Genomic DNA, 115,343 nt, shown 5'->3' with positions numbered 1-115,343 from the left:
CAAAAGGGGGTTTTCCGATATAAAATAAGATAGTAATTAATTACAATTGAATATGCAACAACCATTCCCAAGGTGTTAGCATTGAGGAAATCACTATGTATCCTTACAGTCTCTGATAAAAGTAACATTAGCTGAGACCAGCCATAAAAGTAAATTTCATAGGCAACAATGAGATAACCGCTCCACATCATAATGGTAAACAATGTATTAACTATATCCTTATGACGTTCACTATAAATCATATAGAAGATGGACATCGAAATAGCAATGTCTAAAATCCGCTCACCTTTCAATGTTGATAAACTACTATCTTGGGCCCACAAACTACTCAATGTACAGAAGGCAGCAAAAACCAACATATAAATGTGGTAAATGGTTAATGTGACTGAAATTTTGAACCAATTTTCAAAAAGAAAGACAACTGCTGATAGTACAACGAAAGTTAGTAAAACAAACCCTGAGGTACGACCAAATCCGCCGAATAGCTGCCCCGCAATAACATTCAAAACAAGAAAAACAGTTGTAATGACATATTTAAGATATGAAAAAAGGTTATCCTTTTTATTGTTCACTATATGTCCTCCCTTACTTCATCAATTCTATCCACTGATTTGCAATTTTATGTATTGGATAGGCTTCACGTACTCTAGTCGCCTGTTTTGAGAGCTTACTAGCAAGTATAGGGTTATCTAAAATAGACTTCATGGCAACATATAAAGCTTCTACGTCCCCAACTGGTACAAGCCAGCCATTCTCTTTATGAGTAATGACTTGTCTAGCTCCCCCAATCGGACAATCTGTTGTGATTGTTGGTATACCTAATCCTAGAGCTTCTAACATCGAATTAGAAATCCCTTCATAGTCAGAAGAACAAACATACAAACTTGCATCTCGAATACATTGATGAACATTTGTAGCAAATCCTTTTAAAATCACTACCTCTGATAGACCAAGCTCAGAAATTAAGTTTTCCAAATTTTCTTGCTCATCTCCAATCCCATAAATCTCCAGATAATATCCGGGATAATCTCTATGAAGCTTAGCAAAAGCTTTTATTAACATCGGAAGATTTTTTTGAGGACGTAAACGAGAAGCTGTCACAATTTTTTTAGTTCGATTACCTTCAAATGGTAAAGGAAGATTTGGGTTTATAGGATTGACAATAACTAGTCCTTTTTGCTGTATCTTTTTAGGGAACATGGCCTTGGCATCTTCAGTTTGAAACACTGAAACATCCGCTACATAAAAAGACATCGTTCTAAGAAAACGCGTGAATGGGGTATATGGGCAGCGTTTTGGATCATTTCTCTCAGAAAAAATGATTCTATTAGAAATAAATGGACGCAGTAATGCTAATAAAAATTGTGTCGTAAATGAAAAAGAAAGGACTGCCGCAGTAGAATGCTTATTTAAAATTTTCTTTAACTGCAAAAGATAAGAAAAATATTTTCCAATTTTCGAATTTGCGCTATTCTTCAGTGTTAGTATATTTACTTTTTTATCCACTTGATAGGAATCACTTCCAAATGCTTTTTCCATCAACTGAACAATAGTCACCTCGTGACCATTTCTAGCCCATTCACTTGAAAGCTCACTTAGTACACGTTCTGAACCATTGTTACTCAAAGAGAACGTTACAATCACAATTTCTTTTTTCATAATACTCCTATTTTTCAAATGAAGATTTCTTAGGCACAATTTGTTCAAAAGAATTTTTTATCAGTAGAACACATCTTTCAAACTCTTCTTGTGACATTTCTGTATCATTTAGACACATCATTTTTCCCTTTTGTTTTGAGATATATTCAGCAGCTTCTTCTATATGGTAAGCAGGGATTGACTTTCCTATATTTAGTTTTCTTGGATAGAACTTCCCACTTGCTAATTGCCATTCTTTAAATACCCACTGATTAACATCAGTCATTTCTCTAAATCGATTTTGACAAGTGCTATCTAAAATGGCATAGTGTTCTTCCCAAACTTCATTAAAAACTTCTTTTTTAAAAGCAGTTGGCAAATGTTGTTGCAACATTCCAGGAAATCTAGGACAGGCTAACAATATTAAATTCCGTAAATTGTTAAATCCATATTTAATATTAAACCATCCAAATGGATTTTCCTTAATCACTCTTCTCATATTAAAAGAATGGTTAATGACACCAATATCTCTAAACGGAGCCATGATATACATGTCTTCCATATTATAGCAATGAACATTCATAATTGCAGAATCACAGGGTAAATTATTACGAAAGAAGAATGTCGGTTCAACATTATCAATCATAAATGTATCATCATTAAAATAAACAAAATTATCTGCCAAACCTTTGATACGATGAAGATTTAACTCAATTGTATGACTACTAAATGTTGGTAGGTATTCTTCTGGTATAAAGTCACTATGTTTGACAATATTTAACTTTGGATTAGAGGTATCTAGCCACTCCGGCAAATGTCCCCAAGTCACAAAATGAATTTTATTGACCCATGGACAAAATGTTTCAACTCCTCGAAACCAATACTGCAAATTATTCCAATCTCTATATCGATGAACGCTATTGTCTGTTGTCGTTTTTTTTCGTTTATCATATTTGGAACGTTCTGCCAACCATTCTGGATCATTTCCATCTACCCAAATTAGAACAAAATCAATCTTTGACTGAGTCACTAGTTTTTCTCCAAATCATTTTATTCACAATCGCCACATAGCTCTGTATAATTTTTACAACCTTTGTACTAACGTTATTATCTACATAGGACGGAACTAAGCTCGCTAAATCTCCTGATTCATTTAAACCTGCTGCTAAATCAACGGCTTGTAAAACTTGCTCAGTTGTAATTGATCCTATAGTGAAGACACCTTTCTCCATTGCCTCAGGACGCTCCGTAGAGGTACGGATAGAAACTGCTGGAAATTTGAAATAAGCACTTTCTTCCGGCAATGTACCACTATCTGACACCACACAAAAAGCCTCTTGCTGCAATTTATTATAATCAAAAAAACCAAGTGGCTCATGTTGTACAACACGAGAATTGAATACAAAGTCACGTGATTCAATAAATTTTTTAGCCCTAGGATGGCAAGAATAAAGTATTGGCATATCATACATTTCTGCCATTGAATTTACTGCAGTCATTAAAGAGAAAAAATTCTCTTCAATATCAATATTTTCCTCACGATGCGCTGACAACAAAATATACTTCTTAGGCTCTAAACCTAATTCTGATAAAATAGGACTATTGTCAATATGTTCTCTATTTTTATCTAAAACTTCTGCCATTGGTGAACCTACAACATAGGTATATTCTGGTCTAACACCACTATCCAGAATATAACGTCTGGCATTTTCTGAGTAACACAAATTAACATCACTAGTCACATCAACAATGCGTCGAATAACTTCCTCAGGAAGATTTTCATCTTTACAGCGATTTCCAGCCTCCATGTGAAAAATCGGAATTTTTAGTCGTTTCGCTGCAATTACAGATAAACATGAATTGGTATCTCCTAAAACAATAATTGCATCAGGTTTTTCTTGAACTAAAATGTCATATGATTTAGCAATAACATTTCCCATGGTCTCCCCAACATGTTGTCCAACTACTCCTAGATAGTGGTCAGGCTCTCGAATACCTAATTCTTTGAAAAACACTTCATTCAGAGTATAGTCATAATTTTGTCCGGTATGCACAATAACGTGATCAAAATAACGATCACATTTTTTTACAATTTCTGACATCTTAATAATTTCAGGTCTTGTTCCTAAAATCGTCATTAATTTTAATTTCTTCATGGTAACATTCCTTTTAAATTTCATAATGTGGGTATAATTCTTTATGACTACGCATCCAGTCACCTAATTCTGCAACCATTACTTCATAATCTGGTATAGCATAATCAAATTCTCCAAAACGAGTACGTATCAAAGACTTATCAGCCACAAAGGTTTGCTGGGGAATAATTTCAATCGGATATTTTCTAATGTATTTATTAAACAAAAGCAGTAATTCATATTTATTGATTGCCTGATTAGGCACTGCATTGTAAAGTCCAGAAATGTGATGTACAGCCACATATTCCATTGTTTTAGCCAATTGAAGGGTAGTTTGACCAGTCCAAATAGCTTTTTGAAAACCAGTTACCGTATCGTCCTGTTGCATAAACCAATTCAATAAACCAATTCCTTGACGATTAATATCCGGTCCAATAATAGAATTACGTAGTGTCACATTCTTATTATCAACTAACTCCCCAATTGCTTTTGATCTGTCATAGAAAAGCTCACCATCAGGAAAATCTTGCTCTGTGTAACCTCCTCGCTTACCTGAAAACACACAATCTGTACTCATATGAATAATTTGTGTCGGCAGTTCTTCTGTAACCTCAGCTAAAAAATGAGGAAGATAGCCATTTAACAAAACAGCCTGCGCATGATTTTCTTCTGCAAATTGATTTAACAAACCAATGCAATTGATAACTGTATCGAAGTGCTGTGTTACTATTATATCTTTTAATAATACAAAATTCGTTGCATCTCCAACAATTGTAGGAATATAGGGAGACTTTTCACGAGCAAATCCAGTAACATCATGCCCTTTTTCCTTTAAATAAATAGAGATAATATGACCTGCCATGCCATTACAGCCTAAAACTAAAAATTTCATCACATCACCTCCATGTTGATAGCATATCTTGGATATAACCCAACGATAACAATTTCTCCTTTACTTCTTCAACAGTCATTAAACGTGTATTATTGCTATTAAACTCTGTCAAAACATTCCGTTTAATATCTCCATCGTTAAAATATTTATCATAATTTAATTCACGCTTATCTGATGGCACACGGTAAAACTCTCCCATATCAATAGCATTAGCACACTCTTCATTTGTCAATAAGGTTTCATACATTTTCTCGCCGTGACGAATCCCAATTGTTCGAATTTCATGTCCAGGTGAAAATATTTCAGTCGTTGCTTTAGCTAATGTTTCAATAGTACAAGCAGGTGCTTTTTGAACTAAAATATCCCCTGTTTGACCATTTTCAAAAGCGAACATCACTAAATCTACAGCCTCTGGCAATGACATTACAAAGCGTGTCATATCAGGTGAAGTAATTGTGATAGGCTTCCCTTCTCGAATTTGTTCAATCCATAGCGGAACTACAGATCCACGTGAACACAAAACATTCCCATATCTTGTACAGTTAATCTTTGTTTTTTCTTCACTCACTGTTCGACTTTTAGCGACAATGACTTTCTCCATCATGGCTTTTGAGGTTCCCATTGCATTAACTGGATAAGCCGCCTTATCAGTTGATAAGCAAATGACTGACTGCACTCCAGCTTCAATGGCCGCATTAAGAACATTTTCAGTTCCTAAAATATTAGTTTTGACAGCCTCAATGGGGAAAAATTCACAAGATGGTACCTGTTTTAAAGCTGCTGCATGAAATACATAGTTGACATCGTGCATGGTATTTCTCAGTGATTGAATATCTCGAACATCGCCTATATAGAACCGAAGCTTATCAGAAAATTTCGGAAATTTTGCTTGATACTCATGTCTCATTTCATCTTGTTTTTTTTCGTCTCGAGAAAATACTCTTATTTCTTTAATATCCGTCTCTAAGAAACTATTTAACACTGTATTTCCAAATGAACCTGTTCCACCTGTAATCAATAACACTTTATCTTTGAATAATGACATTACCTACTCCTTTTATAAAAATCACTTATACCATCTCGGTATTAATCGCTTGTCTAACAATTGAACTGAACCATAGCTCAAAACAGAAGTCACTAGTACGATTAGAAGAAATATAAGAACCGCCTCTACACCTGTATCAATTGTCGGATGAAATCTATCTTTTACAAAATTGATAACAACCATATGATAAAGATAAAACGCGTATGAATAATCCGTTTTTAATCTATGCTTACCAAAACCATAGCCAACAACAATTAAAGTTATCAATAAAAGAAGGGTTGATACAACATTATATCTAACACCTGAAAAAACAAACCTAATTGAAGTTGGAAGTAAACTCCAAATAATATAGAGACTAACAATCCACCACTTGTATCTTAGAATGAGCGGAATGAGCCTATCTTTAAAATAATATAGCATCATCCCAAATAAAAAAATATAAAAAAACGGAATCAATGACACACTTAGTAATTTAAAAATAATAGTCGAAAATAAAAATTCATACTTGTCAATAAGTAAGGATAATGTTGCAAAAGAAGAAACTACACTTAGCCATACTTTTAGGCTCTTTTGTTTTAAATATTTAACAACAAAAATAACGATTAGATAATATTGAATATCTACAGCAATTGTCCACAGAGCACCATTCGGAACACCTACACCATAGTTGCTCAACCAATTACCTCCATAAAATTGTAAAAAGGTAAACTGAGTAGCACTATAAATCATTAAATCTTTCACTGTCGGTTTAACCACATAGAATATTAAAATGATAAAAAGATTAATGAGCATGCATAGCCAAAGCGGTGGGTATAACCTGAACAACCTATTTTTAAAAAAGTTTCGCAACGTATATCTTTCCATTGAACGGGCAGTGAAAAAACCACTTAGAAAAAAGAAAATAGGAACCCCCCGCACAAAATATGCAACAAAATAAGAAATATCTGATGAAATTTTAAAATGTGTTAAATAATGTCCAAAAAGGATTAGTATTGCACAAGCTATTCTAATATAATCAAAACTATTATCATTTACATCTACTTCTTGTCTACAATCCAAATTCATGTATTCTTTCCCTACCTAGTGTATTCATCAAATAAACTATCTAGACGCTTTAACAATCTTTCTCTCTTAAAATGTTCCTCTGAATAACGCAACGCATTTTCACCTAATTTGACACGTTCCTGTTCAGTATAACTTAAAAATTGTTTGATATTTTCAACAAACGCCTCTACATTTTCTGCCCCTGAAGTTAAACCTGCCTCTGCCTCTGATATAATAGACTGGACTTCTCCATCAGCAGATACTAAAATCGGTTTACCACTTGCCATACACGATTGTGTTTTCGCTGGAATAGTCATCGCAAACACTTCACTTTTAGCCAATAGAATCAACAGTACATCAGCTTGTGCTAAATAGATAGGAATTTCTGAAGAAGATTTCCTATCTATGAACTGAAAATAGTGATGAAGTTCATACCGTTCCACTTGGTCTAATAAGTCTTTTTTATAGCGTCCATCACCTATTAGCGTAAAACGAACCAAAATGTCCTCTGACCTTAATTGTTGAGCAGCTTGAACTAGTATCCCTAAATTCTGTGCCTGTCCCAAATTACCTGCAAATACAAAATTCAAAACATCTGATTTCATTTCCGGAATAAGGGGAGGATTTGAAATTGGACCATATATTTGCTCGACATATTGAGGCCAATATTCCACTTTATAATCTGGTACATTCCTCCCTAGTACACTTGGTACAAAACTCTTTGAAGCCGTCAAAATATAATCACTATTTTTATAAATGTAATCTACCATCAACTGTATTGGGTATAGTAAAATCTTGCTCTTAATTCCAGTAATAATCGAAACATTTTCAGGCCATAGATCGGTAATGTAAAGAAAATGAGGGACTTTGAACTTTTTAGCATACTTCACACCAACTAGAGCTTGTGTCATAGGTGAAACTTCAAAGGTATATACCAAATCAGCCCGTATTTTAGTCTTTTTCACCCATTTCAACCCCTCTCTTACAAAGGAGAAATAATTCTTAATTAAAGATAGCGAACCTGTTCTCCGTGGTAAAATCGGTAAACGAATGATGTCAATACCATTCCAATTTTCCGTTCTTTTTTGTTCATAGGAATAGCCATCAAAAAATTCTCCAATAGGATAATTCGGAATTCCTGTCACCACTGTTACTTTATAGCCACGTTTAACCCATTCACAGCAAATATCATTTATCCTAAATTCCTCAGGATAAAAATACTGAGAAATGACTAGAATATGCTTTGTTTTTATATTAGTTTCCATAATTTTTATTTTTCTGCAATGATTCTTCTAAACTAACTTTTTGATACTCAATCCCTTCATATTGAGAGGAGGTTAATTCATAAGTCATGTTACCAAATGCTTTATTGACCATCTTACCTATTTTCCCAGGAAATATAGCTATAAGTTTTACCATAGGATTTAAACATGGCAGTAACTTTATCTTTCTTCCATAGGATAATGCTAGAATCTTTACTATATCACTTGTATTTGCGTACTCTGCATTTTGTGGAAAAAATATTCCACTTTTTTCTTTCAAAATGATTTGGCAAAGAAATTCGCATAGATTTTCAATAAACAACATAGACCTTTGATTGTTTATTTTCGGAAACACTCTTAATGACTTAGACAGCTTTATCAATAATGGAAAATTACCTTTGCTTCCTTCGCCATAAATCATCGGAGGACGCAGTATTGCAACTTGAAACTGATCATCTGCTAAACTACGGATTCCAATATCTGCTTGAAGTTTTGAATCTCCATAAAAATTAGCTGGCTGTGGCTTTGTTTTTTCATCAATAATCTTTTTTTGACCAATGGGAGCGGATTCTCCATATATGATCATGGACGACATAAAAATAAAGTGCTTCACTTTAGCTCGTTTTGCTATTTCTGCAACTTCAATAGCAAGTTTGGTATTTACATCATAATACTTCTGCTTAATACTTTCTGTAACTTGACCAATATCAGCATGTGCCAAACCAGCAACATGAAAAACAACATCAAAGTTAGAAAAATCTGTTTTCCGCCACTGACTATCCAATAAATCCAGAGTGAAAATCTCAAATTCGGATGCGAAATTAGTATTAGCATAATTTTCAAAAGATGTCCCTACGTAAGAATTAGCACCTGTAATTAATATTCTTTTCATTCTTCTCTCTTACTTCCTGTTCCACCTTCAACTACACCATCACTTTTAGCAACACTAAGAAAAGTTCCAAAAAAACATTTAGCGTCAAGGACAAGTCCCATATGTTTTACATAATAGCCATCTAACGTTGCTTTTACATCAATTTCAAGTTCATCTCGACCATTGATTTGCGCCCATCCTGTCAACCCTGGTCTAATGTCATTTGCACCATATTTATCACGTTCTTCGATTAAATCGTACTGATTCCATAAAGCTGGTCTTGGACCAACAATAGACATTTCACCTTTAAAAATATTGAATAGTTGAGGCAACTCATCTAGACTAGTCTTTCTCAAAAAGCCACCAACCTTTGTAATCATTGCCGCTGGATTTTTGAGCATGTGAGTTGGCATATCACTAGGAGCATCAATATACATGCTTCTAAACTTGTAAATCATAAAATACTTTTTACCTTTTCCAACTCGTTTTTGTTTAAAAAGAACAGGACCTTTTGAGTCTAATTTTATCGCAATTACAATAATCAATAATATCGGGCTTAACACTAGAATAGCCAAACCTGAAATAATGACATCTAACATCCTTTTCAGCTTTAAGTACATGTTTATCTCCTCAATTTTTACCTTTTTAGAAGTCAAACTCCCTTGACCTCTAAGAAAGTAAAAATAATTTACTTTCTACTCCTGTTTTGCAAACTCAATTAATTTTTCTTTCAGTGTAACGACATTCAAATCTAATAATTTATTGATGAAATCTTCCACTTCTGCCATTGGTTTTGGTGTGACTTTTCCGATAAAGATTTTTTCATGGATTTGGTCACTCACACGTTCTTCTGATGACAACAATTCCTCATAAAGTTTCTCACCAGGGCGAATTCCTGATTCGACAATTCCAATCTCTTTTTCAGTGTGTCCACTAAGTTTGATGACTTTTTTAGCCAAGTCAAGGATCTTAACTGGCTCTCCCATGTCAAGAACAAATACTTCGCCACCTTTAGCAAGGTAACCTGCTTGAATGACCAGTCGACTTGCCTCTGGTATCGTCATAAAGTACCGTGTCATTCGGAAGTCTGTCACAGTTAGAGGACCACCTTGGGCAATCTGGTCTTTAAAGACTGGAACGACGCTACCACGACTTCCTAGAACATTTCCAAAGCGAACAGCAACAAACTGAGTTTGACCTGCTTCATTTAGTCCTGTGACAATCATCTCTGCGACACGCTTGGTAGCCCCCATAACATTTGGTGGGTTAACAGCTTTATCGGTAGACACCATGACAAACTTAGCAATACCAGCCGCCTTAGCTGCTTCAGCAACATTTTTTGTTCCAAAAATATTATTTTTAACTGCCTCACGAGGATTATATTCCATCAAAGGAACATGCTTATGAGCGGCAGCATGATAGATTACATCTGGTTTATAGTCTTTTATTAAGGAAAAAATCAAATCACGATCCTGAATATCTGCAATAATTGGGATGATTTCAAACTTTTCCTTGTACTTATTGGTTAATTCACGATGAATGAGGTAAATTGAGTTTTCTCCATGCCCTAGCAATAATAATCGCTTAGGAGTAAACTGCGATATTTGACGACAAATTTCAGAACCAATTGATCCTCCAGCACCCGTCACAAGAACTGTCTTATCTGAGAAAAAATCACTTAATTGGCTTTGATCAAGCACTACTTCTTTTCGTCCCAAAAGATCTGCAATATCAATTTCTTTCAATTGATCCGTATTCACCTGTCCTAAGACTAGCTCCTCTACTGGAGGCATCACATTGACCGGAAGGTTGATTTCCTGGCAGATATCCAGAATCGTTTCTTGCTCACTCGCAGTTATTGAAGGGATTGCAATTGTTAACTGGTCTACACTTAACTCTTGAACCAGTCTAGGAATATCAAAATGATTGCCTAACACTTTAACACCGTGCAGGTAGCTTCCTTTTTTATCTAAATCTTTATCTAATATACCAACAATGTCAATATCCGTATCGCTATTTTGAACTGTTCGAATAAAAACACTTCCACCAGAACCTGCTCCTAGAACTAATGTTTTTTTCTTGTTAGTTTTTTTATGTGATTTATCTTTATAATGCCACTCGTAGACCAATCGCCATAAAATCCTTGGTGTAATCAGCATAGCATAAGATAACAAGGCACCTAAACAAATAAAACGCAAGCTAAAAACATTAAAAACAAAAAAAGAAAATCCTGTAAAAAAGACATAACTAGAAACTACCGAGATTCCGACACTGCCTAAACTTCTGTAGTCCGTGAAACGGTTAATAACCGAGAAAACTTTTAACATATAGGCAATGATAAGATAAAATAACGGAACTAAAATAATGGCAATTCTAAAATAATCACGAGTAATATGCGTAATAACATCTAAAAAGATTTGGCTAAGATACAGCGAGCTAATGATCAGCAAAGTATCTAATGCCATTAAAATGATTTTCTTATGATTACGTGTTAAAGTCATCCTAAATTATTCTCCAAACTCTCCTTTAACGCACTGTAAGGCTGCTGCTATGACTTGATGCATGTCATAGTAACAGTATTGACCGAGACGTCCACCAAAAATAACATTTTTTTGCTTCGCAGCTAATTTTTGATATTCCTTATAGAGATGATTATTGCGCTCGTTATTGACTGGATAGTACGGCTCATCCCCTCTAGTCCAAGTTTTTGAATACTCCTTGGTAATAATGGTTTTATCTTGCATACCGAACTCAAAGTGCTTGTGTTCAATGATACGTGTGTAAGGTGTCTCTGCATCGGTATAGTTAACCACAGCATTTCCTTGATAATTTTCCACGTTCAAAATTTCTGTGTCAAAGTGAAGGCTTCTGTACTCCAATTCACCAAATTCGTAGTCAAAAAACTGATCAATCATTCCTGTGAACACAATTTTGGGAAAACTTTTTAAATACTCTCCTTTCTTATCAAAGAAGTCAATACCAGTCTCAACATCAATGTTCTCATGCGCTAGCATTTTTTCCACAATCTGAGTATAACCACCGATTGGTATGCCTTGGTAAGTATCATTAAAATAATTATTATCATAAGTTAAACGAACTGGTAAACGGCGAATAATAAAGGCTGGTAATTCAGTCGTTGGTTTGCCCCATTGTTTTTCGGTGTAGTCTTTGATGAGTTTTTCATAGATATCTGTACCAACAAGTGAAATGGCTTGTTCTTCGAGGTTTTCTGGTATTTTGCTATTTAGCACTGCACGTTGCTCATCAATCTTAGCTTGTGCTTCTGCTGGGGTTACAACACCCCAAAGTTTATTAAAGGTATTCATGTTAAATGGAAGGTTATAGATTTCACCCTTGTAGTTAGCCACTGGACTATTGGTGTAGCGATTAAATTCCGCAAATTGAGTCACATAGTCCCAAATTTCCTTATCAGATGTGTGGAAAATATGAGCACCGTACTCGTGCACTTGAATTCCTTCTACTTCTTTGGTGTAGATATTTCCTGCAATATGGTCACGTTTTTCAATAACCATAACTTTTTTTCCTTTTAAAGCAGCTTCATGAGCAAATACTGACCCAAAAAGACCCGCACCAACAACCAAATAATCATACATACCAAAAAAAGTATGTCCTGTGGCCACCTCTTCTTTTTCCATTAACAGCTAAATACCTTTCTATTTTTAGTGCTAACCATTCTTTGGCACACACTCCTCCATAATAAGCATATTAATTATAGCACAAATAATGGGAGTTTGACAGTTTTAAATTATAAAAAGTTCTATAACAGTTGATGCGATTCTACTAATAAAAATGTTGGACAAAAAGTCTAAAAAATAATAAATACCTTAGTTTAACTAACTCTGACAACTTCAAAAAGCGGATTTATTTCGCTTTAAACTTCAAAAGAGAAGACCAATCTAGTCCTCTCCTGTTGTTCATTATAAGTCACCCGCTACAGTTAACAAAGCTCCGATTAACATCGCCAAGAAACGTTGATTTTAAGCTATTTTATATTATTCGATTTTAAGAGAACGGTTAAAAATTGAGTTTTTACCAACCTCTTTCGTTTCTATTATTCTGTACCTAGAACGCTATTTTGATGGTGACGTTTTTTAATAACATGATCCTTGATGATTTGATAGAGACTGGCTGCTAAAGGTACTGCTATTAGCATTCCTAAAATACCAGCTAGAGCCCCGCCTATTGTGATAGCTACTAAAACCCACATGCCTGGTAAACCAATTGAGCCCCCAACTACTCGAGGGTAAATAAGATTACCTTCAAATTGTTGCAGAACTACTAGAAAAACAACAAACCAAAGTGCTTGAGTGATTGATTGAGTCGCTAGTAAAATAAACCCGATAACCAAGCCAATATAAGCTCCTACAACAGGAATAATGGCAGTAAATGCAACTAATACTCCTACTGTTGCAGCATATGGAAAGCCAAAGAGAGTCATTCCGAGAGCTGTAAGTGTTCCCAAAATCATTGCTTCCAGAGTCTGGCTGACAACAAATCCATGGAATCGTTTATCTAAAATGCCCACCACATAACGCACTGGTCCTGCGTATTTTCCAAGATAAGTATCCATCAAAAGCCCAACTTGTCTGACTAAAGTTTCTTTATTTCCCAAAACATAGAGGGAAAAAATAAGGCTGACAAACACATTGAGTAAGGTTGAAGCAATAGAAGAGACTGAGGTTAAAACACCTGTCAAAACGCCTAAGACCTGTTGTAAAATTTGTTGACTATAGCGACTAATCGTTTGAGCTAAGTCTTTATCTTGTCCAATATAATCAAGTATTCTAGAGACGTAGGTATTATCATTCATTTCATTAATCCATTGATTAATAACAGAAGTATCTATCGCTAAAAGAGACTTAATACTTTCAATCAAATCTGGGAGGACAATAGAAAAAATCCAGACAATGACCACCACAAAAGTCAAATAAGCCAACGTCATTGATAAGCCACGCTTGACATTTTCTGCTCGTGTACCTGATAAAACGATACCAAATACACGTTCATAAACAGACATAACGATATTCACAATATAAGCGATAGCTGCACCAATTAAAAACGGTTGACTAGCCGACCAAACGGTACCTAAAAAATTAGCACCAGCCTTCCAATAGGCTTGAATCATGTAACAAAGTACAAATGCCGTGACAATCGAGTAAACGTGTTTTTTTTCAAAATTCATATGTTGATTATACCACACTTTCATTCAAATAAGATCCCAACACCTCCGCTAGACTCTCATAGGCTAACTGACTGAGGTGTAATCCATCTGTTGTGTACTTACTGGCTAACTGACCATCACCATCCAAAAGCAAGGGATAAAGGTCAATAAAATCCACTCCCGGCAAAGTTTTCAGATTGGCATTAAGTAACTGAATATCTGCATTTTTCCTTATTTTTACCATTTTGGAAAAAGCTTGCGCTTCATTTACAGGAAGAACCGAGAGCAGGTAGATTTCTGATTGAGGACTTAACATGCGAAGCTGGCTAACCAGCTCTGCTATTTTGCCAACCGTATCCGTCACCGAATAACCCAAACCAAGGTCATTGACCCCAATCATGAGAAAAAGCTTGCTAGCTTCAAGCGCTGCTACTTGCTCATCCAAATGTTCTAATAACCAGTTCGTATCTGTCCCTGCAATACCACGATTAACAAGTGGCAAATGTCTTCCCAGATATTTTTTGATTGGAAAAAATTCTGTAATCGAATCCCCTACAAAAACGATGCTTTCCGGCTCTACTTTTTCATTTTCCAAACGAAACTGTGCCAAGCGTTTTTGGTGATAGGCTGATAACTCTGGACTAATGGTATCAGTATTAGGCATCTAAATCTCCTTAAATAAAAAATCTCCTTTTACCTATTATAGCAAAAATGGTGCCTTAAACAAAAAAACTACCTCAACATATGAAGTAGTTCTTAATAGATTATTTCACTTTTTCTTCTTTGTAGTCGCATTCTTCATGGCTACATGTGACTTGTTTGCCACCGCCACGAACTTTCTTTTCAACAAGGTAATGACCTGATTTTGGACAAGCGCGACCAACAGGCATATCCCAAGAAGTAAATTCGCAGTCTGGATAACGGTCACAACCATAGAAAATGCGATTGCGTTTTGTCTTACGTTCAATGATTTGACCTTGTCCACAGGTTGGACAGGTCACGCCAATTTCTTTTGTAATGGCTTTTGTATTATGACAGTCTGGGAAATTGCTACAAGCGTAAAACTTACCAAAACGTCCCAACTTGATAACCATTGGATGACCACAGAGGTCACAATCAAAACCAGCTGGTTCATCCTTGATTTGGATTTTTTCGATTTCAGTCTCTGCTTTTTCCAACTCTTTAGAGAATGGCTGATAGAAAGCATCTATGACTTTTTGCCACTCTTCTTTACCAATTTCAACTTCGTCAAGTTTGCCTTCCATTTCTGCCGTAAACTTAACATCTACAATATCTGGAAAAAATTTGATAATGAGAGAGTTAACGATTTCACCAAGTTCTGTTGGTTCAAAGCGTTTTGCTGCTAATTTGACATAGTAGCGACGCTGAATCACATCAAGTGTCGGAGCATAAGTTGACGGGCGTCCCACACCATTTTCTTCAAGCGTCTTGATAAGAGTTGCTTCCGAATAGCGTGCTGGTGGTTGGGTGAAATGCTGCTCTGGGCTTGTTAACACTTTTTTAACCGTGTCGCCTGCCGCCATTTCTGGAAGCATTTTATTTCTATCAGAGTCATTATATACAGCCATGTAGCCATCAAATTTGACCTGACTACCATTAGCAACAAACATAACACCATTTTGTGACAGTTCCACCTTCATGGTATCAAAGACTGCAGCCGTCATCTGACTAGCGACAAAACGATTCCAGATGAGAGTATAGAGTTTAAGCTGATCTTTGTCTAAATATTTCGCAATACTCTCTGGTGTTTGATAGACATTTGATGGGCGAATCGCTTCGTGAGCATCTTGGGCGCCGGTGCTATTTTTGACACGATTCCCGTGCTTGGAATATTTGTCACCGAAACGTTCACTAATGTACGCTGCCGCTTGACCTTGGGCAATTGGACTAATACGAGTTGAGTCCGTACGCATATAGGTAATCAGACCCTGCTGGCCAGACCCGAGATTAATCCCTTCGTATAATTGCTGCGCAACCATCATGGTTTTACGGGTACGGAAATTGATTTTATTAGCTGCGTCTTGTTGCATTGATGATGTAGTGTAAGGAAGCGGAGCATTTCTACGACGTTCTTTCTTCTCCACATTATCAACAAGGAATTCATCTCCCTGTAAACGTGCCAGAACCGCCTTGACATCGTCATGATTAGTTAATTTGAGCTTTTTACCATCCACTCCATAAAAAGATGCTTCAAATTTTTTGGTTCCCTTTTTAAAGGCACCGTTGATGGTCCAGTATTCTTCTGGTTTAAAAGCCTTGATTTCATTTTCACGGTCAATAATAAGCTTTAGGGCAACAGATTGCACACGCCCCGCTGACAAGCCTTTTTTAACTTTCTTCCACAAAAGGGGTGAAATCGAATAACCAACGATACGGTCGAGGACGCGGCGTGCTTGTTGAGAATTCACTAAATTCATGTCAATTTGACGAGGTTCAACAAAGGCATTTTTTACCGTATCCTTTGTGATTTCGTTGAAAACAACACGATTCTTATCTGTCAAATCCAAGTCTAAAATGTGCGCCAAGTGCCAAGAAATCGCTTCTCCCTCACGATCCGGGTCACTTGCGAGGTAAACTTGCTTGGCACCCTTAGCTTCCTTTTTCAATGTCTTAATCAGGTCACCTTTACCACGAATATTGATGTATTCTGGCTCATAGTTATTCTCAAAATCAATAGACATAGAGGATTTTTTCAAATCACGGATATGTCCAACAGAAGCCACAACTTTATAATTGCGTCCTAAATATTTTTCAATGGTTTTAGCTTTGGCTGGTGACTCTACAATAACCAAATTCTTTGTCACCTTACTAGCTTTTTTCTTCGATGTTTTTTTCGTTTTACTAACTGTTGCAGTCGCCATAGATTTTCCTTTATTTTTTCAATTAAATCTATAGCATGATAACCCAGTTTTTTAATCCTGTCAATAGAAAACTTCTCCTATAGGAAAAAGTCAATTTTCTAAAAATACTCAGAAATGATGTCAAAGCCTGTAGTGACGCACTTTGCACCTTCTTGGATTAGATGATGACAGCCATCTGATTTTCCATCCAAAATGTTACCTGGAACGGCAAAAATATCTCGTCCTTCTTCCATAGCTCGTTCACAAGTAATCAAACTTCCCGAGCGCATTTTTGCTTCCACCACGATAATGCCACGAGACAGTCCAGCTATGATCCGATTGCGCTCTGGAAAATGGAATTTCTTTGGTGCCTGACCAATCTCATATTCGGTCAAGAGAAGTTGATTTCTAGAGATATAGTCTTGTAATTTTGCATTTTCTTTAGGATAGTAAACATCTAAGCCACAACCGATAACCGCAATCGTTGCTCCACCATTTTTCAAAGCAGCCACATGGGCACTGGTATCAATCCCACGCGCCAGACCAGAGACAATCACAAAGCGATTCCCCATCTCCTTAATCAGCTTGGCTACAGATTGGGTACCAACTTCTGAGCACTTCCTGGAACCAACGACACCCAATTTTTCCTTATTCAAAAGGTCTAAGTTTCCTTGGTAAAATAGCAGAGCAGGTGGATTATAGATATTTTTGAGTTCAAGTGGGTATTCCTTATCCAAAATTGACAAACTAGGAAAACGGTTGAACTCCTCACGCAGTTCCTTACTATTAAGATTTTTAAAGGTTTCGATAAATAGAACAGGATTTTTACATTGAGAAACCACTGCCATATCGCGTAAAGATAGAGATTTTTCAACACGCTTTTGATAGTCTAGGATATTTAAAATATTAAGATTGGTTAACCCAGCTTTTCGTAATTTGTATAAGTCAAAATTGTTCATGCCTTACCTCCACTTGATTATTCGTAGAAAAGCAAAAAAAAGTTGAGCACCAACTCAACTTTCTAAGTATTTAATAATTTTAGCGGGATTACCAGCAATGACCACATTATCACCAAAAGACTTGGTCACAACGGATCCTGCACCAACAACGACATTATCACCAAGAGTTACCCCCGGTAAGATGGTCACGCCACCACCTAACCAAGCATTATTGCCAATAGTGATTGGTGCGCCATATTCTAGACCTGAGATACGTTCCTTGGCATCCAAGGGGTGGAGGGGCGTCAAGAGCTGACAATTGGGACCAAACATGGCATTGTCACCAATTCTAATCTCACAGACGTCCAAAAAGGTCTGATTAAAGTTGGCATAAAAATTGTCACCAACATAGATGTTACTGCCATAATCACAGACAAAGCGTGGTTCGATCAGCAAGTTTTCACCTGTCCCTCCAAACCATGATTTGACCAGCGCTTTGCGCTTCTCCCTGTCGTCTTCATCATTAAATAAACGCATGTTCTCTCTGGCTTTTAAGCGCATGGCAACCAGTTCCGCATCCCCTGCATCATAGAGTTGCCCAGCTAGCATCTTGTCACGTTCCGTCATCCTAGTCTCCAATCATACTCTTAATCGGCTCAAAGGTCTTACGGTGAATCGGAGTAATCCCTAATGTTTTCAGACCTTTTAAGTGGTCTGCTGTGCCATAACCAGCATTTTTGGCAAAGGCATAGCCAGGAAAAGTTTCATCATAATCTGCCATCATATCATCACGCGTCACCTTTGCAACAATAGAAGCTGCGGCGATTGACAACGAATTGGCATCCCCTTTGATAATAGACTGCTGCGGCAAATGAACATCCAAAGTCATGGCATCAATCAACAGTCCATGTGGTTTGATTGATAGGTTTTCAAGCGCCTCTATCATGGCTAACTTGGTCGCCTCATAGATATTGACCTCATCAATGACCTGACTATCCTTTATTCCAATACCGACTGCTAAAGCCTCTGCCATAACAGCATCGTAAATGGCACGGTGCTTGCTTTTGGGAATTTTTTTACTGTCATTCAAACCTTGAATTTTACAGTCTTTCGGCAAAATGACTGCTGCTGCGACAACTGGACCAGCTAAGGGACCTCTGCCCACTTCATCAATCCCTGCGATCAGCTCAATCCCTTCGGCATACCAGGCCTTTTCGTAGCACAGCATTTTTTCCAAACGTAGCTCCTCGTCCATGAGGGCTTGAATGGCTTTGCGACGTTGTTTAATCGCTGTCTGCACTCCTGCACGGGCATCCTTGGCAAAGTCTTCCCATCGACTGTCCTCAAGAGTTGTAATACCTTGGAGGACTTCCTTAATTTCCTTAATCGTTGCCATCTAAATCACTGACCTTATCTAGCGTGTAAAGACCGAGCTTGCCATCACGAACTTCTTTGACAAATAATTGGTAAAAGCGGTCATAATCGTCTCTAAAACCCAATTTTCGAGTCATAGACATAATAATTTCAGGAGCCTCATCGTCAAGGTTAATCCCCTTAAATCGTTCCTGTAAACGCTCTGGGTAATTTTCTTTGAAATAGGTCAAACCAAAAATAGTCACCTCATCCATGGGCAACAATTGATCCTTGATTGCCCCTGTCAAAGCTAATTTTAGCCCAACTAACTCATCTTCAAATTTGGGCCAAAGAATTCCTGGCGTGTCCAAGATTTCCAAATTTTTATTGGATTTCAACCATTGCTGCCCCTTAGTAACCCCTGGTTTATTGCCGACAACTGCAATTTTCTTCCCTGCTAAGCGGTTCATTAGCGTTGATTTACCAGCATTTGGAATACCGATAATCATGGTGCGTAGGGTTTCTTTTTGAATACCACGTTCACGCAACTTAGCAATCTTATCTGCCATCAAGTCTTGTGCTGCCTTGGTTACTTTTTTAACTGTAGATTGCTCTTTGGAGTTGATTAACAAGGTTTTAATGCCTTGTTTTTCATAGTAGCTCTGCCATTCTTTAATCAAAGCCATGTCAGCTAAATCAGCCTTGTTCAAAATGAGCAGACGAGGTTTATCTCCTACAATCTTTGTCAGCATGGGATTTTGACTGGATAAGGGAAGCCTTGCATCCACCAAAATTGTCACGAAATCCACGTGCTTTAAATTTTCTTGTACCTGTCTCCGAGCTTTAGACATGTGCCCAGGAAACCATTGAATAGTAGCCATGAGTTTATAGTTCCTTTCATATCAAGGGTTTGAATAGCCAAATCTCAATTATTTAATTCAGATAGAATCCTCAATCTTCTTTCCATTAATATCTTCATTCTTATCTATTATAGCATGATTTTGAAGATTTGACCGTCATATGTTTTCATCTAACAAACAGTCATTTTCTCTCTAGATAATGCTTACCAAAACTCAAAATGTTTTTTTGGGTTGCTTTCTTATAAAATACAGATGCTAAAAAATCTGAGGAATCCTGTTTAGAAAAAATCTTCTTTTGAAAAGAGTAAAAGCTGTTCCTTGAACTGAAACTGCTTCTACTCTTTTATTTTCCATTTTTTTAAAAAGTCATCCAAATGCCAGCTAGGCTTAAAGTCGGGCTTACTATTTTGAGCAAAAGCCGTCACTAGATTCCAAAGCGACTTTTGAATCAAGGCTTGTTGCTTTTTGTCCAACTGATTCATAGTCCCAAATGCAGATAAGAGTTTGAGAATAGCTTCCTTAGTTGTTAAATCATTAAGACTGTTAATACCTGCATCCATCAAGGTATCAAAAAGTAAATCAACGATTACTTTCAATTCTGACTTGCTAAGTTCTGATACCCATTGGTCAAATGTTTTATCCAATTGCTTGCTGAGATTGGTTGGTTCATTGCTAATAAAATGGCCTTTTTCAGAAATTTTCCAAGTCGTTACTGCATGCTGCGACACTCCAAATTGGTTTGCATCTATGATAAATGGTGTTACATCCAATTGTAACATAACACCTACAATTGATTCTTTAGGTCTCATGACAATTAGTTTATCTCGAATCCCCTGGTAACCTTCTTTCTTGAAAAAAATTGGATTAAAACCTGGAGCATCAAGCATAAAGACTGCTTTAATTTTCTTTTGAAGCACCGCTTTTTGATGACTGGCTGCATAAACTGCTAAATTACCACCTTTGGAATGTCCTGTCACATAGACTGGTTGCTCTGCTTTTTCCAAAAACTGTTGAAGATAGGTAACCGCAGAACGCTGGGCTGGAATCTCGCTCATATAGGTCAATTTAAAATCTTCTTTCCAACCAATGAGGGTATCATCTGTTCCCCGAAAAACCAGCTGCCAATGATTAATAGAAGGAATATGGAAAACCATTGCCGCAAACTGTTTTTCAAACTCTTTACTAATATCATTCACATAATGAGATAGTATCAAATCTTTGAAACGCTTGCTATTGAGCATAGCATCAAATAGCTTCACTCTATCTTTGGTTAGCATAAAATCATACTGAATAGCAGATTTTTCTTTCTTTAATCTCTGGCGCATATCTTTAAAAGAAAGGGCAGTATCCTGCGTTACATAACCATCAAAAGGGAGGTAGGCCAACTCATTAAGGCAAACAATATCCAAATCATTCAAAGCCAATTCTTCAAAATCTTTGTTTGAAGCACTGTTAACATAATCACAAATCGTTGGCATAACGTCGCCCTCCTTCAATCCTTTTGATTGTACAAATATTTCAGTCGCCAGTCAAGAAAAAAAGTGGTATAATGTAAAACAGTTTGATTTCCAAATAAAAGAAAGGGAATGTTAATGAGTAAAATTAACCCAATTATCAAAATAGCCAAAGTACAATTTTATAGATTTATCGTTGCTTTATGTGGAGTGATCGGTGTTGGTATGCAAATCTATCAAGATGGCTTTGGTATGCTACTTTATTATACCGTTATTTCAAACATCCTTGTTTTTAGTTTTCTCTTCTATCTTATTAGCTGGGAAGGTAAGAATGGTTCTATAAATCATTCTTCAAAATTATTACGTTCAAAGGGGACTGTAACAATGGCTATCATGATCACAGCCGTTGTCTATCATTTTATGCTAGCTCCTTTAGCAGAACCTCACGCTTATTGGAATATTCGTAATTTCCTTGTTCATTACATAGCACCAATCGGATTTATTCTTGATACGCTTATAATTGATAAGAAAAATAGCTATCGTTGGTTTGACCCACTAACTTGGACTTCATTCCCTTTAGGGTATTTTGCTTTTGCTATTTTTAATGGTATGGTATTACAACTACCGATTCCTGGCGCTAAAGACAGCCCTTATGCTTACTTCTTTATTAATGTCAATAAATTTGGACTTCAAAAGGTACTCATTAATTCACTTATCATTGCTTCAGCTTATGTTGTCGGAGGTTACCTTCTTCTTTTAGTGAAAAAACTCGTTGGAGCTAACTGCAAAGAAACTGTCAGATGAGGAGCTTGATAAACCTTTCAGAATACAGTAAAAGGCATGGAATGATGTTCTTAAAAAACGTCAATTCTATGCCTTTTTAATTGTTCGATAGTCATTTTATGGTAGATTGAGAAACTATAGTTAATTGAACATAGATTAGGACAAAATATAGAATAACTAATTAGGATTATCTTTGATCAAAATGATTCATCGACGTCATGTTCTTAATTCAAATTACTATAATAGGGCAAGGCTAGGAGCTTCTGATAGAACTAGACTTCATCAAAGCTATTTAATGATGTGCTGACCTTTATTCAATCCACTATAAAAAAAGTATGAAACTTGACTTTTTGACTCTATCCTTTTTTAACGACTCTATAATTTGATACCACAAAAAAACGACCTTAGCAGAGGTCGCTTAAACGGTAACTCATTATTTACCTAATTTTGCTTTAGCTGCATCTGCAAGAGCTGTGAAAGCTGCTGCATCGTTAACAGCAAGGTCAGCAAGCATTTTACGGTTTACTTCGATTTCAGCAAGTTTCAAACCATGCATCAATTGTGAGTATGACAAACCATTCATACGAGCAGCCGCGTTGATACGAGTGATCCATAATTTACGGAAATCACGTTTTTTCTGACGACGGTCACGGTATGCATAGTAGTAAGAGTTCATTACTTGCTCTTTTGCAGTACGGAACAAGATGTGTTTTGCTCCATAGTAACCTTTAGCTAATTTAAGAATACGTTTACGACGTTTGCGTGAGACAACGCCACCTTTAACACGTGCCATTTATATTTTCCTCCAAATAATTCAGTAAGTAGTTGAATGCTTCTAGCGATTAACGCATTTGAGTAAGCATTGCTTTGATACGTTTAAAGTCACCAGCATGTACCATGCCTGCTTTACGCAAGTGACGACGTTGCTTTTTAGTTTTCCCGTGGAAACGGTGAGATGTGAAAGCACGGAAACGTTTAAGACCACCAGAACCTGTACGTTTGAAACGTTTAGCTGATGCGCGGTGTGTTTTTTGTTTTGGCATTTTAGAATTCTCCTCTATAAATATATTATCTGACTATTTCTTGTCAGGGATTGGTGCAAGTTGCATGAACATTTGGCGCCCATCCATTTTAGCGCGTTGCTCAATAATTGCAATATCTTGTGTTGCTTCAGCAAATTCTGCTAACACCTTTGCACCAATTTCTTTATGGGTAATCATACGTCCTTTAAATCGAATAGAAACTTTGACTTTATTTCCCTTTTCAAGAAACTTACGGCCATTACGAAGTTTTGTCTCAAAGTCACCTTTATCAATTACTGGGCTAAGACGAACTTCTTTAACCGTTACAACGCTTTGTTTTTTACGTTGTTCTTTTTGTTTCTTTTGGTATTCGAATTTGAACTTACCATAGTCCATAATTTTCGCAACTGGCGGTGTCGCTTGTGGTTGAATTAAAACCAAATCAACATTTGCTTGGTCAGCAATGGCTTGCGCTTCTGACAATGGCTTGATTCCTAATTGTTCACCTTCAAGACCAACCAAACGAACTTCGCGAACACGAATTTCGTCGTTGATGAATAGATCTTTTTTAGCTATGATCTTCACCTCTTCATTTTTTTAGAGAAAACCAAAAGCGGACTTGACAAACCAAGCCCGCACACATTTTATTTCATTACTGAAATTTGACATGTAGGGCCAGACAACCTAGGTCGCAAGGCGAGAAGTTCTCACTTCTGCTTTTCTCATTGCTACCATTGTAACAGATAGACTAGCCCTTGTCAATAATTTTTTTCGCTTTTTCTTGAATAAAGTTGACAACTCCTTCAATGTTAACCCCTGTTGTATCAAAAGTAATAGCGTCATCAGCCGCCTTAAGCGGTGATATTTTACGGTGACTATCTTTATAATCGCGCGCCGCAATCTCTTCTTTTAACGTTTCAAGATCCGTTGGAATTCCTTTTTCAAGGTTTTCTTTATAACGTCTTTCTGCACGCTCATCAACAGAAGCAATTAAGAAAATTTTTAATTCTGCATCAGGTAAAACAACTGTCCCTATGTCACGGCCATCCATAATAATGGCTCCTTTTTCAGCGATTCGGCGCTGTTGCGCAACTAATTCTTCACGAATTTCTGGTAAAGCTGAAATCCAAGAAACATTATTTGTGATATCATTTTGACGGATGGCCAGGGTGACATCTACATCACCTAGAAAAACTAATTGATTTCCTTCAATGTCTCTGCCAAAAGAAATAGGGTGTTCATCTAATTGCTGTAAAATCATCGCTACATTTTCATCTGTCAAATCATTTTTCAAAGCAAGATAAGTTGCACAACGGTACATCGCACCTGTATCTAAATAAGTGTACCCAAGATTTTTAGCAATAATTTTCGCTACCGTTGATTTCCCACTTGAGGCAGGTCCATCAACAGCAATTCTAATATTTTTCATGTCTTACTTTCTAATCAATGTAAACCACATCGCCAGGATTTGCCCACCACGTTCCACCAGGACCAGTCATTTTTTCAGGATTTAAGGCGTAAAGCTTGTCTAAAGATATTCCAACACGTGCCGCAATAGCCCCCGCCCCCTCACCTGCTTCTACAACCGTCGTTCCACCATTTCGGATAACCGCTTCAGTCTGACTAACACTGGTCGTTTCAGTGGGTTCTTCTAATTGTGATACTGACTGCGTTTCGCTAGAATCAGACTCTGATTTTTTATTTTTAGTATCAACTTGAGTAGAAGCACCGTAAAAACCAGTTGTAGCCTCTTCACGACTCGTATTGCCATTTGAGGTATAGAAAGCGAACAATAAAACTCCAACAAAAATAACGAAAAAGATACTCAGCAAAATTGTCAAAATCGGTGTTTGAACGCCAGCATTTTTTCGCTCTTTCCTAGACTCTCCCTGTTCATCTTTGGGAAACACCTGCTCTTCCCATGGTTCTTTACTCATGATTTCTCCCTTGTTAAATCTAAAAATTCATATTACAATGATACCATGAAAGTATCTATAATTCCAGAAAAATGTATTGCTTGTGGCCTTTGCCAAACCTACTCAACAGCCTTTGATTATCATGATGACGGCATTGTTAAATTCACTAATAGCAATCTACTCACTCAACAGTTTGATGACACAGATCATGACACACTTCTCGCCGTCAAATCCTGCCCAACCAAGGCCCTTATTAATGAGTAGAAACCTTTTTGTCGTCCTGGTAGTGTTCAAAATAGTCCAACTTGATAAAATTATCCAAAAGCTCAACTTCTCCCACAAAATCTGGGTGAATGGCAAGAGCATCCAGAAAATATTTCTTAGGCCACTTTCTCATGTAGTATAACTGGCTTTGACCGTTTGTCAAAACTAAACTTAAAGTGGTCTTGGTTACTTCTACTTTCTCAATATCAGAAATGAGCACATAGGTTTGCTTCCAAAACTGACTATCGACAATCTCTAAGCGACCATCGTCTCCAATGATAAAGTAACGATGGAAGCCAAGACTAAACAGGGTCCCAAATACTCCTATCATAACAAAAAATGCCATTGGAACGTCTGTTTTTTCATAGAGCATGGACAAACCAATAAAAATAGGTAAAAAGGTCAGTGACCAATAAATCAATAACCATGATAACTCTGGTTGCCAATGATATCTGATTTTCCCAAAAAGTTTAATCATGTCACTTCCCCTTTCCATATAATGACATCAAAAGGAGGTTGGGACAAAAATATCCCCGCCTCTTAAATTTTAGTTTATAGATAACTTGATGCAGTGGTTGATTGGAGGTCTGCTTTTTATTTTCAAGTGTCTGCCTAAAATAATCCACTGGACAGATTTAGCCTGAGCTTAGAAATGAGATAACAAGAGGAAGCCAAAACTACGAAATCATGACTCCTGTCCTATTCTCATTGTAACATATTTTATAGCTTGTTTCTAATTTTTATCCCTATATGTTGAAATCCCGATGATAACATCAACTGCTTTTTCCATGGTTTGTAGGCTGACATATTCAAAGCGACCATGCATGTTTTCACCGCCTGCAAAGATGTTTGGTGTTGGAATTCCCATAAAGGAGATTTTAGAGCCATCTGTACCGCCACGAATTGGTTCGATGATTGGTTTAATCTCAAGATTTTCCATAACAGACTTGGCAATATTAACTGGTGTCATGTCTTTTTCAATGACTTTTTTCATGTTATAGTATTGGTCGTGAAGGGTCAAAATGACGCGTTCTTCTCCGAGTTCTGCATTCATCTTAGCTGCGATTTTCTCCATTTCAGCTTTGCGATTTTCAAAAGCCTTATCCTCAAAGTCACGGATAATATAAGAGCTTGTCGCCTCATCAACAGTTCCACTCAAACCATGAAGATGATAGAACCCTTCATAACCTTCTGTATGCTCAGGGCGTTCTCCAGAAGGTAGTTGATTATGGAAATCTGTTGCTAATTGCAGGGCGTTAATCATGCTATTTTTAGCTGTTCCTGGATGAACATTTCGCCCGATAAAGCGAAGTTCCGCTGCGGCTGCGCTAAAAGTTTCATATTGAAGTTCACCGAGTGGTCCACCATCAATGGTATAGGCAAAGTCAACGTTAAAGTCCTCAACATCAAATTTATTAGCACCAACACCAATTTCTTCATCTGGACCAAACCCAACACGGATTTCTCCATGCTCAATTTCAGGGTGGCTTGCAAGGTATTCAACAGCAGTCATAATTTCAGCAATACCTGATTTATCATCAGCACCAAGAAGTGTTGTCCCATCTGTTGTAATTAAGGTTTGTCCTTTGTAATTATCAAGATTTGGAAAATCCTTTGGAGATAGGCTATAGCCTGATGAACCAAGTGCAATATCACCACCGTCATAGTTTTCAATGACTTGTGGCGCAATATTTTCAGCATTAAAATCAGCGGTATCAATATGAGAAATATAACCAATGGTGTGCTTGAACCCCTCGCCATTAGCTGGTAAAGTACCAACAATATAGCCATTGTGCTCTAAATAATGCACATCAACAAGCCCAATGCGCTCCATTTCTGGCTTCAAGATATTGAGTGCAAAATCCGTTTGACTTGGTGTAGATGGTGTTGTCGTGCTGTTTTCATCTGAACGTGTGTTAATTTTAACGTAGGTTAAAAAGCGGTCTAGTAAATTTTCGTACATGTTAGTTTCCTTCTAAATCTTATGATAAGCATTGTAAACCTCTTGACGATTGAGGTTGTAAGTTTTAGCGACTTCCTTGATGGCTTGATTGGGCTTTTTCCCTTGAGAAATGAGCTGTGCAACTAAATCCTCTAGGTCTAATTCGTCCACGATGTCATCAGAAATAACATCCTCAGAAGCTCCTGAAACTAAAATCAAGCATTCTCCTTTCAGAGGATTTTCTAATAGATAAGTTAAAACTTCTGAAATCTTTCCACGTTGGTATTCTTCGTAAAGTTTAGTCAATTCTCTAACCACGACAACATCACGGTCACCATAGATTTCCAACATATTTTCCAGCGTATCAGATACACGATAAGGGCTTTCGTAAAAAATTTGGGTCTCTGGGTAAGCTTTTTTTTCTTGGAAAAATGCCTTTTGCTGCCCTGCTTTTCTCGGTAAAAAACCATGAAAAATATGTGGTTGAGGAGCTAATCCTGATGCAATTAAAGCTGTGATGCCAGCAGAAGCCCCTGGCAAAGAAACGACAGAAATCTCTTCTGAAATGGCCGATTTAACCAAATCATGTCCTGGGTCAGAGATGGAGGGCATTCCCGCATCAGATACCTGAGCCAGACTTTTGCCTTCTTTTAATAGAGCAATCAAGTCTGGTATTTTTTCAAAAGCATTGTGTTCGTGAAAGGAGATTTGTCTCGTTTCAATATCAAAATGCTTTAATAACAAACCAGTGTTTCTCGTGTCCTCTGCGCAGATAACATCAACATTTTTTAACGTTTCAACTGCACGAAAAGTCATGTCTTGTAGATTTCCAATAGGGGTTGGAACCAAATAAAGGGTTCCATAACTTGTTTTCCCCTTAAAGGATTTTTGAACTTGCATGGCGTTCTCCTTTTAGTACGATACGTGAGTCTGTGACAGACACCCGTCAGTTCTCAAATCATCAAAATTAGAAAAATCAAAATGATAATCTTGTTATTATTGATTTTCTCTATTAATTATTTTCGACTGTATAGAAGTTCCATACAAAAGGCACAATCTTCTTTATTTTCCCGATGTTGACCATAAAAATCATTGCAAACATGAAATCCTTCTTCATAAATGGATTCCATATGCTCTTTTCCTCGAGTCGAGTGTCTGAGAGGCTGTTCATCAATAATTAATTGACTAAGATGCTCCCGTAAGGCTGTATTTTCCATACGAAGACGCGCATTTTCTTCAAAAACTTCTTGGACTTTCTTTCTCATGGCATCAAATTCTGCTAGACTTACCATAAATTGTTGAGAGAAAGCTTCCATTTGTTCCAGTAATGCTTTTTTATTCATTCATCCTCCTTCTTCTCTAAGCAATCACAAAATAATCTAAGGCATTTTGAAAACTAACATTAGCTTGCCACATGCGTCTTGCTTGATAACAGTCTGTTAACAACTTTGGAATATTTTTTTCTGATAGGATAACCGTTAGTAATCTAAACGTCAAATCTTGAAAATCTTTTTCTGATGCAAGGGCTGATAGTCTTGACACTTCTAAATAAGCTTTGTCACGCTCTTGATTTAAAAGTTTGACAAATTTTTCCAACATTTGTTCCAAATCTAACACCTTACTATTTTGGGACAAGGCTAGCGCCTCTGATTCATTTGTTGCAACTTGCGCTAGAAGACGTGCTTGACTTTTCAAAAGTCCTTGTTGTAACAATAGGTCTTCTAAATATTGCTGATTTTTGACAAAGCGAAATAATTGACAACGGCTTTTAATTGTTGGCAGTACCTTACTTTCATCACTGGTGAGCAAGATCACGTAAGACTGACTTTGAGGCTCTTCAATAAATTTTAAAAGACTATTTGCCGCATTACTATGCATTTTATCTGCATCTTTAATGATAAAAACTTGTGATTTTCCTTCAAACCCTGAACGAGAAAAATCACGCGTCAACTCTCGAATAGTATCTGTTTTTATCAGTTGTCCTTGAGGTTCCACAATTTTCACATCTGAAAATTCTCGTTGTTCAATTAAACGACAGGATCTACAAACTTCACAAGGCAAACCATCGGAGAGTTGTTCGCAAAATCGACTTTTGGCTAACCAAAGCGCTAATTCAAACGAACCAAAGTCTCCAGAAAAAAGATAGGCATGGCTCATGTGACCATTCTTTAGAATATAAGAAAACCGTTCAAAATGTTTGGATTGGTGTTGGGCTAATTTCATTTCTCTACCTTTTCTAAGGCTGATAAAACAACTTGATAAGCATCATTGATAACTTTTTCAAGAGACTGACTCGCATCAATCGTTACCACGCGATTACTTTCTTGATTAGCTAATTTCAAATAACCAGAACGTACTTTCTGATGCATGCTGAGAGCTTCTAAATCGAGCCGATTAACTTCTCGCTCTGCATTTTTTGAAATACGATCTAGTCCAATCTCTGACGGCACATCAAAATACAGGGTTAGGTCTGGTTTATGCCCATCTGTTGCATAGTCATTAAGCCAATCAATGGCAGAAATATCAAGACCTCGTCCATATCCTTGATAAGCCACTGAACTATCAATAAAACGATCGACCAGAACCAATTTACCTGCTTTTAAAGCAGGTAAAACCTTTTCAACTAAGTGTTGGCGGCGAGCGGCGATATAGAGCAAAAGCTCTGTTTTTTCATCCATATTGGTATGTTCGACATCAAGAATAACATCTCGAATTTTTTCTGATATTGCGATGCCACCTGGCTCTCTAGTTGTGATGATTGCATCGTCAACTTTCTCCTGTAATCGTGGCACCAAAGCCTCTAATACACTTGTTTTACCAGCACCATCTGGACCTTCAAAAGATACCAAAAAACCTTTTTTCATATGACTTCTTTCTGTTTATCATTTCTTCTATTTTACCAAAAAATCATGTAAAAGAGAGTGGGACAAAATCGTTAAATCGTCAACAAATGACGATTTCGCTTTTCCTCGCTTTCTGGTTTATAAGCTCAAGCTGAAACTGTCCACTGGACAGTTTCACTCCCACATCCGCATAGCTCCAAAGGTTTTGGAAACCTTTGGAGGTGAGGAATAAGTCGAACGAAGTTCGTCTCAATCGTTAAGGTCTGAGAGACCTTTGAAAGGTTGGAAATAAGATGAACGGCGTTCATCACATTCGTATAGGATGGCCGCTAACGATTGAGTGGTACTAAAATAGTCCAGTGGACTATTTTAGGTTCGAGCTTGAAAACGAATGAGCGAGAATAATCCAGTGGATTATTTTAGGTGGACACTTGAAAATAAAGAAGTGTCCAGTTGCAGACTTCCAATCAACCACTGCGTCGATCTGTTATTACTATCAAAAAGAGAAGGTTGAGATATTTTGTCCCAACCTCTAACAAACTAAAATCCCGCCTTAGCCTGTGTTTTGACAAGACTATCAATCCTTATTCCTTGATTCTCTAATTTTTCTCTAAGGATTTCTGCATCAAAATTTCCATCAATTTGAACTTCTACGACGACCTTCCCATGACGTTCATCAGCAATTACCGTACGTCTAATGTTAAGATTTTCATCTGAAATGGTTTTGACAATTTTTTCAAGAACTCCGACACTATCTTCAGTCAAAACACGCACACGAATCCCTTCCTCACCATAGCCTGAAACCCTGAGAAATGTTCGGAAAATATCTTTATCCGTAATAATACCAGAAACATAGCCATCTTCCGCTACTGGGAGGACACCAATGTTGTGAGTCATCATTAGGAAAATAGCATCTTCAAGACTAGCGTATGGATCAACTGTGATAACATTTTTTATCATAACATCACGTATTTTTGTCTTATTGAGTAAATAATTCATTTCGTAGATAGATAAACTTGTGGCCTTGGAAGGCTGAGCCTCCGCCATTGTGCCTTCTGTAACAAGACCAACTAAGCGATCCTTTTCAATAACTGGAAGTCTACGCAATCCTTGTTCTCTCATTAAGTCAGCTGCATGAGCTACTGTTGTTTCTGGCGAAACATAGACAACTTTTCGAGTCATAAAATCTTTCACTGCCATAGAAATTCCTCCGACTATTTTCTTAATATCATTATAACATGTTTTTGGAAAGGTTTACATTAAAAGAATGATATTTACTGAAAAATCACTTTTTTGGTTCTAATGCTGGTCTCGTCTTTCACGTCTCTCTTGAATAATTTGCAACACATCACCACGTCTTGTTTCAATATCTCCTTCTCGCCTACGCTGAAAAGAGGAGTTTAACACCGCACCGATAATCAAGATCTTAGCAAAAAAGATAAACCAGAACATGACTACCAAAATCGCTACTGAACCAAAAAATCGTAAATCTTCTAACCTTGCGATAGCCAAATTAAAGTAAGCTCCAAAAAGACTAGTTGTTAGCAAGAGAACAATACTGGTAAAAAGTGTTCCTGGTAAAACGTTTCTTATTCGTTTTATTTTGACATTTGGCAAAATAAAATATAGCAAGCTTACAGCAATTAAAAAAACCAGAAACGTCAAGGGCTGAGTTAGATGCGATAGACTGTTGTAGAGTCCGCTATCAATATGCCAGTGTTGGTAAATAATATTAAGCACCGCTTTGCCAAAGGTAGATATAAAGATGGCTAAGATCAAAAACAAGACTAAAATCACACCTGATAGCACACCGATTGCATGAGATAGTACAAAATCGCGATGCTCTTGCACATCGTAGGCTTTATTAATTGCTTTTTGTAAAAAGGTCATACTTTTAGCAGTCGTCCATAGTCCCGTTAAAACGGATACCCACACAAGACCACTTGATGAGGTGTTAAAAATATTGCTTATAATACCGGACGTGCTTACATACAATTGATGCGGTAAGTTATCCCTTAAAAAAAGCAAAAGTTCACTGGTATCAATATTGAGATAAGGAAAAATATTAGCTAATAAAATCAGAAAAGGAAAGATGGTTAATAGTAAGTAGTACGCTACTGCAATGCTTGATAAATCCATTTCCGAAGCCTTATAATGCTCCAGAAAAAAAGTCAAGAATTGGCTGTTCTGAAGACGATTCACTAATTTTTTCATCTTGACCTTACTCCTTAGTAGCTTTTAATTTATCAGATTGGCTTATTTTTTTACAATTAAGCCACTTTTACACATCCTTGAAAGTTCTATCTATCTCTGTTTTTCCAAAGAAATACATCACTTAATACGTTCGTTCTTCTCCTTGACTGGTCAAAATAACTGGACCGTCTTTTGTGATGACAAATTGATGTTCATATTGACAAGAAAGTCCTCCATCAAGTGTTTTATGAGCCCACCCAGTCTTTACATCGGTATCAATTTCCCAGGTACCCGTATTAATCATTGGTTCAACAGTCAAGACCATGCCTTCTTTCAAGCGCAGACCACGACCAGCTATTCCATAGTTAGGCACCATTGGTTCCTCATGCATTGTAGGACCTACACCATGTCCCACTAGGTCACGTACTACACCGTAGCCATGACTTTCTGCGTATTTCTGAATCGCAGCACCAATATCTCCGATACGATTTCCAACAACTGCTTGTTCAATACCACGATACATTGCTTCTTTAGTCACAGCCATGAGATTTTTGACTTTGTCAGACACGTTTCCAATAGCATATGCCCAACACGAATCTGCTAAGCCACCTTTGTAATTTTCAGTGTGCCTTTTCATCTCAGCAACATTATCAAAATTTAATTTTGAAACATCTAGCACCGCTTTATCCAAAGGCTCAGATAAAACCATGTCAACCTTTAAAAGGTCACCATCTTTGAGGATATAATGACGCGGAAAAGCGTGTGCAACTTCATCGTTGAGTCCACAGCAAGTCGCATAAGGATAATCCATGAGATGACCGTCTACACCGATTTGAAGAGGCAAAACATTTTCTTCTTTACAGCGGCGACGAACATATTCCTCAACTTCCCACATGTCAACACCTGGTTTTAACAATTCACGAAGGCCTATATGAATTGAGGCAAGAAAATCCCCTGCTTTATCCATAGCTTCAATTTCACGTTGTGATTTTAAAGTGATCAAATTTTTCTCCTTTTTATATCTTAATCTTTATTTTCAAGAGACTAGAAAAATACCTTTGTCTCTTCATTTAGACCCTTTCAGTACCTTGAGATGGTCTTTTATATGTTCTGCTAGATTGTTGTTTCATTTTCAAACTACTAACTGTTTATGATTACGTGGTTTTTGTGGTTACCATCGCTTTAGCAACCATTTGATTTTCCAAATAAATCTCAATATCCAAAATACTGCTACGGCGATTTTCCATAACAATTTTAGACGCAATGGTTAAACGGTCATCAATTTGAACAGCCTCTAAAAAGTATATCATCATTTGGTCGATTATAACATTCTTTTTACTTTTTTTAGTTAAAAGACGATGCGCTACTTCTTTGAAATATTCTGCTAAGACACCTTGCGCTAATTGACCTAAATGATCTAACATGACAGGCTCTACGACAAAGGAAAAACCATCTTTTTCATGATGTAGGTGCGCCAACATTTGTTCGCTATAGGTATGAAGATTAGGGTGACGAAGATTTTGCATTCCCTCTAAGATTTGACGACGAGTAATCACTCCTAGAAGCGTTAAATCATCAGCCACAACTGGTACCATATTATAATCTTCAAAAATCATTTTTTGACTAATATTAGCCAAACTAACACTCGGTTTGGTTGTAAAAGGAATGTTTGTCATGACCGAACTAATGGTTTCTTCAAGCTCTCTCTGAGCAATGTCTCGCATACTCACCACACCAATAACTTTTTCATTTTCATTGACGACAGGAAAACGGACGTGATTAGTTTTCTTAGTCAGGCCGTGGAAATCTTTAACTTTATCTGTTCCAAATAGATAACCATATTCTGATTTAAACTGATAAATCTCATCAACTGTTTTAACATCAGTTTTTATACGTGCGTTGGAGAGGGCTTGGTTAATCATAGTCGCCACACTGAAGGTATCATAGCTCGTCACCATAACAGGAATTCCGGTGTGCTCTGCCATTTCCTTAACCTTGTCAGATACCGAAAAGCCTCCTGTCACTAGAACGGCATTTTGATGTTCTAAAGCTAGAAGTTGGATATCCTCACGGTCCCCTACAATGAGAAGTCCAGAATTAACTAGATAACGCAAAATATTTTCACGAGTCATCGCTCCGATTGAAAATTTACTAAATTCACGACCCAAGCCACTTACTCCAGCTACAATGTCCGAGTCAGAAATTCTAGCAATTTCTGCATAAGTCAGTTTATCCAATCGGACACGCATTTTTTTATCAACACGTACTGTCCCTGAACGGGGACGAGTTTCTACAATTCCACGATTTTCAGCCTCTTTAATGGCACGATAGGCAGTCCCATCACTAACCTTGAGGTGATTAGAAATTGAGCGAACACTGACACGTTTCCCTACTGCTAGATTTTCTAAATAATCTAAAATTTCCTGGTGCTTACTCATAAAGAAGTTCCTAAGTTTGTCCTAAGAGTACGCCTAATATTGCCTCAGCATACTTAAAACAGTTTTGTTTCCTTTCCCAACAATTTCTTTTACATGATAATCATCCAGTCTTTAAAATAGTCTACTCTTTTTTATCAGTCTCTTTCACCACTACGGAAAGTTATAGAAGTGACAATTTCATTGCCATAAATACCAAAGCGACCATGCGCCTAGGAATAATTGTAGCTGTGTCAAGAGCATTCAAAGATGATTAACTACTTAGAAACTAAATTATATATCATACTTGTTATGCTAGTTAAATTTATTTCAACAGATTTACAGTACAAATAATAGAGGTATCTGAAGCTGCCGAAGACTATTATTTAAGTTTCTTTTTTACATAGATATCACTTAAACCGTACAGCTATATGCAGAAGTAGTTATCAAGGTCGACGAAGTCGCCACATCCAGCGCTTTCCGCGATGGGGTTGGCAAGACAAAAAGGAATGGAACCTGTAGGAGGTTTTGATGCCGACTTCGCGAACTTCATTTCCCACTTTCAAAGGTCTCCTAGACCTTTGAAGCGCCCCGCACCACATAAAGATAAGTGCTAAAAAAGAAAATAACTAGCACAACAGGTTATATCATATGATGTTAATTGTCATTTTCTTTGTACAACTCAAATGCTAAATACTTACGCACTTTATGGGTGTAACGGTCACTGCCTTTGTAACGACGTTTCACTTTAAAGCCAGATTTTTCTGCAACCCGCTGACTTGCCTTATTTTCCTCATGAGTAACAAGGCAGAGCTTTTTTAAACCAAATTCTTGAAAACTCAAAAAAGCAATCGTTTTTAGCATCTCCGTAGCAAAGCCTTGTCCTTGAAACTCTTTTTTAACAAAGTAACCTAGCTCCGCCCATCTTTCAACTGGATCTAACTTATCAAACTTAATAGCTCCAATAAGTTTACCAACTGATTTCTCTTCAACTGCCCAAACCCCCAATGGATTTTTTAGAAAACCGTGCACTAGAAGATAATCACTCTCACTTCTTGTTGTCCTCATCGGAAAGATAAAATCCAAATTATCAGGGTTACTTGCAATCTCATAAAAACTTTCCGCATCTGCAAATGAGAACGGTCTTAGGTACAGATGTTCTGTCTCTATAACAGAATAAGTTGCTAAAATAGTTAACAAGTCCAAAATAAAGCCTTTCTCAAGGTTAATCATTTATATTATATCATAAAAAAGACTTTCTTTTATATAACAGATCAAAAAGACAAAGAAAAAAACATAGAATTCAATCATAAAAATGTAATGATTCTATGTTTTTGACTAATGATATCAGTTAAAATATTTGATTTAGATGATATTGCCACAGTAGGAATCACAAAAATCAAATGAATAAGCCAAATCTATCACGATTTTAACAATTTAATACCCTCTGTTAATCCAAATGGCTCAATTGTAAGATACTGATTTAAACCACCACGAAAGACTGTGCCGAGTGTATTGGTAACCTCAATACGAAGGTCATTTTCTCCGTCCTTGAATAATCCTGTTGTATCAAAACGATATGGAGGTGAGATTTTCACACCAGCAGATTGTCCATTGATAAATACTTCAGCAGCTTCGTAAGCCTCGCCTAAATCTAATCCAACTATATTTTCTGCATCATCAACTGTTACAATTGCTTGATAAGAAACCGTACCACTTGATTTGTCGTATCCGTCTAGAATATTTAATGGTTGTAATTCCGTCATTTTAGTAATTGGAGTAAAATTTGGATAGGAACGTGCATCTGCTAATGAAACCTTCCACTCTGTGCACACAATTTCTTCATTTGTAGTAACAGGAAGCGAAAAGACTTCCTTGTTCTCTCCAAATATCCAAACGACTGTTTGGTAAGGTTCTAAAATGAGACGACCACCATCAACAGCATGATAGGTATTGGCATAAGCATCGAATGCAATAGCTGAGCGTTTTTCACATTTGAACTGAACAGTGACATCAACTGTCTCAGAAACACTCTCGTTAAAGAACATCCAATAATCCTTACCATCTTTTTGGTAATGGTAATAAACCAATTCAGCAAACGGCCTTTTCAAACAAATCTCTGCCACTTCATCAAGTAAAATAGCTAGTTCTGATACCGATGAAACGTTTGGTTGCACCACAAATTTATCATGGTTTTTTGGTAACTGTTCCAATAATATAACTCTAACCCCTGAAGCAATTACCTGATTTAAAACAGCCATTACATCAATTGGAATATACTCAGCATAAGGAACCACAAGGACCTCAAAATCATGCTGATTGATGGTTAATTTTCCATTTGATAAATCCGCCTCTCTTAACAAATCACAACTGACAATATCAAAATCAATTTGTGACTGTGTCAAGGCACGCGCAGGTATTTCAACAGGCATATAATCGCCAACCCATTCAAATTCTGCTGGATAAAAGAGAGCTACAGGTGCTTTGTGTGTTCCATCACTGAAAATAGTCATCAAACGGTTCATGTAATCTGATAGTTTTGACATGTAACGATATTGCGGATTGTTTCCACGCGCATAAAAATGTGGTGGACAATCCCAATCAGGATATTCTTTGGGACTAAAAACATGAGGAACAACATAGTTAATACCACGTACAATCAAATGATCAGCAATCCACTTCATGGTCTTTAGCCCTTCGTTCCAGCCATACGCCCCAAAAGCCTCACACATAGCTCTTCCTTTTTTATGAGGATACAAATCTGCTGCTGAAGCCCCTAATTTTGCAAGCGCATAATGGAAAAATTGTCCATCACTTCCACCTGTTTGGAAAGAATCGTGATGGTAATTCATACCAGGAACTATCTGTCCCCCAATAACATCAATACCTGAGAAATGCTGTGCTTCTTGCCCACGAAAGAAATGACCTGCGCCATAGCCCAATCGTGCATGAGCACCATTATCCTCAATATTATGACCAAGATAATTCACACCATGCTTCTGACACCAATCCGCTAAGACTTTAACAAAGTTTCGATTATATTCTCTAGTTACTAAATCCATATAAGTATAACGAATCTCACGTTCTGCTTCATCTAACGCAGGAACCCAAAGCAAGGGGAGGAATTTTTTATCAAAGTGACAATCATTTTCAAGACCTAAACGCCATGGAAGCACCATATCTACTTTCCCAATTACAGCCTCCGTTCCTTTGATATTTCCAAAGCGCGGCTCATCTGAGAAGAAAGCCGTAATGGTATTCCCAAAATACTGACCAACTCTATCCAAATGTTTTTCATAAACTTCATCTACTAAAATTTGAGTTGCCTCAGTCACCAATGGATTCAAATAATCCTTCGTTACTTCTTCTCCACCTTCGTGAGTAGCGAAGACAACAAATACACTCCAGTGACCGACAGGGATATCTAAGTATATCGTATCCTCTTTAAATGCCTCTGTGATATCAATTAAAGTATCCGCAGCAATTGGATCCCCTGCTTTATTGTAACCAGAATGGCGTTCTGCCATATAGACTCCGATGATATCAATTATCTCTGTTTGTACTAATTCCCAAGGTCTACCTTTTAGCTGAGCAGCATCAATACGGGCACCTTTCATCGGACCGACTATATCAAATCGACGCATTGCGAGATATTGTTTGAGGTATTCAGGATGCTCATCCTTAATCTTACCATTTGCAAAACCGGTCGGAAAATGAGAATCATCTAGAATCCAAACTTTCATATTCCGTTTTTCGCACTCACGGATAATAATCCCCAAATCCATCCACCATTTATCTCCGACAAAATCTGGATGAGGTCTAGACTCTACACAAACAGCTTGCATGCCCGTTTGATAAATTTTTTCGACATATTCTACTAAAACTTCCTCTTCTTCACCATGTTGCCAAAAAAAAGGAAAAAGCTTATTTTCTACCGTTTTCATACTATTTACTACCTCATAAGCTATAAAATCCTACCCCAAATAATTAATGAAGTAGTATTATGTCACAGATTATTTTTTATTCTCACCTGTACCAAATACAAAATTCAATACAATCGGTCCAAAGAAAGCAACTGCTGCTGCCACAATAAAAGCATACATGCTAGATAGGTTACCATCTGGGGCAATAAAGAGTGGAATCGCCATAATACCACCATTACCAAAGTTATAAATCAAGGCGCTATTAAAAGCCATAATGGCACCTGCAATACCACCACTGATCCATGCATAAACAAATTGGCGACGAATTGGCAGGGCGACAGAATAGATAATTGGTTCAGTAATTCCCAGCAATCCTGTCAAACCAACCGATAAACCAAGTGAGCGCTGTTTACTGTCTCGAGTTTTGAGAGCATATCCAATAGCCGCGCCTGCAAGAGCAAAAACTGTCACTTGGAACACCGCATTAATTGGGTCTTGACCGAGATTAGTAATGTTATTGATAAGTACTGGAATAAAGGCATAGTGTAAACCAAAGACCACTACCACTTGCCAGAATGCACCACCGATGATACCAAAAAGAAGAGGGCTAAAGTCATAAATAGCCATAACAATAGCTGCCAAAGTATTTGACACCCAAGTCATGACTGGACCGATGGCCAAAAAGGTCAGAGGTGCTAAAATCAAAATGGTAAAGAAAGGGGCAAACATCATCTTCAAAACTTCAGGCAGAGATTTTCTAAAGAAAATTTCCAATTTAGCTGCAACAAAGGCTGCAAGCAAGGCAGGGAAAAGGGATTGCGTGTAGTTCATCATAACTACTGGGATTCCAAAGAAAGTCATAGCAATACCATCAGTATATGCCTGCACTATACTTGGATAGACCATACCAGCACCAAGCATAGCCCCAAGGAAAGGACTACCGCCAAAGTTCTTGCTAGCATTGTAGCCAATCCAGATAGGGAGGAAATAGAAATAAGCTTGTGCAACAGCATACCATATTTGATACGCTCCATCAGTTTCTTTTAACCAACCGAAGGCTAATGCAAGCGCTAAGAGCCCTTTCATAATACCCGCAGCACCCATAACTCCAAACATCGGAGTCATAACTCCAACTAGAGCCTTGAAAAACCGATTAAAGAGATTGGTATCTTTTTCTTCAACAACCTCTTCATGGATTTCTGGGGCTCCCATTGCTGTGATAAATTCCTTATGAACATCGACAACATTCGTACCTATAATGACCTGATATTGACCGCCAGAAAATACAGAACCAGCTACCTTATCTAGTCCATCAATCTTAATCTTATCAACTACCTTTTCATTTTTCAAAACTAGGCGTAAACGTGTCGCACAGTGAGTCGCTCGTGTAATATTATCCTTCCCACCAACTGCATCCAGAATATCTGTAACTAATTGTTCGTATACCATTACAAACTCCTTTATTATTTTTCTTTATTAATGATAAGTAAAGCATCTTTTGTAAAACGATGCATGTTAACCATAGTCTGACCTGTTTCTGAGGAATATACTGCTGTAACAGCCTCTTCTAGTTTATCTTCTAAGTCAAGATATTTTATCTCAGAACAACTCCAATCTCCAGAAAGCCTCAAACGAATATTCGATGGTACATAGATTAACAGATAAGAATCATTTTCAGCTACTCGTATTTCTGGGCTATGATTAACGAGTATGTCCTGTTTTGGTACCAAATCAAATAATTGATGGCTTTCTATAAAAGTTTTCAAAAACGCATAGTCCCAAGCACCTTTGAAATGAAGAGCATCTCGCCAATCATACGGTGTTTCAAAAGCCTCACCAATATTAGAGTTAAATTCCAAACAACTTTCGTGCCAAGACCATATTCCATGAGCACCATAAGTAACACCGCTACTAGCTCCTGATAACACACTTTGCCAAGCTGCTTTACGAACATCTTCTCTCGAAAATCGTCCATAAACACGACGACTATACCCCATCATTTCATAACATGGTTCTGAATTCAAAAGCGGACGCCTTGGTTCCATTTCATAAAAAGTCTCTGCCAATTGGTAAGTCATCTCTTGAAATTCACTATTATGTCCTGATTGGAACATGTAAAAATCCAAATGAGAACTTTCTTTAAGTACCTTTGGTAAGTCTGACTCTCTTCCTCTTATATGAAAAGTTGTTAGCGCATTAGGGTTATTTTCTTTTACGCGGTTAAGAGCTTGTAGATAATAGTCGGTCACAACTGTTTCGTTTGGAAAGTCAGTATCTCCGCTGATAACGTAAATTGGTTGAAATTCATCATAATGCCTCATCACCTTATCAACGTAAGGAAGAACCAAATCTTTAGGGAATGTTCCTAATTGTTTAATTGGCATTTGGCTCGCCCATGTATCAGGAATATAGTTTGCCCAAAGTAAAACCAAAGCTACTGTTAACCCTTTATTGTAGGCTTGTTTTATCATACGATAAGCACGATTGAAATAGTCTTCATTATATTGATAAAAATCAAACGTTCCATCATCTTTTATGGCAAAAGGTTTTATGCCTAATTCCGTCTGACTAGCATCCCATTGTTGTAACATATTTATCTGTAAAACATTAAAACCTTGCGATTTTCGGTAATCAAGATAATAATTCCAATCATTTTCAGTAATATTAGTAAATGCTGACCAACAAGTATCGGCTAAATAAAATATTGGTTGATTATTTTTGGTAAACAATCGTTTATCACTTTCTATTTGAAGCATTAGACTCCTTTCGCTATAACATTTTTTTATATATCATAAATGATTAAGATATCTCTTAACACTTTAAATTATAGCGCTTTCATGATATCATTTAAATAACATATTTTTGTAAAAAACATATCATTTCTTTAGGTACATTTATGGATTTTAATCAGTTAGAAAAAGTATTACTTGAAATTACTCAAAGCGAGCACCGTTATCTTAATCATGAAACACCAGACTATCTCAAAAAGCAAACATTAATACCACACTCAAACAATGTTTTTCAATTTCAATATTCCAAAAATTTCAACAAACAACCTGGAAATCCTGTAGATTTTTTCATCCGTAAACAAAGTCGCTTTACGCCTGTTCCAAATCATGTTACTGATGCTATCGAACTCAATTATGTCTATAGAGGTCAGAGTCTCCACTATATCAACGATAAAGAAATTTTATTAAATGAAGGTGATTTGATTCTTATTGATACTAATGCAACTCATGCTGTTAATAGCGCTGATTTTAATGATATTATCATCAGTATTAATATCAATCCTGATTATTTTAGGAAACATTTTCTAAATCGCCAGCAAAACCGCTCTGCTCTATCCCAATTTCTTTTTCAAGCTATCTCTGATAGTCAAAACCATAACCAATATCTTCTCTTCCGCAAGCAACATTCTTCTCATCTTCGGCTTCTTTTTCAACAGTTACTCTGCGAAGTTTATGATCCACAAGTGCTAAATCGTATGGTGTTAAATCATTATTTTCAGTTGATTTTACTAGAGTTGATTCGTTCTTTTTCTGTTGAAGCTAATGGTACCAGTGATGATAGCCATAAACAGCAGCTAACTTTAGACATTCTCTCTTACCTTAGCACTCACTATGCCAATACTTCCTTAGAAAGCTGTGCAGAATACTTTGGTTACAATAGTAGCTATTTTAGTAGCTTGGTAAAATCTTATACTGGACAGACGTTCAAAACATTATTACAAAATAGTCGACTTGAAGCTAGTATCCCTTTCCTTCTTAACAGTAAGCAACCTATTCGTGATATTGCCTTAGAAGTTGGCTTCAGTAATCTCAATCAATTTTACAAACTATTTAAAGATAAATATCACCAAACTCCAGCGGATTTTAGGCGACAAAATAAGCACTCAGGGTAGTTATCTGAGTGCTTATTTTTTATTTTACATTTAATACGATAAAGCAAAACTAGCGTTTGAGTTTAAACAATATCATAAGGACTGTTGCCCTATCCACTCCCAAAGGGTAACTGGTAATCCTTGATCAATGACTTTTCTACCATCAAAATCAACATTAGGATCATCTTGATAAACATAGATCCAAACACCGTGACTGAAGTAACGTCTAGGACGACCATCTGCTTCCTTGTAGCGACCTGTTTTATCCATAACATTTTCATAAAGTGTGTAGTGAAGATTAGCTGCTCCTAAACCTTTCAAATGGTGATAAAGAGGAATCGTTGTCTCTTTAGGGGGAACTAATTCATCTCCTTTAGCATGGACAAACCATAAAGGGGTGGTTATTAAACGTTCTAATGGCTCTGCACCTGCATTTTCCAAGTAGAACGGTGCACAACAAGCGATTCCTCCAGCGAAAAAGTCTGGATAATCTAACAACATTCTTAATGTCATAAAGCCACCGTTAGACAATCCACCGATATAGATACGTTTTTTATCAATATTATCTACATGTCTACTAATAAAATCATCAATAACCTTTTTTAAAGGGATACTATAAATACTTTGATTGGAACGTCCAAGTTGATCTTTACCATCGTCCATCCAAACCGTAGGGCACTGCGGAACCAACACCCATGCCCGTCCTAGTTTCTCTTGAATAGAACGACTTGACAAAGCAGTGACTCGATTACCTGTATAGGCAATATGTGGATCTTGCCCTCCTTCACCGGCACCATGCAGCCAGATTACCAAGGGTAGAACACTATCCTCTACATCTTTTGTTGGCTGATAGTAAGCATAGTTAAGCTCTAACTGTGTTTCCTTCATATAAGCAACACGCCATCCTTCAGTATTAGGGCTTCTTTCTTCTCTACAAGAATCATACACTAACCCACTACATTGCTCAGTGATTTCTCTGGTTTGAGTGATCCGATATTGATTTGTAATATAACGACTTTCTAAAATGGTACCTACTGTTCGTTTATTAAGACGTTCTTCTGCCAATTCTAGCGTAATGTATGAAGAAGACGTTCGCTCATTCCCATAGGCATCACTTGGATAACAGTCTAAAACTCTTGGATAACCTTTTAAAATCTGTTTTTCCCCTGAAACTCTGTCCGTTATGGATAGGATTTGTTCATTTTCTTTATCACAACATTCAACGTAAACATTAAACGTTTCTCTCGAAACCAAACGATGATCAATCTCCTCCGGCAAAGGCAAAATCAATTTTGTGATAAATGGTCCATTTTCAGTCATCTGTGTAACAGTTATATATTCCATCGTTTACATCCTTGAATAAAATATTTGCTAATCGTTATTTTCTTGATTATCAACAAAATATTAAGATAAATTGATACGATAATAAGAGATGAAAATAATCCACATTATCTTATCATCTTCTTACTAAATAACTTCTTTAATCTGGATTTGAACTCTCATAGTTTCAAAATTAATATATCATCAAACTTCAAGCATCATCTTGATCATTTTTTCCCACTTCGCCAGTTTTTGTAGGCGAACGCTCTGGAAGGATGGTTCTGGTGATACTTGATGTGTGGTCAGGTGATTTAGAATGGTTGTTGGATAAACATTGTTAGCTATACCTGCCATATAAGCAACACCAGTGCAGGACGCTTCTTCAACCGTTGCAATGTTAATATCGGCATTAGTCAAATTGCTTTGGAATTGCATAAGGTAATGATTTTTAGTTGGACCACCATCCACACTGATTTGCTTAATCGGTAAATTGGAAACATCCTTCATTGCACTAATCACAGCGTTAATCTGATAGGCGATGCTTTCCAAAGTTGCTTTAGCCAGTTCCGCTCGACCAGTTATTCGGGTCATACCTACAAAAGAAGCCGTGACATCATCCCTAAAATAAGGAGCACCTAGTCCTGAAAAAGCTGGAATAAGGTAGGTTTGGTCTTCTGGATTGGCTTTAGCAACCAAGTCTTCCAATTCATCCGGTGATGTAATCAACCCCACTTGGTCTTTTAACCAAGTAATGACAGCTCCTGAGTAATTAACATTTCCTTCAAGAACATAATGACAGATTTCTTGAGACTGCCAACCAACTGAGACTGCTAGATGGTTCGGAATCATACTGATCTCAGTTCCAATATTCATCATGATAGAGGAACCTGTTCCATACGTTGCCTTGATAGCTCCCGGTTGCTCACCTTTGTGAGCAAAAAGTGCAGCGTGAGAATCCCCCATCACGGCATGAATGGGAATCACAGCAGGGAGAATACCATCAAAGTCTGTCCAACCAAAATGACTATCAGATGGCTTAATTTCAGGGAGGTGAGACCTTGAGATATCAAATAATTGACAAAGTTCTTCGTCCCATGATAAGGTCGTTAAATTCATTAACTGCGTCCGACTAGCATTAGAGACATCTGTCACAAAAGACTCCCCTTTAGTTAATTGATAAACTAACCATGAATCTATTGTTCCACAAGCTAACTCTTCCGGCAACTCGTCCATCTGTCTTAGAATCCAAGCGTATTTAGCTGCTGAAAAATAAGGTGACAAGGGCAAACCTGTTTTTCGTTTGACCATAGAAGCCTCGGAAATATTGAAACTATCTGTTATCTCCTTAGCCCTGGCACACTGCCAAACAATCGCATTCTCGACTGGCAAGCCTGTCTTTCTATTCCAGACTAAAGCAGTCTCCCTTTGATTCGTGATTCCAACTGTTTTGATCTCAGTTTGATCAATACCAACAACGATTTCTCGAACAAGAGATAACACATTGTTATAAATCTCTAATGGATCATGAGAAACCCAACCTTTTTCATTGACTAATTGCTGATGTGATTTGCTGACTTTCTTTACAATGTTTCCCTCATCATTATATAAAAGTACCTTAGTACCTTGCGTACTTTGGTCTATGCCGAGTACATAAGCCATAACATTATCCTCTATTTGGACGGAAATAAGTTGGTTCATCACCAGATAGGTAAGCTTTAACTTCTTCCTCGATTGGATCATACAAATCTGGTTTGATGCCTAGATATTTACAAGCCTCATAAAGCACAGGGACAACATCTGAAGGAATAGCTGCAACGTGGTGAATATATGGTCCATAGACCAGATGAGATTCTAAACGATTGAGATTATCAAATTCCACATAGCAATATGTTCCTTGATTATAAGGACCTTCAATGCCTTTAGCATTACCAATCAAGAGCGAATAGTCACCATTATCTCCATCAAAGCGGCAAAGGGTGTAATCACTTGTTTTGGCTCTAAAACCAACTGATCCTGGGTAGTCAAAAACGAAGTGGCGAGGTGGTAAAGTTGGTTTTGTTTCTGCGGTCTGATAAGCAAAGACGCCTAAGTGTTGTAACAATTCACCATTTGGGTTTTCAGGGTGACGGCAGTTGACATCGGCAAAGATAGCACGGTATTCGCCAAGCGATGCCGCTTCAACAAGTAGTTCTGAGATTGCTCCATGAACGTCTGTTTCACAAACAAATGGAATACCTTCCTCTTGCAACAAAGATAGAGAAGCATATGGTAAAATACCAATTTCTTCTTGCAAAGCTGTCCAACATTGGATCACTCCTGCATTACAGCCATAGAAATGACAAAGGTTTTCAAGTGCAACCTTCAAAGCTGCAACCATATTGAGCTCATCTGCCGTGATTTGAACATCAGTATTAGTGTAAAACCACTCTTCAACAGTAGCAACCTTGTCACCTTCTTCTGCCTTAACACGGTTAATTTCATCGACTAGTTCACGAATTGGTACTGGTGATAATGAAATATTAAATCGCTCAAGAAGTTCTCCTTCATTGCAAATAACTGTCCAAAAGTCAAATGGACGTGGACCAACTTGCAAGATGCGAGTATTTTTAAAGGTTTTTACGACATTGCAGACCTTAACAAAGTCTTTCACGCCACGCTCAAAAGCTGGGTCATCAACATCTGAATTTTTGATGTAGGTAAATGGTACTTTAAAACGACGTAAGACCTTACCTATTGCAAAAAGTCCACATTGGCTATCACGAAGTCGTGAGCCATCTGGAGCAGGTGTTTCATCTTTTGGTCCCCAGAGCAAAACGGGTACATCTAATTTTTTCGCTAAGCGAGCAACTGCATACTCTGTTCCAAAATTTTCATTCGCAATAAAAAGTCCATCAATACCAGCCGCCTTATATTTAGCTGCTGCAGCTTCAACACTAGCATCATCATAAATCAGACCGTCTTCATTGATGTCTTTTATATCAACGTAATCAATACCCCAAGCATCTAATTTTTCACGGGTGTAATTGGCATATTTGATTGCAGCATCTGCACTAAACAAATTGCGACGTGTTGGTGCAAAACCAAGAGTTATTTTATCCATATTATTTTCCTACTTTCTTTAATAGTGTTTTGACAGTTTGACTAATGCCTTCCGAAGAAAGACCGTAATGATTAAAGACTTCCTGACTAGTACCTGTGATAATATGATCATCTGGTAACGCCATGATGTTTACAATTCCCTTGCCTTCTTGGGCGACAACTGATGAAATGGCTTCTCCTAAACCACCATTCACGCTATGTTCTTCAACAGTAACGATCACTCCTGTCTCTGCAATAGCCTTTTTTATCGCCTCTTTATCTAGCGGCTTTAAGCTAGCAAAGTTAAGAACTCGTGCAGAGATACCTTCTTTCGCCAAGCTAACCGCAGCGTCCATTGCTGGTCGAACGGTCTCTCCTATGGCTGCAATAGTGATGTCATTTCCGGCTACCATTTCATGAGCTTTACCGATTTCAAATGCGACATTGGTCTCTGTGAAACAATCTTCGACAGGATTTCGCCCTAAACGGATATAAGCTGGTTTATCCGATTTGACTAAATAGTCAAATACAGCTTTCGTTTCATGGCGATCTGCAGGTACAATGACTTCTAAATTAGGAATTGCGCGTGTCACTGCAAAGTCTTGTAACGAATGATGACTCATCCCTAGAGCACCGTAGCTAACACCGCCACTGATACCAACTAATTTGACATTTTTGTCTGAATAAGCAACATCAACCTTAACTTGTTCGATACTTCTCATGCTAAGAAAGCAAGCTGGAGAGGCTACAAAAGGTCGTTTCCCATTAAGTGCTAAACCAGCGGCAATACTCACTAAATTTTGTTCAGCAATCCCAATTTCAATGTGTTGCTCAGGTAATTCTTGCCCAAATTTGACTAAGGAAGCTGAGCCACGCGAATCACTGGTTAAAACCACTAGGTCTCGATTTTCTTTACCTGCTTCAATCAGGACATCACACATAACCGCGCGGTTTGCTATTTTATTTCCCATTTTCCAAGGCCTCCATTGCTACATCTAATTCTTTCATTGCTTTTTGATATTCCTCAACATTAAGAACATGATGGTGCCAGCTTGCCACACCTTCCGCATCTGACACTCCTTTACCTTTTACCGTATTAGCAATAATAACCGTTGGTTTTCCAGGTTCCTTATCTTGATAGGCTTTCAGTAATTGCTCAACATCATTTCCATCCGCAACATCAACAACATGCCAGCCAAAAGCTGTCCATTTATCATGTAAGTTATCTAGTGCCATGACATTTTCTGTTGACCCTGTAATTTGTAAACGATTACGGTCAATAATAGCCGTTAGATTATCTAATTTATAGTTAGCTCCAGCCATTGCTGCTTCCCACACAGAACCCTCAGCTAATTCACCATCTCCCATTAGTGTGTAGGTGTGGTAAAATTCTCCATCTAGTTTAGCTGCTAAGGCACTTCCTACAGCCAAGGCCAGTCCGTGACCAAGTGATCCTGTATTCATTTCAATACCTGGCACCTTATTGTTCGGATGTCCAAGCAATCTAGAGTCAAACTGTGAAAAGGTTTTGAGCTCCGCTTTTTCAAAAAATCCTTTATCAGCTAGAATTGCCCACAAAATTTCAACTGCATGCCCCTTACTTTGAATATAACGATCTCGTTTGGGATCCTTAGGGAAATCAGGGTTTACATTGAGTTGATGATAGTATAGACTAACCAAGATATCTGTACACGATAAATCTGATCCGATATGACCTGTGCCAGCTTCATAAATCATCGTGATAAAGTCTTTTTTCAATTCTAAGGCCTTTCGTTGTAACGATAATGTATCCATCTTCTCACTCCTTATTTTTTAAAAACTTGCAATTTACAAAAAGTAAGCGCTTAACTTCTTGTTATTTTAGCATGCGACCTCTAGAGATTCAATTCATTTTATAAAATAAAGAAAATATTTTAGCTTAGTTTACTAAACTAAATTGACAAACCAAATCTTAAACGATATGATAAAGCTATCAACTATCAAAAATGAGGAGAAATATGATTAAGTTAGAAGATTTAGCTCGCTTAGCAGGCGTCTCAAAAGCCACTGTATCCTTAGTTTTAAATAATAAGTCTGGCGTCAGTCCTAGTAAGCGTGAAGAAATTCTGAGTCTTGCTAAAGAGCATCATTATCAGCCATTGCGAAAATCACGAAAAAAAGAGGCCTACCAACCTCAACATACTGTCCGTTTACTTGCCTGCAACTCTCTTCATCGCTTTACCTATAATTTTCAGCAATTACCCTACTTCAATGAACTCATCAATGATTTTATTGTTTATGCTCCGAAATATGCTATTGACTTACTGATAAACTCTATTTCAATTGATAATGTGGAGGATGAGCTCAATGCACTCGAAAAAAACCAACCTTCTGAGGCTATTATTTTACTCGGAACAGACCTACCTGAAACAACTGTTGAAACAATTCTAGACTTGCATAGTAATATCATCGTTATTGATGCTTGCTTTGACCACATCAATAATAATTTTATCGCTAAAAATAATTTCCAAGGAGCTTATTTGGCGACATCTTATTTGATTGAATATGGTCATACTGCCATAGGATACGCCATGTCAAAACAACGCATTCGCAATTTCCAAGAGAGGCAAGCAGGGTTTAAAGCAGCGTTAAAAAAATCTCATTTGGATACTGAACATTTCCCTAAACTCATCTTTCCAGCACACGAAATTGCAGCTCATCCTGAATTATTGCGAAAAAATAACTTAGCAACTGCCTATTTTTGTGATAATGATTCCATAGCAATCAGCCTCATTAAATCCTTACAAGCCATAGGACTGAAGGTGCCCGATGAGGTCTCCGTCATTGGTTTTGATAATATTTCTGAATCAAAAGTCATTACACCAGAATTAACAACCATCGATATTGATAGACAATTTATGGTGAACAAAGCTCTCGAAAAAGTAGCAACGGTCATCAGTCAACAACCAGGTGAAGAAAACTATACTCAATACCGAATCAATGCGAAATTAGTAGAACGTGATTCGGTGAAAAAATTGTGATATCACGCCATATAATACTCATTTACAATCAAAATCTGATAACTTGTGAATACTGGTTCTGAAAAGGATTCTAGTCTCAATATAAATGATAAATCTGGTTGAATTTTTACAACAAGAAAGACACCTAATCCACTCCACTTGTCATAATATAAGTTCCACAATCTCATATTTTGAAATGAATTAAGTATAAAAACTTTTAAAAATAACAAATGGCTTAGATTAACGTCATCAAGAAACGCTGTTTCTAAGCCATTTTATATTGTCCCAATTTTTAAAAGAAAGGCTAAAAATTTAGTTTTCCCCCAATCTTTATTTGCACTCACTCAACAACCGTATTTAATGCAATCAGTGTCTCCTCAAGGGAATCATCTGTTAATACGCCAAAGCTTAAGAGTGCTCGTAAGGGCATTGAGGACATCATTTGGGTTGCCATTTCGTCTGAAACAGCACTTGATTCAGACTCTTCGTTATGGTCTCCAAAGCTTGCTGCTATGCGTTTCATGAGATCTTTAGTGATACTTTGGCAGTTAGGTTGTTCTAATAATTCACCAATTGTTGTATTACGATGTACTTTAAACGGTAAGGCTTGTGAGCTATTTATTCGAACCTCAGTCTCGCAAATAACCTCTCGGGAACTACGACACACTTGAACGTTATAAATACCACTAGCAATGTGCCAGTCATTAAGTTCTTCACTGAAATAAGCAAAACTACGTGGACTTAGGTTTAACGTCACTTTTTGACTCTCACCTGGAGCCAAGTCAATTTTATCAAAAGCTTTTAATTCACGTATCGGTCTCTTATGATTTGCATTCTGATTGGAAACATAAAGTTGAACAACCTCTTTACCGCGACAAGTGCCACTATTTGTGACCATAACTGAAACTTCCAAATTGTCTGATTCAGTGAGGGTGTCCTTAGATACTTTTAAATCACTGTAGGTAAAAGTTGTATAGCTCAACCCATGTCCAAATGGATAGGCTACGGGTAGATTTTTCGTATCATAATAACGATACCCCACAAAAATCCCTTCTTGATAATCGACGTCACGGCCATTTCCAGGGAAATTAAGATAGCTTGGATTATGTTCCAATTTCAATGGGAAGGTTTCCGCTAAGCGACCGCTTGGGTTCACATGACCAAATAAAAGATTCACCGTTGCTTCACCTACAGCTTGACCAGCTAAATACATTTCTAAAATAGCTGCCACTTTATCAGCCCACGGAAGCTCCACCGCAGAACCATTATAAAGAACGACAATGGTATGAGGCTGTACTGCGGTAACAGCTTCTACTAAGTCCGTTTGATTTTGTGGTAAGCTCATGTGAGTACGGTCATAACCTTCTGACTCGTAACTGTCTGGTAGTCCAATAAAAAGTACAGCAACATCAACGTTCTGAGCCACTTCAACAGCCTCGGTTCTTAATTTGACATCATCTGTTTGCTCCGTCACATCGTAACCTTGAGCATAGATAATTTTAGTTTCCTTGTTTGCTTCATCTAAGGCATTTGTCACTTTGAAACTGTTAATATGAGAACTACCACCACCCTGGAAACGTGGTTTTTTAGCAAACTCACCAATAAAAGCAATTTTTTGACTAGCTGAAAGTGGTAAAATGCCACTATTTTTAAGTAGCACTGCTGATTCCTCTGCAATCTGTCTAGCAACTGCATGATCCGCTTCTTTATCCCAAGTGACTGCTCTGCGATGATCAATATAATCAAAAGTCACAGTTAATAGACGTTCTACCGCTAAATCTAAGACACTCTCCTCTAAAAGACCTGCTCGCACAGCTTCTACTAACTTTGTATCATTGATGCCATTTGAGCTAGGCATTTCTAACTCCAAACCAGCTTCAAGACTTTTTACGCGATCGTCAACAGCACCCCAGTCAGAAACAACATAGCCTTCAAATCCCCATTCCTTTCGCAAGATATCTGTTAACAACCACTCATTTTGAGAGGTATAGACACCATTTAAGCGATTATATGAAGACATGATAGTCTTAGGTTGAGCCTCTTTTACGATTGTCTCAAAAGCAGAAAGGTAGATTTCACGTAAAGCTTGTTGCCCTACTTGGGAAGAAATGCTCATGCGACGATACTCTTGATTGTTAGCAGCAAAATGTTTAGGGCTTGTTCCAATTCCTTGAGATTGCACACCTTTAACAAAAGCCGTTGCTAATTCTCCTGTTAGGTAAGGATCTTCTGAAAAATATTCAAAATTACGACCACACAATGGCGAACGCTTAATATTAACACCTGGTCCCAAAATAACCGAAACATCTTCTGCCTGGCATTCATTGCCTAAAGTTTCTCCCATTTGTTGCAATAGATTTCGATCAAACGACCCTGACGTAGCACAAGCCGCTGGGAAACAAACAGCCTTGATACTATCGTTGATTCCTAAGTGATCTGCTGATTGATCTTGTTTACGTAAGCCATGAGGACCATCACTCAGCATTAAACTAGGAATTCCTAAACGCTCAATTGCTTTAGTATGCCAAAAATCCTGTCCTGAACAAAGACCTGCCTTTTCCTCCAATGTTAATTGGGAGACGATTTCTTTAATATTTCTCATGATACCTTCCTTAAACTTCTTTCTAATCATGATTATTAAAATGGATATAGATGGTTATTAGCAAACATTAGACTAATGTAACTATTCCCCATCTATTCCAACGCTATACTGATTCAACTTTCATCAACCATCCATTATTTTGCAAATAGGGCTATTTTACAGAAGAGATCTTCAAGCGTCAATCGAGTATCCATATCTTTATAGATTCTTATAAGGCGATTATCAGGATTCGGTTCATAGTTCATCGTCTCTAAATTAATTTTGGGAGCAGGTACCTTGGTATAAAGATCTGTACGTTGATTTTCCTGCATAAGGGCAGCTACGACACCTTCATCTCCTAGCCCCCAAATCTCACCATGTGGCCAATCAAAATCTGGCATTTGTTTTCCTAAAGCCATATTGAGTTCTGTTAATTCTTCAAAAAGATAATTCCCTAATTTACCATAAGGTTTTACCTTGTATTCCAGCTCTGCCATTGACACTGCAAAACGCTTATAAACATTAGCTGGAACCTGCCATAAGGGCATATCAGATTGGAAAACAACATTGGCCGCATGGACATCCTGCATCAGGTTAAATTCAGAGCCACCGTCTGGGTAACTCCCTCCACCAATCCAAATCGCTGTCATTTTTTGGCAAATTTCAGGTTTTAATAAAATAGCTGACGCTAAATCTGTCAAAGATCCCTGCATCCCGATATAAAGAGGACGGTCATCATCCTTCATCGCTTCATCAATAATGAACTGTGCCCCTTCAGATAAAATTGGCGTCTGTTCATCTACCATTGCCTGCTCTGCCCCTAGTAAAACGGGATAATGACTAATTAGTTCCATTACCTCTAACACTTTAACTAGCTCATCATAACTAGCTTTAGCAGACGTGCCTGCTGGATAACGTCCATAATTTTTATCAAAATGAGCAGCAATAAGTCCTTTTACCTCAAATCTTGGTGTCAATAGGCAATGCGCTACTGTAAACTGATCATCTGCCTCATTTTTACAATCTGAATGGATAATATAACGCACTTTACGACTTTCAGGGACTTGATAACTTAATTTTTCAAACATGACAACACATCCTTTCTATTTCACCGTCACAATCACACGCTCATAGGTTTTCAAGGGTAAATCTGCTACATTTGATACCTCCAAAATCATGTGCAATGTTTGACCAGGTTTCGCATCTTCTGGTACCGTAAATTGCACAACTGGCGTATCTTCTCCAGTCAAAGGCAATGCCCAATCTATTTCCATTTCTTTAGAATGCCACGAGGACACATGATCCATATCTCCTAAGCGAAAAACATCTGATTCTAACTCAAGGTTACTAAAATCCCAGTAGGAAGAGGCTTCATGGTAACACCACCAATGATAATTAAGACTATACCCATTGAGATCACTTGCTTTTGCTTGCAAGGTTATGATTTGGCCAGGTTCAGCTTGGATATCTTTTTTTGCTACTTTTACCTGCGGATAATGGGTCACTGACTTAAAATCATCCGTAATACACCACTGCGCTCTTGCGGCTAAGTCTGCTTGGATATCGGGAATCCAGCGGTAAAGACTGTACTCTTGCTCAAAACGTTTGGTATAAGGATTGTAGTCAATCGTCTGATTCGTCGTAAATGTATTTGGACTAATCTCCCTAAAACGACCTCCCCAGCCACCAAAACCTGGGTTTTCAAATCCCCTCAAACTAGTCTGCAAAAGGTAAAAATATGACGGCGAATCGCCTTCAGAAATAAAGTCATAGGCCTCATAATCTGGATGTTGATTTAACCAGGCCTGTTGCCCAAACTGCTCAGACTCAACTTCTCCTTCCAGGTAATAGCCATCACCGATAAGAGCATACTGGTCTAGCAGCGGTCCCTTATTTTTCAAATGAGTCAGATGCCAGTCAGCATTAAGACTTGCCCGAAAAGCCTCTGGCAATCCTTTCCAACCATAAGCAAAATACCCAAAATTCAAACTATCATTAAGTGTCTTAATATTCCAATTCTTTGAAATATAGTCGCCATAGGTCCCATCTTGATCAAGAATAATGTAGAGAACGACTTTATCCTCAACCTTTTTCTTTATCGTGTCCCAATCTGCGGTTCCTTCATAACGTTCTTGAATAGATTTCAGGGCTCTGGCAGTTGTATTTGTCCCACCCCATGTTTGAATGTATAAGGGCCTATCATCATCGTCCAGTATAAGATCTGCTAAAAAGTTAGAACCTTCTGTCTCCTCAGTCATATCACTCACATCATCAACATTCCCAATGCGATAAACCGATAATAGGGACTCCGGAGTTGGAAAAGTTGGATCGTGTTTCATAAGGTTTGGATAAACGTGATCGTATTTAGCAATCAACTCTGGAATCCAAGTCTCCCCAGTCCAACGATAAGCGGGTTTCTCTGCTGTTCCTCGGTAATGAAACATCGACGACGTTAAAATGATACCAGCAACATCAACATCATTGCTGTAAAGCAGGAATCGAATAAACGAATCCATATCGTCGATTTCACCGTCTGTTGTCACTACCGTACGTAATTTTAGTTTTTTCATGTCATTCATCACCATTCTCCAAACCAGTACCAAATACTTTTAACACGTCATCTTTGACCAAGATAATGCTTCCCTTACCGTAACGAATACGGCAAAAGGTCGCTGAACGAGGATCCATTTCAATAAAACGGTGGTTCAGCCTATCTTCAATCGTAACCGTTCCTGCAAAAATACCGTCCACTAAATCAAGGTAATCTTGTAAATAACTTTTCGCAATCGGCCCTCCATTGTGATTTGGAAGGAGGTAATCATACTGGTCTTGGTAGGATAGTAGTAGTTCCGTATTAGCCTTAAAATTCAACAGACGCTCTTTAATGTCATAAGAATCAGCCATTTTAGGATTACGCGAATTTTCCAGTAACAATACCTGAGCTGATTCCATCTCATCTCCACAAAACATCATCCGCTCTCCCTCATCAAAGAAAAAGAGCGATGAATTACAATGCGCAGGTTTAACTTCCAGCAACTTCAACTGACGATTTCCTAAATCAATAACATCACCTGCCTCAATCAACTTTTTGCGATAGTGAGGAAAGGGTAACCTTGTAATATCAAACGGACCTGTATTATTCATTACAGAAGGTTCATCATCAACATAGCCAGAGTTTACCAAAACTTCCTCAAATTCCCCGTTTCCAGACGAATGATCAGGATGAAAATGCGTATTAGCACAAATCAAAGGCTTAGTGGTTAAAGTTTGAGCAAAAGCTCGTAAAGTCCCTGAACCATAACCAGTATCTAGAAGTAGAGCTTGTTCATCCCCTTCTAGAAGGTAAATGTGTTGACTCCCTCCCATGAATTGAATCACCCAAGTTCGTTCTTTCAATTGGTATGCTGTATAGGATGCAAATACTTCTAACGGATTCATATTAACTCCTTTCAATTCAATAAAAAATCACAGTTTCGTTACTATTTATATTGTTTAATTTAATACTGACCTTTTTAAATGTCTCTAAATATTAACATCAAGGTTAAGGTTCTCACCCGAAACTGTCATTTTGGCTAAATCTTCTGTTTTTTGAAGAATCGCTAGAGCTTGACCATAATAAGTTGTTGTATTTGACTCTAGGTAGTGTTCTTCTGGTTTAGGGTTTCCTGTACCAAATCCAAGTAATTTAGCGCCTTCAAGTTCAATATGCAGGTCTTGTTCAACTGACGGGATAACCATACCACTGGCATCAACTACAGAAAAACGCACATAAGTTAAATCAGCATTTTCCTCAACTTCTGCCACTAAATGAGCACTGCTCTCATCTGCTGTGCCTAAAACATGCTCTGCAATGATTTCACCATTGAGGTAGTTGACGGCTTTCAATTCTCCGGCCTGATAAATCGTTTCAAACGTGGTCAAACATCCAAGATCTTGACCAACAGATTGTTTAGCAAGTAATTCATCATTTAGGTATAGAGCTACTTCATCACCAGCCGCATAAACTTCGACGACAATAGGTTGTCCTTCGTGACCAGACCAAGTCCATGAATGAACCGCATCTGATAAAACCCATGGTGTCTTGATAAGCTTTTTACCATAGTGCTCGGGTTTTTGCACCGCAATATAAGGTTCTTTTCGCAAACCAAACACAATCTCACGATAGTAAGAGAGCGGACGGCGTTCACCTGTGATATCAATGTCTCCACAGTAGGCTAATTGACAAGGGAACTGAGCTCCAAAACCTCCTTCTCCCCAATTATAAGCAGGAACTCCGACACCAGCTTCTCCGATATAATCCCAGCCTGTCCATGTAAAGTCACCGATAACACTTGGTAGTTGCTGAATAACCTCCCAGTTTCGAGCAATCTCTGGCGGATAAGTTTCACTACCAACCATCACGCGATTAGGGTAGTTAACCGCATCCAAGGCATAACGGGCAGTCATGTAGTTATAACCTGCAATGTCGGTTGCTGCTGTAGCCCTCTCCAGATTTTCAGAAACAATAGGATGGACAACGATTTGATCCATACTGGTATCCATCATGGACATGAAGTCGTTGACATTTCCGACCACTTCCTCACCTTTAGCTTCTTTTTCAGCAACCACATCTCTCAAGATTTGAGGAATGCCATCACTAGAAGCAAAGACTCCGTTAATCCCTGCAAGAGTTGGTCGTGTAGAATCAAGAGACTTGATATGGTCATGAATATCCTTAGCTAGATGAGCTCCGTGTTTGGTAGCGATTTCAGGAATTTCATTACCAATTGAGTAAAGAATCACGCTTGGGTGATTAAAATCCGTTAAAACCATAGCTGATACATCTTTACGCCAATTTTCTTCAAAAACAAGACTATAATCAAAATCTCCCTTAAATCGCGTCCACATGTCAAATGTTTCATCCATCACATAAAGTCCCAACTCGTCACAAGCTTCTAGTAAAGCTGGGGCTGCTGGATGGTGAGCCATACGAATCGCATTGAATCCTGCTTCTTTGAGGAGACGAACACGACGTTTCTCAGCAGTTAAGTAAGTTGCTGCTCCTAAAAGGCCACTGTCATGGTGAATGCAAGCACCACGCAACTTAACAGTCTTTCCATTGATACGCAAACCACGCTTACTATCAACAGTAATTGTCCTAATACCAAAGGTTTGTTTATCACAGTCAATCAATTGATCATTTTCTGTCACATCAACTTCTAGCTGATAACGATAAGGAGAGTCAGCTGACCATAGCTGAGCTTTTTCAATAACAAGTGAGGTAACCAAATCAGAAGATTCACCAGCTTTGATAAAGTATGGACGAGAATCTTGCTGAACCAATTGCCCTTGATCATCTTTAATACGTAAAACAAGATTGAAAGTTCTTGCTCGACTGCTCTCATTCACCAGAGGAACCGTCATTTTAACCGTTGCTAAATCATCACTCACATCCATCGTTTCAACACGGCTACCGCTGGCAGCCACATGAAGTTCCTGACTGCGCAAGAGGTAAACATCACGGTAAATCCCACTTCCAGAATACCAACGGCTATTGCTCATAGCACCATTACGGACTTGAACACGGATTTCATTGTCCCCAACTTGTAAAAAATCATGGATAGGAACATAGAAAGTTGTATAACCATTGTGATGTTTACCAGCCAATTGCCCATTGACATAGACAAAGGTATTCATATAAGAACCTTCAAATTTTAACACAAGGCGTTGCTCCAAATCAGCTTCAGTAGCTTTAAAGGTTTTGACATAGACATAATTGCCACCATCTCGAAAACCAGTATTCCCACCATTGTTACTCTCTGCGTAAGGTTTCTCTTCTAGCATCGCATCATGTGGAAGTGTCACTGACTTAGCTTTTTCAGGAACATTCCAAACTAAAGCAAAAGAATCTCCGTCATTCCAAAATAACCAATTGTCGTTATAAAGTTCTTGTTTCATGTTATGTTATTACCTGATGTCAACATCACTTGGACACCCAAATGTTCACATCGTTTCCTTTCTGTTCTATTATATCTTTTTAACAAACAAACGACACCGCTGATACAAACCAACCGTGTCGTTGCCGCTATATTCAGTTGGTGTTACGCTTCGTGATTATCATCTGAATGGTCACGAATCATTGATTTCATTGTTTGAATATCATCATAATGTTTTTCAACTGGGTTAAATCGCAAACAGAACAACATGATTAGTCCTGTAATAATTGGTGCTCCAAATCTCATAAAGTTCAGAACAAATAGTGTTGCTTCATTTTGTTGCCCAACAGCACCGGCTACATAACCAACAAGACCAAGAAGGAAAAGTGGCAATGAGTTTGATACAGTGTTACCCATTTTTTGAGCAAAACCTTTAATAGAAGAAATCACGCCGTTTGCTGAAATACCTTCTGTAAATTGAACATAGTCAATCGCATCATTAACAAGAACGTTAACCAGAGCATTTTGCATAGAAGCAAGTGCTGTAGCGATAAAGGTAACAACACATAGGAAAATAAAGTTACTATTTCCAAAGAAGAATAGTAAAGCATAGCAAATTGATGAGCTAATCACTGACACTGTCAAAGCACGTTGACCAGTTTTAAAGACACGCAAGAAAATTGGAAGTAGAACAACCATTGACACCAAAGCACCCATAGATACTACAAGCATGTAAGTTTCAATAAGATCAGGACGGGCAAGATAGTACATCACATAAAAAACTGAAGTCGCAAACATTAAGCCATATCCCATAGAAGCCATAATCCACACAATGATGAATGGAGATAACTCTTTGTGCTTCAAAATGCGTTTCAAGTCCTGAGACATTGGACGGTCTGGCAGTGGTTCAATAAATTTTTCTTTAGCTGTTGCAAATAGTCCCCAGAAGGATACGCATGATAGAGCACCGAGGATAAGCATAAGCGGTACCCAACCATTTGATACTCCAAAAAGATTTCCTAAAAATCCTTTAATAGAATTTGCATAGGAAGAACCTACTGTAAACATAATGGCTGTTGCACTTGCACCATAGCCGATAACCTTATTACGAAGAGCGTCACTTTTAACATGTGCTGGTAATACTGACATTTGAGGCATGGTGTACATGGTTACTGTCATTTGATAGCCGATGTAAGCAATCAAGAAGTACCACCAGTTACCATTTTGACCAAGGCCAGGATTTTGCCAAAGCATAACAGCAAAAATAGTCAAGAAAATTGGCGCTGGAACGAAGTACGGGCGATAACGACCCCATTTGGTCTTAGTACGGTCAGCAATCAATCCCATCATTGGATCATTAACGGCATCCCAAAATGTTGAAATTGTCATCAGCAAAGCTACCGATGTCGCAGTTAAGCCAACTGTGTCAGTTAAATGAATACTAAAGTAACTTCCCAAAATAGCTGCAATCATCATGGCAGTACCACTAACCGATGTGGCATGGAAGAAGGCAAATTTACCATCTAATTTTTCTTTTGGCTGTTTATTTTCCATAAGAATATCTCCTTAATTTATTTTCTTTTGGTTTTTACAAGAATAAGTATATCAATTAGAAAACGCTTCCTCCATGTCCTAATAACACATCTTGTGTGTTCATTTCGTAGATATAAACCAAAATTGATTACCCCTTTAAAAAGCCACCTACTCGACTCAAATCAATTTCCACATCAATTTCTTTCGGAACTGTCACTACCCACTCTCTTTTCCTTTTTGAAATACAAATTTGGCCCGAAACTGATTGATAAGTCATCTCAAAATCCTCAACAATTTCCAACGATGGCTTGATTTGGATAGCTTTGTAGCCTGGTTCTAGGATTTTGAGTCCAACCGTTTCACGAATAATCCAATCCAGAACACAACCGAAAGCATAATGCTTAAAAGAGAAGGTGCCTACTGTCCCATCAGGTTGAATGCCTGCCCAAGACTCCCAGATCGTTGTAGCACCTTGGTTAATTTCATAGAACCAGGATGGACAAGCATCTTGGAAGAAGACTGTTTTTGCTAATTCTTCTTGACCATACTCACACAAGACATCCAATAGGTAGGGAACCGATAAAAATCCTGTGTCCAAGCGATTATCATTATCTTTAATCTTTTGTACAAGCTGGGCTAGTAGCTGATTTTCCAGAACTTTAGGAACCATCGTGAAAGCTAGCGCTAGGACGTAGCAACCTTGATAATCTGCAATCAATTTTCCTTCTCTGGTCACAAAATATTGGGTGAAGGCTGACTTGACTTTTTTCGCATAATCACGACAATCTGCTCCGCTTTTTCCCAAAACCTCAGAAATATCTGCCAAAAGCTCTGCCGAATGGGCAAGAAAAGCTGTCGCCACCAAATCCTTTGTAACCTCCGCTGTTCGCATGGGGGCAGGATCGGTCATCATGAAACTCGGAAACATCCAGTCACCATAGTGGAACTTGGTATCCCAAATGTAGCGAGCATCGCCTTTTTTATCACCAGCCGCACTTTTCTGCGCATAGGTAAACCATTTGAGCATAGCTTCATAATTGTCTTCAAGGACCTTTTTATCTCCGAAGCGCTCGTAAAGTGTCCAAGGCACCATGATAATAGCATCCCCCCAACCTGCGGATGAATAAGAGCCCGTGAAGGACGAATCTTTGGCATCTTTTGGTGTCGGTGAATAGTCCACAACTTCACCATTCTCATGTTGACCAATCCGAACATTTTTCAACCAGCGTTGGATAAAGGCATTAGTGTTTAAATAAAAAGTTGAAGCTGGCGCAAAAACCTGCATGTCACCAGTCCATCCGACCCGCTCCCGCTGAGGACAATCTGTCGGAATGGACAACATATTGCCCTTTTGACTCCACAGGATATTAGAAAGAAGTTGGTTAACCCTATCATCACTGGTCATTAGCTTTCCTGTTACTGGCATATCTGAGTAAATAGCAACTGCGACTATATCAGCTAAGTCCAGCTCATTTATCCCTGAAATTTTCACATAACGAAAACCGTGGAAAGTGAAATCAGGCTCTAAACACTCTACCTGCCCACGCCCTATAAAAATGTCTGTGGCATCCTTATTTCTGCCCACAATATTTTTAAAGAATAGTCCGCTTTCATTCAAAGCTTCTGCGTGCTCAAGGCTAATTTCTTGACCTTCTGCCAAGTAAGTTTTCAATCGGACACGACCAGCAATGACTTGACCAAAATCAACGATTAAATGATTTCCTTCTCTCCAGATTTTTTGCGCTGAAAGACTTTCTTTACGAAAGACTACAGGACCTTCTTGTTCAGTTAATCGAGCATAGTCAGCTCTAATTTCAAAAACCGTTTCATCTAAATCTTGAAAATTCGTCTTCCAATTATTGTCCAAACGCAAATCCTGTTTCTCTCCGATTTGAATATCAGCATAAACATGTTTACCAGTTCCTGAGCTAAAGGATTCATCCGTGCCTATAGTCAACCTCTCTCCATCCTGATAGGTCACCTCTAAGTCAGCTAATAGCGCTAATTGATTGCCAAATTGAGCACTTCCTCCCTGAACACTGATGCGCCAGCATACCAACCATCAGCCACTTCAATAGCTAATATATTTTCCCCTACTTGTAATAAGTCTCTTACTTCATAAGTTTGGTACATCAGAAAATCCTGATACTCCGTATAATCTGGTGTAAAAATAGCCTCTGTTACCTTATGACCATTAAGATAGGCTTGATAGATTCCTTGACTTGTTATCACTAACTTTGCATTTTTTATTTTTTTATTAAGTTGAAATCTCTTTTTAAAATAAACTGTCGGATGTAACCTTTTTTCAACAGGCTCCTGTGGACGTAACTTCCCAGAAAACATCTCCTCTAATGTAAATTCTGGTTCTTCTGATACACGCGCATGTTCTGCTGAAATCCAATGACCTGTCCATTTTGACTCTTGATTTTTCATTTTTCCACCTTATTTATTATTCTGTAAAAGAGCACCGCTCTCAGCTTTTTTTCCAAACTTTATCGTAAATAATACAATTCCTACAATTAACGTGAGCATTGAACCAAATAATAAACTTGGTAAACCCGTAAGTACCCCTAAACCACTAATAATTTTAGGAGCTAAAACACCTGCTAGCCCATTAATAAAAGCAAAAATTGTCATAACAATAGGAATATCTTGAGGCTTAGACAACATTGATAAAAGAAATGGTGAGCTTTCCATAACCGCTACCATACCAATGCCTGAAAGAATAGCTACTAAAATTAAGAGAAACATATTATTTGAAACATAAGTTAACCCCAAAGCTAAAGATTCACATATAAAGCCAAAAGCAAGGGTATTTGGTTTTGTCCATTTACGAATAAAAGAAAATCCAAATCCAGCTATGATTCCTCCCACACTTCCAATGGCGTTCACTAGACCTGTCACAGCTGTATCTCCGATACCTTGACTATAAATTACTAAGGATAAATTTATCATGTAGGCATTAATAGCTAAAACCATTGCAAAAATTGCTAAATAAACAATTACAGTATAAGGATTTATTTCTCTGATCATTATCACAAAAGAGCTCTGTTTCTTTGCAAACTGTTTTTGATTTTCTTCTACCTTATCCATTGGTAGGCAAATAAGGATGATGAAAAAAACTATTATACCCATACCATAAACCCAATAAAGTTTTCGCCAGTCGGACATGCCAAGTAGTCCTCCCAACGCCATTAAAACCATCCCTCCTAAAGAAGTGACGCCAGTACTCATTCCTAATACACTTGAACGTTCCTCACCGTCAAAGTATTCTGAAACCAACATGGGATTAATTGTTGTGACAAAACCAAGCCCTGCCCCTAATATTATAGATCAAAGCATCATAACAGTAATAGAACTATTAGAAAAAGAAGACAATAAACCGCCAAGGGTAATCAAAGCTATCCCTAGTAAGGACAAAGTCTTTTTAGAAATTTTCAGCGCCAATTGACCTGCAATAAGCGTAATAAGAAGAGACCCAAGTCCAGGTAAAGTCGTCAGTAATTGTACCGTAGAAATGGGAAGATCTGGAAAAGACTGTCCAATGGCAGCAATTGCAGAGCCAACAACGACCCCAGATAGGTTCATTGATACCATGCTGACAACACCAATTTTTGTTTTGAGATTCATCTTTTATTCTCCTATTAAAAATTAATCATTATAGATAAAGGCCTTATTCCATACTGTTATTCTATCCAAAATCCCTGCCCTATCCAATGCTTGTATTTGACTAAAAACTGTGATAATATGACCTAAAGGAGAAAATATGCTCTCAAAAAATCTTCTCAATAAGCTGCCATCTTTTGGAAATACCTTAGAAGCTATTACAAAATCTGAACTCTATACCTATCATGAAGATGATTTTATGCCCTTTAGCAAGATAAATGAACGGGCAAATAAAATCACCATGGCAGAAATCCTAGACGGTATCAACCTTGATGCTAATCAGCACATCGGTATGGTCTACAACAAACTGGATTTTCCTACTCGCCTACACTACCATGATTATGTTGAACTGAGCTTCTTGGTCTCAGGACGTCTGGTTCACATTATCAACAAACAACCTTTTGTCCTAACTCCAGGTCAGATGGCAATCATTCCTGAAGAGACAAGGCACCTACTTGCCCCTATTGAAGAGGAAAAACCTGAAATTATAGACATCCTCATTCATTCCAATCTCGCTAAACTGATACTGGATTACAATCCAAATCAGCATCTCCTAACGGAAATCCGAATTCTCAACCTAACTTCTTCTCAGCTAAAACAACTAGAGACCTTTTTATCAGCTTTTATCAGCCATCTTCACAAGACTGATTTAGCTATTATCGGCCAATTTTTACAAGTCATTCACTCTTTTTCTCTTCAGAAATCCTTTGTTTTAAAGAAAAAGCTGAGCTCTTTAACTGAAAAATGTCTGAAACTTATCCAAGAAAACCCTCAACTAATCAGTCAAAAAAACTTGGCTAAGCAACTCAATTACAGCGCCAGCTATTTATCCAGAACCATCAAAAATGAAACCGGAAAAACCATCGCCGAGCATATCGTTGACAGCAAGCTTGCCCTATCCCAAGACTACCTTGCCAATACAACGATACCTATCAATGATATCGCCACCCTTATTGGATATGAAAGTTCCAGTCATTTCTATCAACGATTCAAGGAAAAGTATCTCATCACCCCAAAACATTACCGAAATTTGATGCAACAAGATGTCTAAAAAGCATCAAGCGAGTCATATATGCTTGATGCTTTTTCATATTCTCTACTCAAACTCATCCAACGTCCATTCATCGCGCCAATCAATATAGACACATTCTCCTTCAAAACGAATTGGTAGCCAGACGTAATCTGCAATCGCTGTATTTTCAACGGAACACTACTTCTATAACTTTTTCAAAAAAGAAACAGGTTTCTCCCCAAAACAGTATCGATTAAAGCATCAAGAAAGCAAAAATAATTTTTGAGCCTTAACAAGGAATCTAGGAGACTAGGCAAAAAAACTTAAAACAGTAAATGGCTTAGATTAACGTCGTTAAGAAACGTTGATTCTAAGCCATTTTATATTTGTTCTATTTTTTAAGAATAGTTGAAATCTAAGTCTCTTACTACCCTATTTTTGAGGATTCCTATGCCCATCTACTTTTTTCTTCTAACGGTAAAGCAAAACGTTTTTGGAGCCAGATATCGGCTGAAGTAATCCATTCTGCTGCTATCGAATTGAGCTCTGTCTTTGCTTTAGCAGTTGCCTGAGTTGCTAAGGCTAAGCCATGGTTCCCTTCCTCATAAATATGAACCTCAAACGGGACACCGGCATCAGCTAAGGCAGTTGCCATACGAGTCGTATGTCCTACTGGCACCAAACGATCTCCTGCCGTTGCCCAAAGAAAGGTCGGTGGGGTTGTTTGAGTAACGAGACGATTTGGGCTCAGATTAGCCAACTCCTCTTCTGTCGGCTCTTCCTTTCCAAAAAGGGACAAATTCCCAATCCTAAATAGATTTTTAGCCATATCATCTTGTGTCTTTAAGAATTCTTTCATATAAACGTAGTCTGACAGCGGATAACCTGCAATGACTGCTGCTGGCTTAACTTTTTCTGAGTCAAATACATCTGTAATGACTGCTTTATCATAATGCACAGCATAATTTAGGACATTGTGCCCACCTGCAGAAAAACCACAGATAGCAATTTTATCAGTATCAACCAGCCATTCATCGGCATGGTCATGAATCGTTACAAAAGCTTTGGCGATATCTCTAATCGCCGCGGGATAAATAGAATAATCACGTTTTTCTAAGTGTTTCCCTTCAAATACCACGCTAAAATCATCTGATTCTGTCATGAAAACATTGTAACGAAGAACAAAAGCATGGTACCCCATTGCAGCAAAACGAAGAGCTACTGGCTCCCCTTCACGATCAGAACAATTGAGGTAAGCACCTCCTGGACAAATGATAATCGCTGGACGTTTCTTCCCATTCAACAATTCCACAGAATCATCCAAGATATAGGTGGTTAGTGTAACATTAGGGTTATTGTCATCTAATTGAATTTTTTTAACAAGCATTGTGACACCTCCTTTCTCTAAATTATAAAACTTTGTAAGCCTTTTCTCTATGGCTATTTTACAGAAATATACTGTCTTTTTCACAGAAAAATTTTAAGAGAAGTTTATAAAAGTCTAATATTAGCTGCTTAGTGATATTTTAATTTTAATCGCTAACTTGACCTAATATTTAACAGTCAAACCGTAAAAAAATGAAGCCGAAATATTTACTTTCTAGCTTCATCATTGTTATAATTTCCCGTTAACCTTTGATAATGAAATAAAGCTCCAATTAAATTAGCATCGTTATGAAATTGACAATTAACAATTTCAGGTTTAGCAACAGAAAACGGGTAGTTTTTTATCAATTTACTAACTTCTTCATTGATAAAATCAAGTAAAAGTGGCTGTTCACTGACACCCCCTCCAATGGCAATGCGTTCTGGATTAATAACAAAATGTAAATTGACGATTTGGGTAGCCAATAAATGGGCATAATCTCGTAAACAGTCTAAGATATTCTCGTCACCTTTATTAGCCCACTTAAAAATAAGTTCTCCGGTTACCTGCTCAGGGACTAAATTTTTTCGTTTTGCACAAGCCTCAATTAGTGCAGGTAAACCACCATTTATAGCAAAGTTTTTTTCCAAATTTAAACTGTCAGAACTGTCTGTTAAAATATAAGAAAATTCTCCTGCAAGCAAGTTCTTTCCTTTGACTATTTTTCTATCTATAATGATTGCCCCACCAACTGCCGTTCCAATAATCATAGCAATAGCATTTTGACAATCGCTAAAACTTCCTTTCCATAATTCAGCTAAAGCAGCACATTTAGCATCATTTTCTATCGTTACGGGTACTTGACAGCACTCACTTAAAAGAGCTACTATTGGTAGATTTTTGATAAAGTCCAGAGAGCCACCATTGTACATAACCCCGCGATCACTATCAATAACACCTGCACTAGCAATAGCAATCCCATCTATATTAGGATAGTTGAGATATAAGTTATATAGACTGCTAACAAACGCTGAGCTACCTTCCTTGACAGTTGTAATCTTACCTTTGTCAATAAAGTTCCCTGCCGCATCCATTATGGCATATTTAGTAAAAGTGCCACCAACATCAATAACAAGATAGGTCATTTAAAATCCTCCTTAGCAAAGATTTTATCTTTACGATAAATTAGATTCCCATCTTTTCCATCCGTGCGGTGAAAGGTTTTGTCACATTCTTTTGCAATAACAGCATCCATCCCCATGAAGTGAAAGGGGAGATCATCAGCAGTATCATCCATGATATCTTGGCAAACATCGATCATATTGGACATAATATTGATGTCCACCTGCATTTCATGATGACTGATAAATATTTTTTTGAAGCGTCCTTTGAATAATAGCTGCGCTTTACAAACAGCCTTTTGGTAAGTTTCAACAGGCACAGTATCGTCATCAAAAAGAAAAGTAGAATTGTTACAGGCATCGCCTAAAATGAGTATCTCTTCTTCCTCAATTAAGAAAGCCATCATTCCTGGCGTATGACCTGGAAAAGCATAAGCAGAAACCCTAATTCCTCCTAAATCAAAAGTTTGACCATCTTCCAAGTCCTTAAACAAATAATCTGGAGCAGCATCCACTAGTGTATGCTCAAACATTTGTGCTAACTCGTCACCTAATCCTGCTATTAAATAACCCATGCGTTCCTCTTTTGAACATTGGCGCTGATAAATCGGAATGTCCGTTGGATTCAGATAGACATTTTCAAACTCGGGCGCCCCCATAGCATGATCAATATGCCCATGAGTTAAAGCAACAGTAATAGGTAAATCAGTGAGATTTTCGACAAACTTCCGCAGGTTTCCAACACCAACACAAGTATCTATTAAGAGAGCGCAACTATCTCCCAATATAAGATAAACAAACTCTCCATTAAGACTTTTGATGGCTAAAAGTCGCTCACTAACTGGCTCAACATGGTAGAATGCTTCCATAATAGTCTCCTATTCTACTTCAATCGCTAAAATAGCATCACTTAAATGTTTAACTTCTTCAAAGGTAAAGCCCATGTAGTCTTTACTTGGAAGGGTCTCCAAGGTTTCATATAAAAAGTCCGTATTCCCTGTACGTAAATAATAATCAAGTAGTGGTGAGACCGTTTCAACAGCCGTCTTACCTTGAGGATTTTTTAACCAATCCTTAACAATACTTGATGTTGTAAAGACTCTGCGGAGATTTTGTTTAGGTTCATAAATCCATTCGTAATGACCGGTTTCAAGAATCCCTATCTCTTTACCTTGGTAAAATGGCAGTGTGACCTTTGCTTGAGCATTAAATGGTATATCAAGGGTCACTTGAAGCCTACCATCTGCTAAAATTTCCCAGCTCGAATGATATGGCCCATATGGTGAGTCAAAATCAGCTATAATATATCCTAGTTTAGAACTTACCTGAGGAGCAAAATCAATTACTTTAAAACCCGGTTTTACAGATTTAAAACCTGCTACATTTCGATATAAAAATTCCACAACAGCTCCGTAAGCATAATGATTCAACGAATTCATCATTTTACCACTCAACCTACCATTATCAAGAACCGAGTTCCATCGCTCCCAAATTGTCGTTGCACCAAGGTCAATGCAATGCATCCATCCTGGAAATTCCGACTGGGTAAGGAAGTAAAACGCTTCATCTTCCATACCATTCTCGGCAAAGACCTTACACATCAACGGGGCACCTACAAAGCCACCAGTCAATTTGTAACAGTCTTTGTAAAGTCGAGTTTTCAAGTCTTCAACCAAGCGATTTTTATTTTTATAAATTCCTGTATGAAGAGCCACAATATAGGCTGTTTGAGTATCAAAAACCAAACGTCCACTAGATGAAAAGTATTCGGATAATATCGCTTGAAAAATCTTATCGTACAAATCTTCATAAATTTTAGCATCATCTTTGTATCCCAAAAACTCAGCAGCTTTTGCGGTCATTTTAACAGAGTTAGCATAATAACAAGATCCAATAAAATAAGCGTCTGTCCCACCTTCCATACTCTGCGGAGTACGACCATCTAGAGCCAGCCAATCTCCCAATTGATTTCCAAAATCATAAAGATAACGCTGACCACGTTTGATGTCTTCACGTGTTATTTTATCAACCCAATCTTTCATCATAGGATAGTTAGCCTTCAACGCTTCAATATCGCCAAAATATTCCATCATGACAGTTGGTACAATCGTTGCAAAATCTCCCCAAACACTTGAGAAAATCTCCCTTCCTGGTTCAAAAACAGGAATCACACCAGGAAGAATCCCATCATATTTGACTTGTTCTGTCCGCAAATCGTGAATAAATTTTTGATAAAAAGCCGCAGTATCCATATTATAACTAGCCGTAGCAGCAAAGACTTGTGCGTCTCCAGTCCAGCCTAAGCGTTCATCTCGCTGCGGACAATCTGTTGGAAAATCAATAAAATTAGATTTTTGTCCCCAAAGGGTATTCGAAAAAAGCTGATTAACACCTGTATGGCCAGTTCTGATAGATCCTGTTTGCTTCATTTCAGAATAAAGAGCAACTCCTGTAAAATCACTGGGGTTCACTTTGCCACTCCACCCCGTAAGACGAACATATCTAAAACCAAAATAAGTAAATCGCGGTTTGATGATGCGCTCTTTACCATCTGAAATAAAACTAAATTCAGAACGTGCTGATCGGTAGTTATCTCTATTGAATTGACCATCTTGTAGAATCTCACAAAATTCCAAAAGAATACGATTATTTAAAGGCTGTGCAGACTTTACTTCAACATATCCCGCAAAATTTTGACCAAAATCAAGCACCGTTTCACCAGTTGATGTCATAATGACTTCTTTGACAGTTAAACGCTCCATCTCTTTCACTGGTAAACTATAACGCGGCAATAACTTTCCTTCTTGCCTTGTGAGCTTCACGGGTTTTAAATGATAATCATCATTTGTGAAATCAATTTCTTCCCCATCGTAAATATCACTTAGTTTAGTCTCACTAATACGATAATTCCAGCTCTCATCTGTAACCAAAACTTGCTTAGATCCATCTGCTAGTTCTATATGGAGCTCTGCTATTGCCTTAAACTCCGAACCAAAGTTTTCTTTTTGGCCATTAAGCCCAAAGCGTCCTTTGTACCAACCATTCCCTAGGGCAATTTCCAAAAGATTTGACTGTTCAATAGCTTTGGTAACATCGAAAGTAAGAAACTGTACCTCATCAGGATAGCGACTATAGTAAGGTGTTAGGACTTCATCCCCAATCTTTTGGCCGTTAAGACTGGCTTCAAAAAGCCCAAGTCCAGATATATAGAGACGTGCCGATTTGACTTCACCATTTAAATCAAACGACTTTTGCAGGGAAATGTGAGTCTCCTTGTCCTCCCGACCCGTAATCCATTGCCCTTGCCATTTATTGTTTTTAGGAGTTTCAAAAAATGCTGGTGCTGACATGGTTGTATTTCCACAGTTATCTGTTACCGTGACACGGACAAAATAGCGTGTTTCTGGCTGTGCACTAAAAGCTAATGTTGTCCCCGTTTGCAATAGCTCAGTTCCGCTTTTTTTATAGAGAATTTCTGAAAAATCTTTTGACAGGGCAATCTCAATCTTTACATGTGCCTGTTTTGTGCCGACACTCTCTATGACTTTCCAAGCAACACGAATTGTCGAAAAATCAAATCCAATCGGATTATACATCCCGTTAACCTTGACTTCTACTACTTCCATTGTAAACTCTTTTCTCCTATTTCTAAACCAATGAAGTGACAGATTGAACATCTGTCACTTCCCATCTTAATTGACTAGACCTTTTTCTTCTTTAAGAGCTCTCAAGTCTTTTTCAAGATTGAAGAAAACCGCCATCATAACAAATACTACTGCTGTCATTGCCATTGGAATATAGTTATACATCATACGAATGGCTGTGATGACTGTTTCAGGCTGAGCAATACCTTGAGTATCTAGTGCTGGATTAAATCCTGCACCGGACATAACCCATCCAAAAATAGCTTGTCCAAGACCTAGGCCAATTTTCTGCGCAGCAGATACTCCTGCATTTCCAAGTCCGACAGTGTTAATTCCAGACTTCAATTGACCATAAAGAATAGTATCTGCAACAAGTCCCATAGCCATTCCGCCAGACATTCCTAAGCCCATACCTTTAAGGGCATTGAAGAAAATCATGAGAGACTTATTTGATTCAACAAGGCTAAACCCAAAGAAGCCAAGTGTCAATAGGAGCATACCAATAGCAAAAATTGGTCGTTTCCCAAACTTCTTCATAAAGAATGGTGTTGCAAACATAATCGCAAATTGAGCAATAGAAATAGCATTATTCATCCAACTAATTTGTCCCATATCACCAAAGACATAGATAGCATAGTAGACACCGCCAATTGAATAAAAGATAATGACAAAGAAAACTACTAGCATGGTAAAGAACATCATTACCCAATATTTATTCCTCAAAAGTGCTCGTATAGCATCTTTAATAGGAACCTTATCCTCTTCCTTATCAGCAACTTCTGATGGGTTATCTGTAATACGTTCTTTTGTTGCCACTACCGTAATAAAGTTCGCAATGACCATCAAAACCATAATACTAGCTATTGCTAAAGTAAATGATTGTTGTGTCATGTACGTCTCAGCGCTACTAGAAAATCGTGTTAATAAAATTGTAAATATAGAATTGATAAAGACATTTCCTAAAGTTTGAAAAATCTGCTGAATATTTCCTAAAAATCCACGTTCATAGGCATTTCTAGTCAAGAGTGAAATTAATGAGTAATACGGCACCTGAATCGCTGTTAAAAATACCGTATTTACCAAATTATACATCACAAAGACATAGACATATTTCATTACTGTGGGGAAGCCAGAGGGAACAAAAAACAGCAAAATTGTCGAAATAGCAAATGGAATTGTCATCCGAAGTAACCAAGGACGAGCTTTCCCTAATTTAGACTTAGTATTGTCCACCATCCGTCCAACAATCAAATCTGACACACCATCAAATAACTTTGAGACTGCAATTAACGTTGAAATAACTGCAGCATCTAATAGGGCTACATTGGTAAAATATACGGTCAAAAACGTTCCAATGATACCATTAACCATATTCCAGCCAAAAGCACCAGAGGCGTAACCAATTCGTTCTCCCCATCCAAGAACCTTATCAGGGTCATTATGCTTTGTTGCAAAAGAAAACATATTTCTTCCTCACATCCATTTAGTTTAGTTATGGTTATATAATAGCGTTTACAACTTTATTTTTGTATCCTTTTTACGTTTTTTTTATCCTTATTCAGTCGTTAATCCACTACCTGATATAAATGTCGATATTCTTTTGGTGTCATATGGTAATACGATTTGAAATACCTTCCAAAATAGCTCTGCGATGGAAAATTAACATATTCAGAAATAGCAGACAAACTTTCCGTTGAATAGCGAAGTAAATTTGCTGCATACTCCAATCGAACTTGTGTCACATAATTCTGGAAAGATAGACCAACTTCTTTTTTAAAGAGTTTTGAAAAATAAGAGGGACTAAGTCCTACATAATCTGCTACATCCTCCAAATATATTTTCTCTCGATAATGTTTATCAATGTAAGCTGTACTTGCCCTAACATAACTCGATTGTGTTTGAATTCTTTGGTTTTCATGAACATTTTCAACCAAATCAGTAACCGCACGATTTCGAATAGCAATCAACTGAGCAGTTGTTTGTTTATTATCACATTGTTGAATATAAGTATCACTTATTTTGTAAGCTACTGCTGGAGATAAACCACCATCAATAGCAGCACGGGTAGATAAAGTGATGGCGACAATTGTTAAATTTCGCCAATGCGTAACTTCTCGATGAGATAGTCGACCAATTGATTTATCCATAGCTTCTTGATAGGCAAGAGCCTCTCCAACAGCTCCCCTTTTAACATACTCTAACAAACGTCGCTCCTCCTGATAGGTATGATGAGCTTGAATGAGCTCCTCTTCACGGATATTATCAATCGGAATTTCCAAAGACTTACCAAGCATACCTGAAAGATGTGGATTCTTTTGTAACAAGTAATGTTTTTCAAAAAATTTTCCTGTAATCATTTTAACAATCAATCCTGTAATATTTAAGACATCTTCTAAGTTAAAATATCTCGTGTAAAATTCTGTAACTGGTAAGCCATAAAAAGAGAAATAAGCTTTTAAGGTATCTTCTGAAAAATTAGTAAGACTGATGGGCCCCAGCAAATAACAAACATTCTTATCAAAAAACATTACATAATAAACTCCAAATTCATCTTGATAAATAATAGGTGATTGACAAGAAGATTTACTTACAATCTCTTTTAACGCTCCTTGGACCTGACTACTCATCAATAACTCAGTCCCTGGGAATCGATTATAGGACCATGTTTTATATTCCTCTACTACCAATAAATCAATTTGCAAAACCTGCAATAAACTTTTTATTTCTTGATGCTCCATGACTTCTCCCATAATGTTAATCTAATCTTTACACCATCTTTTGATTTGATCACCGTCATTTCCCTTTACCGCTATTACGATACTCAGCTGGCGACATGCCTAAGATTTTCTTAAATATTTTGTAAAAATAAGATGGGTTTTCATAGCCAACTTTAGCTGCAATTTTTTCAATTGGTGCATTGGTATATAAGAGATAATCCGCAGCAGCATTGACACGCTGTAAGTGAAGTAATTTAATAAAAGACTTACCTGTATGTTTTTTCAAGTAGGAGGACAAATAATTCGGGTTAAAACCAAAATATTCTCCCATCTCATCTAAGGTAGTAGAAGCATAGTGTTTTTCAATATAGAGAAGCAATGACATTAAGGTTGATTCATTTTTACGACTGCTGACCATTGCTGTTTCTTCTTTTATAGATAAGCGTAATAATTTTGCAAATAAGACAAGGAGTTCGTATCGAATAATAGAACTTGATTGACCATCTGTAATTCGATAATATTCATAAACAATATTATTAATCGTATGTAAAACACCGTCCTCGGGTTTGGTATGAAAAACAGTATAGATTCCCTCATCATCACTCGTTTCTTGCGGTGTAAAAAAAAGAAGATCTGCTAAGTAGCTACTGGCGCCACTTCTTCTCAAAAAATCTAAATCTGTATGTGAAAATGCAGTAGGTTTCAGTGCAATATTTAATGCTAAATCATCTGCTCCAGTTTTTAAATTTTGGTGAATAGTATTAGGACCAACAATAAAAATATCTCCTTTGGTTAGGTGGATGTGCTCTTTTTCCGTTATAATCTCTAAGTTTCCTCTAATAGGAATAATCATCTCTACATGATTATGATAATGAAACGGAACAAAGGAGTCTACAGGATTTACTGATAAAGCAATTGGTTGCGGATTAACATCTAAGGAATCATCTAAGTTATGAAAAAACTCATAAACAGGTTGTCCTTCAAAGGTTTTTGCTGGAATAGGATGCATTGTTGAAACAATAGTTTCCCAATCTCTTTTTTCCCGATATTTAACTAAAAGATCAAATATATCAAACATTATTAACTTCCTTATTCTTATCCTTCATTTATAATAAAAATTTTCCTGTCTAGATTAAACATTATTTTTCCGATAAGCACTTGGGGTGCAACCGTATCGTTTTTTAAACTGCCGAAAAAAATAACTAGTCGTGTTAAATCCTGATTCAAGTGCAATATTATCAATAGAAAGTTCCGTATTCGATAGTAAATCACATGCGATTAACAGCCGTTTTTCTAACAAGATTTCTTGAAAATTCTTACCCGTATGCTTTTTTAACATATTGCTCATATAGTTACTATTATAGCCAAAATACTGAGCTAAATCCGAAATTTTTAACCCTTGATAGTGAGAATCAATATAATCTAAAACTTTAGCATAATCAAATCGCTGTGACGTATGGTGAGCAAACGTTTCATCACGGTAGATACGAAATAACTCCATAAAAATTAATTGCAAATAATGAGATAAGAAGGTTTCTCGTTGACTTTGATATGACCAATATTCAGATAAAAGCATCTGCATTTGCAAGTGAATGCGACTATTGCTACTTGTATCAAAAATCATGTATCTATCATGTCTAGCCTGCTTATCAAAAGCTGTCATCAAAAAAGAGGTAGCTAGACTCGTATCATTTTGCAAGCGTAGAAGAAATAGTGAAGAAAATGTCTCTTCATTAATCAAAACATTAATAAGAATATCCTCCTCACCCAGTGGTTCAATCGAGTGTGGGACATCCCTATCTAGAACACAAAGGCTACCTTGAGGCAAATCTATTTCTTCTCCGTTGATTTTTTGCCTACACTGTCCAGCATAAACATAAATGATCTCAATAAAGTCATGTAAGTGTTCAATCATTGGAGCAAATCTGTTATGACGGCTGATGAATACATTTTGCCCCTCCTTGAAAAAAGCATTTTTAGGGAAGCGTATAATATTAAACAAGGGATCTAAATACAGTTTTTCTGTTTCATTCAACATAGGAAAATCATTTATAGATTTCCCAGATTCCTTTTGTTTTTGTTCAATAACATTAATATGGTGTAAATAAGTTTCTAACTCTCTGAGATTCATAACAACCTCCTATATGTAGATAGTTCATTATAAACTAATTTTTGTGCATTGTAAATTTTTGAGGAAGATACTAAAATGAAAAGAAATAAAACGCTTACAGATATCTATAGATATCTAGAAAGGAATTATATGTCTCAACAAAATGCAACTAAAGTACCTTTAAGCGAAAAGATTACATTTGGTTTTGGTAATCTTGCTGCTAACCTAATGATTACAACCGCCAATGGTTTTATTACCTATTTCTATACTGATGTCATTGGATTAACAATGACTGTAGTAGGTTCCATACTCCTATTTGCTCGTGTTTTTGACGGGGTATCCGACTTAATCATGGGGGCCGTTGTAGATAGAACGTCAACAGTAACTGGTAAAGCGAGACCATGGATTAAACGAATGATTCTTCCTTATGCACTAGCTCTTATTTTACTATTTACATCTCCTTCTTTTCTCCCAGAAAGTATGAAAGCCATTTATGCTTTTGCAACTTACGTTATTTCTCTAGCAGGAGTTTATACGATGACAATGGTTCCTTATAACACATTGCTTGGAACGACTTCATCTGATTCAAAAGAGCGTGGCTATCTTTCAACTTCTCGAACCATTTTTGGTTTCGCTGGAGCCTTCTTAGTTAACGGAGCTGTCCTACAAATTGTAAACTTCTTTGGTGAAGTAACTTCCGCTTCATCTTGGACTAAAATGGCTGCAGTATTCGCTCTCTTTTCAGTGATTCTGCTCTTTATTCTGCATCAAAATTCTAAGGAACGTGTCCTTGAAAATAGTGAAGCTCTCAGTGCCGATCAGGCACAAAAGGTCTCCACAGCTGATAACATTAAAGCCCTTTTCCAAAATAAATATTGGATTATCTTAATTTTAACAATGTTAATTAGCTTTATCAGCTCTGGACTTGGAGGCATCAATATCTACTACACTCAATATGTTCTTGGTGATGTTAGCAAGGTTGCCTTGCTTGGTATGCTCTCCTTTGCACCGATTCTTGTAGGTAGTTTAGTTGTCCCATTCTTGATGGCCAAACTATCTAAGAGATCTGTGATGATTTTGGGAAATATTATCATGCTAATTGGTACTATTCTCCTTGCACTTTTCCCTACCGATTTCACTTTAGTTATTGTAGGACTTGTCATTCGTGGTTTAGGTATCGCCCCTGGTGCCGTGGCTGGATTTGCCATGCTTGGGGATGTAGCCGACTATGGTGAATGGAAAACAGGTATCCGTTCTGACGGCCTCATTTTCTCAGCAGCAACATTTGGTGAAAAAGTTGGTTCAGGACTTGGTGGGCTTATCCTTGGACTGGTCATGGCATCTGGTGGCTATGTCGCAGGAGCAGCAACTCAATCAGCAACAACACTCTTTGCTATTAAAGCCGTCTTTGCTTATATTCCGATACTTTTAGCCGTTATTTCAATTATCCTATTGTTCTTCTATGATTTGGATAAGAAACTCCCTCAAATTGTCAAAGATATTCAAGCACGCGCTAAAGGTGTTAACGAAAATTAATACTTACTCTAGGGAGAGGAGCATTGCTCCCTCCTTAGTCTTATGTGAAAGGAAAATACCATGAATTTAAAACAGAAACCATTCTATCTTGATGATGATGCCATCCAGTGGGTTCAAGAAACACTAAGTCACTTGAGCTTAGATGAAAAAATAGGTCAACTCTTTCTTCCTATCGGTTACTCAACAGATTCCGAATACCTCGACCATTTAATTTCTCTCGGTATTGGTGGGCTATTTTTCCGCCCTGGAGAAGCTACAGAGGTTCAGAAAACTTATCAGTACATGCAAGAAAATAGCAAAATTCCACTATTAACAGCAGCCAATCTTGAAGATGGTGGTAACGGAGCTGCGTTTGAAGCAACTGCCTACGGTCGCCAAATGGCCGTTGCTGCTACAGGTGACTCTCGAGATGCTTACACTTTAGGAAAAATAGCTGCTCGTGATGGTAAGGCAGTCGGTGTAAACTGGGGATTTTCTCCAGTCATTGATCTAGACTTCAATTTTAGAAATCCTATCACAAATGTCCGTACCTATGGTAGTCAAGTTAACCATGTTATTGAAAATGCCAAGGCCTATACACAAGCTTTCCATGATAATGGTTTAATGACATCAATCAAACATTTCCCAGGAGATGGGGTGGATGAACGTGACCAACACCTGTTGACCTCTATTAATAGCTTGTCAATGCCTGCTTGGCGCAAAACATTTGGCCGTGTCTACCAAGAACTGATTGATTACGGGTCTAAAGCAGTTATGATTGGCCATATCGCCCTACCAGCCTACACAGATGATGAGATGCCTGCAACACTTAATCCTAAGATTTTGCAAAATTTACTCCGAAAGGAACTTGGTTTTAACGGCTTAACCATAACAGATGCCAGTCCTATGGTAGGATTTGGATCAGCAATGAAACGTCGTGAGGCTGTTCCTTATGCCATTCAGGCAGGTTGTGACATGTTACTCTTTAATCGTGTTTTAGAAGAAGATATTCAATTCATGAAAGACGGTATCACCAATGGCATTTTGACACTGGAACGTCTAGATGAAGCTGTTACAAGAATTCTAGCTACTAAAGCTTCACTTGGATTACACTTACACATCGAACACGGTTCAGGACAATTTGAAAACTACGAACAAGAGCAAAATGAGCTGGCAGACCGCTCTATTACTCTTGTCAAAGACGATCAAAACCTACTGCCTCTCACTCCAAGATATCATAAACGTTTACTTATTCAAATTTTGGGTGGTTTTGAATCCAATTCTAGAGTAACTAAGCAAGTTACCTCCGAGTTAAAATCACGTGGTTTTGATGTAACTATCTATGAACCTGAAACTAATTTTTGGGAATTAGATACCGTCCAAGACTTTACCAACAAATATGATGCTGTCCTCTACATTGCTAACGTTGAAAATGCAAGCAATCAAACCGTGGCTCGTATCAACTGGCATACTTTATTTGGTTTAGGAAATAATCTCCCTTGGTTTGTCAAAGAAATTCCAACTGCTTTAATTAGCTTTGGAAATCCTTATCATATTTTTGACTTACCTATGGTCGACACCGTCATCAATGCTTATTGTAACTATGAGCATTTCATCAAAGCAACTATTACTAAACTAACTGGTGAAACTTCATTCAAGGGAATTAGTCCAATTAACCCATTCTGCGATAATCATATTTTAAAGGAGCTAAGACATGAAAATCCATAATTTAAAGGTAAATGGTATCAATGAGCCCCTTGGGTACCATTTTGATTATTTAACGTTTTCTTGGGAATTGGCTACTCAACACGTCCCAGATAATCTCTCTTTCACCATTGAAGTAGCTAAAGACAGTACATTTTTAGACATTGTTTGGAAAGATGAAACAATTGACACCTTTAATACCATAAGCACTACGGCTGATTTTTTAGAACCTAGACAACACTATTTTTGGCGAGTTTCCACAGAAAATAGTCAAGCAGTTAGCCATTTTGAAACCTCAAAGATGGATGAACTTTGGAGTGCTGATTGGATCACTTATAACGAAAAAAGTTTACCAAGCGTCCGCTTTTCAAAACACATCTCTGTGGACAAACCAGTTCAATCTGCAAGACTATACAGCCTTGGTTTAGGACTTTACGAAGTTGAGCTCAACGGTCAAAAGGTTGGTCAAGAATATTTCACCCCAGGTTATCATAGCTATGATTTCATTGAGCAATATCAGACCTATGATGTGACTGATTTACTCACTCCAGAAATGGAACTCTCTTTTATTTTAGGAAACGGCTGGTACCGTGGCCGTTTTGTCTTCGAAGGTGGTTTTGAAAACCTTTACGGGGATAAGCAAAAACTAATTGCTGAACTTCATATTACTTATCAAGACGGTAGCACTGAATTAATTGTTACCGACAATTCTTGGAAAACGACGAGCACAGCAATTCAGGATAATTCTATTTACGATGGCGAAACTATTAATTTTGGCCATACTATTAAACTTTTAACCACAGTGGAAGTCAACGATACTAAGCAGAATTTACAAGGGCGAATCGACCCACCAATAGGAATTGTGGAATCTTTCACTCCTTGTGTTTTTTATGACGCTGCCGGGCAACTTATTTTAGACTTTGGGCAAGAAATAACAGGATGGATTAGTGGTACATTACCTGCTAATAAAAAAAGAGTGACCTTTCAATTTGCAGAAATCTTGCAAAATGATACTTTCTACACGGATAATTTACGGACTGCTAAACAAACCTTTACCATTCTTAATAATGATATCCAGCGCTTTATCAGACCTCACTTCACTTTCTTTGGTTTTCGATATGTAAAAGTTGAAGGACTAACCGAACATGAAGCAAAAACATTTAAAGCTCAAGCTATTCATAGCTTGATGGATGAGAGATTTTCTTTCTCATCTTCTCATGGTAAATTGAACCAACTGATGAGCAATATTCGCTGGAGTCAAAAAGATAATTTTCTAAGTATCCCAACAGATTGTCCACAGCGAGATGAACGTATGGGATGGACAGGGGATATCACTGTTTTTGCTAATACTGCCTGCTATAATATGGAAACTAGAGCTTTCTTGGGACATTTTATGCAAATGCTTAGTCTAGAACAAAAACATCTTAATGGAGCTATACCTTTCTTTGCCCCTCTTCCTAAAGTTGATAATAAAGAAGGGCTAAATCCCTTCTTGACAAGTGCTGGCGCGGCTGTTTGGGGAGACGCTGCTACTGTTCTGCCTTACACGCTCTATAAACATTTCCGAGACAAGGGGTTACTAGCAAAACATATAGATAGTATGGTGGATTGGGTTGATTTTATTTATCAACAAGATGAAGCCAGAGGCGGAAACAGGCTATGGGATTTTGGTTGGCAGTTGGGAGACTGGCTAGCTCTTGACTCTGGTATCAAGGGCTCTGTATTTGGTGCTACAGATTCTGCTTTGGTAGCTTCTGTCTACTACTACCTCTCTGCTAATTATACGGCACAAGCACTCCACATTTTAAACGACAAACGTACTAAGTTTTACCAACAATTAACCGAGGACATTCGTCAAGCAATACTAAAGACTTACTTTATTGAAAATAAACTAAACCTGAATCCTAAAACACTCCAATCTGAGGTTGAGCATATTCGCCAAAATATGGCTAATACTTTTGCTGGGCAAAGTATCCCAACTCGAATTGACACACAAACAGGTTTATCACTCCTCCTTCGATACGGTCTTTACCCAAATGAAATGGCGCAAAAAGACTTGATTGACCGTTTGAAAAATAACTTAACTGAGCACGATGGATTTTTAACCACAGGATTTGCCGGAACTCCTGCATTACCACATGCCCTACTAGATAATGGGCTAAAACAAGAAGCTTTTAATCTATTATTCAAAGAAGCTGCTCCTAGTTGGCTATTTGAAGTCAATATGGGGGCTACAACCACTTGGGAACGTTGGGATTCTCTTTTGCCAGATGGAACGATCAGTGGTACAGATATGAACTCTCTCAACCATTATGCTTATGGTGCAATTGAAGATTTTATTGTTGAAAAATTACTTGGAATAAACCTTCCAGATGTTATTGACAACACCGCAACTTATACCATATTTCCCCATTACACAGATCATTTAGATTGGGTGGAGGGGCGTTTAAAAACTCCTAATGGTGATTTAACGGTTCGTTGGGAAAAAAATGGCACAAGAGTCTCTATTTCAGTGAACTTACCCGTTAGAACAAAAGCTATTTTCATCACACCTAATGGTGATTATCAATGGTTACAAGCAGGAGAAAATCATTTGTCCTTCATCGCATAATCATGATATGCTAGATTTTTTCGTAAAAATAGTTGACTCATCACTACTAACCAGCCTCATCACAAATGGCTGGTTTTGGTGTATGATGTCAAAAAACCAGACTTAGCTGGTCTAAAATGCATGAAAAACAGTTGGGGAGTATTGTCATTGTTGCCGACGCTGGTTATATCTTTTGTAGATACTTCTGATTGCTGCACTGAGTAAAATGCTAAGCATTCCCCAAAGTCTCATACTATCTTTCGAATGACCTACATCTGACAAGACAGTCACTAACAGCAGATAAAGACCTATTCCACCCAATAGGATACTGATGCCATAAACGATATATTTCATAAAGCCCTCCATTCTTCGTTTCAAATCCGTATATGAGACCAGAGCTATACATTAGACTTACTCTTTCAATCTTTTCCTAAAGGATATACTATTATTTGTTATTAATCAAATTTTTTGAATGCGTTTCCTATAAAATAGACACCTCGCCAAAAATCTGTGAAATGAACACAATAGAGGTTATTTTAAGCTATTGTTTCCGTTAACAATTATTGATAAACTGAAGAAAATGATTTATTTGGAGGACAGCTATGGTAGACTTATCACAATCTCCCTTTCATTTGACACAAGAGCAAAGCGATTTTGTTGCTCAAACCGTCAATAATCTTACCCTAGACGAAAAAATTGGTCAACTTTTCTTTGTTATCGGTCAGGATGACAATCTAGAGACCTTTATTGAAACTTATAAACCTGGTGGCATGATGTACCGTCCTGGCTCTGCAGCAACCATCAAAAAGAATATCCAAACGATTCAGAATCACGCTAATATTCCTCTCTTTTTTGCAGCTAATTTAGAATCTGGTGGTAACGGTATTATTTCAGAGGGAACTTGGCTCGGAAATCCTCTGCAAATGGCGGCGACTGATGACACAGAGTCTGCTTATCAACTGGGAAAAGTAGCTAGCTACGAAGCTAATCAGGTCGGTTGCAACATGAGCTTCTCACCAATCGTTGATATTGATTACAACTTCAGAAATCCAATCACCAACACGCGCACCTTTGGTTCAGACCCCAGACGAGTACTCCACATGGCTCAGGCTCAGGCAAAAGGACTAGAAGAAAATCATGTCATTCCCGTGATCAAACATTTCCCTGGAGACGGTGTGGACGAACGTGACCAACATCTCCTCTCAAGCATTAACAGTTTATCTGCTGAAGATTGGTCAAAAACCTATGGTCATATTTACAAAACATTAATTGACAAAGGTGCCCCAAGTGTCATGATTGGTCATATCTATCAACCAGCTTGGGAAAGAAAATTGTGTCCTAGCATTGCAGATAAGGACCTCCGCCCAGCTTCTGCTTCAAGACTGTTGATCAACGGACTTTTACGAACAGAACTTGGTTTTAACGGACTAGCCATTACTGATGCAACAGCTATGGTAGGCTACAACGTTATTATGCCACGTGAACAACTTCTTGCAGAAACCATCAATGCTGGTATTGATATGATTTTGTTCAATAAAAATATTGATGAAGATTACGTTGCCATCCGTAAGGCAGTTGAGACCGGTGTCATTTCAAAAGAACGTCTTGACGAAGCTGTCACACGCATTATCGCAACAAAAGTGTCCCAACAACTGTTGACCGTGGATAACAAGCTAGGTATTACTATTCCTGAAACGCTTACCTTAAAAACAGAAGAACACGGTACTATCACATCAAAAATTGCTCAAAAATCAGTAACACTGGTTAAAGATCGTGATAACCTATTACCACTTTCACCAGATAAAACACCTCGAATTCGTCTTGTCGTCCTTGGCGATTCTGACGAAGGGGGCTTTAAAGAAGGTGGGAAAGTAACTGATCTTTTCAAGGATGGTTTAACAGAACTTGGTTTTGAGGTTACCCCTTATCAGATGGATTTTCATGAAATGTTTGAAGAAGGCGTTGAAGATTTGAAAGAAAAATGTGATTTGGCCTTTTATGTTGCTAATGTCGAAACAGCCTCTAACCAAACCACTACACGCTTAAATTGGATCCAACTTATGGCAGCTAACGCACCATGGTTTGCTTCAAGTTTACCAACTGTTTTTGTTTCTACTGCAAACCCCTACCACCTTTTTGACGTGCCGTACCTATCAACATTTATTAATGCCTATACCGGTACACCTGAGACTGTCAAAGCTGTACTTCGCAAAATTGTTGGTAATGAGGCCTTTGAAGGTATCAATCCTGTTGACCCATTCTGCGGTGACTTCGTTGCTAAATTATAACTAGAGGAGGAATAAATGAACATTTCAAGTATTCTTATCAATCATATGACCGAACCTATTGGTTTTGAATTAAAAAGCTTACGCGTTGATTTTAAAATCGAAGCTGATACAGACATAGCTGTTCAAAAAAAATTAGTCATCTCAACTGCTGAAGCAGTCGTTTATGAAACGGACTTTATGGCCTATGACAATAATCATTTTGAGGTTCCTATAAAACTCACTCCTCGGACGCATTATGATGTTGAGGTTATGATTAAATCCTCAGAAGACATTATTACTGCTCAAACCTTTTTTGAAACCGGGAAAATGTCTGAACCTTTCAGCGCCAAATGGATTGCGAACAAGGATAAGTCTGTACAAAATACCCTTTTTCGCTCTGCTATTTCCATTGATAAACCCGTGAAACAAGCTCGTCTTTATATGACCGCTCTTGGGGTTTATGAAACCTATATTGATGGCAAGAAAATCGGGAAAGAATTCCTAGCTCCTGGGCAAACGGCTTACGATGAGTGGGTACAAATTCAAACCTACGACGTTACAGAAGCTTTTTCTTCTGGGCAACATGAACTCCTTATCTCAACTGCTGATGGTTGGTTTAAAGGGGCTTATGGTTTTATTGAAGGCGTGGATTGTATCTATGGGGATCAGCACCGCGCGCTTGCTGAATACCATATTGTTTACGAAGATGGCACAAACGATGTTTTTGTCACGGATGAAGGTTGGGAAACAACCTCTGGGCAAGTCACTAAATCTTCGATTTACTATGGAGAAGACCGTGATGATACAAATATGATTTCAGACTGGCAGCCTGTTATTCTGGCAGAAGCTGACAATAGTGTTTTAACAGACCGTCTTAGCCTACCTCTCATTGTCAAAGAAACCCTTGATGTTCAGGAGGTACTTCAGACACCTGCTGGTGAAACGGTTCTTGACTTTGGACAAAATCACGCTGGTATTTTCCGCTTCTACAATCGTTCTCCAAAAGGAACTCGTATCTTCTTACAAGTCGGCGAAATTTTACAAGAAAATAATTTTTATAATGGTAATCTTCGTTCTGCCCGTGCTGGTTTTGAATACATCTCAGATGGTGTGGAAAAATGGGTACAACCTAAGTTCACTTACTATGGTTTCCGATACATGAAGGTGGAAGGCCTCACCGATATCGTTGCCGATGACTTTAAGGCTGATGTTGTTTATTCAGACATGCCTTCAACAGGCAGCATTACAACCAACAATCCAAAGGTTAACCGCCTTTTCCAAAATGTTATCTGGGGGCAAAAGAGCAATTTCTTTGATGTTCCAACCGATTGTCCGCAACGCGACGAACGTCTAGGTTGGACAGGAGATACAAATGTCTTCTCAAATACAGCCCTCTTCAACATGGATGCCTATGCCTTCTTCCGCAAATTTTTACGAGATGTTGCCATTGAACAAAAACTTAATGATGGTCGTTCCCCAATGTATGCACCATCATTTGGTAATCCTGATGGTGGTGGTGCTATTTGGGGAGATGTCACTACCTTTGTCCCTTGGAACAGTTACCAAGCTACGGGAGATTCTAGCATCTTAACAGAACATTATGACAATATGAAGGCTTGGGTTGATTGGATTGGTCGCAATACTAAAACTGAAAATCTCTGGACAGGCTGCTTCCAATTTGGGGACTGGTTGGCTCTAGACGGTGAAAATCCTGCTATGCCAACAGGTAAAACAGACGAAGATTTTATCGCATCTATTTACTATCACTATTCTGCACATATTGTTGCCGAAACCGCTAAATTGATTGGCGATACTAATGATGCCTTAGCTTATGAAACTCTTTCTAAAAACATTCTCAAAGCCATTCGTGATGAATATATTTCAGCTAACGGTAAATTAACTATTGATACACAAACAGCTTATGCATTAGCTCTTCAATTCGAACTGGTTCCTACAGAGCAACGCCAACGGGTTACTGCTGACTTGATCAAACGTTTAAGCAAAGATGATGATCATCTTAAGACTGGTTTCATCGGAACACCATACATCAACCAAATGCTATCAAAATATGGGCAACATAAATTAGCCACAAAAATTTTCCTTTTGGAAGATTTACCAAGCTGGCTATATGCTGTTAATATGGGAGCAACAACCGTCTGGGAACGTTGGAATTCCGTAGAACCGGATGGTCATATGAACCCTGAGGGAATGAACTCTCTCAACCATTATTCTATCGGTGCTATCATGGAGTGGGCTTACAAATATATTGTTGGTATCCGTAACCCTCAAAACGGCTACAAAGTCTTTGATTTTGCTCCTGAATTTGACTATCGCCTTGATACTATTGACGCTCACTTTGATTCTCCTTATGGGAAAATTGCTGTCGCTTATCAGATTGAAAGTGATGACAAGCACACCATTAAACTCAATCTAAGTGTTCCATTTGGTAGTACTGCACAAGTGACTCTTCCACGTTCTAAAAACGTCGTTGTGACCATTAATGGTGCTAACCACATAGGAGGACAGTTTAATCTGACTGCTGGTAACTATTCTATTAGCTATATTCCAACCGAAAATTACATCGAGCACTATTCTGCTGAGACGACGGTTGCTGAAATCATGGCTGACCCATATCTTGTGGAGCAAATTGATGCCATTAATACTGAAAATCCAATACTAGGCTTCTTTAAAAATGATACCGAAGCTGTAAATGGTGGTCTTGGTAAAATGTCACTAGCCAAAGTAAATGCTATTTTGCCATTCATCACCATTTCAGAGGAAAATCTCGAAATGGTGAATCAAGTATTAGAATCAACTGTCATTTTGGCACAACGCTAGTTTATATGAGAAACGAGGTTGGGACAAAATATCTCAACCTTCTCTTTTTGATAGTAATAACAGATCGACGCAGTGGTTGATTGGAGGTCTGCAACTGGACAGTTCTTCATTTTCAAGTGTCCACCTCAAATAGTCTACTGGACTATTTGAATACCACACAATCGTTAGCGGCCATCCTATACGAATGTGATGAACATCGTTCATCTTATTTCCAACCTCCAAAGATCTCCCAGACCTTAACGATTGAGACGAACTTCGTTCGCCTTATTCCCCACCTTAAAAGGTTTCCCAAACCTTTTGAACTATACGGATGTGAGAGTGAAACTGTCCACTGGACAGTTTCAGCCTAAGTTTATAAACCAGAGAGCGAGAGTCATTTGTTGGCGATTTAACGATTGTTGTCCCACTCTCTTCTCATTTTTTAGAAAGGAAATATCTATGTTTAAAGGTGCACTTTTCGACCTTGACGGTGTGATTGCAGATACTGCCGTCTTTCACTTTGCTGCTTGGAAAAATTTGGTAAAAAAACACTTTAACGCTGATTTACCAGATGAATTAGAAGAAAAAACCAAAGGGATTAGCCGCGAGGATTCACTCCATGTTATTTTAAATTATCTTAATATCCAAGTCTCAGATGAAGAGTTCAGAGCTCTAGCAGCTGAAAAAAATGAAGCCTATGTAGAAGCATTAAATGTTTTAAATCCAAATTACATCCTACCTGGCATCACATCATTTATCAGCGACCTCAAATCAAATCATGTCAAAATCGCCCTAGCATCAGCTTCTAAAAATGGACCATTAATCTTAAAAAAATTAGGCCTTTCAGACGCTTTTGACGCCATTGCTGATCCTGCTAAAGTCGCTGCTGGAAAACCTGCACCAGACATTTTTTTGGCAGCAGCTAAATCTCTTAATCTCAATCCTAAAGACTGTATTGGGGTTGAAGATGCAGTTGCTGGTGTATCTGCTATCAATGCTTCTGGAGCCACTTCGATCGCTGTCGGAGGAGTTGAATTAAGTCAGGCTACCAAGCGCTTTAACAATACATCTGAACTTAATTTTAAAGAAGTCTTATCAGCTTGGCAATCTAATATGGCATTAGAAAGATAGTTCTATGAAGCGTCAAGAAATTAATATTCGAGATCCATACATATTAGTGCATAATGAGACCTACTATCTCTATGGAACAAGAAGTCAAACAACATGGTCAGACGCTGATGGCTTTGACTGCTATGTTTCCCAAAATCTTACCGATTGGGAAGGACCAATAGAGGTTTTTAAACCTACAGATGATTTTTTTGCTACCCAAAATTTTTGGGCTCCTGAAGTTTATGCCTATCAGAATGCGTTTTATATGGTAACAACTCTAGGAGCTAAAAATCAAACCAAGGGCATTTATGTCCTAAAAGCAGATCAACCAATCGGACCATTTGAACTCATCAGTGATCGTCTAACGCCTGAAAATTGGGCTGCAATAGATGGCACCTTATACTTTGAAAAGGAGACTCCTTATCTTATTTTTTCTCATTCTTTTGAGACTTCCCCTGATGGTGACATGTGCCTATTACCTCTGAACAAGGATTTAACCTCAGTAAGAGAGGAACATCCATTAACACTTTTTTCTGCCAAGGAAGCTAGCTGGGCCAAGCCAGTTCCTTTTGCCAAGGAAGAATTTGGCATGGATGAAGATGTGTATTTCACAGATGGTCCTTCTCTGTTTAAGGATGAACAAAATAACCTATACATGATTTGGTCTTCTTGGAGTACTACAGGATATGCAGTAGGATTAGCACAATCTGAGACTGGTTCGGTGATTGGTCCATGGCAACAGCTCCCTGATTTGTTATTTGGTGAAAACGGAGGTCATGCTATGGTTTTCAAAGACCTAAATCAAACATTACGATTTGCATACCATTTCCCAAATGACCATTACAGAGAAAAACCTCAATTTGCTGAACTTATCCAAAAACACAACTCTTACAAGCTAATCAATCGCACTGATCTTTTGGAGGATTAAAATGGCATTTTCTTATCAAAACCCCATCCTACGTGGTATGTATCCCGACCCATCCATCGTTCGTGTAGAGGATACTTTTTACCTTGTTAACTCAACCTTTGAATATTATCCTGGTATTGCACTCTCTAAATCAACTGACCTTCTCAATTGGACGAAATTACCATCAATCGTAACAGAAGTCAGCCAGGCTGATTTACGTTCTTCCAAATCTAATGAAGGTATTTTTGCAGTCTGCATTCGCTATCACGACGGTCATTTCTATGTTATTACAACTAACTTCGCTGAGTTTAAAAACTTTATTATCCGTGGCACTTTAAGTGACGATGGTAGACATATTATCTGGGAGCGAAACCGTGTCGTTGTCGATATTTTTGGTATTGATCCTGATCTCTTTTTTGAAAATGGCAGAGCCTATGTCCAGTTTACGGGTTATATTGATAATAAAGGCACTAAAGCCATTCAGCAAGTTGAAATTGATATTACTAGTGGTACTATTCTTAAAGGCCCAAAAGTCCTAAGTCTAGGAACTGGTGGACGTGATGTCGAAGGGCCACATATCATTAAACGAAACGACTGGTACTATCTCTTAGCCGCAGAAGGTGGAACTGGATTAGGGCATATGATTACCATGTTCCGTAGCAAGTCCTTATGGGGGCCTTACGAAGAAGCACCACAAAATCCGCTTTTCACTAATCGAGATCGTGCGGATGAACCTTTGCAAAATATTGGTCATGCCGATCTCTTCCAAGACGCTTCGGGTAATTGGTGGTTGACTTGCTTGGGAACTCGTCCTACTGCCATTGATCACATCCAAATTACCAATATTGGCCGTGAAACATTATTATACCCCGTTGATTGGTCAACGGAGTGGCCAAGTATTTACAATGGTACTCCAACACTTACAGTTGATTTAACAGATTTCCCAGAACATGCTAAAACACTCAAAAATCAAGACTTAACTGACTTTGTTGATGATTTTTCAGAAGATAAATTACATCCCGAATGGGTTAGCCTTAGAGATTCTCTAACAGCCAGATTGAGTCTTACAAATGGAACACTAATCCTGTCTGGCTCTTCTCTCACATTATCCAATGTAGGAACACCAAGTTTTCTAGCACTCAGACAAACCGAACATCAGGAAAAATTTACCATTGATATTGATACTAAAGAAACTAAAATCAATACTGGAGCTATTGGTATCGCAGTAACCATAAACACTGATCACTATGGTGCCCTCTTAATCGAAAAAGGAGATACCGAAGGTACTTACCATATCTTTAAAGTAGCAAAAGTTCTTGATTTAGAAATCAAAGAACGTATTGCTACTATTGAGCAACTCCCTGAACAATTGGTACTAGAACATGGCAAAGATTATAAGCGTTTCTCCGCACTCCTTGACCACAAAACGATAACATTTGACCTCCATGCTCAGCACTTCTCCAATGAGGCCATTGCAGCTCTAAATACAGGAGATTTCCAAGGTATGTACGTCTTAGACGATGCTAAGCTAGTTGTAGTTCATGCAAGTAGGAAGGTTCTCTTAGACAACGAAAGGTAAGGTTCCATTACGCTATATTTTTAAACATTTGTAATTCCTATTGTTTTAAAGCAACCTCCTTAATATTAATGAAGTCTCATTTCAATTTCCAACTATGATTATCCTTTATCGTCGTACTATAGTGGATTGAATAAAGGTCAGGACATCATTAAGTAGCTTTGATGAACTCTAGTTCTATCGGCAGCTCCTAGCCTTGTCCTATTATTTTCTCAATCCACTATAATTTTTTCTTCTCCCGAGTTATCACAAAAAGCTCCTTTCCAAAATTATTGGAAAAGAGCTTTTTTCTGATAGTAATACATCCAAATGATTATTTTTACAATGAGTTTGAGTGCCAAATGTCTTTGTTGTACTGTTCTATGGTACGGTCAGATGAGAAGAAACCTGCTTTAGCAATGTTTTTAATGACTTTTGTCATCCAAGCGGTTTGATCTTCATAATCAGACAACATTTGTTCCTTGACTCCGATATATTCTTCTAAGTCAATCAAGGTCATGAACCAGTCTTTGTTAAGCAATTCCAGGTAGAGACGTTCCAAGCGTTCCTCATTGCCTAAGTTCAGAAGAAGCGGATTAATAATAAAGTTCACTGCTTCTTTGATGACTGGATGCTCGTCATAATATTTTTTAGAAACGTAACCACTTGTTGCATAAAGGTCAATAATGGTATCGGAATCTTTACCAAATGTATAGATGTTTTCAGCACCTGCTAACTCTGCTATTTCCACATTGGCACCATCCATGGTACCTAGAGTCAAAGCACCATTTAGCATGAATTTCATATTCCCAGTTCCGGATGCTTCTTTTGAGGCGAGCGAAATTTGCTCTGAAATGTCTGTCGCAGGAATCAAATGCTCAGCTACTGTTACATTGTAGTTTTCTACAAGGTGAACATTGAGATATGGGCTTACTTCCGGGTCATTGTTAATCAATTCAGACAAGCATAGGATAAGGTGGATAATGTCCTGAGCAATGATATAAGCTGGTGCAGCTTTACCACCAAAAATAACGGTAATTTTGCGTTTTGGAAGATTGCCACGCTTGATTTCCAAGTATTTATGAATCACGTAAAGGGCATTCATTTGTTGGCGCTTGTACTCGTGGAAACGTTTAATTTGAGTGTCAACAATAGAGTTTTCGTCAAATTCAATGCCTTTATTTTCTTTCAAATAACGTTTAAGAGTTAATTTGTTATTATGCTTGATTTCTGCTAATTTCGCATGCACCGCTTGATCATCAGCAAAAGCTAACAGTTTTTCAAGTTTTGTCGCATCCGTTAAGTAATCATCACTAATCAAAACTTTAATGTAATCAGCCAAATCTTGGTTGGCAAATTCTAACCAACGACGGAAAGTGATTCCGTTCGTTTTGTTGTTGAATTTTTCAGGGTATAACTCGTAAAATCCTTTAAGTTCTGAGTTTTTAAGGATTTCTGTGTGGAGGGCTGCTACACCGTTAACGGATGTTGCAAAATGAATATCCATGTGCGCCATGTGAACGCGGTAATTCTCATCAATGATGTGAAGGGCTACGTCTGGCACTTTTTGGGCAATCATTGCATCCAACTTTTCAATGATGGTCACTAAATGTGGCACCACTTCATTGAGGTAGTCAAGTGGCCATTTTTCCAAAGCTTCTGCAAGGATGGTGTGGTTAGTGTAACCAACCATTTTTGAGACAACTGCTACTGCTTCTTCAAAGTCAAAGCCATGCTTTTCAGTCAAGAGACGAATCAACTCAGGGATAACCATTGATGGGTGAGTGTCGTTGATTTGTACATAAGCATACTCGTGAAGGTCGTGAAGGTTTGAACCACGCTCAATCGCTTCATCAATCAAGAGCTGTGCAGCGTTTGACACCATAAAATATTGTTGGTAAATGCGAAGCAATTCACCATTTTTGTCAGAGTCATCTGGGTAAAGGAAAAGGGTAAGGTTTTTCTGAATCTCTGTCTTATCAAATGAAATTCCATCTTTAATGAGACCGTAATCTAGTCCATCAATGTCAAACAGGTTAAGGTAGTTCTTAGTCTCTTTTTTGTAGCCAAGAACATCAATGCGATCCAAACGAGATTTTAATGTGAAATCTTTGAAAGGCACCTCGTAAGAAATATCTGTTGGAACCAACCATGAATCATTCTCAATCCAGAAGTTTGCTTCTGCTTCTTGTTGGTTTTGTTTAAAGACTTGCTTGAACAAACCACAGTGGTAGTTAAGACCCACACCTTCACCATTTATTGCTAAGCTAGAGATAGAGTCAATAAAGCATGATGCTAAACGTCCAAGACCACCGTTACCAAGTGATGGTTCTGGCTCTACATCCTCAATTTCTGCAATTGATTTTCCAGCTTGTGCCAATTCTTCTTTGATGTCTTTGTAGATACCTAGGTTAATCAAATTATTTGATAAAAGTTTACCAATCAAAAATTCAGCTGAAATGTAGTAAACTTTACGTTTTGCTGTGTTTTTTCCTTTGCTTGCAGCAGCTTCTTTGACAAAATTCAAAAGCGCTACATAGATTTCCTCGTTGCTCATTTGAGCCAAAACGTATCCTTTTGTTTCAAGATAATTCGTAAATGTACCAGACATAATTCCTATTTTGATAATGTTAGCTCCGTTTAAATGCTAACACTCAATCCTTTCTTTATTTCTCTGGAGTACGAGCGTAAAGCTCAGTAATATCTGTTAAAAATGCTTTGCGTTCAGGCGTTAAATCTTCTGCAAGCATACGCCATTGCCAGTTACCACCGACAGTATTTGGCATATTGATACGAGATTCAGCACCCTTATCCAAAATGTCCTGCATACATGCAATTGCCACATCACTAACAGTAGCATAAAGCGTACGCAACATTGCTTGCGTAATTGGCTCATCTACTGAGCGGTGCAAATATTTGTCAACAAAGTTCTGTTGTTCTTCTGATAAATTGTCATACCAACCATTGACCACTTCATTATCATGAGTACCAGTATAGGCAATTGTGTTTGACGTGTAAAAATGTGGAAGATCAAAGCTTTGACCAGTTGTATCAAAGAGACCAAATTCCATAATTTTCATGCCTGGAAAAGCTGTGTCTGCCAATAATTTTTCAGCTTTCTCATCAATATACCCAAGGTTTTCAGCAATAATTGGTAAGTCACCAAGTTCTCTTTTCACTGCATCAAACAATGCAACACCTGGTCCAGACACCCACTTCCCTGGTCGGGCAGTGTCAGATCCTGCTGGAATTTCCCAATAATCTGAAAAACCTTTGAAGTGGTCAATGCGAAGCAGGTCATAAATTTTAAAACTTTCTTTGATACGGTAAACCCACCATGCAAAGTCTGTTTCAGCATGTTTATCCCATGCGTAGATTGGGTTACCCCAAAGTTGACCTACATCTGAAAATTCATCCGGTGGACACCCTGCAATGAAGATTGGTTTCTTATCAGCACTTACTTTAAAGAGCTCAGGCATGGTCCAAACTTCCACACTGTCAGCTGATACATAGATTGGCATGTCACCAATAATTTGAATACCTTGCTCATTGGCATACGTTTTTAAGGCTTTCCATTGTTGGAAGAAGAAATATTGCGTCACCTTGAAATAAGTGATTTTATCTGCTAATTGCTGGCGATATTTTTCTAGAGCTTCTGGTTGGCGTTCCACAATAGACAAGTCGTCCCACTCTTGAAGCGCTCGATTGCCAAAGTGTTCTTTGATAGCCATAAACTCAGCAAAATCAGCTAACCATGACTGCTCTGCCTGTTCAAATTCTGCTAACTGAGCAGGCCCATCCTCACTGGCTAAAAATCCAGCAACCGCTTGTTCTAAAATTGGACGACGGAGTTCATAGATACGTGCGTAATCAACTTCCTCTGGATTATCACCAAAATTGATATTTTCATAAATTGTCGTATCCAAATAACCCGCTTGAGATAATAAATCCAAATCAATCAGATGGGTATTTCCTGCAATGGCAGAAAAAGATTGATAGGGTGAGTCTCCATAACTTGTTGTTGTTAGGGGTAAAATCTGCCAGTAAGTTTGTTTTGTTTCTTTTAAAAAATCTACAAATTGATAAGCCGCTTGACCAAAAGTACCAACTCCCTGTAGTCCTGGAAGAGATGTTACTGACATCAAGACACCACTTAAACGTTTCTTCATACGGAATTCCTCCTGCGATATTCTATAACTATCATAACGCAAGCGTTTGCGCAAGTCAAGCAAATTCTTGTAAATTTACAAAAAAATCTGAGATAACTCAGATTTTTCAGAAAAAACTTACTAAACTATAACTCTTCCTAGTTTAACCTTTTAATAAATTCCTCACGGTTTCTCTTTCTTTCAATAAGAACGGGATGATGACACGTTCTGTATGAGGCATGCGTTTTTCAACCATATCAAGTAAGCGCACAAGGCTTGAACGCCCTAATCTTTTGACATTGATATCAAAACTGGTTAAATACGGATGCATGATTTTAGCATAGACAGAGTTATTGAAGGAAATAATTGATATATCATCTGGGACTTTTAAATCATAGAAAGAAAGGAACTGCATCACTCGTAAGGCCAACATGTCATCGATAACAATCAATGCTGTTATATGATGGTGGTGAATGGTTTCAATAAATTTCTCTAACCCTTCAGGATCTTTACGATTAAACAAGACAGCGGAATGATTTTCTAGCTGCAACTTATTCAATCCCTTGAGGTAACCGATGTAGCGCTCGGAAAAGATTTCACTTTGTAGGTCATCGGTAATAAACAGCATTTTTTCATGACCTCGTTGATTCATGTAATCAACTGCTGTTTTTGACATAAGTTGGTTATCATTATCAACATATGTGACCTCATTTTCAAATTCTTCTGGCTGCCCAACAATAACAAAGGGAATTTTATTTTCCATCAGATAGCGCCGAACAGGATCGTCCGTTGAAGAATAAAGAACAATAAAACCATCTACCAAACGTTGGCGATACATCAACTGAACTTGCTCTTTCAATTCATCAACAGTACTTCCAGTTGCTATTGACACAGTAAAATCGCGTTTTTTCGCCTCATCATTGATAACGGTCAAAATCTCCATAAAGAAGGGGTGCGTCACGCGCTCTTCATTAGAAAGAGGCGGAAAAATCACACCAACAGCATGTGTTAGACCACTAGCTAGCATCTTCGCAGCCACATTTGGCACATAGCCAAGCTCTGCCATTGCCTTCTTCACTTTTTCTTTTGTTTTTTGTGAAATAGTCGAACTGTCTTTTAACGCCCGACTCACTGTCGAGGCATTAACGCCAGCCCGCTCTGCAACATCTTTAATCGTAACCATACTTATTTCCTCAATTGTTTATCACGAAATCCCGTGCGATATAATACTACCATTAGCATTAAAATACTACCAAATACTTGCGTGTTCATAACCATGATAGGATTTTCTACTAAACCTGTCAAATTGGCTAACACTGCTAACAGACTTGGAAGACCTAGACAGTTGGCCAACAAGCCTACACAGCCTTTAAAAGTTTTCAAATCAAAGATGCCTGCTTTACGTGTTAAATAAAGCGTAACTCCTCCTGCAATGACAACTAAACCACTTCCAAGATAAAGTAGTGCTGCATAGACAAGCATAACAAAGACGAAAACTTCTGCTCTATGACTATTGTACCATTGTTGGTTTAGGAAGTCTAAAACAGCGTTCCGGCTCGTTAATTGTGACAAATTGTATTGCCCTGAAAGAAAGCTCTCAATAACTGAACCATTCGGGTAGTAAAAATACCATTTATCAGTCGTTAACACGATACCATACTTCTGTGATTGGGCTAAGGCTTCCTGTGTTTTAGCATCAGGAAGAACCGCTATAACAGCTTCTTCTGTCTCAATCAACTGAGATACTCCTGAAAAACGGCCTTCTTGAATACTTCCACCTCGCAGAGCCGGATAGGTCTTTTCGGTCACCGCAGCTAAACCATTGTCAACAATTCGGTCAATCTGATACGTCTCCATACCAGCATAATGAAAGCTGACAGGCATTAAGATGAGGGCATTTAGAAAGATGACAATCACAAGTAATTGCCACCAAGAATAAGCCGTTCGCCCCGCAAACATGTTGCGAGGCGTCAGCATATTGGTCACATAAGAAAAGGGAAATTTCTGAGATAACATGGTAAACTCCTTGACTTCTCCCTAACCTTTTGTACCTCCGTTTGTCAAACCTGACACGAAATTCTTTTGCAGGAAGAAGAATAATACTGAGATAGGGACGGCAATTAAGATGGCTCCTGCAGCAAATAAGGTTACTTTTTGGTTTTTAGCATCAGAAATAAAGGTTTGTAACCCGACAGCTACAGTATAGTTTTCTTGAGAACGAAGCAAGAATTTAGCAAGCATGTAATCACCAAATGGTCCCATAAATGCCCAGAGGGCTTGCACGGCAATCATTGGCCTTACTAGTGGTAAGACGATTTGAGCAAAGATACGTAAGTGCCCTGCGCCATCTAATTTAGCTGACTCATCCAAGTCATAAGGCACCGTATCAAAATAGCCTTTCATCAACCAGGCATTCATCGGGATACCGCCACCGACATAAATTAAAATCAAGAACCAGTATTGATTTAAGGCATTAAAGAGCCATGCCATAACAAAGTAAGCGGTCAAGGCTGCCATTGTTGGTACCATTTGGATAATTAAGAAGAACATCAAGCTCTTTTTGCGTCCAATAAAATTATAACGGCTGTAAGCATAACCTGTCAAGGTAATAACCGTCACCTGAATCAGCATCGTAAAGAAGGCAACTATCAAGGTATTGAAATACCAGGTACCATACAAGGTTTCGTTAAAAAGTCTTTGAAAGTTAATCAGAGACCACTCAGTATCAAAATTAAGGGTAAAGGCTGTGACATTTCCTGCCCGAAAGGCTGAACTAACCGTTACCATCAGTGGGAAAAGAATAATCACTGCTAACAGAAGCAAGTAGGCATACGTCCAAAATTGCATCCAAAAGCGTTTCATTTTAAGTGAACTGTTTACACGAGTTTTAGCCATTTACTTGTCCCCCATGTCAAATGCATTAAATTTCTTAAAGCTAATCAAAGATACTGAAATGACAATCAATGAAATAACCAAAGTAACGGCTGATGCCATTGAGAATTGTGGTGAGGTCTGAGTTGTCAATTTGTAAATCCATGAAATCAAAATATCTGTTGCACCAGCACCACCACCTACAGACCCAGGTCCACCGTTATTGAAGAGGTAGATAATTGAGAAGTTATTAAAGTTAAAGGTGTATTGTGAGATGAAGGTTGGAGCAGCAACTGCCAAAATCATTGGCAAGGTAATTTGACGGAACTTTTGCCAAGCACTAGCACCGTCAACAGTAGCAGCTTCATACAGATCGGCTGGAATAGATTGTAAAATCCCTGATACTAAAACATAGATATAAGGGAACCCTAACCAGCCCTGTACCATGATTACAGCAATTTTTGTAAAGGTTGCATCGGTTTTCCATGGGATAATCCCAAAATCTAAGAATGGTAATAATTTTTCAATAAATGGTAAAACTTGAACATTCATGGCACCGATTGAGTCATTGAAGAAATTTCCAAAAGTCATGATTGAAATAAATGCTGGTACAGCCCAAGGGAGTAGGAAAATCACTCCGAATAGACGTCTAAACTTAATAAAGGATTGATTAGCAATAATAGCTGTTGCTACGCCAATCACAATTTGCAGTGTTGAAGCAGCAAACGTCCAAATAAATGTCCAACTTAATACTGAACCAAAAGCTTTACGGAAAGTGCTTAATTGTACCATATTCATAAAGTTTTTACCGCCCACCCAATCCAATAATTTCTGTGGTGGAATATGGCGAAAATCATAATTGGTAAAAGCAATAAAGAGAGTTACCACTACTGGAAAAACAATCGCAAAAGCCATTGCAAGATACGCTGGGATGATTAAAAGATAAGGGAATCCATTTTCATAAACCCCATCCATCGTCTCTTTTAGACTCAATGGTACCTTCTCGCCACGATTGAGTCGCTCTGCTGTTAACTTAGCATCACGTATACTTGCCGCATGGATAAGCACCATTACAATCGTCAAAATGAGTTGCATTGACCCCTTAATTAAAAGAAATAGCGAATGATCAACAACGGGCCTATCTCCTAGAGTAATCAAGCCAATCAGTGCTGGAATACCAAAGACGAGCCACTCGACAAGCTCTAGCCCAAAAACAGCTAATAACATCAGCCCTTTGGCAGTTTGCTTATTATATAACTGTCCTAGCCCTGGAACAGCTCCTAAAAGCATAGCTACATTTGGATTTTGTTTTGTGGTTGACTTAATCATAGTTCAACTCCTTTCCGTTTCATATTTCAATAAAGCAAAGCCTTTTGGCAATAGTTCTTGACCTTTTTTCAAATGGTTTAATAAACACTCTACTTGAGGAAGTGGGTGGTTTTCGTTACCACCATTTACCCTTAACTCAATAGTAACACCGGCTGTATGACGTTTGAGCATAAAGACACCATTATCTGCTACCATTTCAGTAACTCCCTCTTGAAGACATTTCTCTGTTTTTCGCAATCTGAGGATATCACGCACCGTCACCCAGAACGGATTGGTAGTGCCAACTTTTTCCCAATCAAATCCTCGGCGACAATCGGGGTCATAGCCTCCTGCCATCGCAATCTCTGTTCCATAATAAAGACATGGACTTCCCTCAAAAGTTAACAAGATAGCCAAAGAGAGTAACAAATCATCTCTATCGCCTCCTAATTGATTGAGAAAACGATGCGTGTCATGTGAATCTAGCAAATTCAAATTCATCTGATTGACCTGCCAAGTATTTCGCATTCTCAAATTTGTCAAGGCTTCTGCAAGCCATTTGCCATCGTATGCCTTTTTGGTGACATAGTCTAAGATAGCCTTACTGAAGGCATAGTTCATAATACTATCAAATTGATCTCCTTGAAGATAAGGGTAAGCATCGTGCCAATTCTCACCGATAATTACAGCTTCTGGGTTAGCATTTTTTACCACTTTTCGGAACTGTCGCCAAAATTCATGCGAAATCTCATCCGAGACATCCAAACGCCAGCCATCAATATGGTATTCTTCAATCCAATATTTAGCAATATCTAGTAAATATGCCTGCACCTCTGGATTTGAGGTGTTCCATTTAGGCATCTCTGCTACCGTTGCAAAAGTTTCATAATTCAGCGGTTTCATAGTTGGGTAATCGCCATCAATCATAAACCAATCATAATATTTCGACTCTCTACCATGTACCACCACATCTTGAAATTCTGGCAAGAGATGACTGGAATGGTTAAAGACAGCATCTAGGACCACTTTAATCCCTCGATAATGTGCTTCCGCAATCAATTCTTTCAAGGCCATAGATGTTCCAAATTGTGGGTCAATGGCATAGTAATCACTGATATCGTATTTATGATTGCTAAGTGATTGGAAGATTGGCGTAAGGTACAGAGCTGTGATACCTAAATCTTCTAGGTAATCCATTTTTTGCGTTATCCCCGTCAAATCACCACCCGCAAAACTACGCGGTGTGGGTTTATCGGACCAAGCCATATCAATGTAGCTGTCATCTTTCTCAAAATCCCCACGCGCAAAGCGATCAATGAAAATCTGATAAAAGGTTCCTTTCCCCATCCATTCTACTGGGCGATGAATATCTACCGCATTGACATAAGGCATTTGGAAATAAGTTTGGTAACTCAAGTCAAAATCATAGACATCAAAGAAACCTCCTTCGCTATAATAAAATTCTTCCTCACCCTGTTTCACATGAAAAATGTAAGCAAGCCGTACATCTTCAAGAGGAAGGCAAATTTCATAATATGCATGTAGATGATCACAGCCAACAAAAGGCAGAGGAATGCGTTGTTGACGCTTATAATATTCATATTTCATCCCATAAACTAAGGTAACCTGAGCATCTTTATCTTCCTTAGCAAGTCGTAATCGAATCACTAACATTTTATCTGAAATCGCAAAACAATAGCGAGAATCTGGCTCATGGTAAATCGCCGCTCTATTCATGATTTATCCTTTTCTAATCTCAAGCGAGAGCTTCTTATCTCTCTGCCACAACAACTGAGACAAAGAGATAAAAAGCTGAACAGAAATGTTCTGAATCAGCTTTTTACATGTTCATTATTCAGAATATTTTTGTTCGATAGCTTCTTTAATCGTAGATACAGCTTCTTTTGCTGCTTCTTCTGGTTTTTTATTACCAGATGCCACATCGAAGAAGAGTGTTGCTGCTGGTTCCCAAACTTCTGCCATTTGTGGAATATTTGGCATAGGTTGAGCGTTAGCAAACTGTGCGATAACAGCGCTTGTCAACTCATTACCTTTAGCAGTAGCGTACTCGCGAGCTTTAATATTTGCTGGGATTTCTTGAGTTGCGTCATAGAAGCTAGATTGATTTGCTTCATTTGTAACATAATCTAAGAATTTTTGTGCAACTTCCATATTTTTGCTGTAGTTTGAAACAACCCATGCTTTACCACCACCGAAGGCTTCGTATTTACCACCGTTAGCAAGTGTAGGGATTTGTGCAGCACCCCAGTTGACACCAGCCTCTGTTAGTGAGGCAGCTGCCCATGGACCGTCAATGATTGCTGCTGTTTTACCAGTTGTAAATTGTTCAGTGATGAAATCACCAGCTTTAGTTGCATCTTGCATACCTTGTGGCCAAGTATCGTACCAAGATTTCGCATAAGTCAACCCTTCAACAGCACCCTTATTAGCCAAACCAAGGTCTGAAGCTTTTGTGCCATTTTCACCAAAGACATAACCACCATAACCTGCTGTCAAGCCGTAAGCATAATAGAAGTTTGTCCAGTTAGCTAAGAAACCAACAGCTTTGCCATTTTCACCTGAAAAGGCATATTTAGCATCTTTTTGAAGAGCCATTAACTCATCAAATGTTTTTGGAGCTTCTTTTATAAGGTCTTTATTGTAATATAGAATCAAGCTTTCAACAACCGCTGGCGCTCCATAAATTTTACCATCAAGTGTTACTAATTTTTTAGCTGTCTCATCATAATCAGCTTCATTTCCAAGTTTAACTTCTGCAACTTGTCCATCTGCGCCAAGACCACCTACACGGTCATAGGGAGCTAAGAAAACATCTGGAGCAGCACCTGTTGGACCGTCAGTAGATAATTTATCAAGGGTGTCAATCATTCCTTCTTCCTTGATTTCAATATCTACACCATTTTCTTTTTCAAAATCTGCTTCAATAGATTTAATGTAATCAACATATCCTGTATCCACAGATACCACTATTTTTTTATCTTCTGAGGCAGTCTTTTCTTTATCTCCTGAACCACTACTACAAGCAGCCAAAGTCACTGCTGAAGTCAATGTCACTGCACCAAATGCAAATTTTTTCCAATTCCATTCCATAAATGGGTCCTCCGTAATAGGTTTTGTTTTAACAATTTAATTATAGCAAACACTATATTTTTGTGCAAGCGTTTTCCGTTATTTTTTTACTTTTCTAAAAAATCTTATTTTCTACCTAAAAATTTCTATATCACTCAGTAATTGACAAAACAATTACTTCTTTTGATATCAACAACTCATGGTTGACAATATTGACTTTTTCGCCATTAAATACATTTTCATAACTACCGTCTGCTAAATCTAATGAAACTTTAACTTCTTTCCCTTTAAAAGAAATAATGACAACAATCGCTTGTTTATCTGTTTTATGAGTTACTATCACTAAATCGTTTTGGTCATCAGCAACTAATTGGTAATCGCCCTGAATTGGTAGCATTTTCTTAATGTGAGCCATCTTTGTCAAATATTCTGAAATATCTTCACCAGACCAATTAATCGGATCATTTTCAAAAAGACTCGGAATTGTCAAAGCTTGTCGTTCTTGTCCATTATAAATAAGCACAGCTCCTTTTTGAAGGTAATTAAATGCTGTCCATCTCAAAAGCTCATCTTTATCCGAAATCAAGTCTGCTGCTCTGCGATTATCATGATTTTCAAGATTACGAAGTTTAATATAATTAGCCGGGAATATAACCTCTTGTAAATTCAGGCGATCAATATAAGCTGATAATGGTATTTTCCCTTCCAGATAGTCCACCCATAGGCCACGAACATCGTAATCATAAGCCATGTCAAAGACTTGAAAAATCTCACTATCGCTAAGTGCTGTAAGACCTTGACTACGCATATATTTAATAAAACCTGGCTCAATGCTTTCTGAAAGCCAAATCACATCTGATTTAACCTGTTCAACTTTCTGACGAGCTTCTTTCCAAAATTCTAATGGAATCAGCGGAGCGACATCACAGCGGAAACCATCAACACCTCGGTTAACCCAAAGTTTTAAAGTCTCAATTTGATAATCCCACAGGCCACGATGCTCATAATCTAAATCAATAATGTCAGACCAGTCTCCAACACGATTTCCAAATGAACCATCCGGTTTGTGATAAAACCATTCTGGATGTTCCTGAGCTAAAATCGAATCTGGCGAGGTGTGATTGTAAACAATATCAATCATTACTTTCATCCCACGATCATGAATTTCTGAAACCAATTCTTCAAAATCCTCTAAAGTTCCAAAATGATTATCTACTGATCGGTAATCCTTAATAGCATATGGCGAACCGACCGTCCCTTTTCTTGCCACTTCTCCATTTGGATAAAATGGTAAGAACCAAACAATATCTGTCCCCAATGCTTTAATACGATCCAATTCCGGAATAACTGCTTTAAAGGTTCCTTCTTCAGAAAAATTGCGTACATAGAGCGAGTAAATCACCGCTTGACGTAAGTTGATGTCTGTCGTTTTCACGTCCATTCCTCCTTAATACATTCTCTTCATTAGTGTACCAAATATGCAATTTTTACGCAAGCGGTTTCTGTATTTTTGTAGTTAATCATGATTAAAAATATTTTTCATCCAGTTATGACCATCCGCACAGCCGCTAATCATTTTCTTCGCTCAATAATAAACTAAGAGTTACTAACATCTGCAATATTAAATGTAGCAGATAAAATCACATCTCCATCCTTATTTGAACCAGAGAGATACCCTAAACGATACCGCATTAAGGTTTTTAGTTACGGCATTCGAAATTGTTAAATTTCTGAGTTTTCCCAGCTATATTTCTAACACTTTTCCACAAGGTTGAAAACATTAAAAGTATGAAAGGGCGACATTATCCACTAAAGTGAAACAGAAGCCATAATTTCAACATTTTGTCGTCTCCTTATTATCTCAATTTTAAGCTTCATCTCTACAATGTTCAACAGACTTGAAATAGCTTTATTGATACCGACTTTACAAGATTGATCTATCCTTTTTTTCAATTTCTTGTATAGTAGAATGAAACTAAAACAGGACACCATCGAATCAGAGACATGTGAACTAATTCCCGCTTTATTACGACTCTTTTGTATCCTATTATTGATTCAAACCACTATAAAAATAGCTTTCAAGTCTATCTAGAAAGCTTAGTTTAGTTACCATTGTCTGTAAAAATAAAAAGAGAAGGTTGAAATATTTTTTGTTCCAACCTCCTGATTTTTGTTATTTTAATAGAATGATATAGCAACAATTATTGCTCCACCAGTGTAATGTCTGCACCTAAGGCTGTCAATTTTTTAATGATATCAGAATATCCACGTAGAATAAACTCAACATTGGTAATCTCAGTTGTGCCTTGTGCCATAAGTCCCATTGTTACAAGAGCTGCTCCTGCACGAAGATCAGATGCTTTAACTGGAGCGGCTGTTAATTCACGGCCTCCTTCATACACAATTTGGCCACCTAATACTTGAATACCTGCTCCCATACGAGCCATTTCAGGGACATGATTGACACGTTTTTCATAAATAGTATCAATGATTTTTCCTCTTCCTTTGGCTTTTAACAACAATGGAGTTAACGGTTGTTGTAAATCTGTAGCAAAACCTGGATATGGAGCAGTCTTAATGTTTACTGCTTTAAGTGTCTCTTGTGCTTCCACAAAAATACTATCTTCATTGACTGTCATACGGACACCCATCTCTTCCAATTTAGAGATAAAAGCTTCTAGATGCTCGTAAAGGACATTTGTGATTTTGATACCTTGACCGATAGCTGCTGCCAGAGCAATATAGGTACCTGCCTCAATACGATCTGGAATCACTTGATGGCGTGTGCCGTGCAACTGCTCGACACCTTCAATGGTGATAACATCTGTACCTGCACCACGAATATGAGCTCCCATATTATTAAGGAGAGTTGCCACATCTATGATTTCTGGTTCACGCGCAGCATTTTCAATAACCGTACGGCCGTTGGCTTTAGTCGCAGCAATCATAGTATTAATCGTCGCTCCAACACTCACTGTATCCATATAAATATGTGCTCCATGAAGAGGCTGACCATTTGTCGCAATACGCATGGCTTCCAATTCATAAGTGACAGTCGCTCCCATTGCTTCAAAAGCTTTTAAATGCAAGTCTATCGGACGTGGTCCTAAATCACAGCCACCTGGTAATCCTACTGTTGCCTGGCCATAGCGCCCTAGAAGACTACCATAAAAATAATAAGAAGCACGCAAACTATTTATTTTGCCAAAAGGCATCGGTATATCTTTTACACCACGAGGATCAATTTCAAGACTGTCTCCATCACGTGTGACACTACCACCCATGAGCTCAATAATTTCAACAAGAGCATCCACGTCACTAATCGCAGGGACACCGTCAAGTGTTACCACACCATCTGATAAAATAATTGCAGGAATCAAAGCAACAACAGAGTTTTTTGCTCCTGAAACTGCTACCTCGCCCGTTAGTGGCTTACCACCATTGATAATAATTTTTTGCATAATAAACTTTCACTGACTAAAATTCAACCCTATAATTTTATCATAATGTATATTATTTTACAAACTTTCAAGTTACAAAATCACAATGGGTAATTTCCAAAAGTAAGTTCCATTTTAGTTTTCGAATTGTCTTAGCCTAAAACGGATTTTTATAGTGGAATTAAGTTTGAGACGTTTGCGATAGAATGAGGCCTTATTACGACTAAACGCACTAAAAAGCAGTATTTCTGGTTGAAATCGTTAATTCCCCCTAAGGAAAAAGACTCCATTTTGATGTTTCCAAAATGAAATCCTTTTATTTTTCTATTAAAATGTCCTATTGCACTCAATACTTATCGGCTAAAATCTCTCGGATCACCGATATAATCTTCCCACTCTTCAGTCAAAAAATTAGGATTGAGTTGATAATTAGTTTTTTCTGATTCTTTCGTCAAAAAAGGATTAACATTCTTATCCATCTCAAGCCACCCTTTCCAGCCAATGTGAATCGTATCTTGCATGAAGAACTCCTTATCACCGTCTCTTGAAAAATCAGCGATATGCGTAAATCCTTGACTCTGTAATTGGTATTTAATTTTGTCAACAGTCTGTTGATACATTTCTTGGTCAAGACCAGTAAAAGCAGCCCACTTACTATTAACCGGTGGAATAATAAAGAGGACATTCGTTTCGGTTTCCGCAAATTGATGAAGCATCAGCTGAAAATCTTGATATTCGGGAGAAATTCTATAATCAAATGATTTTTGGCTTCCTCTCAACTGTCTTTTTCGACCAGCAATTTTAGTCTGATAAAATTCATTGCGAATTCCAAATTCATTATTAGTCGTTTCTGCCTCTCCCTCTTCAATAGCTAGCGCTTCTAACCTACTATAAGAAAAATCTTTAGGCAACTTTTTAACTTGTTCCAAAACCTTAGCATAGTTCCCAAAATCAATCGAGAATTGCCCAAAGAAATAATCTTCTTTTTTCAAAAGGTAACTTTGAAAGGCTAACTGCTTAATGTCTTTATTGTTTAATCTTTTTCCTTTAGAAACCTTTTTCAAAAACTCATTAAAAGGAACCTCTGGATAAAGTGTTAGCAACCGTTTAGCAGCATATTGGTCATAGCTTGTTCCCTTTTGTTGGCATAAAAAGTCAACTATCTGTCCGTTAGTAAGATAATTCTGGAAGGCATTGGCATTAGTACCAGATTTCACAAACCATTGAGGAGAAACAAAATAAATCGCCTTCTTTTTCTTAAAAGTTTCCGTAATTCCTTGAGTTCCAAAAAAATGGGTCAATGAGGCAGCCCCTCTTTGCCCTAAAAGATAGGGGGTGTATGGACGATGATAAGCTTCTGCAATTACAGATGGATGCATTGCATCAAATCGTAACCACTCACTTGAACCAAAAAATGGGACAAATTGTGTATTACTGTCATTAAAAGCACGTAATTTTTTATACTTACTCTTGAAATTAGTTTTTGTTAAAGAAACAGCATCTTTCTTTTCATTTTTCATAGAATATATGATACGATTGGGATAAAATCCTATTAAACATACCACCAAAAAGATGGCGCAAATGACAGGACCTAAAATCTGCCAAAGACGCCTACTCATGACGAAGCCCCTCTATCCCTGCAACGATTTTATTAACAGTATTCCAGTCTTCTCTACCAAGTTCAGATACAGGCACAATAATATCAAAGCGATCCTCTAGGACTACAATCAATTCAACGGTTCCCAAGCTATCAAGAATTCCCGCATCATACAGGTCCTCGTCTAGCATTTCAGACACATCTTCCATAAAAAGATCATCAATAATTTCTAATAATTCTGTTTTAATATCCATTGTAAAATTCCTTTTTTATCGTTTTTAACTAAATTAATGATTAGAAAACCAAAGTTGATCTAAAAATCCTGAAAATATTAGGAAAGATAGCATCACGATATGAAATGTCACAAACATTCCTAAAGCTTGAATCCATCTATTATCAGGAAGTGGTAACTGTCCTTTGATTTTTCTCTTCTTGTTCAGTTGCTTTTTATAACGAATCCACCAGTCATTGACGATTAATCCTAAACCATGAAATACGCCATAAAGCACATAATACCACGTTAACCCATGCCATAACCCCATGAGTATCATATTGATAAGGTAGGCAACTCCTGAAGTCACATTACGATTTTTAAAGACTTTATTTTTAAGCATTGCCTTAACTAATCGCATAAAGACATAATCTCTAAACCAAAAAGATAAACTCATGTGCCAACGATTCCAAAATTCTTTTAAATCACGTGATTTAAAAGGAGAATCAAAATTCTGTGGACTTCGGATACCGAAAAGATTTGAAACACTTAAAGCAAATAAACTATAGCCTGCAAAATCAAAGAATAGATGTAGGCCATAAGCATACATCACACCTAACGTAGCTAGATTAAAAACACCGCCTGCCTGCACAGCCATTTGCTTTAAAGGAATCAGAAAAAACTGTCCTATAGTATAAGCTAAAATATACTTGTAAAGGAACCCTTTCATCAGATAGCGAACAGATTGATCTAACATCTCTAGTAACGTTTCTCGTTCTGGAATACAGTTGTATTCTTCATTAAAACGTCTAAAACGGTCAATCGGTCCACTTGAAAATGTTGGCATGAAAAGAAGAAAGCGTAATAATTGCCAGACTGTGAAATCCTTTAAAACACCATCCCTCATTTCTATAATCATCCCTACTGACTTAAAGGTTAGGTAAGAAATTCCTAAAAAACCAAAAGTCATCGTTGCACGCGCTTCTGATAATATTGGATTAACTTTGACAACGATTAGAGGTAAAATAGCTAAAAATACCCACAGGTAAAATAGCCACGATGATTGAGATTTTTGACAATAGTATTGATAAGTTAAGATGAGTAAAACTTGCCAAACAACATAGATAACTAACGATATGAGTTGACTCAAATCATCACCAACCAGCATGAATACAATAAAAGCCAAACTTACAAGGGTCTCATAAATTGGAAATCGTTTCTTGAAAAAGAGACCCACAAAAATAGGAAGTACAGCCATAATGAGATAAACAAAATACTGTGGATTCCCATAAACTTCTAAACGAGGCAAGTTCAACAAAAAATTACTCATGCCTTGTTCACCTCAATAATCAATCCTTTAAGATCAACTTTCCCATTTGGTGTCAATGGTAAATTGTCACAGTAGATGAATTTTGTTGGCATCATATAATCCATCATCACTTCTTTTAATTCGTCGCGGATGGTTTTAGTTATAGTTAGTTCTCTGTCAAATTGCTGAGCGATACCCGCTTTAAGAACGACATAAGCAATCAAGTTTTGAACCTTGTGCTCTTTGTTATACCGTGGAACAGCTACTGCAGTTTCAATCAACTGGGACTTGTTTAGATTTTGTGCCACATCTTCCAATTCGATACGATAACCGTTAAATTTAATTTGAAAATCAAGGCGCCCGCCATAGTACAGTAAGCCATCTTGGGTCATTATTCCCAAATCACCTGTATGATAAGCTGGTTGACCGTTTAATTCAAAGAAAGCTTCCGCAGTCTTCTCTGGATTATTTAGATAACCCTTAGAAATAGCAGGCCCTGTCACTACAATTTCTCCCTGTTCACCTGCGGGTAGAACTTTGCCTTCATCATCAATAATAAAGGTTGGAGAATCTGATTTAACATAACCAATCGGAAGACGTTCACCTAATTCAAGTAAATCATTGGTAATGGTCAAAGCTGAAAAAGCAACCGTAGCTTCCGTTGGGCCGTAAGAATTGATAATCCGTGCCTTTGGAAAACGTTGGCGTAGTTTTTGAGCCGTTTTAAGCGTCAGCTCTTCACCACAAAAATAGAAATGCGATAAATCTGGCAAGGTTTCAGCATTAAAATCATGAGAAGCCATGGCCATATCGACAAAGGAAGGTGTTGACGTCCAGACACCTATCGGAAGCTCATAAATAGTACTAAAAAGACGTTTAAAGTCTGTTACTAAAGTCTTCGGTAGGGCAAACAATGTTCCTCCTTTAGCCAATGTTGGCGCCCAGTACATCACCGATAAATCAAACGAATAGGGAGGTTGTGCCAACATTTGTGGACGCTCAGGTACCTTGAAATCTTCCGAGGTAATCATCCAGTTTGTAAAACTTAGTAAATTGTTATGAGAAATTTGAACCCCTTTAGGAGCCCCCGTTGTTCCAGATGTGAAAATAATATAGTATGTTTCATTTCCTTTAACAGAATGACTCAATTTATAATCCAATTTTTCAGTACATATTTCATTTATTTTATTAAGATTGATCAATGGTACGGATAGTTCCGCCAAAGGAAAATCACCAACTGATAGAACGATACTTGGTTTAGCAATCTCTAAAATAGCTTCAATTCTCTCTAATGCTGAATGCTGATCTACTGGAATATAAGCATGACCTGACTTTGTTGCAGCAACAAAACATACTAACATCTCATACTCGTGACCACCAAATACCATAATTGGGGAATGTTCCAAAAGATTTAAAGAATCAATATAGGCTGCCAAGGCATCTGAGTCTTCTTTTAACTTTTTGTAACTGTGTTTCTCTCCTAAAATATCATATACGGGATAATCTCCTTGAACCTCAGCCCAATAATTTAGCTGAGAAATCATATCCTTAATCATGCGTCACATCCTTTCTAAAATTCATTGTAAACAAAATTACCTTGATTTTGTCCCAAATAACTAAATAAATAAATTAAAATTAATATAATAACCGCATAAAAAAAGGTTCTAACCATAAAACGGTACAAATTCCTCATAACAACTCCTCATTCCTCAAAGAAAAACTCATTTCAAAAGTTTCAATGCTTGATGTTGTCCAACTAAATCGTTTTTTTTGGGGGGGCATGATAGTCTTGTCATTCCAAAAACTAATCCCAAATTAACGATTCCGTAAACTATTATATCATAAATCAAATAAGACTAAAGTTCAAAACAAACATAATGGCAGAAAATGTCTAACCTTTTATTAACCCAATTTGTAAAATTAAACTAGACAGAAAAAAGCCATTTATGTTAGTCTCAGATAAACACCACATTTTTCTGAGAGGAACTAACATAAATGACCTACACTCATCTTACCACAAACAAGCTTCTAATGATAGAGTCTTACTACCAAGAAGGAATGGCAGTTAGAGCTATTTGTCACTCACTCAAAAGATCAAAACAAACTATTTATAAGATTATTGCTTATTTTAAGGCTGGACACACTGCCTATGATTACTATGAACACTACAAAGCTAACAAGCAACGTTGTGGTCGTCGTAAAACCCAACTCACTCAAAATGAACAAACATTTATCCAAATGCATTTAGATCGCGACTGGAGTCTGGATGTTGTTAAAGGAACTTATCCTGATAAAATCTCTTGTTCTATGAGAACTCTTTATCGCCTAGCTGACCGTGGCATCTTCAAGAAAGACGATTTCCCATGGAAGGGAAATCGCAAACCGAATGGTAAGACCGAAAAACGTGACAAGCTAGCTTTTCGTCGGGATATTCGTGAGCGTTCGAAAGTCTATCCAGAATTTGATAGCGAGTTTGGTCATCTTGAAGGTGATACTATTGTTGGTAAAAACCACAAAAGTGCTGTTATCACATTGGTAGAGAAGCAGTCTAAAGCTATTATCACGCTTCGAACAAAGGGGCGAAAAGCTAGTGATATTGAACAAGCACTAACTAGATAGCTCTCAAGATTTCCAAAACATCTCTTTAAATCAATGACCTTTGATTGTGGGAAAGAGTTCTCTAATTGAAAGACGATTTCTAACCAACACGATATTGATATTTTCTTTGCGAATCCAGGTTGCCCAGGGCAACCTGGATTAAATGAACACTCAAATGGGTTATTAAGACGTCATGGACTACCTAAACAAATGGATTTTAATGGCTTGTCTCAAAAAGTGTTATCAGCTATAGCTGATAGACGAAATAACATTCCTAGGAAATCACTAAACTATCAAACACCTTATCAAGTTTTTCTGAGTTACATAAAATGTCTAGCTTAATTTGACAAGCTGGGTTAATATAAATAGGATAATTTTTGCTTATTAAAGCACTTATTATTCTAAAATAATAACCTATTGACTGTTTCCAGCCTGATTCTAGAAATAAGATAGCAAAGGGAAGTCAGGACTTCGAAATCAGGGCTTCTGCCCCACTCTCTGCTATTAAAAGATTTCCACTGATAAAGAAGCCTTGGGTAGGACAAAAACTTCAAAATCATGATTTCTCCTCCTGTTGTCAAAACACAACAAGTAACAGAAACTATCTGCGGATTAGCTTCACTACAGCCTCGGTCCTGGCGGTATGTGGAAACATATCAACAGATTGGATATATTTCACATCATAGACCTTAGCCAGCTGAACTAAATCTCTGGCTAAAGTTGATGTATTACATGAAACGTAAACCATCTTCTCCGGTTGGTAGTTTAAAATAGTCTTTAATAATTTCTCATCTAAACCTGTACGAGGAGGATCGACGATAATAGCATCTGCACGATATCCTTCACGATACCAGCAGGGAATAATATCCTCTGCCTTCCCAGCCTCATAGTGAGTATTTTCAAATCCCATAGCTTGCGCGTTCTGCTTCGCATCCGCAATAGCCTCAGGAATAATATCCATCCCTCGAACACTAGCTACCTTATCCGCAAAGGCAAATCCAATCGTACCCACACCACAGTAAGCGTCAATCACGTGATCCGTTTCAGAAACGTCCAAGGCCGCCACCACTTGCCCATACAACACTTGCGTTTGTTGAGGGTTTAATTGGTAAAATGCTCTAGGAGATAACCTAAAGCCATAATCTAAAACTTCTTCAGAAATGGTATCTACTCCCCAAAGAATTTCCGTTTTATCACCATAAATATCACTCGTTTTAGAACTATTAAGATTTAAGGCTACCGTTTTAATTTGTGGAAAATCTGCCACTAAATCCAAAATCACCTTAATTAAACGAACCTCACGACTAGTCACAAAAATCAACTGCACCTGTCCAGTCTTTTCAGCCTTTCTGACCATAACAGTCCGAATACCAGCAATTTTACGCTCATTATAGATTGGAACCTTATGTTTATCTAACAACTCAACCACGCGATTGATAATCTGTTGCGTCACCTGATCCTGTACCAGACAGTCATCAATTGAGACCAAGCGATGACTCCCCTCAGCATATAAACCAGCCTTAACAGAACCCCCAAATGAACGGGTCTGAAATTGCAATTTTGCACGATAGTGCTCAGGTTTTTCCATCCCCAAGGTATGACGAATCTCATAATTCTCAAAACCTAACGGCTTAAATTTAGTCAAAGCCTGCTTGATAATATCATCCTTAAACTCCAACTGCTGGTCATAACGCAAGTGCATCAACTGACAACCGCCACATTCCTCGTAGATAGCACAGGAAGGCTCGACACGAAATTTTGATTTTTTGTTGATGGTCAATAGCCGAGCTTCGACAAAGTTACGCTTCACCGAAACAATTTGGCAAAATACTTCTTCTCCCTTGAGCGCACCAGGCACAAACACCAACGTTTTCTTATAAAAGCCGATACCCTCACCATTGATACCCATCCGTTTGATTTTTAAAGGAATACGTTGTTTAACTTGTAAAGTCATCACTTTCTAAACACCACTCCTATTTCTTTTAGTTTTTTAAGCGTTACCTTACCAATTTTTGGAATAGTTAGTAGCTCTTCTTCTGAATAATATTGGATATCTGTTGCTGTTTTTATATCATAATCATTCAAGCTTAATAATTGAGCCGAACTTAGAATGCCAAAGTCCTCTAAATAGACCTCACCATCAGAAAAATGATCATTCAGATAAGCCTGGATATAAACAGAAGTCGTCAACAATAATGGTAATATGCTATACAAAGCAATATAAAGGCTATCTTTACTATTTGCTTCGTAGAATTCCACAGCTCCCGCATCCAGCACACGAGCCATCGGAAATTCTTCCAAACGGCAAAATTCAAAAAAGCCATCAACCTGATCACACAACTGTTCAATTAAAGCACCCGCTTGCTTATCAGCGTCAGACAAAATGGCAGAAATAAGCATTGGAATGGCCATCATCGCATCCTCTTCATGCTCTTTTCGACTTCTGAAAAAAGCATCAGCCATCGTATAATCCGACTTAAGAATGTATAAAGCCAAAATTTCATAACGACATCCCAAAGAATCATTGGGATCTTCACGAAACATTTGCATGAAGTGCTCAAGAGCCTTCTGGTAGAGACCATTCTGCTTATAAAGCACAGCTAAATCCATCTTAAGAGAAAGATATGGACGAGCATCTAGATTTAGCCAGGATTTTTCAGGAGACATCATCCAAGCCAAATAGCCATCACTTTCCAGCTCTTCTAAGCGCCTTATCTCTGCCAAAAGTTCTTTCCCACTTGGACCATCCGCATTTAGCCCATCACCAAATGCAATGCTGTCATAAAAATCATCACTCTCTTCATCAGACATATTTAAAAGATTTTCAAACAAATCTTCATCAAATTCCTTCTCTTCCCTATATTGGTTTAAATCAACAATCTTATCTTTATCAGCCATAGCTCCCCCTTTTGGTAAAATACCTTATCTTTTATAACCCCTATTTTACCATTTTTGGTATAATCAAACTATGAAAATCACAAAAATTGAAAAGAAAAAACGCCTCTATCTCGTTGAAATAGATAGCACTGAAAAACTCTATGTAACAGAGGACACTATTGTCCGGTTTATGATGACAAAAGGAATGGTACTAACCCCAGAAGAATTAGAAACTATTCAATCATTTGCACAATTCTCTTACGGTAAAAACCTCGCTCTTTATCACCTCTCTTTCAAAAAACGCACTGAGAAAGAGGTCAGAGACTATCTATCTCATCACGATATCGAACCTAATATCATCCCTGATATCATCAAATCACTCAAAGCAGATAAATGGATTGACGATAAAGCCTATGCCCAACAAGTTATTGAAGCTAATAAACATACAGGTGATAAAGGTGCTTACGTCCTTAAACAAAAACTCATGCAAAAAGGAATCGCTTCAACATTACTCGATGAACTCCTCGGAAATATCGATTTAAGCTCCTTAGCTGAAAAAATTGCTAAAAAACTTTATCGCAAATACCAAACCAAACTCCCTGAAAAAAAATTAAAAGAAAAAATCCAGCAAAATTTAGTTACAAGAGGCTTCAACTTCTCACAAGCTAAAATAGCCACATCTCGCCTTAGTATAGAAAAAGATATTCAACTCGAAGAAAGCCTTCTAGAAAAAGAACTCGAAAAAGCTTATCAACGACTTTCAAAACGATATGAAGGTTACGATTTAAGACAACGTTTAACACAGACACTAGCTCGAAAAGGATATGACTTTGATGATATTCGTTCGGCTTTAAGAGAATATTTTTAGATTATATTATCAAAATCGTGCTTTTTTATTAAAAATATGCTATTCTATTAAGGATAACAAATTGTAGAAAGAAGATTGCCATGAAATTACCCAAAGAAGGCGACTTTATTACAATTCAAAGTTATAAGCATGATGGTAGTTTGCACCGTACATGGCGCGATACTATGGTACTAAAGACAACTGAAAATGCAGTTATTGGAGTCAATGATCACACATTAGTCACTGAAAACGATGGACGACGTTGGGTCACTCGTGAACCTGCTATAGTCTATTTTCATAAAAAATATTGGTTTAATATCATTGCAATGATACGAGAAAACGGCGTTTCTTATTATTGTAACATCGCTAGTCCTCATGTCTTAGATGAAGAAGCACTCAAATATATTGATTATGACCTAGATGTCAAAGTTTTTACAGACGGAGAAAAAAAACTCCTTGATGTAGATGAATACGAAAGTCATAAAAAACAAATGGGGTATTCAAACGATCTGGACTTTATCCTAAAAGAAAATGTTAAAATTCTTGTAGATTGGATTAATAATGAGAAAGGACCATTCTCACCTGCCTATATCAAAATTTGGTACAAACGTTATCTTGAACTAAAGAATCGTTAAAGTTGTCCGCACTCAAAAGAGTGCTTTTTTAATACCCCTTTAACCACCGATAATCGCTCCCCCATCCAAGTCTCCCTAACTTAGCTTTAACCTTTCTCTGAAAAGCACGTCTCCCCTTAAAACATTCCCCACTCATTAAATACCTTAAATACTCTTTCTCCTCATCTGAT

At 37.7% G+C, this 115,343-nt stretch carries 94 protein-coding genes, 2 pseudogenes and 1 other annotated feature (1 of these 97 running past the window's edge); of the genes and pseudogenes, 16 read left to right on the top strand and 80 right to left on the bottom strand.

The genetic code is table 11. From position 1 onward, the window contains the following. The 20 genes from GZ996_RS00475 to GZ996_RS00380 all read right to left on the bottom strand — a co-directional run. Positions 1-572, bottom strand: partial view of an O-antigen ligase family protein gene (locus GZ996_RS00475; protein WP_162011066.1) — the 5' end (the start) only. 679 nt of this gene lie to the left of the window's left edge; the window shows 572 of its 1,251 coding nt (coding positions 1-572); it begins with the start codon at positions 570-572; its stop codon lies off the left edge, out of view. 13 nt (positions 573-585) lie between these two features. Beyond that, complete coding sequence (locus tag GZ996_RS00470) at positions 586-1,659, bottom strand: glycosyltransferase (protein WP_162011065.1); 1,074 nt, start codon at positions 1,657-1,659, stop codon at positions 586-588. A gap of 7 nt (positions 1,660-1,666) precedes the next feature. Next, positions 1,667-2,668, bottom strand: a complete 1,002-nt coding sequence (locus tag GZ996_RS00465; RefSeq protein WP_162011064.1) for a Stealth CR1 domain-containing protein — start codon at positions 2,666-2,668, stop codon at positions 1,667-1,669. After that, positions 2,649-3,794 (bottom strand): non-hydrolyzing UDP-N-acetylglucosamine 2-epimerase, encoded by a 1,146-nt coding sequence (wecB, locus tag GZ996_RS00460; protein WP_162011063.1) that lies wholly within the window; start codon positions 3,792-3,794, stop codon positions 2,649-2,651. The genes GZ996_RS00465 and wecB overlap by 20 nt, the downstream gene beginning before the upstream one ends. 13 nt (positions 3,795-3,807) lie before the next feature. Beyond that, a complete protein-coding gene (locus tag GZ996_RS00455; protein ID WP_162011095.1) occupies positions 3,808-4,665 on the bottom strand; it encodes an SDR family oxidoreductase in 858 nt (285 codons plus the stop codon). Between the two features lie 4 nt (positions 4,666-4,669). Beyond that, positions 4,670-5,710, bottom strand: a complete 1,041-nt coding sequence (locus GZ996_RS00450) for a polysaccharide biosynthesis protein (RefSeq protein WP_162011062.1) — start codon at positions 5,708-5,710, stop codon at positions 4,670-4,672. A 21-nt stretch (positions 5,711-5,731) separates the two neighbouring features. After that, positions 5,732-6,775, bottom strand: coding sequence for an acyltransferase family protein (locus GZ996_RS00445; RefSeq protein WP_162011061.1), 1,044 nt, complete (start codon positions 6,773-6,775; stop codon positions 5,732-5,734). 11 nt (positions 6,776-6,786) lie between these two features. Then, on the bottom strand, positions 6,787-8,019 hold the full coding sequence (locus tag GZ996_RS00440) for a glycosyltransferase family 4 protein (protein ID WP_162011060.1): 1,233 nt from the start codon (positions 8,017-8,019) through the stop codon (positions 6,787-6,789). Next, a complete protein-coding gene (locus GZ996_RS00435) occupies positions 8,009-8,908 on the bottom strand; it encodes an NAD-dependent epimerase/dehydratase family protein (protein ID WP_162011059.1) in 900 nt (299 codons plus the stop codon). The genes GZ996_RS00440 and GZ996_RS00435 overlap by 11 nt, the downstream gene beginning before the upstream one ends. Beyond that, positions 8,905-9,507 carry a sugar transferase gene (locus GZ996_RS00430; RefSeq protein WP_162011058.1) on the bottom strand — a complete coding sequence of 201 codons (603 nt, stop codon included), beginning with the start codon at positions 9,505-9,507 and terminating at the stop codon, positions 8,905-8,907. Before GZ996_RS00430 ends, GZ996_RS00435 begins: the two co-directional genes overlap by 4 nt. Positions 9,508-9,582: 75 nt before the next feature. Continuing rightward, positions 9,583-11,388 (bottom strand): polysaccharide biosynthesis protein, encoded by a 1,806-nt coding sequence (locus tag GZ996_RS00425; protein WP_162011057.1) that lies wholly within the window; start codon positions 11,386-11,388, stop codon positions 9,583-9,585. A 6-nt stretch (positions 11,389-11,394) separates the two neighbouring features. After that, entirely contained in the window at positions 11,395-12,501 is a 1,107-nt protein-coding gene (gene glf / locus GZ996_RS00420; protein WP_162011094.1) for a UDP-galactopyranose mutase, read from the bottom strand. Between the two features lie 458 nt (positions 12,502-12,959). Then, positions 12,960-14,090, bottom strand: coding sequence for an AI-2E family transporter (locus tag GZ996_RS00415; protein WP_156805732.1), 1,131 nt, complete (start codon positions 14,088-14,090; stop codon positions 12,960-12,962). 7 nt (positions 14,091-14,097) lie between these two features. Continuing rightward, positions 14,098-14,733, bottom strand: a complete 636-nt coding sequence (locus GZ996_RS00410; RefSeq protein WP_162011056.1) for an SGNH/GDSL hydrolase family protein — start codon at positions 14,731-14,733, stop codon at positions 14,098-14,100. Positions 14,734-14,833: 100 nt separating this feature from the next. Next, on the bottom strand, positions 14,834-16,951 hold the full coding sequence (gene topA / locus GZ996_RS00405) for a type I DNA topoisomerase (RefSeq protein WP_156805730.1): 2,118 nt from the start codon (positions 16,949-16,951) through the stop codon (positions 14,834-14,836). 98 nt (positions 16,952-17,049) lie between these two features. Next, the gene (gene dprA, locus GZ996_RS00400; RefSeq protein WP_162011055.1) at positions 17,050-17,889 is read right to left on the bottom strand and encodes a DNA-processing protein DprA; all 840 of its coding nucleotides are present in this window, start codon (positions 17,887-17,889) and stop codon (positions 17,050-17,052) included. Positions 17,890-17,943: 54 nt separating this feature from the next. Next, positions 17,944-18,495: a sugar O-acetyltransferase gene (locus GZ996_RS00395; RefSeq protein ID WP_156805728.1), complete on the bottom strand. Its 552-nt coding sequence runs from the start codon at positions 18,493-18,495 to the stop codon at positions 17,944-17,946. A gap of 1 nt (position 18,496) precedes the next feature. Beyond that, positions 18,497-19,264: a ribonuclease HII gene (locus tag GZ996_RS00390; RefSeq protein ID WP_162011054.1), complete on the bottom strand. Its 768-nt coding sequence runs from the start codon at positions 19,262-19,264 to the stop codon at positions 18,497-18,499. Then, the gene (gene ylqF, locus GZ996_RS00385; protein WP_156805726.1) at positions 19,251-20,102 is read right to left on the bottom strand and encodes a ribosome biogenesis GTPase YlqF; all 852 of its coding nucleotides are present in this window, start codon (positions 20,100-20,102) and stop codon (positions 19,251-19,253) included. Before ylqF ends, GZ996_RS00390 begins: the two co-directional genes overlap by 14 nt. 314 nt (positions 20,103-20,416) lie before the next feature. Next, positions 20,417-21,559, bottom strand: a complete 1,143-nt coding sequence (locus GZ996_RS00380; protein ID WP_161980195.1) for an Mbeg1-like protein — start codon at positions 21,557-21,559, stop codon at positions 20,417-20,419. A 141-nt stretch (positions 21,560-21,700) separates the two neighbouring features. Between GZ996_RS00380 and GZ996_RS00375 the strand changes: the two genes are divergently transcribed. After that, positions 21,701-22,339, top strand: a complete 639-nt coding sequence (locus tag GZ996_RS00375) for a Pr6Pr family membrane protein (RefSeq protein ID WP_162011093.1) — start codon at positions 21,701-21,703, stop codon at positions 22,337-22,339. 412 nt (positions 22,340-22,751) lie between these two features. Here the strand turns inward: GZ996_RS00375 and rplT are convergent, their stop codons facing one another. The 5 genes from rplT to GZ996_RS00350 all read right to left on the bottom strand — a co-directional run bounded on the left by rplT (position 22,752) and on the right by GZ996_RS00350 (position 25,277). Then, complete coding sequence (gene rplT / locus GZ996_RS00370) at positions 22,752-23,111, bottom strand: 50S ribosomal protein L20 (RefSeq protein WP_000124834.1); 360 nt, start codon at positions 23,109-23,111, stop codon at positions 22,752-22,754. A gap of 49 nt (positions 23,112-23,160) precedes the next feature. After that, positions 23,161-23,361: a 50S ribosomal protein L35 gene (gene rpmI, locus GZ996_RS00365; RefSeq protein ID WP_027974444.1), complete on the bottom strand. Its 201-nt coding sequence runs from the start codon at positions 23,359-23,361 to the stop codon at positions 23,161-23,163. Positions 23,362-23,394: 33 nt separating this feature from the next. Then, positions 23,395-23,925: a translation initiation factor IF-3 gene (infC, locus tag GZ996_RS00360; RefSeq protein ID WP_156805724.1), complete on the bottom strand. Its 531-nt coding sequence runs from the start codon at positions 23,923-23,925 to the stop codon at positions 23,395-23,397. Positions 23,926-23,939: 14 nt separating this feature from the next. After that, positions 23,940-24,065 (bottom strand) — a sequence feature (ribosomal protein L20 leader region). 23 nt (positions 24,066-24,088) lie between these two features. Beyond that, the gene (gene cmk, locus GZ996_RS00355) at positions 24,089-24,769 is read right to left on the bottom strand and encodes a (d)CMP kinase (protein ID WP_162011053.1); all 681 of its coding nucleotides are present in this window, start codon (positions 24,767-24,769) and stop codon (positions 24,089-24,091) included. A gap of 10 nt (positions 24,770-24,779) precedes the next feature. Continuing rightward, on the bottom strand, positions 24,780-25,277 hold the full coding sequence (locus GZ996_RS00350) for an SAG1386/EF1546 family surface-associated protein (RefSeq protein WP_156805722.1): 498 nt from the start codon (positions 25,275-25,277) through the stop codon (positions 24,780-24,782). Between the two features lie 45 nt (positions 25,278-25,322). On the opposite strand from GZ996_RS00350, the gene GZ996_RS00345 reads away from it, so the two are divergent. Further along, on the top strand, positions 25,323-25,520 hold the full coding sequence (locus GZ996_RS00345) for a ferredoxin (RefSeq protein ID WP_161979009.1): 198 nt from the start codon (positions 25,323-25,325) through the stop codon (positions 25,518-25,520). Here the strand turns inward: GZ996_RS00345 and GZ996_RS00340 are convergent. The 14 genes from GZ996_RS00340 to GZ996_RS00275 form a co-directional block, all read right to left on the bottom strand. Then, positions 25,510-25,998 carry an EbsA family protein gene (locus GZ996_RS00340; protein ID WP_156805720.1) on the bottom strand — a complete coding sequence of 163 codons (489 nt, stop codon included), beginning with the start codon at positions 25,996-25,998 and terminating at the stop codon, positions 25,510-25,512. The genes GZ996_RS00345 and GZ996_RS00340 overlap by 11 nt on opposite strands. A gap of 255 nt (positions 25,999-26,253) precedes the next feature. Next, the gene (gene pepT, locus GZ996_RS00335; RefSeq protein ID WP_162011052.1) at positions 26,254-27,483 is read right to left on the bottom strand and encodes a peptidase T; all 1,230 of its coding nucleotides are present in this window, start codon (positions 27,481-27,483) and stop codon (positions 26,254-26,256) included. 12 nt (positions 27,484-27,495) lie between these two features. Further along, positions 27,496-28,362, bottom strand: coding sequence for a 16S rRNA (cytidine(1402)-2'-O)-methyltransferase (gene rsmI / locus GZ996_RS00330; RefSeq protein ID WP_156805718.1), 867 nt, complete (start codon positions 28,360-28,362; stop codon positions 27,496-27,498). Between the two features lie 116 nt (positions 28,363-28,478). Beyond that, the gene (yabA, locus tag GZ996_RS00325) at positions 28,479-28,805 is read right to left on the bottom strand and encodes a DNA replication initiation control protein YabA (RefSeq protein ID WP_156805717.1); all 327 of its coding nucleotides are present in this window, start codon (positions 28,803-28,805) and stop codon (positions 28,479-28,481) included. A 16-nt stretch (positions 28,806-28,821) separates the two neighbouring features. After that, positions 28,822-29,685, bottom strand: coding sequence for a DNA polymerase III subunit delta' (locus GZ996_RS00320; RefSeq protein ID WP_162011051.1), 864 nt, complete (start codon positions 29,683-29,685; stop codon positions 28,822-28,824). After that, the gene (gene tmk, locus GZ996_RS00315) at positions 29,682-30,326 is read right to left on the bottom strand and encodes a dTMP kinase (protein ID WP_156805715.1); all 645 of its coding nucleotides are present in this window, start codon (positions 30,324-30,326) and stop codon (positions 29,682-29,684) included. The genes GZ996_RS00320 and tmk overlap by 4 nt, the downstream gene beginning before the upstream one ends. Before the next feature lie 519 nt (positions 30,327-30,845). Beyond that, positions 30,846-31,505 carry a CBS domain-containing protein gene (locus GZ996_RS00310; protein WP_162011050.1) on the bottom strand — a complete coding sequence of 220 codons (660 nt, stop codon included), beginning with the start codon at positions 31,503-31,505 and terminating at the stop codon, positions 30,846-30,848. Between the two features lie 99 nt (positions 31,506-31,604). Further along, the gene (locus tag GZ996_RS00305) at positions 31,605-32,519 is read right to left on the bottom strand and encodes a YihY/virulence factor BrkB family protein (RefSeq protein ID WP_156805713.1); all 915 of its coding nucleotides are present in this window, start codon (positions 32,517-32,519) and stop codon (positions 31,605-31,607) included. 121 nt (positions 32,520-32,640) lie between these two features. Next, on the bottom strand, positions 32,641-33,501 hold the full coding sequence (locus tag GZ996_RS00300) for a methionyl aminopeptidase (protein ID WP_161980191.1): 861 nt from the start codon (positions 33,499-33,501) through the stop codon (positions 32,641-32,643). Between the two features lie 151 nt (positions 33,502-33,652). After that, complete coding sequence (gene spxR / locus GZ996_RS00295) at positions 33,653-34,936, bottom strand: CBS-HotDog domain-containing transcription factor SpxR (RefSeq protein ID WP_156805711.1); 1,284 nt, start codon at positions 34,934-34,936, stop codon at positions 33,653-33,655. Positions 34,937-35,569: 633 nt separating this feature from the next. Beyond that, the gene (locus tag GZ996_RS00290) at positions 35,570-36,118 is read right to left on the bottom strand and encodes a GNAT family N-acetyltransferase (protein ID WP_162011092.1); all 549 of its coding nucleotides are present in this window, start codon (positions 36,116-36,118) and stop codon (positions 35,570-35,572) included. Between the two features lie 215 nt (positions 36,119-36,333). Then, positions 36,334-38,856, bottom strand: a complete 2,523-nt coding sequence (locus GZ996_RS00285) for a glycosylhydrolase-like jelly roll fold domain-containing protein (RefSeq protein ID WP_162011049.1) — start codon at positions 38,854-38,856, stop codon at positions 36,334-36,336. Between the two features lie 69 nt (positions 38,857-38,925). Then, positions 38,926-40,284 (bottom strand): PTS transporter subunit EIIC, encoded by a 1,359-nt coding sequence (locus tag GZ996_RS00280; protein ID WP_162011048.1) that lies wholly within the window; start codon positions 40,282-40,284, stop codon positions 38,926-38,928. Positions 40,285-40,298: 14 nt separating this feature from the next. Next, positions 40,299-41,591, bottom strand: a complete 1,293-nt coding sequence (locus GZ996_RS00275; protein WP_162011047.1) for an apiosidase-like domain-containing protein — start codon at positions 41,589-41,591, stop codon at positions 40,299-40,301. A 140-nt stretch (positions 41,592-41,731) separates the two neighbouring features. Here GZ996_RS00275 and GZ996_RS00270 point away from each other — a divergent pair, with 140 nt between their 5' ends. Next, entirely contained in the window at positions 41,732-42,736 is a 1,005-nt protein-coding gene (locus GZ996_RS00270) for a helix-turn-helix domain-containing protein (protein WP_156805704.1), read from the top strand. A gap of 72 nt (positions 42,737-42,808) precedes the next feature. Here GZ996_RS00270 and GZ996_RS00265 read toward each other — a convergent pair whose 3' ends face one another. The 5 genes from GZ996_RS00265 to GZ996_RS00245 all read right to left on the bottom strand — a co-directional run bounded on the left by GZ996_RS00265 (position 42,809) and on the right by GZ996_RS00245 (position 48,907). Further along, positions 42,809-44,059 (bottom strand): prolyl oligopeptidase family serine peptidase, encoded by a 1,251-nt coding sequence (locus GZ996_RS00265; RefSeq protein ID WP_162011046.1) that lies wholly within the window; start codon positions 44,057-44,059, stop codon positions 42,809-42,811. 180 nt (positions 44,060-44,239) lie between these two features. Next, a complete protein-coding gene (locus GZ996_RS00260; RefSeq protein ID WP_162011045.1) occupies positions 44,240-45,694 on the bottom strand; it encodes an FGGY-family carbohydrate kinase in 1,455 nt (484 codons plus the stop codon). Between the two features lie 4 nt (positions 45,695-45,698). Next, positions 45,699-47,135, bottom strand: coding sequence for an L-fucose/L-arabinose isomerase family protein (locus tag GZ996_RS00255; RefSeq protein WP_162011044.1), 1,437 nt, complete (start codon positions 47,133-47,135; stop codon positions 45,699-45,701). Position 47,136: 1 nt separating this feature from the next. Then, complete coding sequence (locus GZ996_RS00250) at positions 47,137-48,084, bottom strand: transketolase family protein (protein WP_162011043.1); 948 nt, start codon at positions 48,082-48,084, stop codon at positions 47,137-47,139. Continuing rightward, the gene (locus tag GZ996_RS00245; RefSeq protein ID WP_162011042.1) at positions 48,074-48,907 is read right to left on the bottom strand and encodes a transketolase; all 834 of its coding nucleotides are present in this window, start codon (positions 48,905-48,907) and stop codon (positions 48,074-48,076) included. Before GZ996_RS00245 ends, GZ996_RS00250 begins: the two co-directional genes overlap by 11 nt. Before the next feature lie 203 nt (positions 48,908-49,110). Between GZ996_RS00245 and GZ996_RS00240 the strand changes: the two genes are divergently transcribed. Beyond that, a complete protein-coding gene (locus GZ996_RS00240; protein WP_162011041.1) occupies positions 49,111-50,133 on the top strand; it encodes a LacI family DNA-binding transcriptional regulator in 1,023 nt (340 codons plus the stop codon). A gap of 319 nt (positions 50,134-50,452) precedes the next feature. Here the strand turns inward: GZ996_RS00240 and GZ996_RS00235 are convergent, their stop codons facing one another. The 10 genes and pseudogenes from GZ996_RS00235 to GZ996_RS00195 all read right to left on the bottom strand — a co-directional run bounded on the left by GZ996_RS00235 (position 50,453) and on the right by GZ996_RS00195 (position 63,771). Then, positions 50,453-52,714 (bottom strand): glycoside hydrolase family 3 C-terminal domain-containing protein, encoded by a 2,262-nt coding sequence (locus tag GZ996_RS00235; protein ID WP_202922593.1) that lies wholly within the window; start codon positions 52,712-52,714, stop codon positions 50,453-50,455. Between the two features lie 134 nt (positions 52,715-52,848). Further along, positions 52,849-53,781, bottom strand: a complete 933-nt coding sequence (locus tag GZ996_RS00230; RefSeq protein WP_162011039.1) for a nucleoside hydrolase — start codon at positions 53,779-53,781, stop codon at positions 52,849-52,851. 15 nt (positions 53,782-53,796) lie between these two features. Beyond that, positions 53,797-55,263, bottom strand: a complete 1,467-nt coding sequence (locus GZ996_RS00225; protein WP_162011038.1) for a DUF1593 domain-containing protein — start codon at positions 55,261-55,263, stop codon at positions 53,797-53,799. Between the two features lies 1 nt (position 55,264). Continuing rightward, positions 55,265-56,131 (bottom strand): MBL fold metallo-hydrolase, encoded by an 867-nt coding sequence (locus tag GZ996_RS00220; protein WP_162011037.1) that lies wholly within the window; start codon positions 56,129-56,131, stop codon positions 55,265-55,267. 84 nt (positions 56,132-56,215) lie between these two features. Beyond that, positions 56,216-58,630 (bottom strand): glycoside hydrolase family 2 TIM barrel-domain containing protein, encoded by a 2,415-nt coding sequence (locus GZ996_RS00215; RefSeq protein WP_162011036.1) that lies wholly within the window; start codon positions 58,628-58,630, stop codon positions 56,216-56,218. A gap of 143 nt (positions 58,631-58,773) precedes the next feature. Further along, a complete protein-coding gene (locus tag GZ996_RS00210; protein ID WP_162011035.1) occupies positions 58,774-60,162 on the bottom strand; it encodes an MFS transporter in 1,389 nt (462 codons plus the stop codon). Between the two features lie 127 nt (positions 60,163-60,289). Beyond that, a complete protein-coding gene (locus GZ996_RS00205) occupies positions 60,290-61,546 on the bottom strand; it encodes an alpha-L-rhamnosidase-related protein (RefSeq protein WP_338014790.1) in 1,257 nt (418 codons plus the stop codon). Between the two features lie 90 nt (positions 61,547-61,636). Beyond that, positions 61,637-62,484: pseudogene (locus GZ996_RS12125) on the bottom strand (family 78 glycoside hydrolase catalytic domain); the annotation flags it as partial. 99 nt (positions 62,485-62,583) lie between these two features. After that, entirely contained in the window at positions 62,584-63,468 is an 885-nt protein-coding gene (locus GZ996_RS00200) for an MFS transporter (protein ID WP_274378772.1), read from the bottom strand. 6 nt (positions 63,469-63,474) lie between these two features. Beyond that, the gene (locus GZ996_RS00195; RefSeq protein ID WP_162011034.1) at positions 63,475-63,771 is read right to left on the bottom strand and encodes an MFS transporter; all 297 of its coding nucleotides are present in this window, start codon (positions 63,769-63,771) and stop codon (positions 63,475-63,477) included. Positions 63,772-63,907: 136 nt separating this feature from the next. On the opposite strand from GZ996_RS00195, the gene GZ996_RS00190 reads away from it, so the two are divergent. Then, entirely contained in the window at positions 63,908-64,858 is a 951-nt protein-coding gene (locus GZ996_RS00190) for a helix-turn-helix transcriptional regulator (RefSeq protein WP_162011033.1), read from the top strand. A 409-nt stretch (positions 64,859-65,267) separates the two neighbouring features. Here GZ996_RS00190 and GZ996_RS00185 read toward each other — a convergent pair whose 3' ends face one another. The 8 genes from GZ996_RS00185 to GZ996_RS00150 all read right to left on the bottom strand — a co-directional run bounded on the left by GZ996_RS00185 (position 65,268) and on the right by GZ996_RS00150 (position 75,798). Beyond that, a complete protein-coding gene (locus tag GZ996_RS00185; protein ID WP_162011032.1) occupies positions 65,268-66,206 on the bottom strand; it encodes an alpha/beta hydrolase in 939 nt (312 codons plus the stop codon). A gap of 206 nt (positions 66,207-66,412) precedes the next feature. Further along, positions 66,413-67,330, bottom strand: coding sequence for an ROK family protein (locus GZ996_RS00180; protein ID WP_162011031.1), 918 nt, complete (start codon positions 67,328-67,330; stop codon positions 66,413-66,415). Beyond that, on the bottom strand, positions 67,327-68,175 hold the full coding sequence (locus tag GZ996_RS00175; RefSeq protein WP_162011030.1) for an MBL fold metallo-hydrolase: 849 nt from the start codon (positions 68,173-68,175) through the stop codon (positions 67,327-67,329). The genes GZ996_RS00180 and GZ996_RS00175 overlap by 4 nt, the downstream gene beginning before the upstream one ends. Positions 68,176-68,184: 9 nt before the next feature. After that, positions 68,185-70,932, bottom strand: a complete 2,748-nt coding sequence (locus GZ996_RS00170; RefSeq protein WP_162011029.1) for an alpha-L-rhamnosidase — start codon at positions 70,930-70,932, stop codon at positions 68,185-68,187. Positions 70,933-70,998: 66 nt separating this feature from the next. Beyond that, positions 70,999-72,414: an MFS transporter gene (locus tag GZ996_RS00165; RefSeq protein ID WP_162011028.1), complete on the bottom strand. Its 1,416-nt coding sequence runs from the start codon at positions 72,412-72,414 to the stop codon at positions 70,999-71,001. Positions 72,415-72,515: 101 nt separating this feature from the next. Next, positions 72,516-73,688, bottom strand: a complete 1,173-nt coding sequence (locus GZ996_RS00160; RefSeq protein WP_162011027.1) for a helix-turn-helix transcriptional regulator — start codon at positions 73,686-73,688, stop codon at positions 72,516-72,518. Between the two features lie 55 nt (positions 73,689-73,743). Beyond that, positions 73,744-74,745 (bottom strand): helix-turn-helix domain-containing protein, encoded by a 1,002-nt coding sequence (locus GZ996_RS00155; RefSeq protein WP_162011026.1) that lies wholly within the window; start codon positions 74,743-74,745, stop codon positions 73,744-73,746. A gap of 54 nt (positions 74,746-74,799) precedes the next feature. Beyond that, on the bottom strand, positions 74,800-75,798 hold the full coding sequence (locus GZ996_RS00150) for an AraC family transcriptional regulator (RefSeq protein WP_162011025.1): 999 nt from the start codon (positions 75,796-75,798) through the stop codon (positions 74,800-74,802). Between the two features lie 75 nt (positions 75,799-75,873). On the opposite strand from GZ996_RS00150, the gene GZ996_RS00145 reads away from it, so the two are divergent. The 3 genes from GZ996_RS00145 to GZ996_RS00135 are packed head-to-tail and all read left to right on the top strand — an operon-like array spanning position 75,874 to position 81,607. Beyond that, complete coding sequence (locus tag GZ996_RS00145; protein ID WP_238386365.1) at positions 75,874-77,313, top strand: MFS transporter; 1,440 nt, start codon at positions 75,874-75,876, stop codon at positions 77,311-77,313. Between the two features lie 60 nt (positions 77,314-77,373). Further along, positions 77,374-79,020 carry a glycoside hydrolase family 3 protein gene (locus GZ996_RS00140; protein WP_162011024.1) on the top strand — a complete coding sequence of 549 codons (1,647 nt, stop codon included), beginning with the start codon at positions 77,374-77,376 and terminating at the stop codon, positions 79,018-79,020. Continuing rightward, on the top strand, positions 79,007-81,607 hold the full coding sequence (locus GZ996_RS00135) for an alpha-L-rhamnosidase (protein ID WP_162011023.1): 2,601 nt from the start codon (positions 79,007-79,009) through the stop codon (positions 81,605-81,607). The genes GZ996_RS00140 and GZ996_RS00135 overlap by 14 nt, the downstream gene beginning before the upstream one ends. A gap of 144 nt (positions 81,608-81,751) precedes the next feature. Here GZ996_RS00135 and GZ996_RS00130 read toward each other — a convergent pair whose 3' ends face one another. Continuing rightward, positions 81,752-81,940 (bottom strand): hypothetical protein, encoded by a 189-nt coding sequence (locus GZ996_RS00130; RefSeq protein ID WP_162011022.1) that lies wholly within the window; start codon positions 81,938-81,940, stop codon positions 81,752-81,754. Positions 81,941-82,188: 248 nt separating this feature from the next. Between GZ996_RS00130 and GZ996_RS00125 the strand changes: the two genes are divergently transcribed. The 5 genes from GZ996_RS00125 (at position 82,189) to GZ996_RS00105 (ending at position 90,266) form a co-directional block, all read left to right on the top strand. After that, positions 82,189-83,874, top strand: coding sequence for a glycoside hydrolase family 3 protein (locus tag GZ996_RS00125; RefSeq protein ID WP_162011021.1), 1,686 nt, complete (start codon positions 82,189-82,191; stop codon positions 83,872-83,874). 15 nt (positions 83,875-83,889) lie between these two features. Beyond that, positions 83,890-86,691, top strand: a complete 2,802-nt coding sequence (locus GZ996_RS00120; protein ID WP_162011020.1) for an alpha-L-rhamnosidase — start codon at positions 83,890-83,892, stop codon at positions 86,689-86,691. Between the two features lie 438 nt (positions 86,692-87,129). Further along, positions 87,130-87,801: a beta-phosphoglucomutase gene (pgmB, locus tag GZ996_RS00115; RefSeq protein ID WP_161979346.1), complete on the top strand. Its 672-nt coding sequence runs from the start codon at positions 87,130-87,132 to the stop codon at positions 87,799-87,801. Positions 87,802-87,805: 4 nt separating this feature from the next. After that, a complete protein-coding gene (locus tag GZ996_RS00110; protein ID WP_162011019.1) occupies positions 87,806-88,708 on the top strand; it encodes a glycoside hydrolase family 43 protein in 903 nt (300 codons plus the stop codon). Position 88,709: 1 nt separating this feature from the next. Continuing rightward, positions 88,710-90,266 (top strand): glycoside hydrolase family 43 protein, encoded by a 1,557-nt coding sequence (locus GZ996_RS00105; RefSeq protein WP_162011018.1) that lies wholly within the window; start codon positions 88,710-88,712, stop codon positions 90,264-90,266. A 316-nt stretch (positions 90,267-90,582) separates the two neighbouring features. On the opposite strand, the gene glgP is transcribed toward GZ996_RS00105, so the two are convergent. From glgP to GZ996_RS00030, 15 genes are all read right to left on the bottom strand, one after another. Then, a complete protein-coding gene (glgP, locus tag GZ996_RS00100) occupies positions 90,583-92,853 on the bottom strand; it encodes a glycogen/starch/alpha-glucan family phosphorylase (RefSeq protein ID WP_162011017.1) in 2,271 nt (756 codons plus the stop codon). Positions 92,854-92,908: 55 nt separating this feature from the next. Then, positions 92,909-94,432, bottom strand: a complete 1,524-nt coding sequence (gene malQ / locus GZ996_RS00095) for a 4-alpha-glucanotransferase (protein WP_338014789.1) — start codon at positions 94,430-94,432, stop codon at positions 92,909-92,911. A gap of 121 nt (positions 94,433-94,553) precedes the next feature. Next, the gene (locus GZ996_RS00090) at positions 94,554-95,573 is read right to left on the bottom strand and encodes a LacI family DNA-binding transcriptional regulator (protein ID WP_156805672.1); all 1,020 of its coding nucleotides are present in this window, start codon (positions 95,571-95,573) and stop codon (positions 94,554-94,556) included. A 2-nt stretch (positions 95,574-95,575) separates the two neighbouring features. Continuing rightward, complete coding sequence (locus GZ996_RS00085; RefSeq protein ID WP_156805671.1) at positions 95,576-96,406, bottom strand: maltodextrose utilization protein malA; 831 nt, start codon at positions 96,404-96,406, stop codon at positions 95,576-95,578. Between the two features lie 21 nt (positions 96,407-96,427). Beyond that, on the bottom strand, positions 96,428-97,285 hold the full coding sequence (locus tag GZ996_RS00080) for a sugar ABC transporter permease (RefSeq protein ID WP_162011015.1): 858 nt from the start codon (positions 97,283-97,285) through the stop codon (positions 96,428-96,430). Beyond that, entirely contained in the window at positions 97,286-98,590 is a 1,305-nt protein-coding gene (locus GZ996_RS00075; RefSeq protein WP_156805669.1) for a carbohydrate ABC transporter permease, read from the bottom strand. A 3-nt stretch (positions 98,591-98,593) separates the two neighbouring features. After that, positions 98,594-100,306, bottom strand: coding sequence for a glycoside hydrolase family 13 protein (locus GZ996_RS00070; protein ID WP_162011014.1), 1,713 nt, complete (start codon positions 100,304-100,306; stop codon positions 98,594-98,596). Between the two features lie 114 nt (positions 100,307-100,420). Beyond that, entirely contained in the window at positions 100,421-101,680 is a 1,260-nt protein-coding gene (locus GZ996_RS00065; protein WP_162011013.1) for an extracellular solute-binding protein, read from the bottom strand. Positions 101,681-101,810: 130 nt separating this feature from the next. Further along, a complete protein-coding gene (locus tag GZ996_RS00060; protein ID WP_380433636.1) occupies positions 101,811-103,094 on the bottom strand; it encodes an alpha-amylase family glycosyl hydrolase in 1,284 nt (427 codons plus the stop codon). A 766-nt stretch (positions 103,095-103,860) separates the two neighbouring features. Then, positions 103,861-105,120: a UDP-N-acetylglucosamine 1-carboxyvinyltransferase gene (locus GZ996_RS00055; protein ID WP_156805665.1), complete on the bottom strand. Its 1,260-nt coding sequence runs from the start codon at positions 105,118-105,120 to the stop codon at positions 103,861-103,863. A gap of 332 nt (positions 105,121-105,452) precedes the next feature. Then, a complete protein-coding gene (dltD, locus tag GZ996_RS00050; protein WP_161979360.1) occupies positions 105,453-106,718 on the bottom strand; it encodes a D-alanyl-lipoteichoic acid biosynthesis protein DltD in 1,266 nt (421 codons plus the stop codon). Beyond that, complete coding sequence (dltC, locus tag GZ996_RS00045; protein ID WP_156805663.1) at positions 106,711-106,950, bottom strand: D-alanine--poly(phosphoribitol) ligase subunit DltC; 240 nt, start codon at positions 106,948-106,950, stop codon at positions 106,711-106,713. Before dltC ends, dltD begins: the two co-directional genes overlap by 8 nt. 33 nt (positions 106,951-106,983) lie before the next feature. Beyond that, entirely contained in the window at positions 106,984-108,237 is a 1,254-nt protein-coding gene (dltB, locus tag GZ996_RS00040; RefSeq protein ID WP_156805662.1) for a D-alanyl-lipoteichoic acid biosynthesis protein DltB, read from the bottom strand. Further along, positions 108,234-109,772 carry a D-alanine--poly(phosphoribitol) ligase subunit DltA gene (gene dltA / locus GZ996_RS00035; RefSeq protein ID WP_162011012.1) on the bottom strand — a complete coding sequence of 513 codons (1,539 nt, stop codon included), beginning with the start codon at positions 109,770-109,772 and terminating at the stop codon, positions 108,234-108,236. Before dltA ends, dltB begins: the two co-directional genes overlap by 4 nt. A gap of 14 nt (positions 109,773-109,786) precedes the next feature. Next, entirely contained in the window at positions 109,787-109,909 is a 123-nt protein-coding gene (locus tag GZ996_RS00030) for a teichoic acid D-Ala incorporation-associated protein DltX (protein ID WP_156805660.1), read from the bottom strand. A gap of 302 nt (positions 109,910-110,211) precedes the next feature. Between GZ996_RS00030 and GZ996_RS00025 the strand changes: the two are divergent. Next, positions 110,212-111,156 (top strand): annotated as a pseudogene (locus GZ996_RS00025) (IS30 family transposase). Positions 111,157-111,415: 259 nt separating this feature from the next. Here GZ996_RS00025 and rlmD read toward each other — a convergent pair. Together rlmD and GZ996_RS00015 are read right to left on the bottom strand one after the other, a co-directional pair. Beyond that, positions 111,416-112,768: a 23S rRNA (uracil(1939)-C(5))-methyltransferase RlmD gene (gene rlmD / locus GZ996_RS00020; protein ID WP_162011089.1), complete on the bottom strand. Its 1,353-nt coding sequence runs from the start codon at positions 112,766-112,768 to the stop codon at positions 111,416-111,418. Then, positions 112,768-113,712 carry a hypothetical protein gene (locus GZ996_RS00015; RefSeq protein WP_162011011.1) on the bottom strand — a complete coding sequence of 315 codons (945 nt, stop codon included), beginning with the start codon at positions 113,710-113,712 and terminating at the stop codon, positions 112,768-112,770. The genes rlmD and GZ996_RS00015 overlap by 1 nt, the downstream gene beginning before the upstream one ends. 70 nt (positions 113,713-113,782) lie before the next feature. On the opposite strand from GZ996_RS00015, the gene recX reads away from it, so the two are divergent. Together recX and ntdP are read left to right on the top strand one after the other, a co-directional pair. Beyond that, entirely contained in the window at positions 113,783-114,559 is a 777-nt protein-coding gene (gene recX / locus GZ996_RS00010; protein ID WP_161979680.1) for a recombination regulator RecX, read from the top strand. Positions 114,560-114,639: 80 nt separating this feature from the next. Further along, on the top strand, positions 114,640-115,173 hold the full coding sequence (gene ntdP, locus GZ996_RS00005) for a nucleoside tri-diphosphate phosphatase (protein WP_156807260.1): 534 nt from the start codon (positions 114,640-114,642) through the stop codon (positions 115,171-115,173). The last annotated feature ends 170 nt before the right edge of the window (positions 115,174-115,343 follow it).

Source organism: Streptococcus sp. S784/96/1, from assembly GCF_902729355.1.
GTDB lineage: Bacteria > Bacillota > Bacilli > Lactobacillales > Streptococcaceae > Streptococcus > Streptococcus caledonicus.
Note: the sequence above shows the minus strand (reverse complement) of the source record. Positions and strands in the feature narration are given on the sequence as shown.

Bases quoted from the DNA above. Each gene is read 5' to 3' on its own strand.
- GZ996_RS00425 (WP_162011057.1), bottom strand. From the start codon at position 11,388: ATGACTTTAACACGTAATCATAAGAAAATCATTTTAATGGCATTAGAT.
- glgP (WP_162011017.1), bottom strand. From the start codon at position 92,853: ATGTCTGGTACATTTACGAATTATCTTGAAACAAAAGGATACGTTTTG.
- yabA (WP_156805717.1), bottom strand. From the start codon at position 28,805: ATGAATAAAAAAGCATTACTGGAACAAATGGAAGCTTTCTCTCAACAA.
- GZ996_RS00220 (WP_162011037.1), bottom strand. From the start codon at position 56,131: ATGAATCCGTTAGAAGTATTTGCATCCTATACAGCATACCAATTGAAA.
- GZ996_RS00085 (WP_156805671.1), bottom strand. From the start codon at position 96,406: ATGTTATCTCAGAAATTTCCCTTTTCTTATGTGACCAATATGCTGACG.
- tmk (WP_156805715.1), bottom strand. From the start codon at position 30,326: ATGAAAAAAGGTTTTTTGGTATCTTTTGAAGGTCCAGATGGTGCTGGT.
- dltB (WP_156805662.1), bottom strand. From the start codon at position 108,237: ATGAGTAATTTTTTGTTGAACTTGCCTCGTTTAGAAGTTTATGGGAAT.
- dprA (WP_162011055.1), bottom strand. From the start codon at position 17,889: ATGAACAATTTTGACTTATACAAATTACGAAAAGCTGGGTTAACCAAT.
- GZ996_RS00320 (WP_162011051.1), bottom strand. From the start codon at position 29,685: ATGAAATTAGCCCAACACCAATCCAAACATTTTGAACGGTTTTCTTAT.
- GZ996_RS00165 (WP_162011028.1), bottom strand. From the start codon at position 72,414: ATGTTTTCTTTTGCAACAAAGCATAATGACCCTGATAAGGTTCTTGGA.
- spxR (WP_156805711.1), bottom strand. From the start codon at position 34,936: ATGAGTAAGCACCAGGAAATTTTAGATTATTTAGAAAATCTAGCAGTA.
- dltD (WP_161979360.1), bottom strand. From the start codon at position 106,718: ATGAGTAGGCGTCTTTGGCAGATTTTAGGTCCTGTCATTTGCGCCATC.
- GZ996_RS00350 (WP_156805722.1), bottom strand. From the start codon at position 25,277: ATGAGTAAAGAACCATGGGAAGAGCAGGTGTTTCCCAAAGATGAACAG.
- GZ996_RS00305 (WP_156805713.1), bottom strand. From the start codon at position 32,519: ATGAAAAAATTAGTGAATCGTCTTCAGAACAGCCAATTCTTGACTTTT.
- rpmI (WP_027974444.1), bottom strand. From the start codon at position 23,361: ATGCCAAAACAAAAAACACACCGCGCATCAGCTAAACGTTTCAAACGT.
- pepT (WP_162011052.1), bottom strand. From the start codon at position 27,483: ATGTACGAAAATTTACTAGACCGCTTTTTAACCTACGTTAAAATTAAC.
- ntdP (WP_156807260.1), top strand. From the start codon at position 114,640: ATGAAATTACCCAAAGAAGGCGACTTTATTACAATTCAAAGTTATAAG.
- GZ996_RS00140 (WP_162011024.1), top strand. From the start codon at position 77,374: ATGAATTTAAAACAGAAACCATTCTATCTTGATGATGATGCCATCCAG.
- GZ996_RS00160 (WP_162011027.1), bottom strand. From the start codon at position 73,688: ATGGAGCATCAAGAAATAAAAAGTTTATTGCAGGTTTTGCAAATTGAT.
- GZ996_RS00030 (WP_156805660.1), bottom strand. From the start codon at position 109,909: ATGAGGAATTTGTACCGTTTTATGGTTAGAACCTTTTTTTATGCGGTT.
- GZ996_RS00280 (WP_162011048.1), bottom strand. From the start codon at position 40,284: ATGGTATACGAACAATTAGTTACAGATATTCTGGATGCAGTTGGTGGG.
- GZ996_RS00230 (WP_162011039.1), bottom strand. From the start codon at position 53,781: ATGTTTGAAAAATTAAGTTATCAAGTCCCTGAAAGTCGTAAAGTGCGT.
- wecB (WP_162011063.1), bottom strand. From the start codon at position 3,794: ATGAAGAAATTAAAATTAATGACGATTTTAGGAACAAGACCTGAAATT.
- rplT (WP_000124834.1), bottom strand. From the start codon at position 23,111: ATGGCACGTGTTAAAGGTGGCGTTGTCTCACGCAAACGTCGTAAACGT.
- GZ996_RS00075 (WP_156805669.1), bottom strand. From the start codon at position 98,590: ATGATTAAGTCAACCACAAAACAAAATCCAAATGTAGCTATGCTTTTA.
- GZ996_RS00125 (WP_162011021.1), top strand. From the start codon at position 82,189: ATGGTAGACTTATCACAATCTCCCTTTCATTTGACACAAGAGCAAAGC.
- GZ996_RS00440 (WP_162011060.1), bottom strand. From the start codon at position 8,019: ATGGAAACTAATATAAAAACAAAGCATATTCTAGTCATTTCTCAGTAT.
- GZ996_RS00235 (WP_202922593.1), bottom strand. From the start codon at position 52,714: ATGAGAAATATTAAAGAAATCGTCTCCCAATTAACATTGGAGGAAAAG.
- glf (WP_162011094.1), bottom strand. From the start codon at position 12,501: ATGTATGATTATTTGGTTGTTGGTGCGGGTCTTTTTGGGTCAGTATTT.
- GZ996_RS00215 (WP_162011036.1), bottom strand. From the start codon at position 58,630: ATGAAACAAGAACTTTATAACGACAATTGGTTATTTTGGAATGACGGA.
- GZ996_RS00090 (WP_156805672.1), bottom strand. From the start codon at position 95,573: ATGGTTACGATTAAAGATGTTGCAGAGCGGGCTGGCGTTAATGCCTCG.
- GZ996_RS00245 (WP_162011042.1), bottom strand. From the start codon at position 48,907: ATGGATACATTATCGTTACAACGAAAGGCCTTAGAATTGAAAAAAGAC.
- GZ996_RS00260 (WP_162011045.1), bottom strand. From the start codon at position 45,694: ATGGCTTATGTACTCGGCATAGACCAAAGTACGCAAGGTACTAAGGTA.
- GZ996_RS00445 (WP_162011061.1), bottom strand. From the start codon at position 6,775: ATGAATTTGGATTGTAGACAAGAAGTAGATGTAAATGATAATAGTTTT.
- recX (WP_161979680.1), top strand. From the start codon at position 113,783: ATGAAAATCACAAAAATTGAAAAGAAAAAACGCCTCTATCTCGTTGAA.
- GZ996_RS00310 (WP_162011050.1), bottom strand. From the start codon at position 31,505: ATGGCAGTGAAAGATTTTATGACTCGAAAAGTTGTCTATGTTTCGCCA.
- GZ996_RS00455 (WP_162011095.1), bottom strand. From the start codon at position 4,665: ATGAAATTTTTAGTTTTAGGCTGTAATGGCATGGCAGGTCATATTATC.
- GZ996_RS00265 (WP_162011046.1), bottom strand. From the start codon at position 44,059: ATGGAATATATAACTGTTACACAGATGACTGAAAATGGACCATTTATC.
- GZ996_RS00450 (WP_162011062.1), bottom strand. From the start codon at position 5,710: ATGTCATTATTCAAAGATAAAGTGTTATTGATTACAGGTGGAACAGGT.
- GZ996_RS00435 (WP_162011059.1), bottom strand. From the start codon at position 8,908: ATGAAAAGAATATTAATTACAGGTGCTAATTCTTACGTAGGGACATCT.
- rlmD (WP_162011089.1), bottom strand. From the start codon at position 112,768: ATGACTTTACAAGTTAAACAACGTATTCCTTTAAAAATCAAACGGATG.
- GZ996_RS00210 (WP_162011035.1), bottom strand. From the start codon at position 60,162: ATGGAAAATAAACAGCCAAAAGAAAAATTAGATGGTAAATTTGCCTTC.
- GZ996_RS00380 (WP_161980195.1), bottom strand. From the start codon at position 21,559: ATGCCAACGATTTGTGATTATGTTAACAGTGCTTCAAACAAAGATTTT.
- pgmB (WP_161979346.1), top strand. From the start codon at position 87,130: ATGTTTAAAGGTGCACTTTTCGACCTTGACGGTGTGATTGCAGATACT.
- GZ996_RS00180 (WP_162011031.1), bottom strand. From the start codon at position 67,330: ATGACCTATCTTGTTATTGATGTTGGTGGCACTTTTACTAAATATGCC.
- rsmI (WP_156805718.1), bottom strand. From the start codon at position 28,362: ATGCAAGTTCAAAAATCCTTTAAGGGGAAAACAAGTTATGGAACCCTT.
- GZ996_RS00175 (WP_162011030.1), bottom strand. From the start codon at position 68,175: ATGGAAGCATTCTACCATGTTGAGCCAGTTAGTGAGCGACTTTTAGCC.
- GZ996_RS00070 (WP_162011014.1), bottom strand. From the start codon at position 100,306: ATGAATAGAGCGGCGATTTACCATGAGCCAGATTCTCGCTATTGTTTT.
- GZ996_RS00410 (WP_162011056.1), bottom strand. From the start codon at position 14,733: ATGCCTAATACTGATACCATTAGTCCAGAGTTATCAGCCTATCACCAA.
- GZ996_RS00275 (WP_162011047.1), bottom strand. From the start codon at position 41,591: ATGCTTCAAATAGAAAGTGATAAACGATTGTTTACCAAAAATAATCAA.
- GZ996_RS00340 (WP_156805720.1), bottom strand. From the start codon at position 25,998: ATGATTAAACTTTTTGGGAAAATCAGATATCATTGGCAACCAGAGTTA.
- GZ996_RS00430 (WP_162011058.1), bottom strand. From the start codon at position 9,507: ATGTACTTAAAGCTGAAAAGGATGTTAGATGTCATTATTTCAGGTTTG.
- GZ996_RS00285 (WP_162011049.1), bottom strand. From the start codon at position 38,856: ATGAAAACGGTAGAAAATAAGCTTTTTCCTTTTTTTTGGCAACATGGT.
- GZ996_RS00390 (WP_162011054.1), bottom strand. From the start codon at position 19,264: ATGGCAACGATTAAGGAAATTAAGGAAGTCCTCCAAGGTATTACAACT.
- GZ996_RS00225 (WP_162011038.1), bottom strand. From the start codon at position 55,263: ATGAAAAAACTAAAATTACGTACGGTAGTGACAACAGACGGTGAAATC.
- GZ996_RS00395 (WP_156805728.1), bottom strand. From the start codon at position 18,495: ATGACGGAACGTGACAAGATGCTAGCTGGGCAACTCTATGATGCAGGG.
- cmk (WP_162011053.1), bottom strand. From the start codon at position 24,769: ATGAAAAATATTAGAATTGCTGTTGATGGACCTGCCTCAAGTGGGAAA.
- GZ996_RS00105 (WP_162011018.1), top strand. From the start codon at position 88,710: ATGGCATTTTCTTATCAAAACCCCATCCTACGTGGTATGTATCCCGAC.
- GZ996_RS00240 (WP_162011041.1), top strand. From the start codon at position 49,111: ATGATTAAGTTAGAAGATTTAGCTCGCTTAGCAGGCGTCTCAAAAGCC.
- GZ996_RS00255 (WP_162011044.1), bottom strand. From the start codon at position 47,135: ATGGATAAAATAACTCTTGGTTTTGCACCAACACGTCGCAATTTGTTT.
- GZ996_RS00130 (WP_162011022.1), bottom strand. From the start codon at position 81,940: ATGAAATATATCGTTTATGGCATCAGTATCCTATTGGGTGGAATAGGT.
- GZ996_RS00135 (WP_162011023.1), top strand. From the start codon at position 79,007: ATGAAAATCCATAATTTAAAGGTAAATGGTATCAATGAGCCCCTTGGG.
- GZ996_RS00155 (WP_162011026.1), bottom strand. From the start codon at position 74,745: ATGTTTGATATATTTGATCTTTTAGTTAAATATCGGGAAAAAAGAGAT.
- GZ996_RS00250 (WP_162011043.1), bottom strand. From the start codon at position 48,084: ATGGGAAATAAAATAGCAAACCGCGCGGTTATGTGTGATGTCCTGATT.
- GZ996_RS00120 (WP_162011020.1), top strand. From the start codon at position 83,890: ATGAACATTTCAAGTATTCTTATCAATCATATGACCGAACCTATTGGT.
- dltC (WP_156805663.1), bottom strand. From the start codon at position 106,950: ATGGATATTAAAACAGAATTATTAGAAATTATTGATGATCTTTTTATG.
- GZ996_RS00170 (WP_162011029.1), bottom strand. From the start codon at position 70,932: ATGGAAGTAGTAGAAGTCAAGGTTAACGGGATGTATAATCCGATTGGA.
- GZ996_RS00145 (WP_238386365.1), top strand. From the start codon at position 75,874: ATGAAAAGAAATAAAACGCTTACAGATATCTATAGATATCTAGAAAGG.
- GZ996_RS00470 (WP_162011065.1), bottom strand. From the start codon at position 1,659: ATGAAAAAAGAAATTGTGATTGTAACGTTCTCTTTGAGTAACAATGGT.
- ylqF (WP_156805726.1), bottom strand. From the start codon at position 20,102: ATGGCTACTATTCAATGGTTTCCTGGGCACATGTCTAAAGCTCGGAGA.
- GZ996_RS00015 (WP_162011011.1), bottom strand. From the start codon at position 113,712: ATGGCTGATAAAGATAAGATTGTTGATTTAAACCAATATAGGGAAGAG.
- topA (WP_156805730.1), bottom strand. From the start codon at position 16,951: ATGGCGACTGCAACAGTTAGTAAAACGAAAAAAACATCGAAGAAAAAA.
- GZ996_RS00150 (WP_162011025.1), bottom strand. From the start codon at position 75,798: ATGAATCTCAGAGAGTTAGAAACTTATTTACACCATATTAATGTTATT.
- GZ996_RS00065 (WP_162011013.1), bottom strand. From the start codon at position 101,680: ATGGAATGGAATTGGAAAAAATTTGCATTTGGTGCAGTGACATTGACT.
- dltA (WP_162011012.1), bottom strand. From the start codon at position 109,772: ATGATTAAGGATATGATTTCTCAGCTAAATTATTGGGCTGAGGTTCAA.
- GZ996_RS00110 (WP_162011019.1), top strand. From the start codon at position 87,806: ATGAAGCGTCAAGAAATTAATATTCGAGATCCATACATATTAGTGCAT.
- GZ996_RS00190 (WP_162011033.1), top strand. From the start codon at position 63,908: ATGCTCTCAAAAAATCTTCTCAATAAGCTGCCATCTTTTGGAAATACC.
- GZ996_RS00080 (WP_162011015.1), bottom strand. From the start codon at position 97,285: ATGGCTAAAACTCGTGTAAACAGTTCACTTAAAATGAAACGCTTTTGG.
- GZ996_RS00345 (WP_161979009.1), top strand. From the start codon at position 25,323: ATGAAAGTATCTATAATTCCAGAAAAATGTATTGCTTGTGGCCTTTGC.
- GZ996_RS00185 (WP_162011032.1), bottom strand. From the start codon at position 66,206: ATGCTTGTTAAAAAAATTCAATTAGATGACAATAACCCTAATGTTACA.
- GZ996_RS00195 (WP_162011034.1), bottom strand. From the start codon at position 63,771: ATGAATCTCAAAACAAAAATTGGTGTTGTCAGCATGGTATCAATGAAC.
- GZ996_RS00205 (WP_338014790.1), bottom strand. From the start codon at position 61,546: ATGACCAGTGATGATAGGGTTAACCAACTTCTTTCTAATATCCTGTGG.
- GZ996_RS00055 (WP_156805665.1), bottom strand. From the start codon at position 105,120: ATGCAAAAAATTATTATCAATGGTGGTAAGCCACTAACGGGCGAGGTA.
- GZ996_RS00270 (WP_156805704.1), top strand. From the start codon at position 41,732: ATGGATTTTAATCAGTTAGAAAAAGTATTACTTGAAATTACTCAAAGC.
- GZ996_RS00415 (WP_156805732.1), bottom strand. From the start codon at position 14,090: ATGAATTTTGAAAAAAAACACGTTTACTCGATTGTCACGGCATTTGTA.